This window comes from Pantoea sp. EKM103V, from assembly GCF_011800365.1.
In the GTDB taxonomy this organism is placed as follows: Bacteria; Pseudomonadota; Gammaproteobacteria; order Enterobacterales; family Enterobacteriaceae; genus Pantoea; species Pantoea anthophila.
On the sequence record NZ_JAALFQ010000014.1, the window covers coordinates 1 to 90,459 of the forward strand.

Below are 90,459 nucleotides of genomic sequence, written 5' to 3' on the forward strand. Positions count from 1 at the left end.
GCGAAGAGGCAGGGTCGCGCCAGGGATGGCGCGTCCTGCCGGTCCGTGAGAAATCCGGAAGAAGCGAAGGGACCGCGGAGCGGCGGTGAGGCAGGCCGGAGCCGGGGGTCAAGGGGGCGCGGCGACTGGCGCCCCCTTGTCGGTCGCCTGCAGAGGCGAAACTGAAACTGCCCAACCCGTTGGGCGAACGAAACCTTCTCATAGCCCGCTCGCGCAGCGAAGCCCCCGCTTCAGCGGCTCCGATCAGAACCCCCGATAACTCCGCTGTGCGGTACTCACCTTATACAGATAACGGCGCGACTCCGCCGACGGATGCTGGCTGGTCAGGATCTGATAGACCCTGTTCGGCGGCAGGTCGTTAATCATCGCAAATGCCCGATCTTTATCGCTGGAGAAGACGCGCAGAACGCTGCCTGCACCACCGTTGTAGGCGGTGATCACCGCATAGCGGCGGGACAGCGGATCCTGAATGCCGCCCAGATAGCTGCGCTGCAACAGCGACAGATAGGCGGTGCCCGCATCGATATTGTTCTCCGGGTCCAGCAGATAGCTGCGGCTCGGCTTGCCCCATTTTCCCTTCATGCGGAACACGTCAACACCGGCGGTGTGCTGCACCACCTGCATCAGGCCCAGTGCATCGGAGTGGCTCACGGCGTAGGGGTTAAAGCTCGATTCGGTCTGCATAATCGCCAGAATCAGTGACGCATCCACACCATACTGTTCGGCGGCTTTGCGCACCATCGGCAGGTATTTGTGGGCACGCTTATCCAGGTGGTTCGGCACCATCGGAATTGTAATGGTGTAAATCACATGCAGACCCGACGTGCGGCGCTGCAGTTTGTGCTGGATCAGATAGTCAGCAAAGGCTTCAGCGCGGCCCTGCCAGCGGATCGGCTGCCCGGTGTTATCCAGCACCTGACCATAGAGCAGTGGCTCTTTACTGATCACGATATCGTTGGCATCGGAGTAGAGATCGACATTCCCCGGATCGTCGCCAATCAGCAGGGTGGTCACGATCGCCTGACGCAGGCTGGCCATGGGATCGGTGCCCGAAATCGTCTCGATAGTCAGCTTACCGCTTTCAAAGTTGATGTGGCTGCGGGTGTAATAGTTGTCGCTGTATTTGACGTAATCTTTGGGTCCGGCGATCAGGACCTCATTGATACCCCAGATATTCTCAATATTGTGAGCAAACTGCCCCATCAGAATATCAAAGCCGTTAGTGTCTTTTACCCACTCTTCGTGGAACTGCTGTTTTTTCGACCCGGAACAGGAAACCAAAAGTGGTGCTATCACCAGCAGGGCGATTAATTTTTTATTCATTGGGAATGCAAGCCTGACCTGGATAACCGGCCCCAGCGATGAGGCCCGAAAATTTACGCTTCTGGCGGTGTATAGCCTTCGATGTGAACGTCTTTGCCTTCGAACAGGAAGTTGACCATCTCCTTCTCCAGGACTTTACGATCCTCAGGATTCATCATGTTGAGCTTCTTCTCGTTGATCAACATGGTCTGCTTCGCCATCCACTTCTGCCAGGCTTCTTTCGAAATCTCGTTGTAAATGCGCTTACCCAAATCGCCCGGATAGAGCTGAAAATCCTGTCCTTCCGCGTCGCGCTGTAAAAACGTACAAAAGATGGTGCGGCTCATTCTTCTTCCTCATTAATCTCACAACTGTCCAAAGCCAGTTGTCGGGGATGGCGCAGCTCGTGCAGCAGGCGCTCAACGGGTGCAGCTAATCCCACAGATGGTGGCAGCGCTAAGTTATACCAGAGACCGCCTGCTTCATCCATCGCCGCCCCGACAGAAGGCCATGCCAGCCACATTGGCACAATATCGAGATGGAAATGGCTGAAGGTGTGACGAAAGGCCGTCATCTGCTGCGGTCTGGCGTGGATGCCGCGTGCCGCCAGCCAGTCGTTCAGCGCCGCTTCGGTGGTGAATTGTGGGAAGCAGAACAGCCCTCCCCATAAACCCACCGGGGGACGCTGCTCCAGCCAGACATCATCGCCATCCTGAATCATCAGGAACCAGCCGCTGCGCTCCGGCAGCACCTGTTTAGGCTTCTTACCGGGATAGCTGGCCCAGCTGCTGCTGGCATAGGCTTCACAGCCGCTGTTCAGCGGGCAGATTTCGCACTTCGGTTTCGAGCGCGTGCAGACCAGCGCGCCCAGATCCATCATCGCCTGGTTAAACTGGCTGACACCCGCAGCAGGAGTGACCTCTTCGCTGATCTGCCAGAGCCGCTTCTCGACCTCTTTTTTACCCGGCCAGCCGCTGACGGCATAACAGCGGGCCAGCACGCGCTTGACGTTGCCATCCAGAATCGGGAAGTGCTGTCCCAGTGACAGCGACAGGATCGCCCCGGCCGTCGAGCGGCCTACGCCGGGCAGGGCAGAGACATCATCGAAATTCACAGGGAACTCGCCCTGATGAACATCGACAATCTGTTTTGCCGCCTTGTGCAGGTTACGCGCACGGGCGTAGTAGCCGAGGCCGGTCCAGAGATGCAGAACCTCATCCAGCGGTGCCGCCGCCAGATCGCTGACCGTGGGGAAGCGCGCCATAAAGCGTTCGAAGTAGGGAATAACCGTGGCAACCTGGGTCTGCTGTAACATCACTTCAGACAGCCACACCTTGTAAGGTGTTTTCTCCAGCTGCCAGGGCAGGGTTTTGCGGCCAAAGCGCTGATACCAGTCCAGCACCTGTTGCGCGAACTGCGGCGCTTGCATCATAAGAAGGAAAATTTCCGTGTTTACTCTACACTCAGGCAGGAATTCCAGCACATGCGCACCTGGGTGTAAACCGGAAGATTGCAAAGGCTTGCTTCTGCTTATGAACTTTGCATAATGCCCGTTTCCCGGAACAGGCTAACCAGCAGGCTTTTACATGATTAATGACGTCATCACCCCAGAATTTGATGAGAACGGGCGGCCATTGCGCCGGATCCGCAGCTTTGTGCGCCGCCAGGGTCGCTTAACGAAAGGCCAGCAGCAGGCGCTGGATACCCTGTGGCCGGTCATGGGGGTGGAATATCAGCCGGAGCCGATCGATTTAGTCGCGCTGTTTGGCCGCGAGGCACCGGTGACGCTGGAGATTGGCTTTGGTATGGGCGCGTCGCTGGTCACCATGGCTCAGAACACGCCGCATCAGAACTTCCTGGGTATTGAAGTGCATGCGCCAGGCGTGGGAGCCTGTCTGGCCGCCGCGAAAGAGGCGGATGTACAGAACCTGCGGGTGATGTGTCATGACGCGGTGGAAGTGCTGGAGAAGATGATCCCGGATAACTCGCTGCGCATGGTTCAGCTCTTTTTCCCCGATCCGTGGCACAAAGCGCGTCATAACAAACGCCGTATCGTCCAGGTGCCTTTCGCCGAACTGGTGATGCGTAAACTGAAGCTGGGCGGCGTTTTCCACATGGCGACCGACTGGGAAGCCTACGCGGAGCATATGCTGGAAGTGATGAACAGTATTGATGGTTACCGCAACCAGTCAGAGCAACAGAATTATGTGCCGCGTCCTGAGACGCGTCCACTGACCAAGTTTGAGCAGCGCGGGCAGCGTTTAGGCCACGGCGTATGGGATTTAATGTTTGAGAGGGTGAAATAATGGCCACACAACGCAGCCGCCGTTTACGCAAAAAACTGCACATTGATGAGTTTCAGGAGCTGGGGTTCTCGGTTGCCTGGCGCTTCCCGGAAGGCACCAGCGAAAGTGAAATTGATGAGACGCTCAACCAGTTCATCAACGAAGCGATCGATCCTAACGGTCTGGCTTTTGATGGCAGCGGTTACCTGGTGTGGGAAGGTCTGGTCTGCCTGCAGAAAACCGGCAAATGCACCGAGGAGCATCGCGCTCTGGTCCGCAAATGGCTGGAAGATCACAAGCTGCAGGATGTGCAGATGACGGAACTCTTCGACGTCTGGTGGGACTAAAGGTCAGGTCGGTCAGGCTGCTGGTCTGCCATCCCGGATGGGGCAGAACATCAGGCCGCCGGCCCGGTTTTAAGAAACACGGTGTCGGGCTGAGGCCCGATCGCTGAACGGTTCCGCACCAGATGTTAGGGAGTAGATATGATGCGAAAAGCGCTTCTTGCTGTGCTGCTGGCAGCAGCGACCCAGGCTCAGGCAGCCTATGAATGCAGCGTTAAGCCGCAGGATGATGTGGTGATTAAGCCGCAGAGCGTGCAGGTGGTCGGTGCCAATGGCAATCTTGAGATCTCGCCGCAGGGCGACGTACAGTTCAACGGTCAGAAGGTATCGCTGAGCACAGCGGAACGCCAGAAAGCGATCGATTACCAGAACGCGCTGCGTCGCGATTTGCCGTGGATCGACAGCGGGGCGACCTCCCGTCTGGAGAAAGGACGTGCGGCACTGGATCGGGTGATCGTGGAGAAACTGGGCACCGACAGCAACGTCCGCAATCGCCTGAGCACGCTGAATGGCCAGCTGAAACAGCAGATGAACCGCATCATCGAGCACCGCGACGACGGGCTGACGTTCCACCATCAGGCGATCGATAAAGTGCGCGCGGAAGGGGAGAGGCTGGTTCAGTCGACGCTGGGCGGCGTCATGCAGGATAGCCTGAATGAGATGGGCAGTAAGCAGGGCAGTGGCGGCAGCAATCCGCTGCAGGCGATTATGGGAAATCTTGGCGGTCTGCAGCAGTCGATTCAGGCTGAGTGGAGCAAGCAGGAGCAGGATTTCCAGAACTTCGGTCACGAGGTCTGTAATCGCGTCATTTCGCTGGAAGATCAGCGTAAGCAGCTTACGGGCGCCCTGAAAAAATAGTGTCACGCCTCAGCCTGCCGGGCTGAGGCGCCTTTGTTACTCTTCCGCCAGAAACAGCTCCAGCAGCGAATTCAGAAACAGTTTTCCTTTCTCTGTAATCTGCCACCGATCCGCCGTTTCCGTCACATAACCCGCAGCGATCGCGGCATCCATCTGCGGACGGATCGCCTGCTCTGACAGACCGGTGTAGCGGCTGAACTCGTCGCGCGGTGCCGCTTCCAGCAGGCGAAAGCGGTTCATGAAATATTCAAACGGCTTGTCGCTGTCGGCCACCTCATACTGCTTCTCGCGGTAATTTCCCTGCATGAATCCACGCGGATGACGGGTTTTCACCGTGCGTACAATGCGGCCATCCGGTTGCGTCAGCTTGCCGTGTGCGCCACAGCCGATCCCCAGATAGTCGCCGAAACGCCAGTAGTTAAGGTTGTGCTCACAGCGATAACCCGGCTTCGCGTAGGCGGAGGTTTCATACTGCTGATAACCGGCTTCCCGCAGCAGCTGATCGCCCTGTTCGAAAATATCCCACAGCGCATCATCATCCGGCAGCACCGGCGGACGGGAACCAAACAGGGTGTTGGGTTCGATGGTCAGCTGATACCAGGAGAGGTGCGGCGGATTGAGCGCAATCGCCTGACGCAAATCGTCGAGCGCCTCTTCCAGCGACTGGTCCGGCAGGCCGTGCATCAGGTCGAGGTTGAAGCTGCGCAGCGACAGCGACTGTGCCAGCTGGGCGGCACGGGTCGCCTCGTCAGGCCCGTGAATGCGGCCGAGGCGCTGCAGCTTCTGCGGACTGAAACTCTGAACGCCAATCGAAATACGGTTAATGCCGGCGCGCTGATAGGCGCTGAAGCGATCGGCTTCCACGGTGCCCGGGTTGGCCTCCATGGTCACCTCCGCATCGGGAGCCAGCGTCAGACGCGCCCGCACCCCATCCATCAGCATCTGCATCGCGCTGCTGCTCAGCAGGCTGGGGGTGCCGCCACCAATGAAGATGGTGCGCACTTCGCGGCCATGAATCAGCGGTAGATCGATCTCCAGATCGCGCAGCAGGTGCTGCACGTATTCAACGTGCGGCACCTCATCCTTCAGCGCATGGGAGTTAAAATCGCAGTAGGGACACTTCTGAACGCACCATGGAATATGGATATAGAGACTTAACGGCGGCAGATTAGGCATTACGCATCGCTTCCAGCAGCAGCGTCAATGCTTTACCCCGGTGAGAAACGGCACCTTTTTCCGCTTTGCTCAGTTCAGCGGCCGTTTTACCCAGCGCCGGAACAGAGAAAATCGGGTCATATCCAAAGCCACCGGCACCCGCAGCGGAACGGGTAATTTCCCCCTCCCAGCTGCCGTGGAACACCAGCGGCGTAGGATCGTCCGCATGACGCAGATAGACCAGCACGCAGTGGAACTGCGCCTGACGCTGGCCGTCCGGCACGTTTTCCAGCGCCTGCAGCAGCTTCTCCAGATTCTGCTGATCGCTGGCATCTTCTCCGGCGTAACGCGCCGAATAGATACCAGGCGCGCCACCCAGCACATCCACGGCCAGGCCGGAGTCGTCGGCAATCGCCGGCAGTCCGGTGATCTGCGCCGCGTGACGCGCTTTGAGAATGGCATTCTCGATAAAGGTCAGGCCGGTCTCTTCCGCTGACTCAACCCCCAGGTCACTCTGAGCGACGATATCCAGACCAAAGGCGGAGAGCAGCTCCGCCAGTTCACGCACTTTGCCGGGATTACCGGTGGCGAGCACAACTTTTTGCATAACAGTTCCAGTTTGATTCATTTACAGCAGGTACCAGAGACCCGGGAACAGGTCCATGCCGAGAAAGTTCAGGGCATACAGCACCAGGATGACGATCATCGCGGAGAAATCGATACCGCCCATGGCAGGCAGAATACGGCGAATCGGTGCCATCATCGGTTCGGTCAGCTGCACCAGCAGGTAGTCGACCGGGCCGCGACCCTGGCTGATCCAGCTCATCAGTGAGCGAATGATGATCACCCAGAAGACCAGATAACCGGCCGATTTAATCAGCGACAGCAGGCCGACCAGCAGGTTGGTCGGATCAACCGAGAACACGCCCACCTGAATCAGCAGTAAAATCGGGTATTTCAGCGTGGTCAGGACAAAGGCCAGCAGCAGCGAGGCGGTATCAATCGGCCCCAGTGCCGGAATGATGCGGCGCAGCGGCTTAACAATCGGCTGCGTGACTTTGACGACGAACTGCGCCACGGGATTATAAAAATCGCAGCGTGACCACTGCATCCAGATGCGCAGCAGCAGCACCATGACGTAGAGATCGATCAGCGTTTTTACTAAAAACGTCAGTGTTAACATGAAGTTCCTCTGTTATTGTTGTGAGTTGTGCGCATAATCGCGTGCGCCAAAAATGGCGGTGCCGATGCGCACCATCGTACTGCCTGCGGCGATGGCCGCCTCCATGTCATCGCTCATTCCCAGCGAAAGCGTGTCAATATGCGGATAGTGCTGCTGCAGCTGACGGAATGCTTCCGCCATCTGCTGACACACCGCCAGCTGCTTCGTGTAGTCACTCTCCGCCGCCGGAATCGCCATTAATCCCCGCAGTCGCAGCTGCGGCAGGGCCGCTATCGCCTCTGCCAGCCCGGAAACGGCCTCCAGCATGATGCCAGATTTACTCGTCTCGTCACTGATATTTACCTGAATTAACACATTCAGCGGTGGCAGTGAGGCGGGACGCTGATCGTTGAGCCGCTGGGCAATGCGCAGACGGTCAAGGGTGTGGCACCAGGCAAAATTTTCCGCCACCAGCCGGCTTTTATTGGACTGCAACGGACCGATGAAGTGCCACTCCAGTTCCGGATGTGCGGCCAGCGCCTGAACCTTTTCAACCCCTTCCTGCACGTAATTTTCGCCAAAGGCGATCTGACCCGCGGTAAAGGCTTCTTCGACCGCGCTCGCAGGTTTGGTTTTACTGACGGCAAGCAGGGTAATTTCTTCTGGTGCGCGGCCGCAACGCGCGGCAGCGGCCGCAATGCGCTGCCGGACTTGCTGTAGGTTGTGCTGGATTGAGGTCATAGTCAGGAGACATTATGAATCTGGATGAAATGGTGGCGCTTAGTGTAAAGCATAATGCGGCCGATCTGCACCTTTGCAGCGGACATTTGCCCTACTGGCGGCGGCAGGGGAGGCTGGAGGCGATTCCGCAGCAGAGCCCGCTCTCGGCCGCCTGGATGACGGAGTTTATGGCCCGCTGGCTCAGTGAACCCCAGCGCCAGCAGCTGGCGCGTGACGGGCAGATCGATTTCGCCCTGAGCCTCGCCGACGGTCAGCGTCTGCGCGCCAGTCTGTTTATGCAGCGCAACGGCCTGTCGCTGGCGCTGCGCCTTATCTTTGCGGTCTGCCCCACGCTGGAGAGCCTGCAGCTTCCCGCCGTGGTGCCGACGCTGCTGGAGCAGCAGGATGGATTGATTCTGGTCACCGGGGCGACCGGAAGCGGCAAATCCACCACGCTGGCGGCGCTGGTGGATGCGCTCAATCGCCAGCATGCCCGTCATATCATCACGCTGGAAGATCCCATTGAATTTATCCACCACAGCCAGCAGTCGCTGATACAGCAGCGTGAAATCGGCCTGCACTGTCCCTCTTTCTCACTGGGCATCAGAGCGGCGCTGCGGGAAGATCCCGATGTGATTCTGCTGGGCGAGCTGCGCGACAGTGACACCATCCGTCAGGCGCTGACGGCGGCGGAAACGGGGCATCTGGTGCTGGCAACCCTGCACACCCGCGGCGCGGCGCAGGCGGTGGACAGGCTGGTGGATGTCTTTCCGGCGGAGGAGAAACCGCTGGTGCGAACGCAGCTGGCGGGCAGCCTGAAAGCGGTCATTGCGCAGCGGCTGGTGCCTTCCGTTAGCGGATCGCGCATCGGGCTGTTCGAGATCCTGGTTGCGACACCGGGCATCACTCATCTGATTCGGGAGGGCAAGATGCACCAGATCCCCGCTCTGTTGCAGACCGGCGCACAGGCCGGTATGCAAACCTTTGAGCAGAGCAGGCTGGCGCGTGAGGCTGCCGGACTGATCGCGTCAGGTCAGTAGTGGTTCTCGAACCAGTCTTCCAAAATGATGGCGGCCGACTGTGAATCCACCGACCCTTTACTGAGCGCACGATAACCGCCACGTTCGAAGAGACCCGCACGCGCTTCGACGGTGCTGAGGCGCTCATCCTGTAGCTCGACCCGGATGCCAAACCGACCGTGCAGGCGATTGGCAAATTTTCGCGCCCGGGCCGTTAACGGCTGTTCAGTGCCATCCATATTGAGGGGTAAACCCACCACCACGAAATCGGGCTGCCACTCTTTCAGCAGCTTTTCAATGAGCAGCCAGTCTGGCGTACCATCCTGGGCTTTCAGCGCCGCCAGGGGGCGGGCGCTGCCGGTGAGTTGCTGACCGACGGCGACACCAATGCTTTTGGTGCCGAAGTCGAAACCTAACAGTGTTTGCGTTGACATCAGGCGTGTCCGGCGTCGCTGGCCATGTTGTGAATATCGACGCCGATACTGCGCGCCGCTTCGCGCCAGCGCTCTGCGATAGGCGTCTGGAACAGGATATTGCTGTTGGCTGGGGTCGTGAGCCAGGCATTTTCCATCAGCTCATTTTCCAGCTGATCTTTTTCCCAGGCGCAGTACCCCAGCGCCACCAGCACATTTGTGGGCTGAGAGGCGGTGCCAATCGACTCCAGCACATCACGGGATGTGGTGATGACGGTGTTGTCGGAGACACGAATGCTGGAGGTAAAAGTCCGTTGCGCTGAGTGCAGAATAAAGCCGCGATCTTCCGCCAGCGGGCCACCGGTGAAAATCGGCTTATCCAGCCTGATGGCCGGGTCGCGATCGTCAGCAGAAATTTTCAGCTTCTTCAGAATGCCTTCAACCGTCAGGTTTTCCATGGGTTTATTGATGATCAGTCCCATTGCACCTTCTTCGTTATGTTCGCAGAGATAGACCACGGAACGCTTGAAGAAAGGGTCCTGCAATGAAGGCATGGCAATCAAAAAGTGATGTTGTAAATTCATTCTCACACGATGTACCAAAAAAATAACCGGCACGCGACGGCCGCACCGGTATTGGGTTGATCACGGAGCCTCGCCCCGGCGTCTTGCTCAGCCCAGGCGTTTCTCAATGGCATCCATCAACATGCCGGTGATGGAGATCGGGAACGCAGCCTCAATTTCACGAATGCAGGTCGGGCTGGTCACGTTAACTTCAGTCAGTTTATCACCGATGATGTCGAGACCGACAAAAATCAGTCCTTTTGCTTTCAGCGTCGGGCCAACACGGCGCGCAATTTCCCAGTCGCTTTCGCTCAGTGGACGGGCTTCACCGCGCCCACCAGCGGCGAGATTGCCGCGCGTTTCACCGCCCTGCGGGATACGCGCCAGGCAGTAAGGAACCGGCTCGCCATCCACGACCAGCACACGCTTGTCACCCTCTTTGATAGCCGGGATATAGTTCTGCGCCATGCAGAAGCGGCTTTCGTGCTCGGTCAGGGTTTCCGTGATGACGCCAAAGTTAGGATCGTCCTGTTTCACGCGGAAGATAGAGGCGCCGCCCATGCCATCCAGCGGTTTCATGATGATGTCGCCGTGCTCCTGCCAGAAGGCGCGCAGCTGCTCTTTGCGGCGGGTCACCAGGGTCTCAGGCGTGAACTCCGCAAACCAGGCGGTGTAGAGCTTTTCGTTACAGTCACGCAGGCTCTGCGGTTTGTTCACGATCAGCGTTCCCAGCTCTTCTGCGCGCTCCAGAATGTAGGTCGCATAGATGAACTCGGTGTCGAAAGGGGGATCTTTACGCATCAGGATCACATTCAGGTCAGCCAGCGGGATCTCCTGCTCGCTGCCGAACTGATACCAGCTATCCGCATTCTGCTCAACGCTCAGCAGGCGGGTGCGGGCAGAGGCGACGCCACCGCGCATCGAGAGATCGTGCATCTCCATGTAGTGAATTTCATAACCACGGCGCTGTGCTTCCAGCAACATGGCGAAGCTGGAGTCTTTTTTAATATTGATGGACGAAATAGGGTCCATCACGATGCCAAGCTTAATCATTATTATCTCCTCGGTAAGGCGTTGATCGCCTCGTTCGGTTCGGTCTGCAGTGGGCCGAACAGTCAGGACACTATGCCTGCTCTCTCACCGCCGAAAGTATCGCTTAACCCAGGTCGCCAAACCTCACCTGAAGTGCCGTAATGGCGGTCAGCGCGGTGGTTTCGGTTCGCAGAACCCGTGGGCCAAGCAGGATGTCCGTAAAATCGTGCTGCGCCGTCATCGCAATCTCGTCCGCTGACAGGCCGCCTTCCGGGCCAATCAGCAGCCGGACCCGCTCCACAGGCTGTGGCAGCGTGTTGATACTCTGGCTGGCACGCGGATGCAGGTTGAGCTTCAGACCGCTGTCCGCTTCCGCACACCAGGCTTCCAGCGTCATCGCTTCACGAATTTCCGGCACGCGATTGCGGCCACACTGCTCGCAGGCGGCAATCGCAATTTTCTGCCACTGCTGGATCTTCTTCGCCAGACGTTCAGCATCAAGCTTTACGCCACAGCGCTCGGAAAACAAGGGTGTAATGACGTTCACGCCCAGTTCAATTGATTTCTGGATAGTGAATTCCATTTTTTCACCGCGCGACATCACCTGACCTAAATGCAGATGCAGAGGTGACTCGCGATCGTCCGGCTGGCTCTCTGTGACCGATACTTTTACACGCTTTTTATCAACATGCGTGATCTCTGCTGCAAAAGTCAGATTAGTGCCATCAAAGAGTTCCAGACGCTGGCCTGCCGTCATCCGGAGGACCCGGCCCACATGGTTGGATGCATCTTCATCCAGAGTAATTTCACTGCCGATGTTCAGAGGCGCGGCGTGATAGATGCGAGGTATGCGCATAAGGTTCCTGAGACCGGACGCCGCGCTGCAGCGGCGTCATGGGAAAAGAGCTAGTGTAGGGCAGGGATTTTAGCGCTGGCAAGCCTGCTGCACATAAGGATTGTGATTGCCCTGCACCCTGGCAATCCGCTGGTCGCGTTCGCACTCCCACGGCGTGACAGGATAGAGCTTATCCCAGGCGGTAAACAGCTGCGTCTGCTGGCGCGAAATGCGCAGATGGTACTGGTCGCGCATATAGAAATAGGTGCGGGCAATCGCGCCCCGCGCCCGCGCAGGCGGCTCCGCCTGCTTCAGTTTAAAGTCGATCTTCATCTCACACTGACCATACTGCTTCTCGCTGCCGTTCCACTGACTGTAGGCGAAGTTGCCGCGGTCGCCATTCACTTCACCCACCGCAGGCTGCAGGTTGTGCAGATCGGTTTCGATGCGGCGATAGTCGGGGTCTTTGTTGCAGTTTTTGCGGCCACCGTCCTGCCAGCACTGGCGCTGATGTCCAAACTCCCACGCAGGCATCACATGTTCCCACTCAATGCGTGCGGCGCGATTCGCATTTTTGCGCACCTGATAGCCACAGCTGTTGAGATCAGGAATGCCCTTTTTTCCCTGCCACGTAATTTTACAGCCACAGTAAAAGGAGCCCGGTGCATCGGCATTAATCGCCGCAGCAAAGGTTTTGGCCTGCTGAAAGTTATTCTGATGATAGTTATTCAGGTTGATAGCGTCAGCGGCAGGGGCAAACAGCAACGCCACCGCCAGACTTAAAATGCGAGACATATTCCAGCTTCTGTTCAGTACAAAAAAGGGCGGCAGGTTAACAGAATGTCCAATAGGGCGGAATGGGGATTAGTCTCAGGCTGGCACAAACTCGCCCGCGGTCAGCAGGCTTCCGCAGTGCACGCAGCGATACTCACTCTCTTTGCGCACCACCCGATTGTGGCGCCGCACCGTAAGCTGGTGCTGCTGGCACTGACAGCGATAGGCAAAGGTCTTGCTGCGCACGGAAGCGATCTCAAACTGATGGGTGCGCCGCGCCGGCACGCCCAGCACCTGCTCCATCATCCACTTCCACTCTTTGCCGTGCGGCGCAACGCGACCAAACTGTTTCCAGACCAGCAGATGCGCCAGCTCATGCGGCACCACTTCATCAATAAACGCCTGCTGATTTTCCAGCAGCAGCACCGGATTAATGCGGATTTCCCAGGCGGCCAGCCAGGCCGTGCCCGCCGCCGTGCCGCGCTGCTGGTAGAGCAGGGCAGGTTCCGGGTAGTCCGTTTTCAGGGCCTGATTGGCACGCGCAAGCGACTGGCGCAGCGAGCGCATCACCGCCTGCTGCAGGGCAATAGGGAGACGAGGTGTTTTCATGGCGTTCAGGATAATCATCGCTGCCCGGGAACTCAACATGACCCGTGAAAATGGCAGCAGCGTGGCTATAATCTGCCGCCCCGTTTCCGGCACGGCAGGCGGCGGCCACAGGGTGGTCAGACGCGGCGCGGCAGCGGCGGAAATTTCCGGATTCAATATGGTTATCGGCGTTTTTAGAATATCCTATTGATAAGGTTCACTGCAGCGTGAACCGATGAGATGCGACAGGCACAGTGTACGGACAACGCAATGAAAAATAATAACATCAGGAAGCAGCGCATTGTGCTGGTGACCGATTTGATGGCAGGTCGCGGCGGTATGGAGAATGTGACCGGTCAGCTGATTACCGCGCTGAATGCAGAGGCCGGAACGGAAGCGGGGCTGTTTATTATCAACAGCGGCGAAGAGAGCCACTCCCGTGCCTGGACCGCCAACGCTGTTTTAGCCGAGAGCGTCTGCACGCTGCGCAACAAAAAGATAAAAAATCTGATTCATACGCTGCGAATGGCCGCCTTTTTTCGCCGCTATCAGCCCGATCATGTCCTGACCCTGAATACGATTCCCTGCCTGATGACGCGCCGCGCCATCAGCCTCTCCGGCCGTAAAATCATGCTGTCGAGCTGGATGCATCTGCCCCCGCGTGAACGTTACCGTCCCCACTATCTGCTGCGGGCCGATCACCATTTCGCCATCAGCCAGCAGATTAAACAGCAGCTGGTGGATCTGGGTGCCCGCGATACAGACGTTGATGTGATCTATAACCCGGTAAAGCGCACTGAGGTGGTCATTGGCCGCCCGCAGGGGCTGAAGTTTCTCTATATCGGTCGCATCCACTTCCAGCGACAGAAACAGCTGAAAGATCTGTTTGATGCCCTGCAGCAGGTCAGCGTCCCCTGGACGCTGGAGATGGTGGGAGATGGCGAGGATCTGGCGCAGTGCCAGCACTACGCGGCGCAGCTTGGGATTGCGGATCGCATCACCTGGCATGGCTGGCAGGAGAACGCCTGGGAGTATGTCCTCCACCAGATCAGACAGGTCAGCTGTCTGCTCATGACCTCCAACTTTGAGGGGTTCCCGCTGATCCTGCTGGAGGCGATGTCGCGCGGCGTCTACTGCGTCTCATCAGACTGCATCAGCGGTCCGGCGGAAATTATTCAGAACGGTCACAATGGTCAGCTCTACCCTGTCAATGACAGCATGGCGCTGGCCGCTATTCTCAACGCCATGAGCGGGGATTTCCGTTTCCCTGACCATCAGGTTATTAAAGCGAGCATCACCGGTTTTTATGAGGAAAATTATATGAAGCACCTGATGACCGTGCTTAATCGCCTTACTGAGGTTAAGCATGACGAATAAAACCGAACGCAATGGATTAACGTTACTGGTTAATTTCTCCGTGATTGCGCTCTGCCTGGCACTCTCACTGAATATGTTTGTTACCGGTCTGCCGCAAAAAATATTCTACTTCGTCTCCTATCTCTCCGTTGCCTCCATACTCTATGGCCTGGTGCGCAGACGGATCGACTTCAGGGGAGAGGGTTTTTATCTCGCGCTGTTCGCTGTTCTGATTATCTTTGCCCTGATCCGTCTGTTCTGGGCCCTTCACGTTAAGGGGATTGAGACCGCCCCCTCAACCGATGCGATAACCAATATCGGCAACTATCTGCTGGGCGCGAAGCGGCTGTTGCTGGGCGCGTTTATTCTCCTCAGCCTGGCTATTTATGGCGATCGGGTTTCCCTGACCACGCTGCGTATCGGGAAAGTGCTCATTCTGATCGGACTACTGATTACGCTGGGCTTCGGTATTCATGAGCATCTCTACACCGCGAACATCCGCATCAAACTCACGACTGAAGCGGCGTCGATGTCCTCCTACATGATTCTGTTTATCTACTGCGCCTGGCTATGGCTGAGTCGTTTTGAGACGCATCGCTACTGGAAGGTTGCCGATGTGGTGGTGCTGGCTGTCACCTTCGCACTGCTCTACCTGTGTGCAACCCGCGTGACCCTGATTGCGCTGATCGCCACAGGCCTGCTGTTTGTGGTGCAGAGTTACCGGTTGTCGCTGCTCACTAACTGGCGCGTCGGCACGCTGGCGGTAGGCGTCGTGGCGCTGCTGATCCTGATGACCAGTAACCGCTGGGTGGAAGGGGTGCAGGATATTGAGAACTTTGGCTCCAACAGCTCGACCTCGCTGGGTGCGCGCGTGGCGATCTGGGGCGGAGCGATGAATTTTATTGAGCATCACGGCGGCTTCGCAACGCCGGATGCGCGCACCACGGAAGCGCGCCAGTTCATCATCAAACACTATCCGCTCAATGTGGAAGGCTACACCAACGTCAAATACAACATGCACAACGAGTTTCTCGAAGTGACGACGTTACAGGGATGGCTGGGGACGCTGTCGCTGGCGCTGCTCTATCTGACGACGCTGGCGGGCTGGCTGAAGAAGTGCGATCTGCGCGGGGCGGCGCTGCCGATGCTGGCGCTGTTTATCACCGGGCTGACCGATTCGGTGCTGCCCTATAACCAGACTGCCACCATCTTTATCATGGCGCTGGCGCTCTGCTGCCTGCCGCGGCCCCGGCCGGACGTGCGGTTCACCCCGGTATGATAAGGGGCTGAACCAATAAAAAGGGCGGGGTTTCCAGAGAAACCCCGCCCTTTTTTTAGTGCTTAACGGTTAGTCGCGTGCACCGATGTCGCGTAGTTTTTTACCGGCCATCAGGTTACGTTCGATGTGTTCCAGCGAGACGTTTTTGGTTTCCGGAATCAGCATCAGCGTCAGCAGAATGAAGAACAGGTTAAGCAGCGCGTAGACCCAGAAGGTGTTGGCGTTGCCCAGGGTATTCAGCATCGTCAGGAAGGTCGCACCCACGATCATGTTGGCGATCCAGTTGGTGGTGGTCGAGACGGTGATACCGAAATCGCGGCCTTTCAGCGGCTGAATTTCAGAACAGAGTACCCAGATCAGCGGACCGGCTGACATCGCGAAGCCAACGATGAACATCAGCAGCATGCCTACCGCGAAGTACTGTGCGCCCGGCGAAGTAATGCCAAAGTGCAGCATCGTTCCCAGCACGCCCATACCGGCAGCCATCACCATAAAGCCCAGAATCAGGGTCGGTTTACGGCCCCAGCGATCTACCAGGCCAATGGCAATAAAGGTCGCCAGCACGTTGACCAGACCGACGATGACCGTACCCCACATCTGCTGCGTGGTGTTGGCGAAGCCGGCAATTTCAAAGATTTTAGGTGCGTAGTACATGATGACGTTCATACCGGTAAACTGCTGCATAACCTGCAACAGAATGCCGAGGTAGACGGCACGACGGAAGTGGCTGCTGCTGGTGAACAGACCCCAGCCAGACTGCTTGATCTTCAGGCTTTCACGAATCTCATCCAGCTCACGTTTTGCCTGCTCACTGGTGTCGCGCAGACGGTCCAGTACGCGTTGCGCATCGCGGAAGTTGCCACGTGCCGCCAGCCAGCGTGGGCTGTTTGGCAGGAAGAAGACACCGATCAGCAGCAGCAGGGCAGGGATGGTGATGACGCCCAGCATCCAGCGCCAGTTGCCGGTAAAGCTGAAGGCGGTATCAGACAGGTAAGCACCCAGAATCCCGATGGTGATCATCAGCTGATAGAGCGAAATCATACTGCCGCGAATTTTTTCTGGAGCGATTTCAGAAAGATAAAGCGGGGCGGTATAAGAGGCGACACCGACTGCCAGACCCAGCAATACGCGGGCACTGATCAGCATTTCCGGGTTTGGCGCCATCGCCGACCAGAGAGAACCGATAACGAACAGAATCGCACCGGCCATCAGGCTCTTTTTACGGCCCAGGCGGGAGGACATCCAGCCGCTGCCGATAGCCCCCACCGCAGCACCAAACATCATGGAACTGACGATCCACTCCTGCTGATGAGCGGTAACGTTGAAGTCCTTTGCGATAAACGGCAGGGCACCGGCAATCACGCCGATATCCAGACCGAACAGCAGACCCGCAAGGGCTGCCAGAAAGCAGACAAATAAGGTCATCGCCTTATTTGAAGTTCTGCTTTTGTGTGTATTGCCAGGCATTTTAGCCTCCAGGTTTATCCATCATTGTTTTTATCAATGTTAAAAAACCTTTTACGGGAAAAAAGTGAGTCTGATCACATCAGTGTAATCGCTTACACACGCTGAAACCCTGAAATTCAGCATATTTTACCCGTAAAGATTAATTAACCAGTGAGGTATAGCACTCATTAAGTTTCTGACAATGCTCTATTTATTGGCTATCAGACGACGCTGAAAATAACGCATTTTGAACAGAATAACCACGTGCGTTAAATCTTAAATGTCAGATAAACAAAGCATTTCAATTTGTAATCGTTAACATTTTGTTGTCAGAAAAAGCGCAATGAAGTGTAGCTGAGATTAGGAAACCTGCTGAGGGGCGGCGGGAAGGTCGGGCAGAAGCGTTTTATCCGATCAGAAGGGGGCAGGCCGGGAGTGCAAAACAGAGCGCAATCTGCCCGTGCTGCACGAAGGCAAAGCCACTGAAAAGGCAATAAAAAACCCTGCCGGCGTGGCAGGGTTTCATGATCAGCCGGAAAACTTACAGGCCAGCCGCTTCACGCAGCAAGGCGGCTTTATCGGTTTTTTCCCATGGGAAATGTTCGCGACCAAAGTGACCGTAAGCGGCGGTCTCTTTGTAGATAGGGTGCAGCAGATCCAGCATCTGAATCAGACCATATGGACGCAGGTCGAAGAATTCACGCACCAGCAGCGTCAGCTGTTCGGTCGCAATTTTCTCGGTGCCAAAGGTTTCCACCATGATGGAGGTCGGTTCAGCAACGCCAATCGCATAAGAGACCTGAATTTCACAACGGTCAGCCAGACCGGCTGCGACGATGTTTTTCGCCACATAACGCGCTGCATAGGCCGCAGAGCGGTCAACTTTTGACGGATCTTTACCGGAAAACGCACCGCCACCGTGACGCGCCATGCCGCCGTAGGTGTCGACGATGATTTTACGACCGGTCAGACCGCAATCGCCCATCGGGCCGCCGATCACAAAGCGGCCGGTCGGGTTGATGTGATATTTGGTTGAGGCATTCAGCCACTCGGCAGGCAGAACCGGCTTGATGATCTCTTCCATCACCGCTTCCTGCAGATCTTTCTGGCTGATGGACTCCGCGTGCTGCGTTGACAGCACGACCGCATCGATGCCGACAATTTTGCCATCGTCATACTGGAAAGTGACCTGGCTCTTGGCATCCGGACGCAGCCACGGCAGGGCGCCGTTTTTACGCACTTCTGCCTGACGCTGAACCAGACGGTGCGCATAGGTCACCGGTGCAGGCATCAGAACGTCGGTTTCGTTGGTCGCATAACCGAACATCAGGCCCTGGTCGCCCGCGCCCTGTTCCAGCGGATCGGTGCGGTCAACCCCCTGATTGATATCCTGAGACTGTTTGCCAATCGCGCTCAATACGGCGCAGGAGTTGGCATCAAAGCCCATATCGGAATGAACATAGCCGATTTCGCGAACGGTGTTACGGGTGATCTCTTCGATATCGACCCAGGCGCTGGTGGTGATTTCACCACCAACCAGTACCATACCGGTTTTAACGTAGGTTTCGCAGGCCACACGCGCTTTTGGATCCTGTTCCAGGATCGCATCCAGCACGGCATCGGAAATCTGGTCGGCGATTTTATCGGGATGTCCTTCTGATACGGACTCGGACGTAAAAAGGTGTTTAGCCATTCTGTTCTTTACCTTAAATATGGTTTGAATTCGACTGCATAGCGCCAGTGAGGTTATCTGACCTGACGCCCCTTCAGGCAAAGCCGCGAGCAGTGAGGTTGTGTCAGCACAGCAGGCCAACACCGCCTGGATATTAACCTGTTTAGATGGAAAACCATCTGGACGGCTATTTTAGGATAGAGGATAAACCAATTACCAGCCCTTTTTCTGTTTCGGCATTTTACCTGTCAGCTTTATCGGCATAATTTGCTGACACTCCACGGAATTACCCGATAATCTTTTTGCTTTTTAGCGCCGTAAACGGTATAAAACGCCGCTGCTTCGCTAGCCGCAGCAAGGATGACGCCACTGTGTGCGTCGCGCCCGTCAGACACCGGTCTGGCTTTCACCCTGGTTGTTCTCCATGTGCCCCTGGCATATGCGGAGGTGATACAAGTAATGAACCACGCTTTTTCTTCTCCCGGTTCTCTGCGCTCTGGCGCAACACTGGCGCGCTCCTGCCTCCCCTCTGTTTCTCTTTCCAGCCGACAATATCTGCGATGCGGTAATTTTACCGACACGAGCGCTGGCTAATCTTTACCTCTGTTCTCAGGGCTTTGTCTCCTCTCTGCGTCCCCGCAGTGGAACGAGACCGGTTATCTATGGTCAATAAAGATCGGGTAAATGTTCTCTGTTTAAACGGATCTGGCCAGGGTGTTTTACACTTAACTCATATGCGTGAAGCGCGCTGACGGCAACGTCAGGTGAACAGGACATGACGTTTAATGGGGTATCTGCGTTTCAGATTAGCGGCCATAAAGCCGGTTAACAGTTTCATCTTTCAACGGAAAATTGAGGTTCGCGATGTCTGACGACATGAAGAATATCAAAGGTTCGTCAGCTGGCGAACAGGGTGCACTCCGCTCCATGCAGGAGGTTGCAATGAACGATCAGGACGCGAGCAAAATGTTGCGGACGTACAACATCGCCTGGTGGGGCAACAACTATTACGACGTCAACGAACTGGGCCACATCAGTGTCTGCCCGGATCCGGATCGCCCGGATGTGCGCGTCGATTTAGCCCGGCTGGTGAAAGAGCGTGAAGCACAGGGCCAGCGTCTGCCCGCGCTGTTCTGTTTCCCGCAGATTCTGCAACATCGTCTGCGCTCTATTAACGGCGCGTTCAAACGTGCGCGTGAATCCTACGGCTATACCGGTGACTACTTCCTGGTTTACCCGATTAAAGTCAACCAGCATAAACGCGTCATTGAATCCCTGACCCAGTGCGGTGAACCGCTGGGCCTGGAGGCTGGCTCGAAAGCGGAGCTGATGGCGGTGCTGGCACATGCGGGTCAGACCCGCACGGTGATCGTCTGTAACGGCTATAAAGACCGGGAATATATTCGTCTGGCGCTGATTGGCGAGAAGATGGGCCACAAGGTCTATCTGGTGCTGGAAAAAATGACCGAAGTGCGGCTGGTGCTGGAAGAGGCGGAGCGTCTGAACGTGGTGCCGCGTCTCGGTATCCGTGCTCGCCTGGCGTCACAGGGCTCCGGCAAGTGGCAGTCGAGCGGCGGCGAAAAGTCGAAGTTTGGCCTGTCAGCGACGCAGGTGCTGAAGCTGGTTGAGATTATGCGCGAAGCGGGCCGCATCGACAGCCTGCAGCTGCTGCATTTCCATCTCGGTTCACAGATGTCCAATATCCGCGATATCGCCACCGGTGTGCGTGAGTCGGCGCGTTTCTATGTCGAACTGGCGAAGCTGGGCGTAAACATCAAATGTTTCGACGTCGGCGGCGGTCTGGGTGTCGATTATGAAGGCACGCGCTCGCAGTCTGACTGTTCGGTCAACTATGGCCTCAATGAGTACGCTAACAACGTGATCTGGGGCATCGGGGCCGCCTGTGATGAGCACGGCCTGGAGCATCCGACGGTGATCACCGAGTCCGGTCGCGCCGTGACCGCACACCATACGGTGCTGGTTTCTAACATCATCGGTGTGGAGCGCAACGAGTTCAGCGAACCTGAAACGCCGGATGCCGATGCGCCGCGCCCGATTCTCAGCATGTGGGAAACCTGGCAGGAGATGCACGAGCCAGATACCCGCCGTTCGCTGCGTGAGTGGCTGCACGACAGCCAGATGGACCTGTTCGATATCCACACCGGCTACTCCTCCGGCACTTACGATCTTAAGCAGCGTTCATGGGCTGAGCAGCTCTATCTGAGCATCTGTCACTATATTCAGCAGCATCTCGATCCGAGCAACCGTGCGCATCGTCCGATCATTGACGAACTGCAGGAGCGAATGGCGGATAAGATCTACGTTAACTTTTCGCTGTTCCAGTCGATGCCGGATGCATGGGGTATCGATCAGCTCTTCCCGGTTCTGCCGCTGGAAGGGCTGAATAAGAAGCCGGAACGCCGCGCTGTGCTGCTCGACATCACCTGTGACTCTGACGGTACCATCGACCACTATGTGGATGGTGACGGTATCGCCACCACCATGCCGATGCCGGAATATGACCTGGATAACCCGCCGATGCTGGGCTTCTTCATGGTCGGGGCCTATCAGGAAATTCTGGGCAACATGCACAACCTGTTCGGTGACACCGAGGCGGTGGATGTTTACGCGCGCGAAAATGGCGAAGTGGAAGTTCAGCTGTCGGATGAGGGTGACACCGTGGCAGACATGCTGCGCTATGTGCAGCTTGATCCTAACCAGCTGATGTCGCTGTTCCGCAATCAGGTGCAGGCGTCCGATCTCGACGAAGAGCTTCGTGCCCAGTTCCTGGAAGAGTTTGAGAGCGGCCTCTACGGATATACCTATTTAGAAGATGAGTAATCGCATCGTTCAGCCCGTAATCGTATATTGCAGTTGCCGCTGACTATGCTGATAATCTGACTCACTCAATCCCTTCCTCGTCGGGCCTAACGACGCGGAGGGGATTTTTTTTATCTCAACCTTAATGGCTTGCGGGCCTGGCCCGACTTACGCATAGAGAGAGTAATTATGTATAACACGCTTGGCAATCAGTACGACAACTCCCTGGTCTCTAACGCCTTCGGCTTCATGCGCTTTCCGCTGAACTTCCAGCCTTATGACAGCGACGCGGAGTGGGTGATTACCGGTGTACCGTTTGATGCTGCCACCTCTGGTCGTCCGGGCAGCCGCCTGGGGCCGGGCGCCATCCGCCAGATCTCCACCAACCTGGCCTGGGAAGGCTGCCGCTGGCCGTGGGATTTCGATCTGCGTCAGCGTCTGAACGTTGTCGACTGCGGCGATCTGGTTTACGCCTTCGGTGACTCACAGGATCTCTCCGATAAATTACAGGCTCACGCCGAAAAACTGCTGGCCAGTGGCAAGCGCATGATGACTTTTGGCGGCGACCACTACGTGACGCTGCCGCTGCTGCGCGCGCATGCGAAACATTTCGGCAAGATGGCGCTGGTGCACTTTGATGCCCACACCGACACCTACTCCAACGGCCCGACCTTTGACCACGGCACCATGTTCTTTACCGCGCCGAAAGAGGGGCTGATCGATCCTCAGCACTCGGTGCAGATCGGTATCCGTACCGAATTTGACCGGAGCCTGGGCTTCAACGTGCTGGATGCGGCGCAGGTCAATGACCGCAGCGTTGACGATATCCTCGCTGAAGTAAAACGCACCGTCGGCGATCTGCCGGTCTATCTCACCTTCGATATCGACTGTCTGGACCCGGCTCATGCACCTGGCACCGGCACGCCGGTCATTGGCGGCCTGACCACCGATAAAGCCACCAAACTGATCCGTGGCCTGCAGGGCATGAACATCGTGGGTATGGATCTGGTGGAAGTGGCACCGGGCTATGACCATGCGGATTTAACCGCGCTGGCCGCGGCGACGCTGGCGCTGGATATGCTGCATGTTCAGGCGGCCAACAAGGGCTGATTTGCCGCACCCCTCTGATAAGTCTGCCGGGATAATCCGGCAGGCTTTGCTGCCGTCTCCCGCCATTCCCCCTCTGCGTTTTCCCCACGAATACCCTGTCTGACCGGCTGCTGGCTTCGGCCATGCGGTTCAGGCGCAACTGCACATCAGCAACTAAACTTAGTGACATCAATTTTCGACGTGGAGGCAATCATGGGCTTTCTTGATGAACTGGCGGGCTCACTGCAGGGCAGTCAGAGTGACGGGCATCTGCCCGGCCAGCTGCAGGCAGTGTGGCACTGGGTACAGGAGCAGGGCGGCATTGAAGTGCTGCTGCAAAAATTTCAGCAGGGCGGGCTGGGTGAAGTCTTTAGCTCGTGGATTGGCACCGGCAGCAATCAGCCGGTCGCGCACAGCGATATCCACTCGGCGTTTGGTCAGGCGGAACTGCAGTCACTGGCGGATAAGCTGGGAACCGACGTTAAGGGCGCAGCAGGCACGCTGGCGGTGATTCTGCCGCAGCTGATCGACAGGATGTCACCGCAGGGGCGCATGGATGAGGCGTCACTGCATGAGAATAAACTCGATTTAGGCTCAATGGTGGATCAGATATTTAAGCGCTGAATCAGCCAGAATCGAAAGGTATCAGGCGCATCGCCCTGAAGGATGATGCGCCTGATTGTCTCTTATTTCGCGTCGGCAGCAATGCGATCGCGGATATGCTGAGCGCGCGCTTCTGAAGCCGGATGGGAGTCAAACATTGAACTCTGACGGCCCTGTTCCAGCTTCGCCAGTTTCTCAAAGCTGGTGACCAGCCCCATCGGGTTAATGTTGCGCTTCTTCATCAGGTCATAGGAGTAGTCATCCGCCTGTGACTCCTGCGACTGGGAGAACTGCGCGTTGACCAGTTTCTCACCCAGTTCGCCCAGCTGCGACTGCGACAGCGAACCAATCACCCCGCCAACCGACGCGGCAGCCGTGCGGGCCGCAGTGGTGGCATACGCCAGCTGCATCGCTTTACGGGTGTGGCCCAGCGCAACGTGACCCATCTCATGGCCCAGTACCCCTTCGACTTCATTGTCGGTCATCATATCCATCAGTCCGCTATAGACACGGATACAGCCGTTTGCCATCGCCCAGGCGTTGACATCTTTCGTCTGGTAAACCTTGTAGTTAGCCGGGACGCCATTGATGTTGTCGCCCAGCGCGGCGGCAATCTTGTTCAGACGCTGCTGATATTCGCTGTCAGCCGGCGCGATCTGATTCTCTTTGTCCATCTGCTCACAGGACTTATCGCTCAGCTGCTTAACCTGATCGTCGCTCAGCGTGTAAGCCTGATAGGCCTGAGCGCCTGACTGCATCAGCGCGTTATTGTCCAGCCCCTGACAGCCGCTCAGCAGCGTCGCCAGTCCAAGCGCTAATACCGTTTTCTGGATTTTCATGCTCTATCCCATTCATAACAAGGTAAGAAAAACAAACACCTGAAACCGTGCCAGGTGAATAAACGTTTTGGTTATAGCCTGCCAGTCTGCACTTTGCTAGCAGAGTTGGCCGGAAAAGCCATACGAAGCGGTGACATTTAGCGTTTTACAGCATGTACTTTTGCCCCGATTTTCATGTACATTGATGGGCAACTTTTTCCTTGTTTTGCCCGGTAACTCATTAATAACAATAAGTTAAGGCGCGAAGCATTAATCCGACCTGGAGTAGAAAATGCCCTCTCGTAAAGAGCTTGCCAACGCCATTCGTGCGTTAAGTATGGATGCAGTACAGAAAGCGAAATCGGGACATCCGGGTGCCCCAATGGGTATGGCGGACATCGCTGAAGTACTCTGGCGCGGTTACCTGAACCACAACCCGACCAACCCGCAGTGGGCTGACCGCGACCGTTTCGTGCTTTCCAACGGTCACGGCTCCATGCTGATCTATAGCCTGCTGCACCTCACCGGCTACGATCTGCCGATGAGCGAACTGGAAAACTTCCGCCAGCTGCACTCAAAAACTCCAGGTCACCCGGAATATGGCTACACCGCCGGCGTTGAAACCACCACCGGTCCGCTGGGGCAGGGCATCGCTAATGCGGTCGGTTTTGCTATCGCTGAGCGCACCCTGGCCGCGCAGTTCAACCGTCCGGGTCATGACATCGTAGACCACAATACCTATGTCTTCATGGGCGATGGCTGCATGATGGAAGGCATCTCGCACGAAGTCTGCTCACTGGCGGGTACGCTGAAGCTGGGCAAACTGGTGGCCTTCTATGATGACAACGGTATCTCTATCGACGGTCACATTGATGGCTGGTTCACCGATGACACCGCTAAGCGCTTTGAAGCTTACGGCTGGCACGTTGTGCGTGGCGTTGATGGTCACGATGCGGATGCGATTGCTAAAGCGATCGACGAAGCGAAGAGCGTCAGCGACAAGCCATCACTGCTGATGTGCAAAACCGTCATCGGCTTCGGTTCGCCGAACAAAGCGGGCACCCATGATTCACACGGCGCACCGCTGGGTGATGACGAAGTGGCGCTGACCCGTAAACAGCTGGGCTGGAACCACGCACCGTTCGTTATCCCGTCAGAGATCTACGCTGAGTGGGACGCGAAAGAAGCGGGTCAGGCGAAAGAGTCCGCCTGGGATGAGAAATTCGCGGCTTACGCGCAAGCTCACCCGGAACTGGCCGCTGAGTTTAAGCGTCGCATCAGCAATGAGCTGCCTGCTAACTGGCAGGAAGAGTCTCAGAAATTTGTTGAGCAGCTGCAGGCGAACCCGGCGAAGATCGCCAGCCGTAAAGCCTCACAGAATGCGATTGAAGCCTTCGGTAAAATTCTGCCGGAATACCTGGGCGGTTCAGCTGACCTGGCGCCGAGCAACCTGACTGTCTGGTCGGGCTCTAAGCCGATCAATGAAGATGCGGCAGGTAACTACATCCATTACGGCGTGCGTGAATTCGGTATGACCGCTATCGCTAATGGCCTGGCGCTGCACGGCGGCTTCCTGCCTTACACGGCCACCTTCCTGATGTTCGTTGAGTATGCGCGTAACGCTGCGCGTATGGCGGCACTGATGAAGATCCGTCAGATCATGGTCTACACCCACGACTCTATCGGTCTGGGCGAAGATGGCCCGACGCACCAGCCAGTTGAACAGATGGCCAGCCTGCGCACCACGCCAAACATGAGCCTGTGGCGTCCGTGTGACCAGGTTGAATCTGCCGTGGCGTGGAAATACGCGATTGAACGTCAGGATGGCCCGACGGCACTGATCTTCTCCCGTCAGAACCTCGCGCAGCAGTCGCGTGACGCTGAGCAGCTGGCTAACGTGGCGCGCGGCGGTTATGTGCTGAAAGATTGCGACGGCACGCCTGAGCTGATCCTGATCGCCACCGGTTCAGAAGTTGAACTGGCTGTCGGTGCGTGGGACAAACTCACCAGCGAAGGTCGTAAGGTGCGTGTCGTCTCTATGCCTTCAACGGATGCCTTCGACAAGCAGAGCGATGCGTATCGCGAAGCCGTTCTGCCAAAAGCGGTCAGCGCACGCGTGGCTATCGAAGCGGGCATCGCAGATTACTGGTTCAAATACACCGGTCTGAATGGGGCCATCGTCGGCATGACCAGCTTCGGCGAATCAGCGCCTGCGGATCAGCTGTTTGAACTGTTTGGCTTTACCGTCGACAACGTTGTGGCGAAAGCCAAAGCGCTGCTGGCGTAAAAAACCGGTCAGGCGGGCCTGAACCCGCCTGGCGCTAAACGCAGAGGGACGACTCTTTCGTCCCTCTCGCTCTTTTATTCCTGCAGTAATAACCTGTTTTCGCCTCAATTTGTGACGCAGATCTAAATATAAGCAGTCAGATTGATCACAGTCATTCCCGTTATTCCTTCCTTCTATTATTGTAGCTGAACCGTTTCAGTCGTCAGGCAACTTGCCCTGGTTTCGGACAATGCCGGGTAAGAATCTCCTGTACAAAATGCAGTGAAACGCTCAGGCTAACGGCACGTTTTTTTCAGTCTGACGTGGCAGGAGAGAAATGACGGTACGGGTAGCAATAAATGGTTTTGGCCGGATTGGACGCAACGTTCTGCGCGCGTTATATGAAACGGGCCGGCGGGCGGAGATTACGGTGGTGGCGATCAACGAGCTGGCGGAAGCTACCGGGATGGCGCACCTGCTGAAATATGACACCAGCCATGGCCGTTTTGCTTTTGATGTACGGCAGGAGCGCGATGTGATGTGGGTGGGGGGCGATACCCTGCGCATTCTGCACCGTGCAGAGATTGCCGATCTGCCGTGGCGTGAACTCGATGTTGATGTGGTACTGGACTGCACCGGCGTTTACGGTTCGCGCGCGGATGGCGAAGCGCATCTTCAGGCGGGTGCCAAAAAAGTGCTGTTCTCTCATCCCGGCGGAAACGATCTCGACGCGACCGTGGTGTATGGCGTTAATCAGCAGGATCTGAGTGCCAGCGATCGCATCGTCTCCAATGCCTCCTGTACCACCAACTGCATTATACCGGTGATTAAACTGCTGGATGATGCGTTTGGCATCGAATCCGGCACCGTCACCACGATTCACTCGGCGATGCACGATCAGCAGGTGATCGACGCTTATCACAGCGATCTGCGCCGCACCCGAGCAGCCAGCCAGTCGATCATTCCGGTCGACACCCGGCTGGCGGCGGGCATCACCCGCATTTTTCCAAAATTCAACGATCGCTTTGAGGCGATAGCGGTTCGCGTCCCGACGATCAACGTGACGGCTATTGATCTCAGCGTTTCTGTTCGTCAGGCAGTGAAGGCATGCGAGGTTAACACCCTGTTGCAAAGCGCGGCAGAGGGGGCATTTCGTGGTATAGTTGACTATACGGAATTACCGTTAGTCTCAGTAGATTTTAACCATGATCCGCACAGCGCCATTGTGGACGGAACGCAAACGCGGGTCAGCGGTCAACACCTTATCAAGACCCTGGTCTGGTGTGACAACGAATGGGGCTTTGCTAACCGAATGCTCGACACGACGTTAGCCATGGCCGCAAGCGGTTTCAGGTAAGACGCGGTTTGCGTCTGGCAAAACTTATGAGAATCAACGAGAGGGTTCACCATGTCTGTAATTAAGATGACCGATCTGGATCTGGCTGGCAAACGCGTGCTGATCCGTGCCGATCTCAACGTACCGGTTAAAGAAGGTAAAGTGACGTCTGATGCACGTATCCGTGCTTCTCTGCCCACCATTGAAGCGGCGTTGAAACAGGGCGCGAAAGTAATGGTTACCTCTCACCTGGGTCGTCCGACCGAAGGTGAATACAACGAAGAGTTCTCGCTGCTGCCGGTCGTGAACTACCTGAAAGAGAAGCTGAGCGGCACCAATGTGACCCTGGCAAAAGATTACCTCGACGGCGTGGAAGTGGGCGCTGGCGAACTGGTGGTGCTGGAAAACGTTCGCTTTAACAAAGGCGAGAAGAAAGACGACGAAGCGCTGTCTAAAAAATATGCTGCCCTGTGCGACGTCTTCGTGATGGATGCGTTTGGTACTGCACACCGCGCGCAGGCCTCTACTCACGGCGTCGGCAAATTTGCGCCTGTTGCCTGTGCCGGTCCGCTGCTCTCCGCTGAACTGGAAGCGCTGGGCAAGGTGATGACCAACCCTGAGCGTCCGCTGGTCGCTGTCGTGGGCGGTTCTAAAGTTTCAACCAAATTTGATGTGCTGCAGTCGCTGGTGAAAATCGCGGACACCGTGATTGTCGGCGGCGGCATCGCCAACACCTTCGTGGCTATCGACAATAAAGTCGGTAAATCCCTGTATGAGCCAGACTTCGTTGAAGCAGCGAAAGGCCTGCGCGATCAGCACGGTATTCCGGTGCCGACTGACTCACGTGTCGGCACGGAATTCTCCGAAACTGCACCAGCGACCGTGAAAAAGGTTTCGGAAGTGGCGGATAACGAAGAGATTATGGACTTCGGTGACGAAACCGCACAGGCGATGGCTGCCATCCTGAAGGATGCGAAAACCATCCTGTGGAACGGCCCGGTGGGCGTATTCGAGTTCCCTAACTTCCGTAAAGGCACTGAAATCGTGGCGAACGCTATTGCAGACAGTGAGGCGTTCTCTGTGGCTGGCGGGGGCGACACCTTAGCGGCGATCGACCTGTTCGGTATCGAAGACAAAATTTCCTACATCTCTACCGGTGGCGGCGCGTTCCTTGAGTTCGTGGAAGGCAAGAAACTGCCTGCCGTCGCCATGCTGGAAGAGCGTGCGAAGCAGTAAACCTTTGGGGGTGATGCCCTGCGGCATCGCCTGAAGTCTTGCCCGTCTGGGCGTTTAAATCGACGTTCCTTAAGGGGAACAACGGTCACGAAACAGGACACAATCATGTCTAAAATTTTTGATTTCGTAAAACCCGGCGTTGTCACTGGTGATGACGTACAGAAGATCTTCAAAGTTGCGAAAGAGAACAAATTCGCACTGCCAGCCGTAAACTGCGTCGGCACCGACTCTATCAATGCCGCACTGGAAGCTGCTGCGAAAGTTAAAGCACCAATCATCATTCAGTTCTCTAACGGTGGTGCGGCTTTCATCGCGGGTAAAGGTTTCAAGACTGATAAACCACAGGGCGCCGCTATTTTCGGTGCAATCTCGGGTGCTCACCATGTTCACCTGATGGCTGAGCAGTATGGCGTGCCGGTAATTCTGCACACTGACCACTGTGCCAAGAAACTGCTGCCGTGGATCGACGGTCTGCTGGACGCGGGTGAAGAGTACTACCAGAAAAACGGTAAACCGCTGTTCTCTTCTCACATGATCGACCTGTCAGAAGAGTCTCTGGAAGAGAACATCGAAATCAGCAGCAAATACCTGGCGCGCATGGCGAAACTCGACATGACCCTGGAGATTGAACTGGGCTGCACCGGCGGTGAAGAAGATGGCGTTGATAACAGCCACATGGACGCATCTGCACTCTACACCCAGCCAGAAGATGTGAACTACGCGTACGAAAAACTGCATGCGATCAGCCCGCGCTTCACCATTGCGGCATCATTCGGTAACGTTCACGGCGTGTACAAGCCAGGCAACGTGAAACTGACCCCGACCATTCTGCGTGATTCGCAGAAGTTTGTGTGTGAAAAACATGGCCTGCCGCACAACGCGCTGGACTTCGTTTTCCACGGCGGTTCAGGTTCTTCAGCAGCAGAGATCGAAGAGTCTATCAGCTACGGCGTGATCAAGATGAACATCGATACCGATACCCAGTGGGCAACCTGGGACGGCATTCTGCAGTACTACAAAAAGAACGAAGGCTATCTGCAGTCGCAGCTGGGTAACCCGGAAGGCGACGACAAGCCAAACAAAAAATACTACGACCCACGCGTCTGGCTGCGTTCTGCCCAGGCATCTATGGTGGTCCGTCTGGAGCAGGCTTTCAAAGAGCTTAACGCTGTCGACGTACTGTAACACTCTGGTAGTTACCGTATAAAAAAGGCCCGAAAGGGCCTTTTTTTTGTCTTTTTTTCAGCAGAGTTATGTCAGAGGTCATGCAGGTTTGGCACACCGGCATTTATTGTTTACCCTTTTGTCAGGGATTGTCAGAGCGGTTCTGACAATGTGGTCTCATTCCCTTTGGGATTTAATTACAGGATGGTTACATGCAGGATACGGGCATGATCGATGAAATCAACAACGCGGGAAACTGGATTATACGAAATCAGGAACTCCTGATTAGCTATGCGGTAAACATCGTCGCCGCGATTGCGATTATCGTGGTAGGGCTGATGATTGCGCGCATCATCGCCAATGCGGTCAATCGTCTGCTGCGCGCGCGTCACATTGATACCACGGTCGCTGACTTCCTGTCTGCGCTGGTACGCTATGGCATTATCGCGTTCACGCTTATCGCCGCACTGGGGCGTATCGGCGTCCAGACCACCTCGGTCATTGCTATTCTGGGTGCAGCCGGTCTGGCTGTAGGCCTGGCATTAAAAGATTCCCTGTCAAACCTCGCGGCGGGTGTGCTGCTGGTGATTTTCCGCCACTTCCGGGCCGGTGAGTTTGTCGATCTGGGCGGCATCATGGGTACGGTCATGAATGTACAGATCTTCTCAACGACCCTCAAATCGGCTGACGGCAAGCTGGTGGTGGTGCCTAACGGTAAAATCATCACCGGTAACATCGTTAACTTCTCGCGCGAGCCGATACGCCGCAATGAATTTATCATTGGCGTCTCTTACGATGCGGATGTTGATCAGGTGCTGACGCTGCTGCGCGAAGTGGTTGATGCTGATAGCCGTGTTCTGCAGGAGAAAGGCGTACAGGTCGGTCTGAATGAGCTGGCGGCCTCCTCAATGAACTTTGTGGTGCGCTGCTGGAGCAACAGCGGAGACCTGCAGGATGTTTACTGGGATCTGCTGAAGAACTTTAAGCGTGCGCTGGATGGAAAAGGGATTGGCATTCCTTATCCACAGATGGATGTGCATCTGCACCGTGTTAAAAAGCCGGAGACCGCCGCGCCAGAGACAATCGCGCCACAGGCCCAGCCGGAGTAATCGTTTTATGGGCGACCCCGGTCGCCCATTCATTTTGCTAATCGCAGATTAATTCTTTCAATTTCCGCTAATCATCGCCCCCTCTTATACTGCTTCACATCTGACGATGTGAGGACATAATTCTGTGATATCTCTCTACTTTCAGGGGTTTGCCCTGGGTGCCGCACTGATTCTGCCGCTGGGTCCGCAGAACGCCTTTGTCATGAATCAGGGGGTAAAGCGGCAGTACCACCTGATGACAGCGGCGCTCTGCTCGCTGAGCGATATTCTGCTGATTTGCGGCGGTATTTTCGGCGGAAGTGCACTCCTCAGTCACTCTCCGCTGCTGCTGGGGGCAATCACCTGGGCGGGCGTGGCCTTTCTGCTCTGGTACGGCTGGGGCGCGCTGCGTCACGCCTTTCGCGGCGATGTCGATCTGGCAGAGGGGACGTCGCGCAGGCAGAGCAGGGGACGCATCGTGGCGACGCTGCTGGCGGTGACCTGGCTCAACCCGCACGTCTATCTTGATACCTTTGTGGTGCTGGGCAGCCTTGGCGGTCAGTTGCCAACCACCGCGGCGCGTCAGTGGTTCGCGCTGGGAACCATCAGCGCCTCTGTCCTGTGGTTTTTTGGCCTGGCCCTGCTGGCCGCGTGGCTCTCACCGCGTCTGCGCACCGCGACGGCACAGCGGATCATTAACCTGCTGGTCGGCGCAGTGATGTGGTTTATTGCCCTGCAACTGGCGCGCCAGGGTATCGCCGCTTTCTGAACAGAACGCGAACAGGCTACGGTTATTGCCGCACCGCTGGCGAACTTTTGCCATAATGACCACTCAAAGCATGGCGCATACCGATGCGCTGCTGGGCTTCGCCGGTTAGAAGCCGTCATAGTGACCTTTTCAAGGAGGACTTTCATGAAACTGAAAGCATTGGCTCTGGCCGCAATCATGAGCGCCGGAGCACTGCCTGGCGTACACGCTGATGAGTTACCAAATGGGCCGCACGTGGTGACCTCAGGCAAGGCAACAGTCGATGCCCGTCCCGATATCGCCACGCTCTCTATCGTGGTGAATGTCTCATCCAAAGATGCCGCCGATGCGAAAAAGCAGGCGGACAGCCGGGTTGCACAATATTTCGATTTTCTGCAGAAAAACGGCATTGAGAAGAAAGATATTGATGCGGCTAACCTGAGTACCCAGCCAGAGTACGATTACACCAAAGAGGGCAAATCCGTCCTGAAAGGCTATCGCGCGGTGCGTCAGGTTCAGGTCACTCTGCGTCAGCTGGACAAGCTTAACGATCTGCTGGATGGCGCACTGAAATCGGGTCTGAACGAGGTGCGCAGCGTCGAGTTAGGCGTGGCAAACCCGGAGAGCTACAAAGAGCAGGCACGTAAAGCGGCGATTAAGAATGCGACTCAGCAGGCCTCACAGCTGGCTGAAGGCTTTAACGCGAAGCTGGGCCCGATCTACAGCATCCGCTATCAGGTCGCTAACTATCAGCCGATGCCGATGAACCGCATGTATAAAGCGGCGGCAGCAGCCGATACCTCAGCCCAGGAAACCTACGATCAGCAGAGCATTAACTTTGACGATCAGGTCGATGTGGTGTTTGAACTCAAGCCCAACGCGGCACAGTAATGAAAAACGGGGCAAACGCCCCGTTTTTACTGGTCAGGCGGCGACGTCGTCCTGACGCAGCACCCGATGCCCATGCGCTATCAGCGCATCGGTGACCCGACGCATCAGACGGCTCTCCGGCGCAAAACGATGCCAGTAGAGCATCCGGCGCTGATACAGGCCAGGCGTCAAATCGATTAACTCCCCGCTTGCCAGCTCGCGCTCAATCTGCAGATGCGGAATCATACAGCAGGTTGACCCCTGTCGCGCCATCTGCACAAAGGCTTCCGATGAGTTGACGATGTGGCAGGGCACGCTCCCGGGTGAGAGGTCGAAATTCTGCTGCAGAAAAGCCTGATGCATATCATCAAGATGGTCGAACGCGACAGCAGGCGCCTTCAGCAGGGCAGAGCGGGTCACCCCGTTGGGGAAGAAGCGATCGGCAAAGTCGCGCGACGCCACAAACAGATAGTCGAGCGCGCCGAGCTGGTCCACCAGGCAACTGGGCAGCGGCTGCGGCTGAATACTGACCGCGCCCACCACCTCACCGCGACGCAGACGCTCCTGGGTGCGGGTTTCATCTTCCACCTGCAGATTCAGGCGCACGGGCGAGTCGGCCAGCACATCTTTCAGGGCGGGCAGCAGCCAGGTCGCCAGACTGTCGGCGTTGACCGCCAGCGACAGCAGCAGCGGCGTGGTTCCACTGTTCTCATCACCCAGCCACTCCTCTTCCAGCAGCTCGACCTGATGCAGTAACGCCAGCAGTTTCTGGCCCTGTTCGGTCGGACGCGGCGGCACGGTGCGCACCAGCAGCGGCTGGCCAAACAGGTTTTCCAGCTGCTTGATACGCTGAGACACCGCCGACTGGGTGATGCAGAGTTTCTGTGCGGCTCGCTCAAATCCGCGTTCGCGGATCACTGAATCCAGCGCCTGAAGCGTTCGATAATCCGGGCGTTTCATTATTCTTCTCTCTCCTTCAGGGTGGACGTCACTATGCCACAAAAGTGCCGCCTGTGATGGCTCAACTGTTTTTTGTGGGCTGGCTTCCAAAGCGTTAAATCCACGTCGCTCAGCCGAGCATTTTCAGCCAGCCTTGTTTTATACTACGCGCACTTCGTTGTCGCACAGGTTTTAAACATACCATGACCCAGGATGAACTGAAAAAAGCCGTTGGCTGGGCTGCACTTGAGTACGTGCAGCCGGGGACGGTTGTTGGCGTAGGCACCGGATCCACCGCTGCCCACTTTATCGATGCGCTTGCCACAGTCAGGCATCAGATCGAAGGTGCCGTCTCCAGCTCGGATGCCTCGACCCTGAAACTGAAAAGCCTGGGCATTCCGGTGTTTGACCTGAACGAGGTCGATCTGCTGTCGGTTTACGTCGATGGTGCGGATGAGATCAACCCGCAGATGCAGATGATCAAGGGCGGTGGCGCGGCGCTGACGCGTGAAAAGATCGTGGCCGCGGTGGCGCAGACCTTTATCTGTATCGCCGACGCCTCTAAAGAGGTCGATGTGCTGGGCCGCTTCCCGCTGCCGATCGAGGTGATCCCGATGGCGCGCAGTTACGTTGCGCGTGAGCTGGTTAAAATGGGCGGCCTGCCGGAGTATCGCCAGAATGTCATTACCGATAACGGCAACATCATTCTCGATGTGCATAATCTGACTATTCTCGATCCGATTGCGCTGGAAAAGAGCATCAACGCTTTGCCTGGCGTGGTCACCGTGGGCCTGTTTGCCGCACGCGGCGCCGATATTGCGCTGATTGGCGGTCCGGATGGCGTGAAAACCATCAAAAAATGATCTGTCCGGCGTCGATACGGCGCCGCTTATTTCTGCCTGCAAATCATCTTTTCTCGCCCGGGTGAAATTTGGTGACTTATGTCACATAACCGTTATCCGCAACGGTTTCATTCTCTCTTCAACCCTGAACCCGTGATTTTGTCTGGCATTGTGGTGCTGCCAGCCGTTGCCGTGCTGGCTCCCGGGCAATCGTTTGTATTGCCCGACGCGATTTTTTTGATATTTTGACAGAAGGCTGGCTTATGGTACTCCTCATTGAATGCTGAATAGGATCGGGAAATGGCAAAGGTATCACTGGATAAAGATAAGATTAAGTTCCTGCTGGTGGAGGGTGTGCATCAGAGCGCGCTGGACAACCTGCGGGCTGCAGGCTACACCAACATCGAATTTCACAAGGGCGCGCTGGACGCTGACGCATTAAAAGCCTCCATCCGTGATGCGCACTTCATTGGTATCCGTTCCCGCTCCCAGCTCACTGAAGAGATTTTTGCGGCAGCTGAAAAGCTGGTCGCTGTCGGCTGTTTCTGTATCGGAACCAACCAGGTTGACCTGCAGGCCGCCGCCAGCCGCGGGATTCCGGTCTTCAATGCGCCGTTCTCCAATACCCGCTCGGTCGCTGAACTGGTGATTGGTGAGATGCTGCTGATGCTGCGTGGTATCCCGGAAGCGAACGCCAAAGCGCACCGTGGTATCTGGAACAAGAATGCCAAAGGCTCATTCGAAGCGCGTGGGAAAAAACTCGGCATCATCGGTTACGGCCATATCGGGATGCAGCTGGGCGTGCTGGCAGAGAGCCTGGGCATGCACGTTTTCTTCTACGACATTGAAAACAAGCTGCCGCTGGGTAATGCCACTCAGGTTCGCCATCTGGCGGAACTGCTCAACATGAGCGACGTTGTGAGCCTGCACGTACCGGAAACCGTGTCGACACAGGATATGATCGGGGCGGAGCAGCTGGCGCAGATGAAGCCTGGCGCGCTGCTGATTAACGCCTCTCGCGGCACGGTTGTGGATATCCCGGCGCTGTGCGAGGCACTGGCCAGCAAGCATGTTGGAGGCGCGGCCATCGACGTCTTCCCGGTCGAGCCAGCCACCAACAGCGATCCCTTTATCTCTCCGCTGAGTGAGTTCGACAACGTGATCCTGACGCCGCACATTGGCGGTTCGACAGAAGAAGCGCAGGAGAACATCGGTATTGAAGTTGCGGGCAAGCTGGCGAAATACTCCGATAACGGCTCCACCCTGTCGGCGGTCAACTTCCCGGAAGTCTCACTGCCGATCCACGGCATCAGCGCCAGCCGTCTGCTGCACATCCACGAGAACCGTCCGGGCGTGCTGACGGCGATCAACCAGATTTTCGCCGAGCAGGGCATTAACATCGCCGCTCAGTATCTGCAGACGTCGCCATTTATGGGATATGTGGTCATCGATATCGATGCTGAGCCGGAAGTGGCTGAGAAAGCTCTGCAGCTGATGAAGGCTATTCCGGGGACTATCCGCGCGCGTTTACTTTACTAAGCGCTATCCGCCTGGAGAGGCGCTGAGTCGCGTCTCTTCAGGTTTCATTGCAGCCAGGTGCGCCCGGACAGGGGATTAAGCCATCTGAAAAGTCCGTAACACTACTTCCTCTACTCCCACTGCCACAGCTTTGACGGCGTCATTACGGCCGGCAAAGGCACATCCCATTCTGCCACCGGCAGGCTGTCAACCTGCTGACAATCGTGGGCCAGACCCACGGGCAAAAAGCCGTGATGCCGCCAGTTCTGCAGTGTGCGATCGTAGAAGCCTCCGCCCATCCCCAGACGCTGACCGGCGTGGTCAAACGCCACCAGCGGCACCATCATCAGATCCAGCTGATCCAGGGTGATCAACTGCCGGATATCCAGCGGCGGTTCGGGAATACGCAGCTTATTGGTCTGCAAGGGGGTATCGGGCGAATAGCGCAGAAACAGTAAATTACCGGGAGAGAAGGGGTGTAAAACCGGCAGGCAGACCGTTTTTTTCAGATGCCACAACCGGGCAATCAGCGGACGGGTATTGAGCTCCCCATCCACCGACAGAAACAGGGCAATATTTTGTGCGGCAGTGAGCGGGGCGTAGTTCAGGGCCAGCTCCGCAAGCTGTTCGGCCGCCTGGGCCTGCTGCTCGTCCGTCAGCGCCCGGCGCAGATGACGCACCTGCTGGCGAATTTCCTGACGCTGTAACATGGAAGATGCAGAGATGGAAGGTTCAGACATGATTTCCCCGCCGGATAAGTCGCTGTTCAGCGACTATAACATGTCGGTCGGGGGAAAAAAGCAGGAGTGCTGAAAGGGAGATCTCCGAGATGCCGCCGTAGGCTGTAACCCTTGAACCCTTGGTTCAAGGTGAACATGCCGTCGTAACCATCAGGCTTCTCGGACGGACCGAGCATGCACACAGGTTACAGAGCGTCACATTCTGTTTTTTCGAAATATCGGCTCAGGGGACTGGCCCACTTGCAAACATCTCAGAGAAAATTTACCTCACCGTTACTGTAGCACAGCAACCATGAAGTTTTATTCGAACTTCGCATCCTGGCGGTCGGTTATGCGACCCTGCTCAACTAACGCCTGCTCAATCGTCTGCTGCAGCATACGGATACGCTGTTCCATATTAGCAGCATAATCGCGCGTTTTCACTTTCTCTTGCGCCAGCTCATGGCAGACGTTTAACGCGGCGATGAACACCAGTTGCTCTGTATTTGTGACTCTAGTGCGAACTTTTAAATCTTGCAACCGCTGATTGAGATCGTCAGCCGCACTATTGAGCGCATCTTGCTGCTCTGGCGGACAATTCACTCTTAACGAACGACCAAAAATTTGTAAATCTACCGGTTGTGCAGACATGCCACCTTCCTGACTGATTACTTCGCTCGCAACTCCCTTAGCAGTCAATGGCTTGGGAGGCGGGCAACTATATAGACCCACGAAATAAGATACAACCCCTTTTCTGGAAACCTTGAGGCAGCTAGTGGTAGCATAACACGAACTTATTCTGCCAACGACGATGAAAACTTATGTCCTTACAGAACGCAACCCCCGATTACAACGCGCTTGCGGCGGTGCTCTCACAGCAGGGTGTTGGAATGACGCCCGCAGAAATGCACGGCCTGCTGAGTGGGATCCTCTGCGGCGGTAACCAGGACACCAGCTGGAAGACGCTGGTCCACGATCTGGCTAACGAAGGCATGGCGTTTTCTCACTCTCTCGTAGTGCCACTGACAGAACTGCACGCGCACACGGCGACCACGCTGGAAGATGAAGGCTTTCTGTTTCAGCTGCTGCTGCCCGCTGATGATGACATCACCGTCTTTGACCGTGCCGATGCGCTGGCGGGCTGGGTGAACCATTTTCTGCTCGGCCTGGGCGTAACACAGCCTAAACTGGATAAGGTCACCGGTGAAACCGGCGAAGCCATTGATGACCTGCGCACCATCGCTCAGCTCGGTTATGAAGAGGATGAAGACCAGGAGGAGCTGGAGCAGTCGCTGGAAGAGGTGATTGAGTATGTGCGCGTGGCAGCCCTGCTGTGTCATGACACCTTTACCCGCCCACAGCCCACTGCGCCAGAAGTGCAAAAGCCGACGCTGCATTAAGTCAGGCGTTTCAGGTCAACGAGTTTAACCGGTCAGTTTACAGGGAGTGCAGAGATGATTTCACTGGAACGATTCCTGCAGCGCCGTCAGGCGCTGTTAGCGAAGATGGCGCCAGGCAGCGCCGCGTTAATTTTTGCTGCGCCTGAAGTGACGCGCAGTAATGACACCGAGTATCCGTTTCGTCAGAGCAGCGATTTCAGCTATTTCACCGGTTTTAACGAGCCACAGGCGCTGCTGGTCCTCATCAAAAGCGATGAGAATCACAACCACAGCGTGCTGTTTAACCGCGTGCGTGATCTCACGGCAGAGATCTGGTCTGGCCGTCGGCTGGGTCAGGAGGCGGCTCCTGCGAAACTGGGCGTGGATCGCGCCTTGCCCTGGGACGACATTGGCGAACAGCTGCACCTGCTGCTCAACGGCCTGGATGTGATCTACCACGCACAGGGTGACTACAGCCATGCCGATGCCCTGGTATTCAGCGCCCTGGAAAAACTGCGTCGTGGGTTCCGCCAGAACCTCAGCGCGCCTGCCACCCTGACCGACTGGCGTCCCTGGGTGCATGAGATGCGCCTGTTCAAGGATGCGGATGAAATCGAGCTGATGCGTCGCGCCGGGAAGATCAGTGCCCTGGCCCATACGCGTGCCATGCTGGCCTGCCAGCCAGGCATGTTTGAGTATCAGCTGGAGGGAGAGATTCATCACGAATTTGCCCGTCATGGCGCGCGCTTCCCGGCCTACAACACCATTGTCGGTGCCGGAGAAAACGGCTGCATTCTGCACTACACCGAAAATGAAAGTGAAATGCGCGACGGCGATCTGGTGCTGATCGATGCCGGCTGCGAGTTCCACGGCTATGCCGGGGATATCACCCGCACCTTCCCGGTTAACGGCAAATTCAGCCCGGCGCAGCGCGCGATTTATGACATCGTTCTGGCTTCACTGAACCGGGCGCTGGAGATGTTCCGGCCTGGCATCAGCATTCGCGAAGTCAACGATGAAGTCGTACGCATTATGATCACCGGCCTGGTTGAGCTGGGCATTCTCGACGGTGACGTCGATACGCTGATTGCCGAAGAGGCGCATCGTCAGTTCTACATGCATGGTCTGGGCCACTGGCTGGGGCTGGATGTTCACGATGTTGGCCACTACGGCACGCCGAGCCGCGACCGGATACTGGAACCGGGCATGGTGTTAACGGTTGAACCGGGCCTCTACATCGCACCGGATGCGGATGTCCCTGTGGCGTATCGCGGCATCGGTATCCGTATCGAAGATGACATCGTGATCACCGAAGAGGGCATTGAAAATCTCACCGACAGCGTCGTGAAAGAGGCCGATGAGATTGAGGCGCTGATGGCGGCGGCTAAACAGGCATGACGATTCTGATTGCCGGTGGCGGCATGACCGGGGCGACGCTGGCGCTGGCGATCTCCCATCTCACTCAGGGCAAACTGCCGGTGACGCTGATCGAGCGCAGCGAGCCTGCCAGCCGGGCGCACCCCGGCTTTGATGGCCGGGCGATTGCGCTCTCAGCCGGCACCTGCCAGCAGCTGGCGGCGATTAACCTCTGGCAGCGCATCGCCAGCTGTGCCACGCCGATTACTGATATCCATGTCTCCGACCGCGGCCACGCAGGCTTTGTCTCGATGGCGGCGGCTGACTATGAGATTCCGGCGCTGGGGCAGGTTGTCGAGCTGTTTGACGTCGGTCAGCGGCTGTTTGCTGAACTGAAAAAAGCGCCGGGCGTGACGTTGCGCTGTCCGGCTCGTGTGACCCAGGCAACCCGCAGTGATGAGCAGGTTGAGGTGACGCTGGACAACGGCGAGCAACTCAGCGGAAAAGTGCTGGTGGCGGCAGATGGCACACGCTCTGCACTGGCGGCATCCTGTGGCATCCAGTGGCAGACTGAGGCGTATCAGCAGCTGGCGGTTATCGCCAACGTCTCCACCGCGCTGCCTCATCAGGGCCGGGCATTTGAACGTTTCACCGAGCATGGCCCGCTGGCGCTGTTGCCGATGTCCGGGAACCGTCTGTCGCTGGTCTGGTGCCATCCGGCGTCGCAGCGCGAAAAAATAGTGCAGTGGAGTGATGCTGAATTCCTCAGCGAGTTGCAGCGCGCCTTTGGCTGGCGGCTGGGGAGATTCACCCACACCGGTCAGCGCGAATGCTACCCGCTGGCGCTGCACCAGGCGGTGCAGACGGTAACGCATCGCGTGGCGGTGGTGGGCAATGCGGCACAGACGCTGCATCCGATTGCCGGGCAGGGCTTTAACCTGGGCCTGCGCGACGTGATGTCGCTGGCGGAAACGCTGGCCGCTGCCCATCGGCAACAGCAGGACCCCGGCAGCTATGCGGTCCTGAATCACTATCAGCAACGCCGGCAGTCGGACCGTGCCGCCACCATTGGCATCACAGACGGGCTGGTTCGCGTCTTTGCCAATCGTTACGCCCCGCTGGTAGCAGGACGTAACCTGGGCCTGCTGGCGATGGACCATCTGCCGTGGCTACGAAATCAACTGGCTGAGCGCACGCTTGGCTGGGTTAAGCGTTAATAAAGAGGCTCAGATGCAAACTTTTGATGTGGTGATTGCCGGTGGCGGAATGGTGGGGCTGGCTGTCGCCTGCGGCTTGCAGGGCAGTGGACTGCGCATCGCCGTACTGGAAAAATCGCCGGAGCCGCCCCTGGCGCTGAGCGCGTCACCCTCCGTCCGTGTTTCGGCAATTAATGCCGCCAGTGAGCGTCTGCTGCAGAAGCTGGATGTCTGGTCAACCATCCTTTCCCTGCGCGCCAGCCCCTATCACGGTATGGAAGTGTGGGAGAAGGACAGTTTTGGAGCCATCGCGTTTGATGATGAGCAGCAGGGCCTGTCGCATCTTGGCCATATCATCGAGAATCCGGTGATCCAGAGCGCGCTCTGGCAACGCGCCAGCACCTGCAGTGACGTCACGCTGATGGCGCCTTCGCAGTTGCAGCAGGTGGCATTTGGTGACAACGAAGCCTTTATCACGCTGCAGGATGGCAGCATGCTAAGCGCGCGCTTAATGATTGCTGCTGATGGCGCAAACTCCTGGCTGCGCAACAAAGCGGATATTCCACTGACCTTCTGGGATTACGACCACCATGCGTTGGTGGCTAACGTTCGCACCGAACAACCTCACGACGCGGTGGCGCGTCAGGTGTTCCACGGCGACGGCATACTGGCGTTCCTGCCGATGCAGGACCCACACCTCAGCTCTATCGTCTGGTCGCTGTCGCCTCAGGAAGCCAGCCGCCTGGAAACCATGCCGGACGCGCTGTTCAACCAGCAGCTCTCCGTGGCGTTTGATATGCGCCTCGGCCTCTGCCAGCTGGAAAGCGAGCGCAAAACGTTTCCGCTGGTGGCACGCTACGCCCGCAACTTCGCGGCGCACCGTCTGGCGCTGGTCGGGGATGCGGCTCACACCATCCATCCGCTGGCAGGACAGGGGGTTAACCTGGGCTTCATGGACGCCGCAGAGCTGATCGGTGAGATCCGGCGTCTCCATCAGCAGGGCAAAGATATCGGTCAGCACCTCTATCTGCGCCGCTATGAGCGCAGCCGTAAACACAGCGCCGCCATGATGCTGGCTGGCATGCAGGGCTTCCGCGAAATGTTTGCAGGCAACAACCCGGCGAAAAAACTGCTGCGTGATGTCGGTCTGAAGCTGGCGGACCGTTTACCGGGCGTCAAACCGATGATGCTGAAACAGGCGATGGGCCTGACCGATTTGCCCGCCTGGCTTCGCTGAATCTGCCGCTCTGCTAAGCCAGCTTCTGCTGGCTTTTTTTATCTCTCAAACCCCTCTGCACCACAAAAAGGCAACGCTGCACCAGCAGGGTTCCTCGTTTGATTTATTCTAATTTTGCGTGAGATTTCGCATTACTTTTTTTTATCCGGAAGCGCGCGGAAGGCGGGATCTTTTTAACAACCTGGACGTCGTGCCGCATAAATTTGCTGCGTATATTTAAATAGCCTGCATTTATTGCGCGATTAATCACAAAAATGCAGTTTATTATCCTGTCGCTTCCGATTCCTGGTTAGTCTGTGCCTCTGCTTTCGACCCCGATTTGCTTATGGTTAATCGCCAGATTCGGTGGTAACGTCAGCCTCAGGAGAACGTTTGCGTCGGCACAGTATGACGACGCGCTTTTGTACTCATTCGCTTCTGCACAGGATGGTTATGACTCAGCAAACACCTCTGTTTGAACAGCATCAGGCCTGCGGTGCCCGCATGGTGGACTTTCATGGCTGGATGATGCCTTTGCACTACGGCTCCCAGATGGATGAACATCATATCGTGCGCAGTGACGCCGGCATGTTTGATGTCTCCCACATGACCATTGTCGATCTGACCGGTCCGCGTACCCGCGAGTTTCTGCGCTACCTGCTGGCGAACGATGTCGCAAAACTGACCCAGCCCGGCAAGGCGCTCTACACCGGGATGCTCAATGCCTCGGGTGGCGTCATTGACGATTTAATTGTTTACTTTATGAGCGAGACGTTCTTCCGGCTGGTCGTTAACTCCGCGACCCGTGAGAAAGATCTCGCCTGGATAGCGCAGCACGCGCAGCACTACGGCATTACGCTGACCGAACGCGATGATCTGGCGCTGATTGCCGTGCAGGGTCCGCAGGCACAGCAGAAAGCGCAGACGCTGTTCAGCGAAGAGCAGCGTCAGGCCGTCGCAGGCATGAAGCCCTTTTTCGGCGTGCAGGCGGGCGATCTGTTTATCGCTACAACGGGTTACACCGGTGAAGCGGGATATGAGATTGCGCTGCCCGCAGGCGAGGCGGCGGGGTTCTGGCAGCGCCTGCTGGCTGCAGGGGTGAAACCGGCCGGACTGGGCGCGCGCGACACCCTGCGTCTGGAAGCGGGGATGAACCTCTATGGTCAGGAGATGGATGAAGGTGTCTCACCGCTGGCCGCCAACATGGGCTGGACCGTCTGCTGGGAACCAGCAGACCGCGATTTCATCGGCCGGGAAGCCCTGGAGCTACAGCGTGAACGCGGAACGGAAAAGCTGGTGGGACTGATCATGACGGAAAAAGGGGTGCTGCGTCACGGGCAGCCGGTGCGTTTCACGGATGAGCAGGGCCAGCAGCAGGAGGGGATCATTACCAGCGGTTCTTTCTCACCGACCCTGGGTTGCAGCATCGCCCTGGCGCGCGTCCCCGCTTCCGTCGGCAGCGCCGCCATCGTTGAGATCCGTAACCGCCAGATGCCGGTACAGGTCACCCGTCCCATTTTTGTCCGCGCCGGTAAGCCGGTCGCTCAGTAAATTTTATTCAGGAGAAATGGCCAATGAGCAATGTGCCGAATACGTTGAAATACCGCGACAGCCACGAATGGGTGCGCAAAGAAGAGGATGGCAGCTACACCGTGGGGATTACTGAACATGCGCAGGAGTTACTGGGCGACATGGTGTTTGTCGATCTGCCGGAAGTGGGCGCGACGTTCTCAGCCGGTGAAGAGTGTGCGGTAGCGGAATCCGTTAAAGCGGCTTCAGATATTTATGCACCCCTCAGCGGTGAAATTGTGGCGGTCAACGACGCGCTGACCGACTCACCGGAGCAGGTTAACAGCGAGCCTTATGCCGGCGGCTGGTTATTCAAAATGAAAGCCAGCGACGCGTCCGAACTTGACTCGCTGCTGGATGCGGATGCCTATAAAGCCTCCATCGACGAGTAATCGTCAGGCGGCCTCCTGCAGAGGCCGCTGACTTCTGTTTGATCCCCGGTTCCCCAGCCCGATTCAGGATTTACTGCTAATGACTCAGACTCTCAGCCAGCTTGAACACAACGGTGCCTTCATTGAGCGCCATATCGGTCCTTCACCTGAGCAGCAGGCGCAGATGCTTGACGCGATTGGTGCCCGTTCGCTGGACGCGTTAATCGGCACCATTGTGCCTGCCGACATTCAACTGCCAGGCCCGCCTGCGGTAGGCGAAGCCGCCACTGAACAGCAGGCGCTGGCGGAACTGAAAGCCATCGCCAGCCAGAATCTGCGTTACAAATCCTGGATCGGCATGGGATACAGTGCGGTGATCACCCCGCCGGTGATCCTGCGTAACATGCTGGAGAATCCCGGCTGGTACACCGCTTACACCCCTTATCAGCCTGAGGTGTCGCAGGGCCGTCTGGAAGCACTGCTGAACTTCCAGCAGCTGACGCTGGATCTCACCGGCATGGATATCGCCTCCGCCTCACTGCTGGATGAAGCAACCGCCGCCGCCGAAGCGATGGCAATGGCAAAACGCGTCAGCAAGCTCAAAAACGCGAATAAATTTTTCATTGCCGATGATATTCATCCGCAGACGCTGGATGTGGTGCGAACCCGTGCAGAAACGTTCGGCTTTGAACTGATTATCGACCGTGCAGAGAAAGCGCCTGAGCATGACGATCTGTTTGGCGTGCTGCTGCAACAGGTGGGCACCACCGGTGAAGCGCACGACTACCGCGCACTGATTGCCGCACTCAAAACGCGCAAAGTGGTCGTCAGCGTGGCCGCCGACTTTATGTCGTTAGTCCTGCTGGAAGCGCCAGGTAAGCAGGGCGCGGACATCGTGTTTGGTTCGGCTCAGCGCTTCGGCGTGCCGATGGGTTACGGCGGGCCTCACGCGGCGTTCTTCGCCAGCCGTGATGAGCATAAACGCTCTATGCCGGGCCGCATCATTGGCGTCTCGCGCGATGCCGCAGGCAACACGGCGCTGCGCATGGCGATGCAGACCCGCGAGCAGCATATCCGCCGCGAAAAGGCCAACTCCAACATCTGTACTTCACAGGTGCTGCTGGCCAACATTGCCGGTCTCTACGCGGTGTTCCACGGCCCGGCCGGACTTAAACGTATCGCCTCACGCATTCACCGCTTCACCACGATCCTGGCAGCCGGCCTGCAGCAGGGCGGCCTGACGCTGCGCCATCAGCACTGGTTCGATACGCTGACGGTCGAGGTGGCGGATAAAGCCGCCGTGCTGAACCGCGCCCTGAGCTTTGGCGTTAACCTGCGCAGCGATATTCACAACGCGGTCGGCATCACGCTGGATGAAACCACCTGCCGCGAAGATATTCTGACGCTGTTCGCTATTCTGCTGGGTGACGATCAGCGTCCAAACCTGGACAAACTCGACAGCGAAGTCGCCAGCGAAGGCCACGCTATTCCTGCCGGCCTGCTGCGCCAGAGCGACATTCTGACTCATCCGGTTTTCAACCGTCATCACAGCGAAACTGAGATGATGCGCTACATGCACAGCCTGGAGAAAAAAGATCTGGCGCTGAACCAGGCGATGATCCCGCTCGGCTCCTGCACGATGAAGCTCAATGCCGCGGCGGAGATGATCCCGATCACCTGGCCGGAGTTTGCTGAGCTGCATCCTTTCTGCCCGGCTGAACAGGCCGCCGGTTATCTGCAGATGATCGGTCAGCTTTCACAGTGGCTGGTGCAAATCACCGGCTATGATGCGCTCTGTATGCAGCCCAACTCCGGGGCGCAGGGGGAGTACGCCGGACTGCTGGCGATCCGCCGCTATCATGAAAGTCGCGGCGAGGGGGATCGCCATCTCTGCCTGATCCCCAGCTCGGCCCACGGCACTAACCCGGCCTCTGCTCAGATGGCGGGTATGGATGTGGTGGTGGTGGCCTGTGATAAACAGGGCAACATCGATCTGGGTGACCTGCGCGAAAAAGCCGCTCAGGCAGGTGATAAACTCTCCTGCATCATGGTGACTTATCCCTCTACCCATGGTGTCTATGAAGAGACCATCCGGGAAGTGTGCCAGATTGTTCATCAGTATGGCGGTCAGGTCTACCTGGATGGCGCAAACATGAATGCGCAGGTCGGCATCACCACGCCGGGATATATCGGCGCGGATGTGTCGCATCTCAATCTGCACAAAACCTTCTGCATCCCGCACGGCGGTGGCGGTCCGGGTATGGGACCGATTGGCGTCAAGGCGCATCTGGCCCCGTTTGTGCCGGGTCACAGCGTGGTGCAGATCGACGGTGTGCTGACGCAGCAGGGCGCGGTCTCCGCTGCACCGTTTGGCAGCGCCTCCATCCTGCCTATCAGCTGGATGTACATTCGTATGATGGGAGCCGAGGGGCTGAAACAGGCCAGCTCGGTCGCTATCCTGAATGCTAACTACATCGCCAGCCGCCTGCAGTCCGCCTATCCGGTGCTCTATACCGGCCGCGACGGCCGCGTGGCGCACGAATGTATTCTCGACATTCGTCCGCTGAAAGAGCAGACCGGCATCAGCGAGCTGGATATTGCCAAGCGCCTGATCGATTACGGCTTCCACGCACCGACCATGTCCTTCCCGGTCGCGGGCACCCTGATGGTGGAGCCAACCGAGTCGGAGAGTAAAATCGAACTGGATCGCTTTATTGATGCGATGCTGGCGATCCGCATCGAGATTGACCGGGTGGCGGCCGGTGAATGGCCGCTGGACGACAACCCGCTGGTGAATGCACCGCACACCCAGCTGGAAATTGTCGGTGAGTGGTCTCACCCTTACAGCCGTGAACTGGCGGTCTTCCCGGCGGGCAGCCACAACAAGTACTGGCCGACGGTGAAGCGTCTTGATGATGTCTTTGGCGACCGCAATCTGTTCTGCTCCTGCGTGCCGATCAGCGACTATCAGTAAATCGCGGCAGCAGAATCTCATCCCCAGGGGCCGGTTTCCGGCCCTTTTTTATGGAGAAACAGTATGAAACTGGCACTGGTTACGGGAGGCAGCCGCGGCATCGGCCGGGCAACGTCGCGGCTGCTGGCCGCTCGCGGTTATCGGGTCGCGGTGAACTATCGCCAGCGCGAGGCAGAAGCGCAGGAGGTGGTCAGCCAAATCCGGCAGCAGGGCGGGGAAGCCTTTGCGATTCAGGCTGATATCGCGGATGAAGAGGCGGTGAAGGCGATGTTTGCGCAGCTCGATCAGCAGGCGGAACCGCTGGCGCTGCTGGTGAACAACGCCGGTATTCTGTTTCAGCAGTGCCGCACCGAACAGCTGGATGCGGCGCGTCTGCAAAAGGTGTTTGCTACCAATGTTATCGGCACCTTTTTCTGCTGCCGGGAGGCGGTTAAGCGGATGGGTACCCATCATGGCGGCCAGGGCGGAGCGATCGTGAACGTTTCATCGGCGGCGTCCCGCACCGGTGCACCGGGCGAATATGTCGATTACGCCGCCTCAAAAGGGGCGATGGATACCCTGACCAGAGGATTGTCGCTGGAAGTGGCGCAGCAGGGCATCCGGGTAAACGGTGTCCGGCCAGGATTCATCTATACAGAGATGCATGCTGACGGCGGCGAGCCGGGCAGAGTAGACCGGCTTGCCAGTGCGATTCCGATGGGACGTGGCGGAGAAGCGGAGGAGGTTGCGGAAGCGATCGTCTGGCTGGCCAGTGAAGCGGCCTCATACGTGACCGGCAGCATCATTGACGCTGCCGGTGGGCGCTGAGGCGTTTCGCCGCGGCGGCGGCGGAGCGCGTCAGAGGTTTTCGCCGTTGCTGGCGATAACCTGCTGATACCAGCCGAAGCTCTTCTTCTTCGCACGGGAAAAGTCGCCGCTGCCATCATCGTTTTTATTCACATGAATAAAGCCGTAACGCTTGTCGTACTGTCCGGTGGTGAACGAGACGCAGTCCAGGCAGCCCCACGGGGTGTAGCCCATTAACTCGACGCCATCATAGCTGACGGCTTTCTTCATCTCTTCGATGTGCGCGCGCAGATAGTCGATGCGGTAATCATCGTCAATCTTCCCGTCGGCACCCGGCTTATCGATCGCGCCAAAGCCATTTTCCACAATAAACAGCGGCTTCTGATAACGTTCATAAAGGTCGTTCAGGGCATAGCGCAGGCCAACCGGGTCGATCTGCCAGCCCCAGTCGGAGGCTTTCACATGCGGGTTTTTCACTACGCCTTCAAAGCCGGTAATCGGATCGTCAACGCCGCTGGCATCGGTCTTCACGGCGTTGCTCATGTAGTAACTGAAGCCAGCGTAGTCTGCGCAGCCCTGACGCAGCGTTTCGGCATCGTCAGCGTCCATCTGAATGTCATACCCTTTGCGTGCCCACTCTTTCAGGGTATAGGCCGGATAGTATCCGCGCATCTGCACATCACTGAACACGTAGCGCTGATGCATCGCTTCCTGCGCCAGTGCCACATCATCCGGATGGCAGGAGAACGGGTAGACCGGCACCATGGCGATCATGCAGCCAATCTGAAAGTCCGGATTGATGTCGTGTCCGAGTTTCACCACTTTTGCGCTGGCAACAAACTGATGGTGCATCACCTGATACATCGCCTCTTCAGGCTTCTCATGTTCAGTGAAGATCACCCCTGAGCAGCAGTATCCGAACAGCGGATAGCGCCAGTTGCGCTGGTTGTTGATCTCGTTAAAGGTCATCCAGTATTTCACTTTGTTTTTATAGCGCTTCAGCACCACTTCACTGAAGCGCACAAAGAAGTCGACCACTTTACGGTTATGCCAGCCGCCATACTCTTTAACCAGGTGATAAGGCATTTCGAAGTGAGAGAGGGTGATGACGGGTTCAATGCCATACTTCAGCAGTTCATCAAACAGATCGTCATAGAATTGCAGGCCCGCTTCGTTAGGCTGCTGCTCATCCCCGTTCGGGAAGATGCGGGTCCAGGCAATGGAGGTGCGAAAACATCTGAAGCCCATCTCGGCAAACAGCGCGACATCCTCTTTATAGTGAGAGTAGAACTCCACGCCCTGATGGTTCGGATAGAAATGGCCAGGCTGCACGCCATCGGTGATGACCCGATCAATACCATGTGAGCCGCCGGTCAGCACGTCTGCAATGCTGACTCCTTTGCCACCCTGATCCCAGCCGCCTTCAACCTGATGCGCTGCCACCGCGCCACCCCAGAGAAAGTCTTTGGGTAACTGCAATTCTGCACTCATGTTTCACTCCGTTCCGGATAAAGAAATTGCGATGAGTGTAGCAAGGCAATAATCAAAGTCACGATATAACACCGCGCGAGAAATGGCGTTTGTTACCTGTGAAAAACAGGCTGTTTTATTTTCGCAGCTGGCGGCCGATCGCCTCAATAATATAGGTTACCGGAACCTGTGTCGTAATGTCCGTGTTGTCAGCCAGACGAATAATCGGCACATGGTAGCAGAGGGTAAAATCGCCGATTTTCGCCAGCGAGCTGCTCTCCGTATTCGTTATCGCAATGATTCTGCACTTGTTCAGGCTGAACTGGCTGGCAATACGCAGGATCTCTTCGGTTTCACCGGAGACGGATAAAATAATCGCAATCGCGTTCTGATAGAGGTCGGGACTGATCGGATAATAGGGATCATCAATTGCGTGGCTGAATTTACCGAGGTTAGAGAAAAAGCGGGCGCCATATTTCGCCAGGCTGCCTGATGTGCCGACGCCAATAAAGAAAACCTGCTCAGCCTGAGCAATTTTCTGTGCGGCCTGAGCGATGAGCTGTTCAAACGCCGGATTGTTAATGCTGTTAAAGAAACTCAGCATCTCGCTCACCCCGGCGGTATTCAGCTGAGGCGTATGCTGCTGTTCGGCTAAGCGCAGACGAATGCGAAATTCTGACCAGCCTTCACAGTGCATCTTACGGCAGAAGCGCAGCACGGTGGTCGTGGAGACTCCCGCCTGCTCAGCCAGTTCGCGGATGGTCATATAACTGACGCCTTCACGATGTTTAATGATGAACTGATAGACCTGCATTTCCAGATCGTTAAGACGGGCGAGATCGCGGTGCGAAAACATGGATGACTCGTTGAACGGTTGACCTGGGGTCAGTTTATCAGATTCAGCAGCCGGTTTAACGGTTACAGAATTTCATAAGATAATTTTAGCGTACAGGTGTACACTGAAATCGTTATCAACCCGGCTGGAGAATATTATCACTGCGATTACGCTATTCAGGACACACTTATGACCCCCACACTTTCTCACAAACCACGACCCGCAGCGGACGACTGGTTCGGCGAAGAAATTGCCAACAGTATCAGTCATGGTCTGGGCTGTCTGTCAGGCATCGCTGGCCTGGTGCTGATGCTTCATCAGGCCATCGAACGCCAGGCGGATACCCTGACCTTTGTCAGCTACAGCCTTTATGGCGGCAGTATGATCCTGCTGTTTCTGGCTTCGACGCTCTATCACGCCATTCCCGATGGCCCGGTCCGGCCCTGGCTGAAAACGTTTGACCACTGCGCGATCTATCTGCTGATCGCTGGAACCTACACGCCGTTTCTGCTGGTGGGACTCAGGACGCCGCTGGCGTATGGATTAATGGCGGTAATCTGGGGGCTGGCGCTGGCCGGTATTCTGTTTAAGCTTACCATTGCCCATCGCTTTAAAGTGCTGTCGCTGGTGACCTATCTCTGTATGGGGTGGCTGTCGCTGATCGTGGTTTATCAGCTGGCCATGATTATGCCGCCAGCCTGTATCTGGCTGCTGGCAGCAGGCGGGATAATCTACTCGCTGGGGGTGATTTTCTATGTGGCACGCCGCATTCCCTACAATCATGCCATCTGGCATGGATTCGTACTGGGCGGCTCACTCTGTCATTTCTGCGCCATCTACTTCTATGTACGCTGACGCTTCGCGAATGTGGCCCTGACGTGACGTCAGGGCCGGAAGGTGATCAGCTCTCATCCAGCGAATAGGGCAGGGGCTGCACCGTCAGATGACCACCTTCATCGCCTTCAACCCGCAGCACGCTGTCCGGCTCCAGATCGTTGTTCAGCACCACCTGAATCCAGCTGGTGCCATCATCCAGCTGCACAGCCGCCAGCACGCTGCCGGTACGACGCCAGCGCTCACCTATCTGCAGCTCCAGCGGCGCGTTGGCTTCAGGCAGATGGCTTGCCTTACCCGCCAGCCAGTAAAGGGCGCGTTTGTTAGCACCACGATATTTCGCCCGGGCCACCATCTCCTGTCCGGCATAGCAGCCTTTTTTAAAGCTGATGGCATCCAGCGCCTGCAGGTTGGTGGCCTGCGGAATAAACTGCACGCTGGTGGCGGGAACGATCACCGGAATACCGGCTTCGATATCCAGCGCCAGCCACTGCTGGCTGTCGTTGAACTGCGCATCCTCGCTGAGTTTCTGCTTCAGTACGTCGGCCTGGGCCGGTGATGTCACAATCAGAAAACGTTCGGCCGGATGCGCAAACCACAGCAGGGTAGTTTCACCCTGATGCACCACCGGCTTCTCGCTGTCAGGCAACGCCTCAAACAGGTTAGCCAGGGCAGCACGCGCCTGGAAACCAGCCACACCCAGCAGAAGTGCTTCATCGTCGGGCGTCATCGTGACTTTTGAAAACACCGCATATTTCTTCAGCTCGGCCAGCTGGGTGTCGCGCAGTTCGCGCCGGATCAGGTAGGCATACCCTTCACCGCGATGAAACAGACGCAGATTGCTCCACATTTTGCCTTTGGCGTCGCAGTGCGCGGCAGGGGAGTGATGGTCGGCATCCAGCGCCGCGACATCCAGCGTTAACTGACCCTGCAGGTAGGCAGTGCTGTCCGCACCGGTAATCGAAACCAGTGCCCAGCTGTCCAGTGACATCAGGGTTAACGGCAGACGGGAAGACGCGGCAGGCTGGCGCGGCGGTAAAGTAAAAGTGGGCATGGAGATATCCTGTGTAAGAAGGTTCATCCGGAACAATGTCTTCAATGTTAAAAGAGCCGCCTGGCAATGCAACCTGTTTACGGAAAACGGCGCACAAAAGGCGTGATAACCCTGCAAATATGCCGCCTGAAATGTGGCAGGTTGCACAGCATACGACGCAGCGCCTGCGAGCCGTAGTAAACCAGGTTACACTAAGCGCCACGTTGTGAACTGTGGAAACTGATGCATGGATATTAATGATAAATCACGTATTCAGTGGGCCTGCCGACGCGGCATGCTGGAACTGGATGTGGCGATTATGCCGTTCTTCAAATTTGAGTATGACACGCTGAGCGACACCGATAAGCAGGTCTTTGTCGCGCTGCTGAAGAGTGACGATCCCGATCTGTTCAACTGGCTGATGAATCACGGCGAGCCAAAGGATCCTGAGCTTAAGCGGATGGTCAATCTCATCCAGCAGCGCAACCATGAGCGCGGCCCGGTGGCAATGTAAGCTGCGGCCCTCCCGGCTGGCGTGCGGGGTGCTGTGCGTCTGGCTGGTGGCTGCCGTCTCGGGCGTGCTGCTGATGGCGCTGCCCGTGGGTGGGGAGCTGCTGCGGAGCGGAATGATCCTGCTGTTGCTGGCGGAGGGCGGTCGTGTCTGCCGGCGGCTGAGGCTGCGGCGCGGGACGCTGGAGCGGGAAAGTGTCCATTGCTGGATCTGGCAGGGAAAACGCTGGCGTCCCACTCAGCCACTGCGCTGGTTACCGGCAGGCGTGCTGCTGGTGGCGAAGAGCGAAGAGGGTGACAGGCTGCGCTGGTGGCTGATGCAGGACGCTATGCAGCCTGACGAATGGCGGGCGTTGCGCGCCTGCTGCTTCAGCAGGGCGCGACATTAACGGCGCAGAGGCATAAGCGCGCATGTCGACTGACCCGCGGCCGGTCAGGTTCTGCCGGGCATTCCGCGCCGTATCCGTATGTGGCTGGCGGCCGCAACGGCTGAAGAGGGTTACAGCAGTCCGGCAGTCTCGGTTAACACCTGCTCGCACCACTGCTCAACGCGCTCATCCGTCACCTCAAACTGATTCACGTCATCCAGCGCCAGGCCGACAAACTGTGTGCCATCGGCAGTAAGCGGTCGGGGACTGGTGAACTCGTAGCCCTCCAGCGGCCAGTAGCCCACGAATCGTACCCCCATCGGCTGCAGCAGATCGTGCAGCATACCGAGCGCATCCAGAAACCATTCACCGTAGCCAATCTGATCGCCCATGCCATACAGCGCCACAATCTTATTCTGCAGATTCAGCGCGGGCAGCTGCGTCCAGATCGCCTCCCAGTCCTCCTGCAACTCACCAAAATCCCAGGTGGGGATGCCCATGATCAGCAAATCGTACTGCTCCATCAGGTGCGGGTTATCATCCTTAACGTTATGCAGCGTGACCAGCTCGTCGCCGATGAAATCGCGAATTTTCTCCGCCACGATTTCGGTGTAACAGGTACTGGAACCGTAAAACAGACCGATTTTCATGCAGATAACACTCTGTAAATACTGACTTTGGCGCAATTGTACCAGAAGCGCTGCTGAATCAGGCATAATGAGCATGATTTTACACCAGACGGCGGAGATAACGTGCAGGACAGCGAACTGACAGAACAGTTTCTTGATGCGCTCTGGATTGAGCGCAATCTGGCGCAGAACACGCTCTCCTCCTATCGCCAGGATCTCCAGACGCTGACCGGCTGGCTGGCGCATCACCAGCTGACGCTGCTCAGCGTGACGCCAGCCGATCTGCAGCAGTTTCTGGCTGAACGGCTGGAAGGAGGCTACAAGGCGACCAGCTCAGCGCGGCTGCTCAGCGCCATGCGGCGCCTGTTCCAGTATCTGTACCGTGAAAAAGTGCGCCCCGACGATCCCAGTGCGCTGCTCTCGGCACCCAAACTGCCACAGCGACTGCCGAAGGATCTCACTGAGGCGCAGGTCGAGCGGCTGTTGCAGGCACCCAATACCGATATCCCACTGGAGCTGCGCGATAAGGCGATGCTGGAGCTGCTCTATGCCACCGGCCTGCGCGTCTCCGAACTGACGGGGCTGACGCTCAGCGACATCAGCCTGCGTCAGGGCGTCGTCCGGGTAATCGGTAAAGGCGATAAAGAGCGGCTGGTGCCATTAGGTGAAGAAGCGGTTTACTGGCTGGAGCAATATATGGAACATGGTCGCCCGTGGCTGCTTAATGGTCAGACGCTGGACGTAATGTTTCCCAGTAATCGGGCGCAGCAGATGACGCGGCAGACCTTCTGGCATCGTATTAAGCATTACGCCACGCTGGCGGGCATCGACGCTGAAAAGTTATCACCGCATGTGATGCGCCATGCCTTTGCCACGCATCTGCTGAACCACGGCGCCGATTTACGTGTCGTACAGATGTTGCTGGGGCATAGCGATCTCTCCACCACGCAAATTTATACGCATGTCGCCACCGAGCGCCTGCGTCAGTTGCATCAACAACACCATCCGCGAGCCTGAACCGCGGCCATAAGGACAACGATGAACAAGCATTTTGCCATGCTGGCCCTGTTAGCCAGCGCCTTTTCCGGTCTTGCTCAGGCCGATGACAGCGCCATTCAGCAATCCCTGAAAAAGCTCGGGCTGAATCAGACAGAGATCAGCCCGTCCCCGCTGCCAGGGTTCAAAACCGTGCTGTCAGAGAGCGGCGTGCTCTACGTGACCGACGACGGTAAACATATGATTCAGGGCCCGCTGTATGACGTCAGCGGCACTCAGCCGGTTAACGTCACCAATAAGCTGCTCGATAAAAAGGTCGAGGCGCTGGTGCCGGAGATGATCGTCTACAAAGCGCCTAAAGAGCAGCATGTCGTGACCGTCTTTACCGACATTACCTGTGGCTACTGTCACAAGCTGCACGAGCAGATGGCGGACTACAACGCACTGGGTATCACCGTGCGCTACCTGGCGTTTCCGCGGGAAGGGCTGAATGGTCAGATCGCACCGGCGATGAAAGCGATCTGGTGCAGCGCCGACCGCAACAAAGCCTTTGACGAGGCAATGAAAGGCAATGCGCCGAAGATGGCTGCGCCCGACAGCTGCAAAATTGATATTGCTCAGCACTACAAACTGGGCGTGCTGTTCGGCATTCAGGGCACCCCGGCCATGCTCACCGACAGCGGCATGATGATCCCCGGTTATCAGACGCCGCAGGAGCTGAAGCAGGTGCTGGACAATCAGAAGCGTGGTGGTTAATCGGTGGTAAAACAGGATGTGGAACTCCGTCGCCGTGAGGTGACGGTAGACGATGCGCTGCCGGCGACCCTGCCGCCGCTGCTGAAGCGACTCTATCTGCATCGCGGTGTGCGCGATGCCGCAGAGCTGGAGCGCGGTGCAAAAAATCTGCTGCCGTTTCAGTCCTTAAGCGGGATTGAGAGCGCCGTTGCGCTGCTGCATCAGGCGCTGCTGGATGGCCGTCGCATCATGGTGGTCGGCGACTTTGATGCCGATGGCGCGACCAGTACCGCGCTGACGGTGATGGCGCTGCGCAGTATGGGCGGCAGTAACGTGCAGTATCTGGTGCCAAATCGCTTTGAAGATGGGTATGGCCTCAGCCCGGAAGTGGTGGAGCAGGCGCGTGCACGGGGCGCCGCCATGATCCTGACGGTCGATAACGGCATCTCCTCCCACGCCGGGGTGGAGTACGCGCATCAGCACGGCATTCCGGTGCTGATCACCGATCATCACCTGCCGGGCGAGACCTTACCGGCCGCTGAGGCGATCGTGAATCCTAACCTGCCCGACTGCGACTTTCCTTCACGGGCGCTGGCGGGCGTTGGCGTTGCGTTCTATCTGATGCTGGCGCTGCGCGCCCATCTGCGCACCCAGGGCTGGTTCGGCGTTACCCGCGCCGAGCCAAATCTGGCCGGGATGCTGGACCTGGTGGCGCTCGGCACGGTCGCCGATGTGGTGCCGCTCGACGTTAACAACCGTATTCTGGTATGGCAGGGGCTGAGCCGTATCCGGGCCGGAAAATGCCGGCCAGGCATCCGGGCGCTGCTGGAGATTGCGAATCGCGATGCGCGTCAGCTGGCGGCCAGCGATCTCGGTTTTGCGCTGGGGCCACGGCTTAATGCCGCGGGGCGGCTCGACGACATGTCGGTGGGCGTGGCGCTGCTGATGACTGATGACCTGAGTCAGGCGCGGATGTTAGCCAGTGAGCTGGACGCACTCAACCAGACGCGAAAAGAGATCGAGCAGGGCATGCAGAGCGAGGCGCTGGCGCTGTGTCAGGCGCTGGAGCGTGAGCAGCGCGATCTGCCGCTGGGACTGGCCTTCTATCATCCCGAGTGGCATCAGGGCGTCGTCGGCATTCTGGCCTCACGACTGAAAGAGCGTTTTCATCGTCCGGTCATTGCCTTCGCGCCCGCGGGCGATGGCACGCTGAAAGGCTCGGGACGTTCGATTGCCGGTCTGCATCTGCGTGATGCGCTGGAACGGCTGGATACCCTGAACCCCGGCCTGATGCTGAAGTTTGGTGGCCACGCGATGGCGGCAGGCTTATCGCTGGAAACGGACCGCTACGAGGAGTTCCGTCAGCGCTTTGCCGACCTGGTCGGTGAGTGGCTGGACGGCGAATCGCTGCAGGGCATCATCTGGTCTGACGGTGCCCTGCAACCGCAGGATTTTTCGCTGCAGACGGCTGAGATGCTGCGTGAGGCGGGCCCCTGGGGCCAGGCGTTCCCGGAACCGGCCTTCGACGGCCGGTTTAAGCTGCTGCAACAGCGGCTGGTGGGCGAGCGGCATCTGAAGGTGATGGTCGAACCGCTCGACGGCGGTCCGCTGATCGACGGTATCGCTTTTAATGTCGATACCACACTGTGGCCCGACAGCAGCGTGCGTCAGGTCGAACTGGCTTATAAGCTGGATATCAACGAGTATCGCGGTAACCGCTCGGTACAGCTGATCATCGACCATCTCTGGCCGCTGAACTAGGTTCTGTCAGGTTTGCGCCTCTGCGATGATGGCAGGCGCGCATGCCTGACTGCCTCCCGTCGTCTCCTCTGACGGGGCTGCAGCGCCATCAGCCGGGAAGAAAATGCGGCGCGTCACGCCGTTCCCGCATCCCCCCCCTGTCTCAACGCTACAAACTGCCGCCAGTTTCGGGTAAACTTGTGCGTTAAATTTCCTGTCCCATCGAACATAAGAAAGACGCTAAAGCCATGTTTGAAATCAACCCGGTCAAAAACCGTATTCAGGACCTCAGTGAGCGCAGCGACGTTCTTCGGGGGTATCTTTGACTACGATGCCAAGAAAGAACGCCTCGAAGAAGTAAACGCCGAGCTGGAACAGCCCGATGTCTGGAACGAACCTGAGCGTGCTCAGGCGCTGGGCAAAGAACGCGCCTCGCTGGAAGCGATTGTGCAGACGCTGGATCAGATTGCGCAGGGCCTGGAAGATGTGCAGGGTCTGCTGGAGCTGGCCGTCGAAGCGGAAGACGAAGAGACTTTCAACGAAGCGGTTGCCGAGCTGGACGTGCTTGAGGGCAAGCTGGGCGAACTGGAGTTCCGCCGCATGTTCTCCGGCGAGTATGACAGCGCTGACTGCTACATCGATCTGCAGGCCGGTTCCGGCGGCACCGAAGCGCAGGACTGGGCCAGCATGCTGATGCGTATGTATCTGCGTTGGGCCGAAGCAAAAGGCTTCAAAACCGAAATTATCGAAGAGTCTGAAGGTGAAGTCGCGGGCATCAAATCCGTGACCATTCGCGTGTCAGGCGACTACGCCTTCGGCTGGCTGCGCACGGAAACCGGCGTCCATCGCCTGGTGCGTAAGAGCCCGTTCGACTCCGGCGGCCGTCGTCACACCTCATTCAGCTCCGCCTTTATTTACCCGGAAGTGGATGACGATATTGATATCGACATCAACCCGGCGGATCTGCGTATTGACGTCTATCGCGCATCGGGCGCGGGCGGTCAGCACGTTAACCGGACGGAATCTGCGGTGCGTATTACCCACATTCCGACCGGAACGGTGACCCAGTGTCAGAACGACCGTTCTCAGCACAAGAACAAAGATCAGGCGATGAAGCAGATGAAGGCGAAGCTGTACGAGCTTGAGATGCAGAAGAAAAATGCTGAGAAACAGGCGCTGGAAGACAACAAGTCTGACATCGGCTGGGGAAGTCAGATCCGTTCTTACGTGCTTGATGATGCCCGCATCAAAGATCTGCGCACCGGCGTAGAGACGCGTAACACCCAGGCGGTACTGGACGGCGATCTGGATCGATTCATTGAAGCTAGTTTAAAAGCAGGGTTATAAGGAACCGACATGTCTGAACAACAACCGCAGAGCGCTGACGCCGCCGTTGAGTTAAATAACGAACTGAAAACGCGTCGCGAAAAGCTGAGCGTGCTGCGTGCAAATGGCGTGGCGTTTCCTAACGATTTCCGTCGTGACAGCCTCTCTGACCAGCTGCACGCCAGCTATGGCGAGAAGAGCAACGAAGAGCTTGAAGATCTCGGCATCGAAGTGAGTGTGGCGGGTCGTATGATGACCCGTCGCATCATGGGTAAAGCCTCTTTCGTGACCCTGCAGGATGTGGGTGGCCGCATTCAGCTGTACGTTTCGCGTGATGACCTGGCGGAAGGGATCTACAACGAGCAGTTCAAAAAGTGGGATCTCGGCGATATCCTCGGCGCGCGCGGCAAGCTGTTTAAAACCAAAACCGGCGAACTGTCGATTCACTGTTCTGAACTGCGCCTGCTGACCAAAGCCCTGCGTCCGTTGCCGGACAAGTTCCACGGCCTGGCCGACCAGGAAACCCGTTACCGTCAGCGCTATCTCGACCTCATCGCCAACGATGAGTCGCGCAATACCTTCCGCATTCGTTCGCAAATCATGGCCGGCATTCGTCAGTTCATGGTGAGCCGCGACTTTATGGAAGTGGAAACGCCGATGATGCAGGTGATCCCGGGCGGCGCGTCTGCGCGTCCTTTCATCACCCATCACAATGCGCTGGATATCGACATGTATCTGCGTATTGCCCCGGAGCTTTACCTGAAGCGTCTGGTAGTGGGCGGGTTCGATCGCGTGTTCGAGATCAACCGTAACTTCCGTAACGAAGGGATTTCGCCACGTCATAACCCAGAGTTCACCATGATGGAACTCTATATGGCCTACGCGGATTACAAAGATCTGATCGAGCTGACCGAGAGCCTGTTCCGCACGCTGGCGCAGGATGTGCTGGGCAGCACGGTGGTGCCTTACGGTGAGCAGGAGTTTGATTTCGGTAAGCCGTTTGAAAAACTGACCATGCGCGAAGCGATCAAAAAGTATCGTCCTGAAACCGATCTGGCCGATCTGGAAGACTTTGATAAAGCGGTGGCGATTGCGCAATCACTGCACATCAAAGTTGAGAAGAGCTGGGGTCTGGGTCGCGTCGTAACGGAGATTTTCGAAGAGACGGCAGAGGCGAATCTGATTCAGCCAACCTTCATCACCGAATACCCGGCAGAAGTGTCGCCGCTGGCCCGTCGTAACGACGAGAACCCGGAAATCACGGATCGCTTTGAGTTCTTCATTGGCGGTCGTGAAATCGGTAACGGCTTCTCGGAGCTGAACGATGCGGAAGATCAGGCTGAGCGTTTCCTGCAGCAGGTGAATGCCAAAGATGCCGGTGACGACGAAGCGATGTTCTATGACGAAGACTACGTTACCGCACTGGAACATGGTCTGCCGCCAACCGCCGGTCTGGGTATCGGTATCGACCGTATGGTGATGCTGTTTACCAACAGCCACACCATCCGTGACGTCATTCTGTTCCCGGCACTGCGTCCAGGCAGCAAGTAAGTCTGACTGTTAACAGAAAAGGCCGGGATATCCCGGCCTTTTTTATACCTATGCCAGAATCAGACACTGCTGTTCGCCTCGCGATGCTTGAGCCGTGCTGCTCCCTATGCCAGGCTGAATACCTTAACCAGGATCAAACATGATGCAACGTCCCGACTGCATTCGCCACTGGCAAGCGCTGGAAGGCGAAGATAACGAACATTATGCCGACAGCGATGAGCGCATGTCGATTGGTGCACCACTGGGTAGGTTGCTGGGATTAACCCGCCTTGGCATTCATCATGAAAGGCTGTTGCCCGGACGTCGCATGTCTTATCCCCACGCAGAAAGCGCAGAAGAAGAGTTCATTTTTGTGCTTGAAGGTCATCCTGATGCCTGGATCAACGGCGAGCTGTACCCGTTGTCGCCAGGTGATGCCGTGGCTTTTCCGGCGGGCACTGGCATTTGCCACACATTTATTAACAACAGTGAGCATGAGGCACGCTTTTTAGTGGTGGGGGAGACCAGTAAGCCTGAAAATCGTATTGCTTACCCTCTTAACCCGGACTACGAAGCAACCCGTGAAGACAGATGGCTCAATCCGCCCGAACATCCTATGGGCAACCATCCTGGTTTGCCCGACAAAAAATCTTAGGATTTAATCGCCTGATCCAGCCAGGTCTGAAAGCGGGAATAGGGCACATAGAGCGCAACGTTCTTGTAGAGCGTCTTACCGGTGACATTATCATCGATGTTATTGCTGTAGCCCACAATCACCCCCGCCAGCGTATCGTCAGAGGCGTTATAAACCGCACCGCCTGACATGCCTTTTACTACTCCCGCATTCGCCGCTACCACGACGCAGTCTGGCTTGTTCCAGCTGTTCGCCAGCGTGGTATTGATCAGGTTCTGCCCGCTGGAACTGACCGGCATCGCCGAAATAAAGCTGTAGCCATAAAGGTTCACCTTGTCGCCGATATGGCTGTTACGGAAGCTGGGAGGCAGGTTTACTTCGCTGTTTTTGTGGTAGACCACCGCCAGGTCGCATTGCGGATGCCAGGCTTTGACCCGATAAAGCGAAAACTTCGCCACATGGGCAGCGGTCAGGCTGTACTCCGGCGTCAGCGGGATGGTGGTGCCGAGCGTGCCGATACCCAGTATGGTCGGAATGCCGGTCACGGTCATATCAACCCGCTTTTCAGCTTCTTTACTGTACTCATAATGACCAACCGAGCAGCCGGTCAGAGCAAAGACCATCAAGGCTATGAGTCGTTGCATTCTCTCTCCCTGCGTCAGAAGTTGATAACTACACCTGGCAATTGATTAGGGATATATCGGCAACGTTGCGGAATAATTAATGAATCACATATAAAAAAGGTAACCGGTTAACGGGAAATGGCAACCTGACGCGATGCAGACAGGGCAGCCGCTGCACCTCAGATAGCGAGAGAGAGCATCAGGAGGCGAGGATTATTGCGGCAACGGCAATAATCCTTTGCGCTACGCAGGCTATGTCGCTTATCCGGGCTGTGCTGTAATACTCACTGTGACGCAGATCAAATTTTAATAAGCGTCGAGGGGCTGTGTGTCCGCGTGGTTCACCTGCAAATAAGACTGGGAGAGTGTTATGCCTGTTGCATTACTGGCGCTGGCGTTGAGTGCGTTCGCCATCGGAACCACCGAATTTGTCATCATGGGATTGCTGCCTGACGTGGCGCGCGACCTTCAGGTTTCCATTCCGTCGGCGGGCTGGCTGATTAGCGGCTATGCGCTGGGCGTGGCGATCGGTGCGCCGATTATGGCGCTGCTCACCGCCAGACTGCCGCGTAAAAAAACGCTGATTCTGCTGATGGTGATCTTTATTGTCGGCAACCTGCTCTGCGCGCTGGCGTACAACTACAACCTGCTGATGCTGGCACGTATCGTCACCGCGCTCTGTCACGGGGCCTTCTTCGGAATCGGTGCGGTCGTCGCCGCCAGTCTGGTGCCAGCCGGACGTCAGGCCTCCGCTGTCGCCCTGATGTTTACCGGACTGACCCTGGCTAACGTGCTGGGCGTGCCGCTGGGCACCAGCTTCGGTCAGATGTTTGGCTGGCGGGCCACGTTCTGGGGTGTGGCGGTGATCGGTGTGCTGGCCTTTATCGCCCTGATTGTCAGCCTGCCGACAAACAAGCAGGAGAAGCCGGTTCATCTGGCGAGTGAAATTGGCGCGCTGGCTAACGGAAAACTGTGGCTCTCTCTGCTGATGACGGTCTGCTTCGCGGCGGCGATGTTTGCGCTGTTCAGCTACATCGCGCCTCTGCTGTTAGAGATCACCGGGATCAGCGACCGCGGCGTCAGCTGGACGCTGTTCCTGATTGGTGCGGGCCTGACGGTGGGGAATATCCTTGGCGGCAAACTGGCCGACTGGAAAGTCTCATTCAGCCTGATCCTCAGTTTTTCGCTGATCGCCATCTTCTCTCTGCTCTTCAGCTGGACCAGCCACGCGCTGTGGCTGGCGGAGATTACCCTGTTCCTCTGGGCGATGGCCACCTTCGCCACGGTACCGGGCCTGCAGATCAACGTGGTCCGTCACGGTAAAGAGGCTCCTAATCTGGTCTCCACCCTGAACATTGCGGCCTTTAACGTGGGCAATGCGCTGGGTGCCTGGGTCGGCGGTGCGGTCATCGGTCGCGGTTATGGCCTGACGGCGGTGCCGGTCGCGGCGGCTGCGCTGGCGCTCATCGGCCTGCTGGTCTGCCTGATGACCTTCCGCAAACCAGGCCGCCCGGCTGCCAGCGTCCGCGCCTAAGCCAGGCGGGCGGCGATACGTGCCGGAAAGGCGGTCACCTGCTCCTGCAGATGGCTGACAAAGGCATCGACCAGCGCTGAGGCGGGTCGGTGCTGCGGCCTGACCAGGCTGACGGTAAACGGCACTGCCACGCTGAACTTACGCATCACCAATCCGCTGTCGGCGTAATCCAGCGCCGTCAGCGGATTAACAATCGAAATGCCTGTACCCGCCCTGACCATGGCGCACACCGAGGCTGCGCTATGCGTCTCTATCACCAGCCGCCGTTCAACCCCCTGCTCCTGAAACAGCGCGTCCAGCAGCTGACGATAGCTGTCGCTGCGCGAGAGGCTGACATACCGCTCGCCAGCGAAATCATGCGGCGTCAGCACGGCACGCTGACTCAGGGGATGGTGCTGTGGCAGAACGCACACTTCATCGCAGGTCAGCAGGGCGAGACGATCGGTACCGGCCGGGGCGTGCTGGGTTTCGGTTAAACCGATATCGTAGCGCTGTGCTGAGAGCCACTCCTCCAGCAGCGGCGACTCCTGCGGGATCACATTGAGGCTCACATCGGGGTAACGTGCTAAAAAGGGCTGACACAGCGGCGGCAGCAGCGACTGAGAAAAAACCGGCAGACAGGCAATCGACAGCTCGCCCTGACGAAACTGGCGAAGTCCCTCTGCGGCTTCCCGAATGCGATCCAGACCGTACCAGGAGCGCTGCACCTCTTCAAACAGGCGCAATCCCTGCACCGTCGGCTGCAGCCGGCCGCGTACCCGTTCAAACAGCTGTAGTCCCAGCTGCTGCTCCAGCCGCGCCAGCTCCCGGCTCACCGTCGGCTGAGAGGTGTGCAGCAGCGTGGCGGCCTGAGTCAGATTGCCACTGGTCATCACCGCATGAAAAATTTCAATATGCCGCCAGTTGATGTTCGCCATGTCGCCACCCTATATCCATTCTGCATAGACGCTATTAAAACAGATATTTTTCGCTATGGCATGATTCTGGCTTAATGGAACTATCGCCACAGGAGAATTGTTATGCCACGTTCCTTACAGAGTACCGAAACCGCCCTCAACGCCGCTCATCTGCTGCCGCTGGCCCGCCGTTACGCCGGGCCTTTCTGGGCCTATGACGCGCAGATTATTCAGGCGCGCATTGCGCAGCTGCAGGCGTTTGACGTCATACGTTTTGCGCAGAAAGCCTGCTCAAATATTCATATCCTGCGCCTGATGCGGGCGGCGGGGGTCAAAGTGGATTCGGTTTCGCTGGGTGAAATCGAACGTGCGCTGGCGGCAGGCTACCAGCCGGGTGGCGATGAGATTGTTTTTACCGCCGATCTGTTTGACCAGCCGACGCTGGAGCGGGTTGCGGCGCTGAAGGTTCCGGTGAACGCGGGTTCAATCGATATGCTGCATCAGCTTGGCGCAGTGTCACCCGGTCACGCAGTGTGGCTGCGGGTCAATCCTGGCTTTGGTCATGGTCACAGCCAGAAAACCAATACCGGCGGCGAAAACAGCAAGCACGGTATCTGGCACGGTGATTTAGCCGCAGCGCTGGCCGCCATTGAGCAGCACGGCCTGCAGCTGGTGGGCATCCATATGCATATCGGTTCGGGCGTCGATTATGCGCACCTGCAGCAGGTCTGCGATGCGATGGTCGGACTGGTTATGGCGTCCGGTCAGGATTTGACGGCAATCTCTGCGGGCGGCGGCCTCTCTATCCCTTATCGCTTTGGCGAAGAGGCGATCGACACCGATCACTATTTCGGCCTGTGGGATGCGGCCCGGCAGCGGATTGCTCAGCATCTGGGGCACGCGGTCAAGCTGGAGATTGAACCGGGCCGTTTCCTGGTGGCTGAGTCAGGTGTGCTGGTCTCTCAGGTGAGGGCGGTCAAGTCGATGGGCAGCCGTCACTTTGTGCTGGTCGATGCCGGTTTCAGTGACCTGATGCGTCCTTCCATGTATGGCAGCTATCACCACATCTCGCTGATGGCGGGTGATGAGCGGGCGATTGATGATCGGCAGACGATCGACACGGTCGTCGCGGGGCCGCTGTGTGAGTCGGGCGATGTCTTTACCCAGCTGGAAGGCGGTATGGTAGAACCGCGTGCGATCCCGGCGGCCAGCGTCGGCGACTACCTCGTGTTTCACGACACGGGCGCTTATGGTGCCTCAATGTCCTCAAACTACAACAGCCGTCCGTTAATCCCGGAAGTGCTGTTTGAACAGGGCCAGCCGCGCGAAATCCGCCGTGCGCAGACCATTCAGTCGTTGCTGGCACTGGAGATTGGCGAATAAGCGATTCAGTACGACCGGACGGCCTGTACGCGGGCTTATCGCGTCAGCATTTTTCAGAGGAGAGCGGGAGATGGAGATTGTCTTGCTCAGCGACGCGCCCCACTTTGCCGATCAGATTACGGACTGGCAGTGGCGGGCATTCGGTGAGGCCAGCAGCCGGGCGTTCTTTGCGAGCGTGGTTAACAGCAGCCTGACAGGGGCAGAGTTTCCCGTCACCTTTGTGGCCGTGGAAGCGGGCAGGGCGATCGGTACAGTGGGATTCTGGCGCTGCGATCTGATCAGTCGTCAGGATCTCTTCCCCTGGCTGGCGGCGCTCTATGTGGATGAATCGGCGCGCGGCAGAGGAGTCAGCGAGGCGCTGCAGCAGCACGTTATCGGCTATGCAAAGGCGCGGGGCTTTCCACGCTTGTGGCTCTGGTCGGCGTTCAGAGGGTATTACGAACGGTTTGGCTGGCAGGCGGCGGGAGAGGCGCTGGAGTATCCCGACAAGCCTGTCTCGCTCTACTGCCGCGCGCTGTGAGGGAAGCCAGCCGCCTCTGCGGCAGCTGGCAGTCGCACTCAGGGAGCCGGGTAGGTAAAACGACGGTGAATCGCCTCAATCCCTTCCAGAATCTCGGCATTCAGGGTCAGATTGAAGCTGTCGATATTCGTCTGCAGCTGCTCAAGGGTGGTGGCACCCAGCAGCGTGCTGGCGACAAACGGCTGCTGACGCACATAGGCGAGGGCCATCTGCGACGGGTCAATCTGATGCTGTCGGGCCAGCGCCACATACTCAGCAATCGCCTGCTGTGACTGCTCACCGCTGTAGCGGGTGAAGCGGCTGAACAGGGTGTTGCGTGCGCCCGCAGGCTGCGCGCCATTCAGATATTTACCGCTCAGCGTACCAAACGCCAGGCTCGAATAGGCGAGCAGTTCAACGCCCTCATGCTGGCTGATTTCGGCCAGACCCACTTCAAAACTGCGGTTCAGCAGACTGTAGGGGTTCTGAATGCTGACGATGCGCGGCAGCTCATGCTTCTCCGCCAGTTGCAGATAGCGCATTACCCCCCACGCCGTTTCGTTCGAGACCCCGATATAGCGAATCTTTCCTGCCCGCACCTGTTCGGTCAGCGCCTCCAGCGTCTCCAGCAGGGTCACCTGCGCGGTGGTTTCGCTGTACTGGTAGCCGAGCTTGCCAAAAAAGTTAGTCTGGCGCTGCGGCCAGTGCAGCTGGTAGAGATCCAGATAGTCGGTGTTCAGCCGTTTCAGGCTGGCGTCGAGGGCGGCACGGATGTTTTTGCGATCCAGCGCCATGTCCGGACGGATTGAGGCGTCGTTGCCACGGGAAGGGCCGGCGACTTTACTGGCCAGAATGATTTTGTCGCGGCTGCCACGCTGTTTCAGCCAGCTGCCAATGTATTGTTCGGTCAGACCCTGGGTTTCCGGGCGCGGTGGCACCGGATACATCTCGGCAGTATCAATAAAGTTGATGCCGGAACGGATAGCCAAATCCAGTTGAGCATGCGCGTCAGCTTCGCTGTTCTGTTCGCCGAACGTCATGGTGCCCAACCCCAGCTGACTCACTTCCAGCGTGCTGTGGGGAATACGATGATAGTGCATTGCCAGCTTCCTTTTCTTTATCGGGAATAGAGCGAATGGAATGTTGTGTCCTGAGGGACTATAGCGCGAGCCATGGCGGGGAAGGAAGGGGGAAAAATCGGGGAAATCATCTGCCAGCGCAGAATGGGTGGCAGATGATTAAATCAGGCACTTAACGTTCAATGATCGTTGAAACCTCATCGCTGTTAATCTGCACTGCGTGACCTGACTGATCGGTGTATTCCACCAGGCCGGTCTCTTTATCAATGCTCGGCTTGCCTTCGGTCATAATCATGCGGCCATCTTTGGTCGCCATCACATAATCTGAACTGCATCCGCTTAATAACGCTGCGGTTATCACTACCGCTGCTAATCCTGCCAGCCCTTTCATCACGCCTTCCCCTCACAAATCGTCAAGTGCAAAAAGTGTAGTAATAAATGGTTTTGCCGGCAGGATTAATCGCAGAATTCTGAAAATATCCGGGCGAGCAGGCTCGCCCTTGACTTTATCAGGCGGGCTTTTTCTTACTGCGCATCAGGTTAAGGCACTCTACCGCCATTGAGAAGAACATGGCGAAATAGATGTAACCTTTTGGTACGTGGACCGCAAAACTCTCCAGAATCAGGGTAAAACCGACCAGAATCAGGAAAGAGAGGGCCAGCATTTTCACTGACGGATGGCGATCGACAAACTCACCGATAACCCGCGCCGCGAACATCATCAGCAGCACCGCGATCACGACTGCCGCCATCATAATGAAGAGATGATCGGAGAGGCCGATGGCGGTGATAACGGAGTCCAGGCTGAAAATAATGTCGAGCATCATGATCTGCACAATCGCGCCGAGGAAGGAGTGAACGCGGGTATTGTGTTCCCCTTCGCCGCCTTCAATCGTTTCATGGATCTCCATGCTCGATTTCCACAGCAGGAAAAGGCCACCGAACAGCAGGATCAGATCGCGCGCCGAGAAGGGGTGATCCAGCAGCGTAAACAGCGGATTAGTCAGACGGGCAACCCACGCGATTGAGGCCAGTAAGGCGAGACGCATCAGCATTGCGCCCATCAGGCCAATGCGACGGGCGCTGGCCTGCTGGTGCTTAGGCAGTTTCGCGACCACCAGTGACAGGAAAATGATGTTATCAATACCCAGCACCACCTCAAGGATGGTCAGGGTGCCCAGCGCCAGCCAGGCGTTGGGATCGGAAATCCACTCAAACATACCGACATTCAATCCTAAACGAAAAGTAAACGGCGATTATACGCAATGGCTGCACCGATCACCCACAAAATTGCGACATTTCCGCCAGGTCGGGGGAGTTCAGAGAAGAAAATGACGCGCCAGCAGGGGGCCGGTGAAACTTTTCTTCAGATAGAAACCGCGCGGCAGGGTCATGATCGGCTGGCCCTGATCGCCAATGCCCTCCGTCAGCGCTTTACTGTTGGCGGCCTTGGGTCGAATCTGCAGCCAGGCGCCATGCCGGGCGGTGATCTGCTCAACGCGACCCAGCACGATCATATCCATCAGCTCCTCCCAGTCCTGACGCAGCATCTCCTCCTCCTCTGCATCGGGGCTCCACAACAGCGGCGCGCCGACACGGCGATGCCGCAGTGGAATCTCACGCTCGCCTTCCACCGGGATCCATAACACCCGCGCCAGCTTGTGCCGCACGTGGCTGTTCGACCAGGTCACGCCGCTATTGCCGGTCAGGGGGGCGACGCAGACAAAGGTGGTTTCCAGCGGTTTGCCCTGTGCATCAATCGGAATGGTTTTCAGTTCGATACCCAGATGGGCAAAGTCCTGCTCCGCTTTGCTGCCTGCGCTGGCGCCCAGATGCCACTCCAGCAGCATCCCGACCCAGCCTTTATCGCGTTTAAGATCGGCAGGCATAGGCAGCCCGGCGCGAGCGGCCAGCGTTTCCAGTGTTAATCCGGCTAACTCCTGCGCCCGGGCCAGCAGGCTGGCTTCATTTTCAGGCGGGCCTGGTGGGTGACTCATGTTGATAACTCTTGCTGGTTAAAATTTGAACAATAAAAAGAGGGTAACCTGTGCGGCTGAAATAAACCCTATCGGGCTTCGATAATAACATGATAGATCGTGCTTTTTTTAGTGGATCCGCAGGATGTCACCCTCAGGCTGCCAGGGTTATCCCGGCTTACCCGCAACATTGAACAGGATCTCCAGCCCGGTTATCCACAGAAAAATGGGATAACCCCCTTCCCGATGCGGTACTGGTTCCATTTACAGCCTTGACTTTTCATGATCTGACCATAATTTCGTCGCTCTGGCCTAACCCTGAGCGATTCTCTGTGGATAAAAAGCGGTGTGGTGATATTTTAACCGATTGTCAGCGGGCGTGAATTTATCCGCCTGCCAGGAAACGCGTTAACGTGGAGAATTTAAAGTTATTGTGTTTTAAATCAATTATATAAAATGAAGTCTCTTTTCAGCGGTTCAGAGTGTGCTGAAAAGGTTATTCAGTTAACTCCCGTGTTCTGCACAAAGCTATCCACAGAAAAGGTGAATAAGATCGATCATTTTTCTGATTACTGTTCATAACTTTACCATTTTCTGTGAGTTATCCCGACAAAGACGGCGCAACCCCCCATGAATCCAGTGGTTTACCGCCTGTAAGGAGTGTGAAACAATCAGCTTATTCAAATTTTGCTTTGAGGTAGTCCGGTGATCGATGATGATGGCTACCGCCCGAATGTTGGTATCGTAATCTGTAACCGGCAGGGACAAGTGTTATGGGCCAGGCGCTTTGGACAGCACTCCTGGCAATTTCCTCAGGGAGGCATCAATCCCGGTGAAACCGCAGAACAGGCGATGTATCGCGAACTGTTTGAAGAGGTCGGATTGCACCGGAAAGATGTCCGAATACTTGCCTCTACCCGTAACTGGCTGCGTTACAAGTTGCCAAAACGTTTGGTGCGTTGGGACACAAAGCCGGTATGTATCGGCCAGAAACAAAAGTGGTTTCTTCTGCAGTTAATGTGTAATGACGCGGATATCAATGTGCAGCACAGCAGCACGCCGGAGTTCGATGGCTGGCGCTGGGTCAGTTTCTGGTATCCGGTGCGTCAGGTTGTCTCCTTTAAACGCGACGTCTACCGCCGGGTGATGAAGGAATTCGCTGGCGTGGTGATGTCTATGCAGGAGAGTGCGGGGCAGCGAAACAATCCTGCCCATCGACGTAAGAGAGGATAGGCCACGCCCTTTATGCTCACTCAGTTGCGCGAAATTGTAGAAAAAGTGGCGAGTGCGCCGCGTCTCAATGAAGCACTCGACATTCTGGTCAATGAGATCTGTCTGGCGATGGAAACGGAAGTCTGTTCCGTTTACCTCGCCGACCACGATCGTCGCTGCTATTACCTGATGGCGACGCGCGGACTCAAAAAACCGCGTGGCCGCACTGTGACGCTGGCGTTTGACGAGGGGATCGTCGGTTTAGTGGGCCGTCTGGCCGAGCCGATTAACCTTGCGGACGCCCAGAGCCACCCCAGCTTCAAATATATCCCCGCAGTGAAAGAGGAGCGCTATCGCTCCTTCCTCGGCGTGCCCATTATCAGCCGCCGCCAGCTTCTTGGTGTGCTGGTGGTGCAGCAGCGCGAACACCGTCAGTTTGATGAAAGCGAAGAGTCGTTTCTGGTCACCCTGGCGACCCAGATGGCGGCGTTGCTGTCGCAGTCTCAGATGGGTCAGCTGTTTGGTCAGTTCCGGCAGACGCGGGTGCGCGCGATTGCGGCCGCGCCTGGCGTGGCGGTGGCACCTGGCTGGGTCGATGAGACGCAGCCGCTGCTCGATCAGGTTTCCGCCGCCTCCACGCTGGATGTGCAGCGTGAGCGCGAGCGACTGTCGATCGCCATGACCGAAGCCGCGAGTGAATTTCGCCGCTTCAGTAAACGGTTCAGCGCCAGCGCACAGAAAGAGAGCGCGGCCATTTTCGACCTCTACTCCCACCTGCTGACCGATGCCCGGCTGAAGAAAGATCTGTTCGATGAGATCGAACGCGGATCGGTCGCCGAGTGGGCGGTCAGACAGGTGATCGAGAAGTTTGCTAAGCAGTTCGCCAGCCTGACGGATAACTATCTGCGTGAACGCGCAGGCGATCTGCGGGTGCTGGGCCAGCGTCTGCTGTTTCACCTTGATGACTCGCTGGTCGGCACCAACGCCTGGCCGGAACGCTTCGTACTGGTGGCCGATGAGCTGACCGCAACGACCCTGGCTGAGCTGCCGCAGGAGCGGCTGGCAGGCGTGGTGGTGCGGGATGGCGCAGCCAACTCCCATGCGGCGATCCTGACCCGGGCGATGGGGATCCCGACCGTGATGGGCGCGGATATCCAGCCGCATCAGCTCAACAAACGTCTGCTGATTGTCGATGGCTATCGCGGTGAGCTGCTGATCGATCCGGAGCCGGTGCTGGTGCAGGAGTATCAGCGCCTGATCAGCGAAGAGAATGCGCTGAGCAGGATGGCAGAAGGGGTTGTCGATCAGCCGGGCGAACTGAAAAGTGGCGAGCGGGTGCAGGTGATGCTCAATGCCGGATTAAGCCCGGAGCATGAGCAGGCGCTCGGTAGCTGGGTGGATGGCATCGGGCTCTATCGCACCGAAATTCCGTTTATGCTGCAGAACGGTTTCCCGTCGGAAGAGGAGCAGGTGGCACAGTATCAGGGCATGCTGCAGCTGTTTCACAACAAGCCGGTCACGCTGCGAACGCTGGACGTCGGGGCGGATAAGCAGCTGCCCTATATGCCGATCAGTGAAGAGAACCCCTGCCTGGGCTGGCGCGGCATCCGCCTGACGCTCGATCAGCCAGAAATTTTTCTGGTGCAGGTGCGCGCCATGCTGCGCGCCAATGCGGCATCCGGCAATCTTAGCATTCTGCTGCCGATGATCAGTCACATCGACGAGATCGACGACGCGAAACGGCTGATCGATCGCGCCGGTCGCGAAGTGGAGGAGATGCTGGGCTACCCGATCCCCGCGCCGCGCATTGGGGTGATGATCGAAGTGCCTTCCATGCTGTTTATGATCCCGCATCTGGCGTCGCGGATCGATTTTATCTCGGTCGGCACCAACGACCTGACGCAGTATCTGCTGGCGGTAGACCGCAATAATACCCGCGTCGCGAACCTGTACGACTCGCTGCATCCGGCGATGCTGCGTGCGCTGAATGCCATCGCGCAGGAAGCCCGTCTCGCGAATCTTGAACTGTGTTTGTGTGGTGAAATGGCTGGCGATCCGATGTGCGTGGCACTGCTGATCGGGCTGGGGTATCGCCATCTCAGCATGAACGGTAAAAACGTCCCGCGGGTGAAATATCTGCTGCGTCATCTGGATCACGAAGAAACGCAGAAGCTCAGCGAGCAGGGAATGAATGCGCATACCGCCACCGAAGTGCGCCACCTGGTGTCGGCCTTTATGGAGCGGCGCGGCTTAGGTGGCCTGATTCGCGGCGGGCGCTAAGCGCCATCCTGACAGGCTGAATTTTCGTCCTGTCCCGGGCGGGAGCTCACGCTCTTCACGTTCTGCCTCTGCGCGTTATTCGTGTTTACATTTGCACGACAATTCAAAAAACCGGCTGTGCTATGATGCGCAGCCTTAATTTATGTGCCTGACAACGCCCCTTTTCAGGGTAGAAAAATAGACGGTGAAAGATGAATAACGGCTATATTGCATTTCCGCAGTTCGATCCGGTGATCTTCTCGATTGGACCGGTTTCGCTTCACTGGTACGGTCTGATGTATCTGGTGGGCTTTGTTTTCGCCATGTGGCTGGCGGTACGCCGTGCTAACAAACCTGGCAGCGGCTGGAAAAAAGAGGAAGTTGAGAACCTGCTTTACGCGGGTTTCCTGGGCGTCTTCCTGGGTGGACGCATTGGATATGTGCTGTTCTACAACCTGCCGCTTTTCCTGGAAAATCCCCTCTATCTGTTCAAAGTCTGGGATGGCGGCATGTCATTCCACGGTGGCCTGATCGGGGTGATTGTGGTGATGCTGATTTTTGCCCGCCGGACTAAACGTAATTTCTTCCAGGTTTCCGACTTTATTGCACCGCTGATCCCGTTTGGTCTGGGTGCCGGGCGTCTCGGTAACTTCATCAACGGCGAACTCTGGGGTCGTGTCGATCCGAACTTCCGCTATGCGATGCTGTTCCCCGGCTCCCGCAGCGAAGATGTGGCGCTGGCCGCCACCAATCCGCAATATCAGGCGCTGCTCAACACCTACGGCGTGCTGCCACGTCATGCCTCGCAGCTGTATGAGCTGGCGCTGGAAGGCGTGGTGCTGTTCATCATCCTGAACCTGTTTATCCGTAAACCCCGTCCGATGGGCAGCGTGTCTGGCCTGTTCCTGATCGGCTATGGCGCATTCCGCATTATCGTTGAGTTCTTCCGCCAGCCGGATGCTCAGCTGGGCCTGTTTGAAGGCGGTATCAGTATGGGACAGATCCTCTCTGTGCCGATGATTATTGCCGGTATAATTATGATGATCTGGGCGTATCGTCGTCGCCCGCAGCCACAATTTCGCGAGGAAAAATGAAACAGTATCTGGATTTAATGCAGCATGTGCTGAATGAAGGCACGCCAAAAGCTGACCGTACCGGCACCGGTACGCTTTCAATTTTTGGTCACCAGATGCGTTTCAATCTGCAGGATGGTTTTCCGCTGGTCACCACCAAGAAATGCCACATCCGCTCGATCATTCATGAGCTGCTGTGGTTCCTGAAAGGGGACACCAACATCGGTTATCTGAAAGATAACAAGGTCTCCATCTGGGATGAGTGGGCCGATGAGCAGGGCGATCTCGGCCCGGTGTATGGCAAACAGTGGCGCAGCTGGGGAACGGCCAGCGGTCAGGAAATTGACCAGTTAAGCCAGGTGATGGAGCAGCTGAAGCGCGATCCCGACTCACGCCGGATCATCGTTTCAGCCTGGAACGTCGGCGAACTGAGCCAGATGGCGCTGGCACCCTGCCATGCTTTCTTCCAGTTCTATGTGGCGAACGGCAAGCTCTCCTGCCAGCTCTATCAGCGCTCGTGCGACATCTTCCTGGGCCTGCCGTTTAATATCGCCAGCTATGCGCTGCTGGTGCATATGGTGGCGCAGCAGTGCGATCTGGAGGTGGGTGACTTCGTCTGGACCGGCGGTGACACGCACCTCTACAGCAATCATCTGGAGCAGGCGCGTCTGCAGCTGACCCGTGAACCGCGTCCGCTGCCGAAGCTTGTTATCAAACGCAAACCGGCGTCACTGTTTGACTATCAGTTCGACGATTTTGAGATTGAAGGCTACGATCCGCATCCTGCGATCAAAGCCCCCGTCGCCATCTGACCCGCGATAAACATCAAGCCCTGGCGCACTCCGCCGGGGCTTTTTTTTGCCTGTTGTCCTGAACATCTGCGGCATCGTGCGCACGCTTCCTGAGATTGACTGTCTGTCACGCCGGTTCTCTGCGACAGCCTCTCCAGCCCGTGACGCTGCGCCTTGTCTCACCCGCTCATTCCCGCCAGTCTGATGCCATGAAAAGTGCAAATGTTCGGGGTTTTACCCTGCCGGAGCTGCTGCTGGTGATGGTGATTGCCGGCATGCTGAGCCTTGCCGCACTGCATGGCTGGCAGCGCTGGCAACAGCGGCAGCAACTGCGCGACAGCGCACAGCAACTGCAGGGCTTCCTGTTGCGGCTGCGTACGCAGGCCAACCGGCAAAACCGTGACCTGATCCTGTGGTCGCAGCCGGGCAGCCCATGGTGTATCGGGGCAGGCCGCCTGCCTGCGGCCGGTTGTGAAAGGGGAAAACGGCTCCATTTCATCGCTCCCCATGCCGGGGTTACGCTGTATGGGCTGCGCGGTGAACCGGGCTTCTATGGTCGTCGTAATGTTGCCAGGGCGGGCAGCATTGAGCTGGGCAATGCTGCCGGGCGCATCTGGCTGATTATCTCCGCCAGAGCCCGTATCCGTCTTTGCCTGAACGATGAGGAGAACTGCCGTTGAAAGTCGCCGGATTCAGCCTGCCGGAGATGCTGGTCGCCCTGGCCATCAGCGCGGTTGTGATGCTGAGTGCCGGGCGCTTTCTGCCGCGGCTGCTGACAGAGAACGCCGGGATGCTGCAGCGGGCACAACTGCGTCAGGAGTTACAGCAGATGATAGCAACCCTGGAAAAGGCGGTGCGGCGTGCCGGTTACTGTCACGGCGAGTGCGGCAGTGGCGCACTCACTCTGCAGGAGAACTGCCTGCTGCTGCGCTGGGATGAAAACAGCAATGGAAAGTGGGAAGGGGTCGGCCATGCCGAAAGTGACTATTACGGCTATCGCCTGCGACAGCAGCAGCTGGAGATGCAGCGGGGTGTGGACCAGTGTCACGCTGCGGGCTGGGAGCGGCTCTCTGACCCCGCGTTTATGCGCGTGGAGCAGTTCAGCGTCAGCCGGCAGGGCGGACAGATCAGGATCACGCTGCAGGGGCGGGCCGGACGCTGGCACGAAATGACAGAGCGCTGGGTAGAAGGAGAGAACCTGTGAAGCAGCGAGGCAGCAGCGCGCTGGGCATGGTTCTGATGATCATGGTGATGGGCAGCGTGGCGCTGCACGCCAGCCGCAGGCTGTCAGAGCAGGGTATGCGCGTGCTGGCGGATGAACAGCAGTTTATCCAGGATTTCTGGCGGGCGCAGTCTGCGCTGCAATGGGGCTTAACGCTGAGCTGGTCAGCGCATGCGGATTCAGGCTGTCAGCAGGAGGTGCGTCAGGGCTGGGTCAGCTGCCTGCAACGGAGTAAAAAAGATGAAGGTCTGCTTAAAGGAGAAGCCAGCGGCAGTGGCATGGCGGTCTGGCAGTGGGTCCGGTTACGGGACAATCAGATCCGCGCGTTGCCGCACGGCTGGATTGACTACTGCCCGCTCACACCTCCCGCCGCCTGTCTGTAAAGGCGCAGGCTTCTCCCTGCCAGAGGTGTTATTTGCTCTGTTGTTAATGGCATTAAGCAGCAGCACGCTGTTGCACTATCATCGCGCTCTGGCGCGGGGATTCAGTCAGCAGTGGGCGCAGCAGGAGGCCTGGTACGTCGCTGAACAGCGCCTGGCGGGGCATGAGGTTGCGGGCTGGCAATCCACGCTGCAACAGCAGCCGGGGCCCGCGGGCTGCATGCTGGAACGGGCCGACGTCACCGGTCCCTTCGGGCGTCATGCCTCCCTGAGCCGACTGCGATGTTAACGCCTGCGGGACGCCCTTTTGATGGGTTTCAACAGCGATACGCGGTAAAGTGACAGGGCCGCAATACCGCAGTCATGTTCTGAGTTACCACAGGAGTTGTCATGTTTCACGTCTATCACTCAAATCAGCTTGATGTGCTGAAGATTCTCGCGGCTGCGGTGATTAAACATGATCCTCTGGATGACCCTTTCGCGTCAGAAATGATACTGGTGCAGAGTCCGGGTATGGCGCAGTGGCTGCAGATGGAGCTGGCGCAGACCTTTGGGATTGCAGCCAACATCGAATTTCCGCTGCCCGCCAGTTTTATCTGGGAGATGTTCGTGCGCGTGCTGCCCGACATCCCGGTAGAGAGTGCCTTCAGCAAGGCCAGTATGAGCTGGAAGCTGATGCACCGGCTGCCGGTGATGCTGGAGCAGGAGGAGTTTACCTCCTTACGTCACTATCTCCATGACGACGGCGACAAGCGCAAACTGTTTCAGCTCAGCTCCCGTGTCGCGGATCTGTTTGACCAGTATCTGGTCTATCGCGCTGACTGGCTCAACAGCTGGGAGCGCGGCGAAAGTATCGACGGGCTGGGCGAAGCGCAGCGCTGGCAGGCCGCCCTGTGGCGCGATCTGGTGAGCTACACCCGCACGCTGCGACAGCCGGAATGGCACCGCGCGAATCTCTATGCGCGATTTATCCGCACGCTGGAGCAGGCGAAGAGCACGCCGGAAAACCTGCCCAGGCGGGTCTTTATCTGTGGTATCTCCGCACTGCCGCCGATCTATCTGCAGGCGCTGCAGGCGCTGGGACGTCACATCGACATCCACCTGCTGTTTACCAATCCCTGCCGCGACTACTGGGGCGACATTCAGGACTATGCCTTCCTGGCGAAGCTGCAAAGCCGTCAGCGCCGCCGCCATGACGCTGAGGCGGCGCGTGGACTGTTCCGGGACGCAGAGCAGGCGCCGCAGCTGTTTAACGAAGCCGGTGAACAGCAACTGACGAATCCGCTGCTGGCCTCCTGGGGCAAGCTGGGGCGTGACAACCTCTTTCTGCTCAGCCAGATGGATGCCAGCGACGACATTGATGCCTTTGTGGATGTTGAGCCGGACAACCTGCTGCACTGCATGCAGTACGATCTTCTCAATCTGCAGGACAGTGCCATCATCGGGCTGAACGCGGCGGAACTGGCGCACAGCGATCGCAAGCGCCTCCTCGATCCGGCGGATCGTTCGATCGTGGTGCAGGTCTGCCACAGTGCGCAGCGCGAAGTTGAGGTGCTGCAGGATCATCTGCTGGCGATGATGGAGGCTGATCCGACGCTGAAAGCACGCGACATTATTGTGATGGTGGCCGACATCGACGCTTACGCACCGTTCATTCAGGCCGTGTTCGCCAATGCGCCCGCCGATCGCTATCTGCCTTTTGCGATTTCAGACCGACGGGCCAGTCAGGCGCATCCGGCCATCGTGGCGTTTCTGCATCTGCTGGCGCTGCCGGACAGCCGTTTTGTCTCAGAAGATGTGCTGGCGCTGCTGGATGTGCCGGCGCTGGCGTCCCACTTCGCCATTGATGAAAGCGGCCTGCGTTTGCTGCGGCGCTGGGTCAGCGAGTCAGGCGTTCGCTGGGGGCTGGATGATGCCAGCGTTGAAGCCCTCTCACTGCCGATTACCGGCCAGCACACCTGGCGCTTTGGCCTGCAGCGTATGCTGCTGGGTTATGCGATGGAGAGCCACAACGGCGACTGGGAGGGGATTCTGCCTTATGACGAGTCGAGTGGCCTGGTGGGTGAGCTGGCGGGCCATCTGGCTGAGCTGCTCGCGCGGCTGAATCACTGGCGTGAGCGGCTGGCGGAACCCCGCCCGCTGGCGGAGTGGCTGCCGATGTGCCGGGAACTGCTGAACGCCTTCTTCACGCCTGACGCGGAAACCGAGGCCGCTTTACTGCTGGTGGAAGAGCAGTGGCAGCAACTGATTCAGTACGGAATGGATGCGCGGTTTGAGGAGGCGATCCCGGTGGCGCTGCTGCGCGACGACCTGCGCAGCCGGCTCGATCAGCAGCGCATCAGCCAGCGCTTTCTGGCCGGGCAGATCAACTTTTGTACCCTGATGCCGATGCGTTCAATACCGTTCCAGCTGGTCTGTCTGCTGGGGATGAACGACGGCGTCTATCCGCGCACGCTTGCGCCGTTAGGCTTTGATCTGATGCAGCAGCAGTCCCGTAAAGGCGACCGCAGCCGCCGTGATGATGACCGTTACCTGTTTCTTGAGGCGATGCTCTCCGCTCAGCAGCAGCTCTACATCAGCTATATCGGCCGGGCGATTCAGGATAATACGGAACGCTATCCCTCGGTGCTGGTCACAGAACTGCTGGATTACATCGGACAGAGTTTTTACCTGGAGGGGGATGGTCATCTGGAGCTGGATGAGAGTGCCGGACGGGTGCGGGCGCATCTGCAGCACCTCAACAGCAGGATGCCGTTTGCCGCTGAGAACTTCCAGCCTGCCGCCAGACTGCAGAGCTTCGCCCGCGAGTGGCTGCCTGCCGCCCAGGGGGCGGGGCAGCCGCAACCCGAATTTGTCCAGCCGCTGACGGCCCCGGACATTGATGCGCTCACCTTAGAGGCCTTTCTGCGTTTCTGGCGGCACCCGGTTCGCGCCTGGTTCCACCAGCGTCTCGGCGTGAGCTTCTGGCTGGAGGAGGATGAGCTGCCCGACAGCGAACCTTTTGCGCTCGACAACCTGGAGCGTTACCAGATCAATGCCCAGTTGCTGAATGCCCTGGTCGAAGGCGAGGATACCCAGCGGCTCTATGCGCACCATCGCGCCGCCGGTAATCTGCCCTACGGCGCATTTGGCGAACTTTTCTGGCAGGCGCAGCGTGATGAGATGCAGGAAGTGGCGGCGGAAGTGGTGAACCAGCGCAGCGACGGCGAGAGCTGGGAAGTGAATCTGCAACTGGAGCAGGTCAGCTTAACCGGCTGGCTGACGCAGGTGCAGAGCGACGGGCTCCTGCGCTGGCGACCTGGCGTCCTCAACATGAACGATGGCCTGCTGCTCTGGCTGGAGCATCTGATTTACTGCGCGCTGGGCGGCACCGGCAGCAGCCGTATGTATGGCCGCCAGCAGAGCCGCTGGTGTTTTCCTGCCGTGCCGCAGTCAGAGGCGATGGCCGCCCTGAATGACTATATCGCCGGTTACCTCGACGGGTTGCGTCAGCCGCTGATGCTGCTCAGTAAAAGTGGCGGTGCGTGGCTGACCGCCAGCTACGACAAAAAGAGCCAGCAGTTACTGACAGATGAGGCCACGCAGCTGAAGGCGCGCAATCGCCTGCTGACGGCCTGGTCTGGCAGCTACCAGGTGGAGGGAGAGGGCAGCGACCCCTATCTGCAGCGGCTCTGCCGCGTGCTGGATGAGGCGCAACTGCAGCAGATCACTGAGGCGGCGCAGCGCTGGTATTTGCCGGTGCTGGCCGCACATCAGGATGATGAATAGCAGGTCAGATCGCATTTTGCAGACTGACTACACATACAGAAATTTTTGCCTGGCTTTGAGCCGCCGCGTCAGTAATTGGCGGCTTATCGGGAAACAAGAGGGGTTTACATGCGGCTACACGCACGCTGGATAGCGGCACTACTGTTGAGCCTGGTGGCTTGCACAGCCCTGGCGCAGACATCTGCAAGCTGGCAGCCAGTTAACGACACCATTCGCAAAAGTGACCAGGACCCCCGAAACTATCAGGCCATCCGTCTCGATAACGGACTGACGGTATTACTGGTATCCGATCCGGTGGCACCGAAATCGCTGGCGGCGCTGACGCTGCCGATTGGATCGCTGGACGATCCCGATCAGCAGGCGGGACTGGCTCACTACCTCGAACATATGGTGCTGATGGGCTCAAAGCGCTACCCGCAGCCGGACAACCTGGCCGAATTCCTGAAAAAGCATGGCGGCAGCCACAATGCCAGCACCGCCTCTTATCGCACCGCCTTTTATCTGGAAGTGGAAAATGCGGCGCTGGAACCGGCGGTCGACCGCCTGGCGGATGCCGTAGCGGCACCGCTGCTGGATCCGGTCAACGCTGACCGCGAGCGTCACGCCGTCAATGCCGAGCTGACCATGGCGCGCGCGCGTGATGGCCTGCGCATGGCTCAGGTCGGCGCCGAAACCCTGAACCCGGCACACCCGGCGTCTCGTTTTTCTGGCGGTAATTTAGAGACCCTGAAAGATAAGCCGGGCAGTAAACTGCACCAGGCGCTGCTGGACTTCTACCACTCGCATTACTCCGCCAACCTGATGAAGGCGGTCATCTACAGCAACAAACCGCTGCCGGAGATGGCGTCAATTGCCGCCAGAACCTTTGGCCGCATCAAAAATCACCATGCCAGCGTGCCGGAGATTAACGTGCCGGTGGTCACCGATGCGCAGCAGGGCATCATCATTCACTATGTGCCCGCCCAGCCGCGCAAGCAGCTCAAAATTGAATTTCGCATCGGGAACAACAGCGATCGTTTTCGCAGTAAAACGGATACGCTGATCAGCTACTTAATCAGTAACCGCAGCAAAAATACGCTGACCGACTGGCTGCAGAAGCAGGGACTGGCGGACGGTGTCAATGCCGGCGCCGACCCGATGACCGAACGTAACAGCGGCGTGTTTGCCATTACGGTCTCCCTGACGGATAAAGGCCTGGCGCAGCGTGATGAAGTGGTAGCGGCGGTATTCAGCTACATCAATCTGCTACGTCAGCAGGGCGACGATAAGCGCTATTTCGATGAGGTCTCTCACGTACTGGCACTCGACTTCCGCTATCCCTCCATTACCCGCGATATGGATTACATTGAGTGGCTGGCCGACACCATGCTGCGGGTGCCGGTGGAACACACGCTGGATGCGCCTTACCTGGCCGATCAGTACGATGCCGCCGCGATCGCTGCCCGCCTGCAGGAGATGACGCCGCAACGTGCGCGTATCTGGTACATCAGCCCGCAGGAGCCGCACAACAAAAAAGCCTACTTTGTGGACGCGCCTTATCAGGCAGAGAAAATCACGCCGCAGACCTTTGCTGACTGGCAGCAGCGCGCCAGTCAGATCGCGCTGGCAATGCCTGCGCTGAACCCCTATATTCCGGACGACTTCACGCTGCTGCCCGCTGACGGTAAAACCTGGCAGCATCCGGTCAGACTGGCTAACGACGACGGCATGCGCATTTACTGGATGCCCAGCCGCTATTATGCCCGCGAGCCAAAGGCGGCGATCACCCTGGCCTTACGCAACAGGCACGCCATCAGCGATGCGCGTCAGCAGGTGCTGTTCGGCCTGAATGACTACCTCTCCAGCCTGGCGCTGGACGAGCTAAATTCGCAGGCTTCGGTGGGCGGCATCAGCTTTTCAACCGGTGAAGATGAAGGTCTGGTGTTCAATGCCAGCGGCTTCACGCAGCGCCTGCCGGTGCTGCTGAAGAAACTGGTCGAAGGGTATGCCCACTTCCAGCCGACAGAGCAGCAACTGGCGCAGGCAAAATCCTGGTATCTGGAACGGCTGGAGGCGGCGGAAAAGGGCAAGGCGTTTGAACAGGCGATTCAACCGATGCAGATGCTCTCTCAGCTGCCTTATACCCAGCGCGAGACGCGCCGCAGACTGGTCAGCACGATCACGCTTGATGAGGTGACGGCTTACCGCGACGCACTGTTCCGCGATGCGACGCCAGAGATGCTGGTGGTCGGTAACCTCAGTGCAGACAGCGTGACGCAGCTGGGACATGAACTGAAACAGCAGATGCAGAGTCACGCGACCCGCGACTGGCAGAGTCAGTATGTCTCGTTCGATAAACCGCTGAAGGCCAATCTGCAGCAGCCGGGCAGCAGTACCGACTCGGCGCTTGCCGCGCTCTATATTCCGCTGGGCTACAGCGAATATCAGAGCATGGCCAACAGCTCCATGCTGAGCCAGATCGTGCAGCCGTGGTTCTACAACCAGCTGCGCACAAAAGAGCAGCTCGGCTATGCGGTATTTGCCTTCCAGATGCCGGTCGGCCGACAGTGGGGCGTTGGCTTCCTGCTGCAGAGTAACAGCCGGCAACCTGACTGGCTGCTGCAGCGTTACCAGGCGTTCTATCCCGAGGCGGAAAAACGTCTGCGCAACATGAGCCAGGCCGATTTTGCGCAGTATCAGCAGGCGATGATCAATGACCTGCAGCAGCGTCCCCAGACGCTGGATGAAGAAGCCGATCGTTACAGCCGTGACTTCGATCGTCAGAATGAGACGTTTGATACCCGGCAGAAAGTGATAGAGCAGGTGCAGCTGCTCACCCCGGCCAGCGTGGCAGACTTTTTCCGCAAGGCGGTTATCGAACATAATGGCATGGTCATGACCTCGCAGATTGCGGGCAGTAACAATGGCAAAATTGACTATGCCCGGCAGCCTGGCTGGAAAACCTGGGATGAAGTGGCGCAGTTGCAGCAGTCGCTGCCGGTAAAGAGTGAGACCCAATGACGCAGTTACCCCCCGTATCGCTGAATCCTTTAACGCTGCCGCTCAGGGGTGAGCGGCTGATTGAGGCGTCTGCGGGCACCGGAAAAACCTTTACCATTGGCCTGCTCTATCTGCGCCTGCTGCTGGGGCTGGGTGAAGAAAACGCCTACAGCCGGCCGCTCTCGGTTGAAGAGATTCTGGTGGTGACCTTTACCGAGGCCGCCACCGCCGAGCTGCGCGGCCGTATCCGCGAGAACATCCACCAGCTGCGTCTGGCCTGTATCCGGGGCAAAAGCAGCAATCCGATGCATCAGCAATTACTGGAGCAGATGCCGGATCTGAGTCAGGCCGCGGCGCAGCTACTGGCCGCCGAAAGGCAGATGGATGAAGCCGCCATCTTTACCATCCACGGCTTCTGTCAGCGGATGCTCAATCTGAATGCGTTTGAGTCGGGCATGCTGTTTGAGCAGGAGCTGATCGAAGATGAGCAGGCGCTGCTGAAGCAGTCCGCCGCCGACTTCTGGCGTCGCCAGTGCTATCCGCTGTCGCTGGATGTGGCGCGGATTATCGCCGCGGAGTGGAGCGGGCCGGACAGCCTGCTGGCCACGCTGCGTCCCTGGCTTCAGGGCGAAACGCCAGGACTGAAGCGACCGCCCGCGGCCGATGAAACGCTGGCCTCCCGCCATGCCCGCAATCTGGCGCGCATCGAAGCCATCAAACAGCAGTGGCAGGCGCTGAGTCGCGACGTTGAAGGCATCATCAGCGCCTCAGGTGTGGACAAGCGCAGCTACAGCAGTAAACATCTGCCCAACTGGGTCGCCAGAGTCACCCAGTGGGCCAGCAGTGAGACGCTGGATTATCAGCTGCCGAAGGAGCTGGAGCGGTTTGGCCAGCAGGTGCTGGAGGAGAAAACCAAAAAGGGTGAAGCACCACGCCACGCCCTGTTTGAGGCCATCGACCAGTTTCTGGCAGAGCCGCTGTCGCTGCGGGATGTGATCATTGCTCAGGCGCTGATCGATGTGCGCGCTACGGTTCAGCGCGAGAAGCGATTGCGGGCGCTGTTAGGTTTTGACGACCTGCTCAGTAAGCTGGATGAGGCGCTGCAACAGCCTGGCGGGGTTCTGCTCGCGGAAACCATCCGGGCGCGTTTCCCGGTCGCCCTGATTGACGAATTCCAGGATACCGACCCGCAGCAATATCGTATTTTCCGCACGCTCTATGTGAATCAGCCGGAGCAGGCGCTGTTTCTGATCGGTGACCCGAAACAGGCGATCTACGCTTTTCGCGGCGCGGATATCTTTACCTATCTGCGGGCCAGAAACGAAGTCAGTGCTCACTACACGCTGGATACGAACTGGCGCTCTTCGCCGGAAATGGTCGAAAGCGTTAACCGCCTCTTCTCTCAGCTGGAGTCACCGTTCCTGTTCTCGGCGATCCCTTTTCAGCCGGTACAGCCTGCGGCACCCAATCAGTCACTGAAACTGATTTATGATGGGCAGCCGCAACCGGCGTTACGCTTCTGGCTGCAACCCGGTGAGGGCGTCGGCAGCAGTGATTATCAGCAGTTTATGGCGCAGCAGTGTGCCGCCGACATCAGCCGCTGGCTGGTGGCCGGACAGCAGGGGCGCGCCTTTGCAGGGAAAGGTGAGGCGCTGCAGCCGGTGCGGGCTTCCGATATCACGGTGCTGGTGCGCAGCCGCAATGAAGCCACCTTAATCCGCGATGCGCTGAATGCGCTGGCGATCCCCTCGGTCTACCTCTCCAGCCGCGACAGCGTCTATACCACGCCGGAAGCGCGTGAATTACTCTGGCTGCTGCAGGCGATTCAGGCCCCGGAGCAGGAGCGCTTACTGCGCAGCGCGCTGGCGACCTCTATCTTTGGCATTGATGCGGCGACGCTGGAAACGCTGAGCCAGAATGAACGCGACTGGGATGCGCTGGTCGAGCAGTTTGCCGTCTGGCAGCAGCTGTGGCACCAGCGCGGCGTGTTACCGATGCTGCGCGACGTGATGATCAAACGGCAGCTGGCGGAGAATATGCTGGCGTCGGAGAACGGAGAACGGCGCCTGACCGATCTGATGCATCTGGGGGAATTGCTGCAGGAAGCCTCAGTGCAGCTGGAGAGCCCGCACGCGCTGGTGCGTTTTCTGGCGCAGCAGATTGCCCGCCCGAACAGCCAGGCCGCCAGCCAGCAGCTGCGTCTGGAGAGCGACCGCCACCTGGTGCAGATTATCACCATCCACAAATCGAAAGGGCTGCAATACCCGCTGGTCTGGCTGCCGTTTGCTGCCGGATTCCGCGAAGCGGCCAGTGCGCTTTATCACGACCGCGAAAGTTTTGCGGCTCTGCTGGACGTTCAGGGCGATGCACAAAGCCTGGCGCTGGCGGAAGAGGAGCGTCTGGCAGAGGATCTGCGCCTGCTCTATGTGGCGCTGACCCGCTCGGTGTATCACTGCAGCGTCGGGATTGCGCCGCTGATCAAAGGCACGCGCAAAAAAGAGGGCGAAAGCGATCTGCACAAGAGCGCGCTCGGCTATCTGATTCAGAAAGGCGAGGCGGCCGATGCGCAGCAGCTCAGCCGTTCTCTGCAGGCGTTAACCGGGACGGGCATTGCGCTGGTCGAGGCAGATCTGCTGCCCGGCGAACGATGGCAGGATGCGCAGCCGGGCGACGACGTCCTGAGCAGCCGCGTCGTGACTCAGGCGCGAACGGATGTCTGGCGGGTCACCAGTTATTCCGGCCTGCAGCAGCACCACAGTTCGCCGCTGCTGGATGCATTGCCCAGCTTCGATATTGACGCGGCGGGCGAAGAGGAGAGCGGAGAAGAGACGGCACTGACTCCGCACCATTTTCCGCGCGGTGCGGCACCCGGTACGTTTCTGCACGGCCTGTTTGAGTCTATCGACTTTACTGAACCGCCGGACCGCATCTGGCTGGAAGATCAGCTGCAGCACAATGGCTACCCGCTGAGCTGGTTACCGGTGCTGGAGACGTGGATCGCGCGGGTGTTAGAGACCCCGCTCAACGCGGAGGGGCTGACGCTGTCGGCGATCAAAAGCAGCGAACGGCTGATCGAGATGGCGTTTTATCTGCCGATCGATAATCTGCTGACGGCAGCCGGGCTGGATGCGCTGCTGCGTCGGCACGACAGCCTCTCTCAGCAGGCTGCCTCGCTGGATTTTCGTCAGGTGCGGGGCATGCTGAAGGGCTTTATCGATCTGGTCTTCCGCTGGCAGGGAAAATATTATCTGCTCGACTACAAGTCGAACTGGCTGGGGGAAAGCCACAGCGCTTACACCCAGGAGGCGATGGCGCAGGCGATGATCGGGCACCGCTACGATCTGCAGTATCAGCTCTATACGCTGGCGCTGCATCGCTATCTGACCCATCGCCTGCCGGATTACCGCTACGATCGCGATTTTGGCGGCGTCTTTTATCTGTTTTTGCGCGGGATGGATGGCAGCTCGCCCGACAACGGCATTTTTGCTACCCGCCCCTCCGCAGAGTGTGTGGAGGAGATGGATGCACTGTTTGGTAAGAACGGAGAGAGAGGATGAGTGACATGCTGAGTCTGCTGCTGCAGGCAGTCGACAAACGTCTCCTGCGTCCGCTGGATATTCAGTTTGCCCGCCTTGTGGCCGCTGAATCACAGCCTGCGCTGCTGCTCGCGGCGGCCTGCGTCAGCGCCGAGGCGGGCGAGGGGCACGTCTGTTTACCGCTGAGCAACCTCTGTGAAGCCCGGCTGTTCGCCGGCCGGCAGCCTGCACTGGCTCAGGCTATCTGGCAGGCTGCTGGTGCGCCCGATAACTGGTCAGCTCGTCTTGCTGACTGGTCGGCGGTCAGCGACGGCAGTCGGGTGACGCCCCTGGTGCTGAGCAATCAGCGTCTCTACCTGCATCGTCTGTGGCACAGCGAAGGCCGGGTCGCCGACTTTTTTGCCGCTCAGGAGATGACCTCCGCGCTGGATATGCGTGCCGCCGGTGAGGTGCTCAACAGCCTGTTTGGTGACCAGCCGGAAAACTGGCAGAAGATTGCGGCGGCGGTGGCGCTGACCCGTAAAACGGCGGTGATCTCCGGCGGCCCCGGCACCGGGAAAACCACCACCGTGGCGAAACTGCTTGCGGCGCTGATTCGTCTGCATCCCGGCGCGCTGCGGATCCAGCTGGCGGCCCCGACCGGCAAAGCTGCCGCGCGGCTGACCGAATCCCTGGGCAGGGCACTGCAGGATCTGGCCGTGAGTGACGAAGAGCGTCAGCGTTTTCCTGCTGAAGCCACGACCCTGCATCGCCTGCTGGGCGCGCAACCTGATACCCAGCGCCTGCGCTATCATGCCGGTAACCGGCTGCATCTCGATGTGCTGGTGGTGGATGAAGCCTCGATGGTCGATTTGCCGATGATGGCCAAACTGATTGCCGCGCTGCCGCCGCATGCCCGCGTGGTGTTTCTGGGCGATCGCGACCAGCTGGCTTCGGTTGAGGCGGGGGCGGTACTGGGCGACATCTGCCGCTGTACCGAAAGTGGCTACAGCCAGGCGCGGGCAGAACAGCTTGCCCAGCTGACCGGTTGCACCCTGCAGGGCAGTGACGATCTGCAGGCGCCGACGGTGCGCGACAGCATCTGCCTGCTGCAGAAAAGTTACCGTTTTGACGCCTCATCCGGCATCGGTCTGCTGGCAAAAGCCATCAATCGTGGTGACGCGGAGGAGGTCAGGGCGGTGTTTGCTGAGGCCTATGAGGATGTCAGCTATCAGCCGCTGGACAGTGCGGAAGCCTATCAGGCGATGCTGGATGAAGTCGCCGCCGGTTATCAGCCTTTCCTGCAGCTGATCAGGGAGCAGGCCTCACCCGCAGAGGTGATTGCGGCGTTTGGCCGTTATCAGCTGCTCTGTGCACTGCGAGACGGCCCCTTTGGCGTACAGGGGCTGAATCAGCGCATCGAACAGCGGCTGATGCAGCTGCAGCGCCTCCGTCGTCCTGGCATCGGCAGCCGCTGGTATGCCGGGCGGCCGGTGATGATCACCCGCAATGACAGCGCGCTCGGCCTGTTTAACGGCGACATTGGCATTGCGCTGCGTGATGATGAGGGCAACCTCCGGGTCTTTTTCCCGCTGCCGGATGGCACGATCAAAGCGATTCAGCCGAGCCGTTTACCCTCACATGAAACCGCCTGGGTCATGACGGTGCATAAATCACAGGGATCGGAGTTTGACCACACTGCGCTGGTCATGCCAACCCAGTCTCTGCCGGTACTGACCCGCGAACTGGTCTACACCGCCATTACGCGCGCGCGGCGTCAGCTGACCATCTACAGCGAACCGGGTGTGTTTCAGCGCGCCGTGCAGCTGCAGACGCAGCGACGCAGTGGTCTGGTCGATCGACTGAGCGCAGCAGGATAGAAGAGAGGGGAGAGTTCACATCCATGATCGCTCTCCCCCGGAGGGGTAACATCAGGTGAGGTCGGCCATCAGCACTTTTGAGCGCCGCTGATAGTTGTACATCTCTTTTTTACTTTCCGGCAGTGACTCGATATCTACCGGCGTAAAGCCGCGTTCCTGGAACCAGTGGATGCTGCGGGTGGTTAACACGAACAGTTTTTCCAGCCCCATCTGGCGCGCCTGAAGCGCTACACGCTGCAACAGCATCTCACCGCGTGAAGAGCTGCGATAGTCCGGATGCACCGCCACACAGGCCATTTCGCCAATCTTCTCATCCATAAAGGGATAGAGTGCCGCACAGGCGATGGTCAGGTTATCGCGCTGAATGATGGTGAATTTATCAATCTCCATCTCCAGCTGCTCGCGTGAGCGGCGAACCAGAATGCCCTGCTGCTCAAGCGGCCGGATCAGTTCGAGGATGCCGCCAATGTCGTTGATGTTGGCGCGGCGGATCTGTTCTGCCGACTCCATCACGATCTGCGTACCGATACCGTCGCGAGAAAAGAGCTCCTGCAAAAGCGCGCCATCTTCCTGATAGCTGATCAGGTGGCTGCGGCGGACTCCGCTGCGGCAGGCTTTCACCGCCCCCCTCAGGAAGCGCACCGTGCCGGAAAGGTAGTCACCCTCCTTTTCAATCTCGTCGATGCGGGCCTGCGCATCGTTCGGGAAGAGTTCAGAAATGATCTCGCCGTCGCTGTTCAGCACGCCCTGCTCAGAGCAGAAGCCGATCATTTTTTCCGCTTTAAGTTTGATCGCCAGCTGGGTGGCGACCTCTTCGGAGGTCAGGTTAAAGCTCTCGCCGGTCACGGAAACCGCCACCGGGCCAAGCAGCACAATGGCGTCGTTATCCAGCTGACGATGAATCGCCGCCTCATCAATACGACGGATGCGGCCGCTGTGGCAGTAATCCACGCCATCATCCACGCCCAGCGGCTGTGAAATGATGAAGTTGCCGCTCACCACATTGATATGCGCACCCTGCAGCGGCGTGTTGTTCAGACTCATCGAGAGGCGGGCCGTAATATCTAACTGCAGTCGGCCGGCAGCCTGTTTTACCAGCTCCAGGGATTGCGCGTCGGTCACCCGGGTAAACTTATGATAAACCGGCTCCAGCTGCTGCTGCGCCAGACTGGCATCAATCTGCGGACGGGCACCATAGACCACCACCAGACGGATACCCAGGCTGTGAAGCAGGCCGATATCATTGACGATGCCGGAGAAGTTCTCATGCTCAATCGCCTCGCCACCCAGCATGATGACAAAGGTTTTACCCCGGTGGGCATTGATATAGGGAACGGTATGGCGAAACCCCTGAACCAGCTCGGTACTACGTTCCTTCACGGCCAACCCTCAATGAATGTTTATTCGTATTTTTTGTATTTTTATGCTTTTGCGTGCCATTTTGCAAGCCTTAATCCTGACGAAAATTTACGTTTTTCTGAGTGTCAAAGCCGCTAACAGCCTGCATTATTTAGGTTTTCCGGGGTGACATCATTCCGGGGATTGGATAAAGTTTTCGCCGCCATTTTATTAACTGGCGCTTTTTTAGACATTACTCAGCAGCTGGAGCGGCATGTCAGACGTTAATTCCCATTTTTCACGCAGACGATTTTTACAGGGGACAGGCGCCTTACTGCTGTTAAGCGTCAGCCGCACCGGGCTGGCGGCAAAAAATCACATTGTGGCCGTGCGCATCTGGCCCTCATCGACCTATTCACGGATGACGCTGGAGTCCAGCGTTGAGCTGAAATATAAGCAGTTTGCGCTGAGCAATCCTGAACGCCTGGTCATAGATATTCAGGGCCTGCACCTTAATCCGGTCCTGAAAGGGGTCAATAAACTGGTGCGGGTCGATGATCCCTTTATTAAACATGCCCGGGTCGGCCAGTTCGACAGCGATACGGTTCGCGTCGTTCTCGAACTAAAGCGCAACGTTTCGCCGAAGATCTTTAATCTGGCCCCGGTCGCCGGGATCAATCACCGGCTGGTGGTGGACCTCTATCCGACCCAGAACCAGGCGGAAGACGATCCGCTGCTGGCGCTGCTGAAAGATTATAATCAGGGCGCGCTGGAGAAAGACGCCGGGGTTCAGGCCCCTCTGCCGGGCAGGGCGGGACGCGATCGACCGATTGTTATCATGATCGATCCGGGGCACGGCGGGGAGGATCCGGGCGCGCACGGCAAATATAAGACCCGTGAAAAGGATATCGTGCTGAAGATCGGACGGCGGCTTAAAGCGCTGATCGACAAAGAGTCCAACATGAAGGCGTACATGACGCGCAATGAGGATGTCTTTATTCCGCTGCGCGTCAGGGTTGCTAAAGCCCGCAAACAGCGCGCCGATCTCTTTGTTTCCATCCATGCAGATGCCTTCACCAGCCGGGCGGCACGCGGTTCGTCAGTCTTTGCCTTATCCACCAGCGGGGCAACCTCCGCCGCGGCCCGTTTTCTGGCTCAGACGCAGAATGAATCCGATCTGATCGGCGGCGTCAGCAAAAGCGGTGACCGCTATCTCGATCACACCATGTTCGACATGGTGCAGCGTCAGACGATCCATGACAGCCTGAAGTTCGGTAAAGAGGTGCTGCATCGCATGGGCCGCATTAACCATCTGCACAAGCGCACTGTCGATCAGGCGGGATTTGCCGTGCTGAAAGCCCCGGATATCCCCTCTATTCTGGTGGAAACGGCGTTTATCAGTAACGTGGAGGAGGAGCGGAAGTTACGCACCACCCGCTATCAGCATCAGGTTGCGGAGGCGATTCTGAACGGCATCAAAGCCTATGTGGAGAGCGGGGCCGCGCTGGCGCATCGCTAATTAACGTGCGGGTAGCCCCGGTTATCCGCAGACTTTTCGCCGTGGAAAGAGAGAAACAGAAGAGAAGGGGAACGGCAGAAACAAAAAAACACCCTTTCAGGTGTTTAAATAGTGGTTGCGGGGGCCGGATTTGAACCGACGACCTTCGGGTTATGAGCCCGACGAGCTACCAGGCTGCTCCACCCCG

The 90,459-nt window shown here is 57.6% G+C and carries 81 protein-coding genes and 1 other RNA gene; 51 read left to right on the plus strand and 31 right to left on the minus strand.

Annotated features, from left to right (window positions below; translation table 11 throughout):
• Positions 1-243: 243 nt before the first annotated feature.
• Genes mltC through mutY form a run of 3 tightly spaced genes read right to left on the minus strand, consistent with a single transcriptional unit; the run spans position 244 to position 2,734 of the window.
• A complete protein-coding gene (mltC, locus tag HFD97_RS19865) occupies positions 244-1,323 on the minus strand; it encodes a membrane-bound lytic murein transglycosylase MltC (RefSeq protein ID WP_009087159.1) in 1,080 nt (359 codons plus the stop codon).
• A gap of 53 nt (positions 1,324-1,376) precedes the next feature.
• The gene (locus HFD97_RS19870) at positions 1,377-1,649 is read right to left on the minus strand and encodes an oxidative damage protection protein (protein WP_009087157.1); all 273 of its coding nucleotides are present in this window, start codon (positions 1,647-1,649) and stop codon (positions 1,377-1,379) included.
• Positions 1,646-2,734, minus strand: a complete 1,089-nt coding sequence (gene mutY, locus HFD97_RS19875; protein WP_009087156.1) for an A/G-specific adenine glycosylase — start codon at positions 2,732-2,734, stop codon at positions 1,646-1,648. Before mutY ends, HFD97_RS19870 begins: the two co-directional genes overlap by 4 nt.
• A gap of 154 nt (positions 2,735-2,888) precedes the next feature.
• Here mutY and trmB point away from each other — a divergent pair, with 154 nt between their 5' ends.
• The 3 genes from trmB (at position 2,889) to HFD97_RS19890 (ending at position 4,789) form a co-directional block, all read left to right on the plus strand.
• The gene (trmB, locus tag HFD97_RS19880) at positions 2,889-3,608 is read left to right on the plus strand and encodes a tRNA (guanosine(46)-N7)-methyltransferase TrmB (protein ID WP_046102515.1); all 720 of its coding nucleotides are present in this window, start codon (positions 2,889-2,891) and stop codon (positions 3,606-3,608) included.
• On the plus strand, positions 3,608-3,934 hold the full coding sequence (locus HFD97_RS19885; RefSeq protein WP_009087152.1) for a YggL family protein: 327 nt from the start codon (positions 3,608-3,610) through the stop codon (positions 3,932-3,934). The genes trmB and HFD97_RS19885 overlap by 1 nt, the downstream gene beginning before the upstream one ends.
• A 138-nt stretch (positions 3,935-4,072) precedes the next feature.
• Complete coding sequence (locus HFD97_RS19890) at positions 4,073-4,789, plus strand: DUF2884 domain-containing protein (protein ID WP_009087151.1); 717 nt, start codon at positions 4,073-4,075, stop codon at positions 4,787-4,789.
• Between the two features lie 36 nt (positions 4,790-4,825).
• Here HFD97_RS19890 and hemW read toward each other — a convergent pair whose 3' ends face one another.
• The 4 genes from hemW to HFD97_RS19910 are packed head-to-tail and all read right to left on the minus strand — an operon-like array spanning position 4,826 to position 7,847.
• Positions 4,826-5,965 (minus strand): radical SAM family heme chaperone HemW, encoded by a 1,140-nt coding sequence (hemW, locus tag HFD97_RS19895; protein WP_167432450.1) that lies wholly within the window; start codon positions 5,963-5,965, stop codon positions 4,826-4,828.
• Positions 5,958-6,551: an XTP/dITP diphosphatase gene (locus HFD97_RS19900; protein ID WP_167432449.1), complete on the minus strand. Its 594-nt coding sequence runs from the start codon at positions 6,549-6,551 to the stop codon at positions 5,958-5,960. Before HFD97_RS19900 ends, hemW begins: the two co-directional genes overlap by 8 nt.
• A gap of 21 nt (positions 6,552-6,572) precedes the next feature.
• Positions 6,573-7,127, minus strand: coding sequence for a YggT family protein (locus HFD97_RS19905; RefSeq protein ID WP_009087146.1), 555 nt, complete (start codon positions 7,125-7,127; stop codon positions 6,573-6,575).
• Positions 7,128-7,139: 12 nt separating this feature from the next.
• On the minus strand, positions 7,140-7,847 hold the full coding sequence (locus HFD97_RS19910; RefSeq protein ID WP_009087144.1) for a YggS family pyridoxal phosphate-dependent enzyme: 708 nt from the start codon (positions 7,845-7,847) through the stop codon (positions 7,140-7,142).
• A gap of 14 nt (positions 7,848-7,861) precedes the next feature.
• Here HFD97_RS19910 and HFD97_RS19915 point away from each other — a divergent pair, with 14 nt between their 5' ends.
• On the plus strand, positions 7,862-8,866 hold the full coding sequence (locus tag HFD97_RS19915) for a type IV pilus twitching motility protein PilT (RefSeq protein WP_167432448.1): 1,005 nt from the start codon (positions 7,862-7,864) through the stop codon (positions 8,864-8,866).
• On the opposite strand, the gene ruvX is transcribed toward HFD97_RS19915, so the two are convergent.
• The 6 genes from ruvX to HFD97_RS19945 form a co-directional block, all read right to left on the minus strand.
• Complete coding sequence (ruvX, locus tag HFD97_RS19920) at positions 8,860-9,279, minus strand: Holliday junction resolvase RuvX (RefSeq protein ID WP_167432447.1); 420 nt, start codon at positions 9,277-9,279, stop codon at positions 8,860-8,862. The two genes, HFD97_RS19915 and ruvX, sit on opposite strands and share 7 nt — an antisense overlap.
• Entirely contained in the window at positions 9,279-9,842 is a 564-nt protein-coding gene (locus tag HFD97_RS19925; protein ID WP_167432446.1) for a YqgE/AlgH family protein, read from the minus strand. The genes ruvX and HFD97_RS19925 overlap by 1 nt, the downstream gene beginning before the upstream one ends.
• Before the next feature lie 87 nt (positions 9,843-9,929).
• On the minus strand, positions 9,930-10,874 hold the full coding sequence (gshB, locus tag HFD97_RS19930; RefSeq protein ID WP_046102511.1) for a glutathione synthase: 945 nt from the start codon (positions 10,872-10,874) through the stop codon (positions 9,930-9,932).
• Positions 10,875-10,977: 103 nt separating this feature from the next.
• On the minus strand, positions 10,978-11,709 hold the full coding sequence (gene rsmE / locus HFD97_RS19935) for a 16S rRNA (uracil(1498)-N(3))-methyltransferase (protein ID WP_009087137.1): 732 nt from the start codon (positions 11,707-11,709) through the stop codon (positions 10,978-10,980).
• Between the two features lie 69 nt (positions 11,710-11,778).
• On the minus strand, positions 11,779-12,483 hold the full coding sequence (gene endA, locus HFD97_RS19940; protein WP_009087136.1) for a deoxyribonuclease I: 705 nt from the start codon (positions 12,481-12,483) through the stop codon (positions 11,779-11,781).
• Positions 12,484-12,558: 75 nt separating this feature from the next.
• Positions 12,559-13,071: a SprT family zinc-dependent metalloprotease gene (locus tag HFD97_RS19945; RefSeq protein WP_009087135.1), complete on the minus strand. Its 513-nt coding sequence runs from the start codon at positions 13,069-13,071 to the stop codon at positions 12,559-12,561.
• Between the two features lie 249 nt (positions 13,072-13,320).
• On the opposite strand from HFD97_RS19945, the gene HFD97_RS19950 reads away from it, so the two are divergent.
• Both HFD97_RS19950 and HFD97_RS19955 read left to right on the plus strand, forming a co-directional pair.
• Positions 13,321-14,427, plus strand: coding sequence for a glycosyltransferase (locus HFD97_RS19950; protein ID WP_185155366.1), 1,107 nt, complete (start codon positions 13,321-13,323; stop codon positions 14,425-14,427).
• Complete coding sequence (locus HFD97_RS19955; protein ID WP_167432444.1) at positions 14,417-15,685, plus strand: O-antigen ligase; 1,269 nt, start codon at positions 14,417-14,419, stop codon at positions 15,683-15,685. Before HFD97_RS19950 ends, HFD97_RS19955 begins: the two co-directional genes overlap by 11 nt.
• 69 nt (positions 15,686-15,754) lie before the next feature.
• Here HFD97_RS19955 and HFD97_RS19960 read toward each other — a convergent pair whose 3' ends face one another.
• Positions 15,755-17,152: a sugar porter family MFS transporter gene (locus HFD97_RS19960; protein ID WP_009087132.1), complete on the minus strand. Its 1,398-nt coding sequence runs from the start codon at positions 17,150-17,152 to the stop codon at positions 15,755-15,757.
• Between the two features lie 520 nt (positions 17,153-17,672).
• Positions 17,673-18,824 (minus strand): methionine adenosyltransferase, encoded by a 1,152-nt coding sequence (gene metK / locus HFD97_RS19965; RefSeq protein WP_009087131.1) that lies wholly within the window; start codon positions 18,822-18,824, stop codon positions 17,673-17,675.
• 843 nt (positions 18,825-19,667) lie between these two features.
• On the opposite strand from metK, the gene speA reads away from it, so the two are divergent.
• From speA to HFD97_RS19980, 3 genes are all read left to right on the plus strand, one after another.
• On the plus strand, positions 19,668-21,644 hold the full coding sequence (gene speA, locus HFD97_RS19970; RefSeq protein WP_009087130.1) for a biosynthetic arginine decarboxylase: 1,977 nt from the start codon (positions 19,668-19,670) through the stop codon (positions 21,642-21,644).
• A 168-nt stretch (positions 21,645-21,812) separates the two neighbouring features.
• A complete protein-coding gene (gene speB / locus HFD97_RS19975) occupies positions 21,813-22,733 on the plus strand; it encodes an agmatinase (RefSeq protein ID WP_009087129.1) in 921 nt (306 codons plus the stop codon).
• A gap of 192 nt (positions 22,734-22,925) precedes the next feature.
• A complete protein-coding gene (locus HFD97_RS19980) occupies positions 22,926-23,336 on the plus strand; it encodes a YidB family protein (protein ID WP_009087128.1) in 411 nt (136 codons plus the stop codon).
• Between the two features lie 62 nt (positions 23,337-23,398).
• On the opposite strand, the gene HFD97_RS19985 is transcribed toward HFD97_RS19980, so the two are convergent.
• Positions 23,399-24,154: a M48 family metallopeptidase gene (locus tag HFD97_RS19985; protein WP_046102507.1), complete on the minus strand. Its 756-nt coding sequence runs from the start codon at positions 24,152-24,154 to the stop codon at positions 23,399-23,401.
• 271 nt (positions 24,155-24,425) lie between these two features.
• Between HFD97_RS19985 and tkt the strand changes: the two genes are divergently transcribed.
• The 7 genes from tkt (at position 24,426) to HFD97_RS20020 (ending at position 32,862) form a co-directional block, all read left to right on the plus strand.
• The gene (gene tkt / locus HFD97_RS19990; RefSeq protein ID WP_046102506.1) at positions 24,426-26,420 is read left to right on the plus strand and encodes a transketolase; all 1,995 of its coding nucleotides are present in this window, start codon (positions 24,426-24,428) and stop codon (positions 26,418-26,420) included.
• A gap of 316 nt (positions 26,421-26,736) precedes the next feature.
• A complete protein-coding gene (gene epd / locus HFD97_RS19995; RefSeq protein WP_009087123.1) occupies positions 26,737-27,756 on the plus strand; it encodes an erythrose-4-phosphate dehydrogenase in 1,020 nt (339 codons plus the stop codon).
• Positions 27,757-27,807: 51 nt separating this feature from the next.
• Positions 27,808-28,971 carry a phosphoglycerate kinase gene (pgk, locus tag HFD97_RS20000; protein ID WP_009087121.1) on the plus strand — a complete coding sequence of 388 codons (1,164 nt, stop codon included), beginning with the start codon at positions 27,808-27,810 and terminating at the stop codon, positions 28,969-28,971.
• Between the two features lie 105 nt (positions 28,972-29,076).
• Positions 29,077-30,156: a class II fructose-bisphosphate aldolase gene (gene fbaA, locus HFD97_RS20005; RefSeq protein WP_009087119.1), complete on the plus strand. Its 1,080-nt coding sequence runs from the start codon at positions 29,077-29,079 to the stop codon at positions 30,154-30,156.
• A 191-nt stretch (positions 30,157-30,347) separates the two neighbouring features.
• Positions 30,348-31,244: a small-conductance mechanosensitive channel MscS gene (gene mscS, locus HFD97_RS20010; protein WP_046102504.1), complete on the plus strand. Its 897-nt coding sequence runs from the start codon at positions 30,348-30,350 to the stop codon at positions 31,242-31,244.
• Between the two features lie 124 nt (positions 31,245-31,368).
• Positions 31,369-31,992, plus strand: a complete 624-nt coding sequence (gene argO, locus HFD97_RS20015; protein ID WP_167432443.1) for an arginine exporter ArgO — start codon at positions 31,369-31,371, stop codon at positions 31,990-31,992.
• A gap of 144 nt (positions 31,993-32,136) precedes the next feature.
• Positions 32,137-32,862, plus strand: a complete 726-nt coding sequence (locus tag HFD97_RS20020) for an oxidative stress defense protein (protein ID WP_167432442.1) — start codon at positions 32,137-32,139, stop codon at positions 32,860-32,862.
• A 33-nt stretch (positions 32,863-32,895) separates the two neighbouring features.
• On the opposite strand, the gene HFD97_RS20025 is transcribed toward HFD97_RS20020, so the two are convergent.
• A complete protein-coding gene (locus HFD97_RS20025; RefSeq protein WP_009087111.1) occupies positions 32,896-33,801 on the minus strand; it encodes a LysR family transcriptional regulator ArgP in 906 nt (301 codons plus the stop codon).
• A 182-nt stretch (positions 33,802-33,983) separates the two neighbouring features.
• On the opposite strand from HFD97_RS20025, the gene rpiA reads away from it, so the two are divergent.
• Both rpiA and serA read left to right on the plus strand, forming a co-directional pair.
• Positions 33,984-34,643 carry a ribose-5-phosphate isomerase RpiA gene (rpiA, locus tag HFD97_RS20030; protein ID WP_167432441.1) on the plus strand — a complete coding sequence of 220 codons (660 nt, stop codon included), beginning with the start codon at positions 33,984-33,986 and terminating at the stop codon, positions 34,641-34,643.
• Between the two features lie 279 nt (positions 34,644-34,922).
• Positions 34,923-36,161, plus strand: a complete 1,239-nt coding sequence (gene serA / locus HFD97_RS20035; RefSeq protein WP_009087106.1) for a phosphoglycerate dehydrogenase — start codon at positions 34,923-34,925, stop codon at positions 36,159-36,161.
• Between the two features lie 110 nt (positions 36,162-36,271).
• Here the strand turns inward: serA and HFD97_RS20040 are convergent, their stop codons facing one another.
• The 3 genes from HFD97_RS20040 to zapA all read right to left on the minus strand — a co-directional run bounded on the left by HFD97_RS20040 (position 36,272) and on the right by zapA (position 37,510).
• Positions 36,272-36,865 (minus strand): 5-formyltetrahydrofolate cyclo-ligase, encoded by a 594-nt coding sequence (locus tag HFD97_RS20040; protein ID WP_167432452.1) that lies wholly within the window; start codon positions 36,863-36,865, stop codon positions 36,272-36,274.
• 92 nt (positions 36,866-36,957) lie between these two features.
• A non-coding RNA gene (ssrS, locus tag HFD97_RS20045) (6S RNA) lies at positions 36,958-37,141 on the minus strand.
• Between the two features lie 39 nt (positions 37,142-37,180).
• Complete coding sequence (gene zapA / locus HFD97_RS20050) at positions 37,181-37,510, minus strand: cell division protein ZapA (RefSeq protein WP_009087102.1); 330 nt, start codon at positions 37,508-37,510, stop codon at positions 37,181-37,183.
• A gap of 170 nt (positions 37,511-37,680) precedes the next feature.
• Here zapA and HFD97_RS20055 point away from each other — a divergent pair, with 170 nt between their 5' ends.
• From HFD97_RS20055 to HFD97_RS20090, 8 genes are all read left to right on the plus strand, one after another.
• Positions 37,681-38,259, plus strand: a complete 579-nt coding sequence (locus HFD97_RS20055) for a YecA family protein (protein WP_167432440.1) — start codon at positions 37,681-37,683, stop codon at positions 38,257-38,259.
• 54 nt (positions 38,260-38,313) lie between these two features.
• Complete coding sequence (gene pepP / locus HFD97_RS20060) at positions 38,314-39,636, plus strand: Xaa-Pro aminopeptidase (RefSeq protein ID WP_084690459.1); 1,323 nt, start codon at positions 38,314-38,316, stop codon at positions 39,634-39,636.
• Positions 39,633-40,811 (plus strand): 2-octaprenyl-6-methoxyphenyl hydroxylase, encoded by a 1,179-nt coding sequence (ubiH, locus tag HFD97_RS20065; RefSeq protein WP_150030160.1) that lies wholly within the window; start codon positions 39,633-39,635, stop codon positions 40,809-40,811. The genes pepP and ubiH overlap by 4 nt, the downstream gene beginning before the upstream one ends.
• Before the next feature lie 13 nt (positions 40,812-40,824).
• The gene (gene ubiI / locus HFD97_RS20070; RefSeq protein WP_058958034.1) at positions 40,825-42,027 is read left to right on the plus strand and encodes an FAD-dependent 2-octaprenylphenol hydroxylase; all 1,203 of its coding nucleotides are present in this window, start codon (positions 40,825-40,827) and stop codon (positions 42,025-42,027) included.
• A 432-nt stretch (positions 42,028-42,459) separates the two neighbouring features.
• A complete protein-coding gene (gene gcvT / locus HFD97_RS20075) occupies positions 42,460-43,557 on the plus strand; it encodes a glycine cleavage system aminomethyltransferase GcvT (protein WP_167432439.1) in 1,098 nt (365 codons plus the stop codon).
• Between the two features lie 23 nt (positions 43,558-43,580).
• Complete coding sequence (gcvH, locus tag HFD97_RS20080; RefSeq protein ID WP_111208368.1) at positions 43,581-43,967, plus strand: glycine cleavage system protein GcvH; 387 nt, start codon at positions 43,581-43,583, stop codon at positions 43,965-43,967.
• 79 nt (positions 43,968-44,046) lie between these two features.
• Positions 44,047-46,920 (plus strand): aminomethyl-transferring glycine dehydrogenase, encoded by a 2,874-nt coding sequence (gene gcvP / locus HFD97_RS20085; protein WP_167432438.1) that lies wholly within the window; start codon positions 44,047-44,049, stop codon positions 46,918-46,920.
• Positions 46,921-46,983: 63 nt separating this feature from the next.
• Positions 46,984-47,727 (plus strand): SDR family oxidoreductase, encoded by a 744-nt coding sequence (locus tag HFD97_RS20090; RefSeq protein WP_167432437.1) that lies wholly within the window; start codon positions 46,984-46,986, stop codon positions 47,725-47,727.
• 30 nt (positions 47,728-47,757) lie between these two features.
• On the opposite strand, the gene HFD97_RS20095 is transcribed toward HFD97_RS20090, so the two are convergent.
• The gene (locus HFD97_RS20095; RefSeq protein WP_167432436.1) at positions 47,758-49,197 is read right to left on the minus strand and encodes a 6-phospho-beta-glucosidase; all 1,440 of its coding nucleotides are present in this window, start codon (positions 49,195-49,197) and stop codon (positions 47,758-47,760) included.
• Positions 49,198-49,312: 115 nt separating this feature from the next.
• A complete protein-coding gene (locus tag HFD97_RS20100; RefSeq protein ID WP_009087083.1) occupies positions 49,313-50,032 on the minus strand; it encodes a MurR/RpiR family transcriptional regulator in 720 nt (239 codons plus the stop codon).
• 168 nt (positions 50,033-50,200) lie between these two features.
• Here HFD97_RS20100 and HFD97_RS20105 point away from each other — a divergent pair, with 168 nt between their 5' ends.
• Positions 50,201-50,866 (plus strand): hemolysin III family protein, encoded by a 666-nt coding sequence (locus HFD97_RS20105; RefSeq protein WP_140029505.1) that lies wholly within the window; start codon positions 50,201-50,203, stop codon positions 50,864-50,866.
• Positions 50,867-50,912: 46 nt separating this feature from the next.
• Here HFD97_RS20105 and ygfZ read toward each other — a convergent pair whose 3' ends face one another.
• Entirely contained in the window at positions 50,913-51,899 is a 987-nt protein-coding gene (gene ygfZ, locus HFD97_RS20110) for a tRNA-modifying protein YgfZ (protein ID WP_167432435.1), read from the minus strand.
• A 226-nt stretch (positions 51,900-52,125) separates the two neighbouring features.
• Between ygfZ and sdhE the strand changes: the two genes are divergently transcribed.
• Positions 52,126-52,392, plus strand: a complete 267-nt coding sequence (gene sdhE / locus HFD97_RS20115) for an FAD assembly factor SdhE (RefSeq protein WP_009087078.1) — start codon at positions 52,126-52,128, stop codon at positions 52,390-52,392.
• Positions 52,367-52,777: a protein YgfX gene (locus HFD97_RS20120; RefSeq protein WP_046102493.1), complete on the plus strand. Its 411-nt coding sequence runs from the start codon at positions 52,367-52,369 to the stop codon at positions 52,775-52,777. The genes sdhE and HFD97_RS20120 overlap by 26 nt, the downstream gene beginning before the upstream one ends.
• Positions 52,778-52,887: 110 nt before the next feature.
• Here the strand turns inward: HFD97_RS20120 and fldB are convergent, their stop codons facing one another.
• On the minus strand, positions 52,888-53,406 hold the full coding sequence (gene fldB / locus HFD97_RS20125) for a flavodoxin FldB (protein WP_167432434.1): 519 nt from the start codon (positions 53,404-53,406) through the stop codon (positions 52,888-52,890).
• Positions 53,407-53,508: 102 nt separating this feature from the next.
• Between fldB and xerD the strand changes: the two genes are divergently transcribed.
• The 6 genes from xerD (at position 53,509) to HFD97_RS20155 (ending at position 60,367) form a co-directional block, all read left to right on the plus strand.
• Positions 53,509-54,402 (plus strand): site-specific tyrosine recombinase XerD, encoded by an 894-nt coding sequence (gene xerD / locus HFD97_RS20130; protein WP_009087070.1) that lies wholly within the window; start codon positions 53,509-53,511, stop codon positions 54,400-54,402.
• A 21-nt stretch (positions 54,403-54,423) separates the two neighbouring features.
• Complete coding sequence (dsbC, locus tag HFD97_RS20135; RefSeq protein ID WP_009087068.1) at positions 54,424-55,137, plus strand: bifunctional protein-disulfide isomerase/oxidoreductase DsbC; 714 nt, start codon at positions 54,424-54,426, stop codon at positions 55,135-55,137.
• Positions 55,138-55,140: 3 nt separating this feature from the next.
• Complete coding sequence (gene recJ / locus HFD97_RS20140; protein ID WP_046102491.1) at positions 55,141-56,877, plus strand: single-stranded-DNA-specific exonuclease RecJ; 1,737 nt, start codon at positions 55,141-55,143, stop codon at positions 56,875-56,877.
• Positions 56,878-57,104: 227 nt separating this feature from the next.
• Positions 57,105-58,203, plus strand: a protein-coding gene (gene prfB / locus HFD97_RS20145) for a peptide chain release factor 2 (protein WP_167432433.1) whose coding sequence is annotated in 2 segments (ribosomal slippage) — positions 57,105-57,179 and positions 57,181-58,203 — 1,098 coding nt in all. Because the reading frame shifts where the segments join, the coding sequence is not laid out codon by codon here.
• Between the two features lie 9 nt (positions 58,204-58,212).
• On the plus strand, positions 58,213-59,733 hold the full coding sequence (lysS, locus tag HFD97_RS20150) for a lysine--tRNA ligase (RefSeq protein ID WP_009087062.1): 1,521 nt from the start codon (positions 58,213-58,215) through the stop codon (positions 59,731-59,733).
• A gap of 139 nt (positions 59,734-59,872) precedes the next feature.
• Positions 59,873-60,367 carry a cupin domain-containing protein gene (locus HFD97_RS20155; RefSeq protein ID WP_033736044.1) on the plus strand — a complete coding sequence of 165 codons (495 nt, stop codon included), beginning with the start codon at positions 59,873-59,875 and terminating at the stop codon, positions 60,365-60,367.
• On the opposite strand, the gene HFD97_RS20160 is transcribed toward HFD97_RS20155, so the two are convergent.
• A complete protein-coding gene (locus HFD97_RS20160; RefSeq protein WP_140029499.1) occupies positions 60,364-60,990 on the minus strand; it encodes a serine protease in 627 nt (208 codons plus the stop codon). The genes HFD97_RS20155 and HFD97_RS20160 overlap by 4 nt on opposite strands.
• A 349-nt stretch (positions 60,991-61,339) precedes the next feature.
• Here HFD97_RS20160 and HFD97_RS20165 point away from each other — a divergent pair, with 349 nt between their 5' ends.
• Positions 61,340-62,503: an MFS transporter gene (locus HFD97_RS20165; protein WP_111208376.1), complete on the plus strand. Its 1,164-nt coding sequence runs from the start codon at positions 61,340-61,342 to the stop codon at positions 62,501-62,503.
• Here the strand turns inward: HFD97_RS20165 and HFD97_RS20170 are convergent.
• Positions 62,500-63,420 carry a LysR family transcriptional regulator gene (locus tag HFD97_RS20170; protein WP_167432432.1) on the minus strand — a complete coding sequence of 307 codons (921 nt, stop codon included), beginning with the start codon at positions 63,418-63,420 and terminating at the stop codon, positions 62,500-62,502. The genes HFD97_RS20165 and HFD97_RS20170 overlap by 4 nt on opposite strands.
• 102 nt (positions 63,421-63,522) lie before the next feature.
• Here HFD97_RS20170 and lysA point away from each other — a divergent pair, with 102 nt between their 5' ends.
• Entirely contained in the window at positions 63,523-64,782 is a 1,260-nt protein-coding gene (gene lysA, locus HFD97_RS20175) for a diaminopimelate decarboxylase (protein ID WP_150030167.1), read from the plus strand.
• Positions 64,783-64,852: 70 nt separating this feature from the next.
• On the plus strand, positions 64,853-65,302 hold the full coding sequence (locus HFD97_RS20180) for a GNAT family N-acetyltransferase (protein WP_167432431.1): 450 nt from the start codon (positions 64,853-64,855) through the stop codon (positions 65,300-65,302).
• 38 nt (positions 65,303-65,340) lie between these two features.
• Here the strand turns inward: HFD97_RS20180 and HFD97_RS20185 are convergent, their stop codons facing one another.
• From HFD97_RS20185 to mutH, 4 genes are all read right to left on the minus strand, one after another.
• Positions 65,341-66,381: an NADP(H)-dependent aldo-keto reductase gene (locus tag HFD97_RS20185; RefSeq protein ID WP_009087049.1), complete on the minus strand. Its 1,041-nt coding sequence runs from the start codon at positions 66,379-66,381 to the stop codon at positions 65,341-65,343.
• A 151-nt stretch (positions 66,382-66,532) separates the two neighbouring features.
• Entirely contained in the window at positions 66,533-66,751 is a 219-nt protein-coding gene (locus HFD97_RS20190) for a YgdI/YgdR family lipoprotein (RefSeq protein WP_009087047.1), read from the minus strand.
• A gap of 118 nt (positions 66,752-66,869) precedes the next feature.
• Positions 66,870-67,580 carry a TerC family protein gene (locus HFD97_RS20195; protein WP_046102486.1) on the minus strand — a complete coding sequence of 237 codons (711 nt, stop codon included), beginning with the start codon at positions 67,578-67,580 and terminating at the stop codon, positions 66,870-66,872.
• 99 nt (positions 67,581-67,679) lie between these two features.
• A complete protein-coding gene (mutH, locus tag HFD97_RS20200) occupies positions 67,680-68,357 on the minus strand; it encodes a DNA mismatch repair endonuclease MutH (RefSeq protein WP_058958022.1) in 678 nt (225 codons plus the stop codon).
• Positions 68,358-69,041: 684 nt separating this feature from the next.
• On the opposite strand from mutH, the gene rppH reads away from it, so the two are divergent.
• From rppH to recD, 12 genes are all read left to right on the plus strand, one after another.
• Complete coding sequence (gene rppH, locus HFD97_RS20205; RefSeq protein ID WP_009087042.1) at positions 69,042-69,569, plus strand: RNA pyrophosphohydrolase; 528 nt, start codon at positions 69,042-69,044, stop codon at positions 69,567-69,569.
• A gap of 12 nt (positions 69,570-69,581) precedes the next feature.
• Complete coding sequence (gene ptsP, locus HFD97_RS20210; protein ID WP_009087039.1) at positions 69,582-71,828, plus strand: phosphoenolpyruvate--protein phosphotransferase; 2,247 nt, start codon at positions 69,582-69,584, stop codon at positions 71,826-71,828.
• A 191-nt stretch (positions 71,829-72,019) separates the two neighbouring features.
• Positions 72,020-72,901, plus strand: a complete 882-nt coding sequence (gene lgt / locus HFD97_RS20215) for a prolipoprotein diacylglyceryl transferase (protein ID WP_009087037.1) — start codon at positions 72,020-72,022, stop codon at positions 72,899-72,901.
• A complete protein-coding gene (thyA, locus tag HFD97_RS20220; protein WP_009087035.1) occupies positions 72,898-73,692 on the plus strand; it encodes a thymidylate synthase in 795 nt (264 codons plus the stop codon). Before lgt ends, thyA begins: the two co-directional genes overlap by 4 nt.
• A gap of 188 nt (positions 73,693-73,880) precedes the next feature.
• Entirely contained in the window at positions 73,881-74,351 is a 471-nt protein-coding gene (locus HFD97_RS20225) for a prepilin-type N-terminal cleavage/methylation domain-containing protein (protein WP_167432430.1), read from the plus strand.
• Positions 74,348-74,875, plus strand: coding sequence for a prepilin peptidase-dependent protein (locus HFD97_RS20230; RefSeq protein WP_185155367.1), 528 nt, complete (start codon positions 74,348-74,350; stop codon positions 74,873-74,875). Before HFD97_RS20225 ends, HFD97_RS20230 begins: the two co-directional genes overlap by 4 nt.
• Positions 74,872-75,276, plus strand: coding sequence for a DUF2509 family protein (locus HFD97_RS20235; RefSeq protein ID WP_167432429.1), 405 nt, complete (start codon positions 74,872-74,874; stop codon positions 75,274-75,276). Before HFD97_RS20230 ends, HFD97_RS20235 begins: the two co-directional genes overlap by 4 nt.
• A gap of 46 nt (positions 75,277-75,322) precedes the next feature.
• Positions 75,323-75,562, plus strand: coding sequence for a prepilin-type N-terminal cleavage/methylation domain-containing protein (locus HFD97_RS20240; RefSeq protein WP_033736452.1), 240 nt, complete (start codon positions 75,323-75,325; stop codon positions 75,560-75,562).
• Between the two features lie 101 nt (positions 75,563-75,663).
• Positions 75,664-79,041, plus strand: coding sequence for an exodeoxyribonuclease V subunit gamma (recC, locus tag HFD97_RS20245; protein WP_140925011.1), 3,378 nt, complete (start codon positions 75,664-75,666; stop codon positions 79,039-79,041).
• Positions 79,042-79,149: 108 nt separating this feature from the next.
• A complete protein-coding gene (ptrA, locus tag HFD97_RS20250) occupies positions 79,150-82,041 on the plus strand; it encodes a pitrilysin (RefSeq protein WP_167432428.1) in 2,892 nt (963 codons plus the stop codon).
• Positions 82,038-85,577 carry an exodeoxyribonuclease V subunit beta gene (recB, locus tag HFD97_RS20255; protein ID WP_167432427.1) on the plus strand — a complete coding sequence of 1,180 codons (3,540 nt, stop codon included), beginning with the start codon at positions 82,038-82,040 and terminating at the stop codon, positions 85,575-85,577. Before ptrA ends, recB begins: the two co-directional genes overlap by 4 nt.
• Positions 85,574-87,415 carry an exodeoxyribonuclease V subunit alpha gene (gene recD / locus HFD97_RS20260; RefSeq protein WP_167432426.1) on the plus strand — a complete coding sequence of 614 codons (1,842 nt, stop codon included), beginning with the start codon at positions 85,574-85,576 and terminating at the stop codon, positions 87,413-87,415. Before recB ends, recD begins: the two co-directional genes overlap by 4 nt.
• A gap of 51 nt (positions 87,416-87,466) precedes the next feature.
• Here the strand turns inward: recD and argA are convergent, their stop codons facing one another.
• The gene (argA, locus tag HFD97_RS20265) at positions 87,467-88,795 is read right to left on the minus strand and encodes an amino-acid N-acetyltransferase (protein WP_009087010.1); all 1,329 of its coding nucleotides are present in this window, start codon (positions 88,793-88,795) and stop codon (positions 87,467-87,469) included.
• Positions 88,796-89,027: 232 nt separating this feature from the next.
• Between argA and amiC the strand changes: the two genes are divergently transcribed.
• Positions 89,028-90,272 carry an N-acetylmuramoyl-L-alanine amidase AmiC gene (amiC, locus tag HFD97_RS20270; RefSeq protein WP_046102475.1) on the plus strand — a complete coding sequence of 415 codons (1,245 nt, stop codon included), beginning with the start codon at positions 89,028-89,030 and terminating at the stop codon, positions 90,270-90,272.
• Positions 90,273-90,459 lie beyond the last annotated feature (187 nt).

What these genes read in the sequence shown, in the direction of transcription:
- HFD97_RS20180 (WP_167432431.1), top strand. Translation starts at nt 64,853, where the DNA reads ATGGAGATTGTCTTGCTCAGCGACGCGCCCCACTTTGCCGATCAGATT.
- dsbC (WP_009087068.1), top strand. Translation starts at nt 54,424, where the DNA reads ATGAACAAGCATTTTGCCATGCTGGCCCTGTTAGCCAGCGCCTTTTCC.
- fbaA (WP_009087119.1), top strand. Translation starts at nt 29,077, where the DNA reads ATGTCTAAAATTTTTGATTTCGTAAAACCCGGCGTTGTCACTGGTGAT.
- recC (WP_140925011.1), top strand. Translation starts at nt 75,664, where the DNA reads ATGTTTCACGTCTATCACTCAAATCAGCTTGATGTGCTGAAGATTCTC.
- ptsP (WP_009087039.1), top strand. Translation starts at nt 69,582, where the DNA reads ATGCTCACTCAGTTGCGCGAAATTGTAGAAAAAGTGGCGAGTGCGCCG.
- pgk (WP_009087121.1), top strand. Translation starts at nt 27,808, where the DNA reads ATGTCTGTAATTAAGATGACCGATCTGGATCTGGCTGGCAAACGCGTG.
- epd (WP_009087123.1), top strand. Translation starts at nt 26,737, where the DNA reads ATGACGGTACGGGTAGCAATAAATGGTTTTGGCCGGATTGGACGCAAC.
- amiC (WP_046102475.1), top strand. Translation starts at nt 89,028, where the DNA reads ATGTCAGACGTTAATTCCCATTTTTCACGCAGACGATTTTTACAGGGG.
- metK (WP_009087131.1), bottom strand. Translation starts at nt 18,824, where the DNA reads ATGGCTAAACACCTTTTTACGTCCGAGTCCGTATCAGAAGGACATCCC.
- HFD97_RS20100 (WP_009087083.1), bottom strand. Translation starts at nt 50,032, where the DNA reads ATGTTTTCGCACCGCGATCTCGCCCGTCTTAACGATCTGGAAATGCAG.
- HFD97_RS19900 (WP_167432449.1), bottom strand. Translation starts at nt 6,551, where the DNA reads ATGCAAAAAGTTGTGCTCGCCACCGGTAATCCCGGCAAAGTGCGTGAA.
- HFD97_RS20090 (WP_167432437.1), top strand. Translation starts at nt 46,984, where the DNA reads ATGAAACTGGCACTGGTTACGGGAGGCAGCCGCGGCATCGGCCGGGCA.
- HFD97_RS19885 (WP_009087152.1), top strand. Translation starts at nt 3,608, where the DNA reads ATGGCCACACAACGCAGCCGCCGTTTACGCAAAAAACTGCACATTGAT.
- ptrA (WP_167432428.1), top strand. Translation starts at nt 79,150, where the DNA reads ATGCGGCTACACGCACGCTGGATAGCGGCACTACTGTTGAGCCTGGTG.
- pepP (WP_084690459.1), top strand. Translation starts at nt 38,314, where the DNA reads ATGATTTCACTGGAACGATTCCTGCAGCGCCGTCAGGCGCTGTTAGCG.
- thyA (WP_009087035.1), top strand. Translation starts at nt 72,898, where the DNA reads ATGAAACAGTATCTGGATTTAATGCAGCATGTGCTGAATGAAGGCACG.
- HFD97_RS19955 (WP_167432444.1), top strand. Translation starts at nt 14,417, where the DNA reads ATGACGAATAAAACCGAACGCAATGGATTAACGTTACTGGTTAATTTC.
- gshB (WP_046102511.1), bottom strand. Translation starts at nt 10,874, where the DNA reads ATGATTAAGCTTGGCATCGTGATGGACCCTATTTCGTCCATCAATATT.
- HFD97_RS20155 (WP_033736044.1), top strand. Translation starts at nt 59,873, where the DNA reads ATGATGCAACGTCCCGACTGCATTCGCCACTGGCAAGCGCTGGAAGGC.
- HFD97_RS19985 (WP_046102507.1), bottom strand. Translation starts at nt 24,154, where the DNA reads ATGAAAATCCAGAAAACGGTATTAGCGCTTGGACTGGCGACGCTGCTG.
- HFD97_RS19950 (WP_185155366.1), top strand. Translation starts at nt 13,321, where the DNA reads ATGAAAAATAATAACATCAGGAAGCAGCGCATTGTGCTGGTGACCGAT.
- HFD97_RS19945 (WP_009087135.1), bottom strand. Translation starts at nt 13,071, where the DNA reads ATGAAAACACCTCGTCTCCCTATTGCCCTGCAGCAGGCGGTGATGCGC.
- sdhE (WP_009087078.1), top strand. Translation starts at nt 52,126, where the DNA reads ATGGATATTAATGATAAATCACGTATTCAGTGGGCCTGCCGACGCGGC.
- recB (WP_167432427.1), top strand. Translation starts at nt 82,038, where the DNA reads ATGACGCAGTTACCCCCCGTATCGCTGAATCCTTTAACGCTGCCGCTC.
- speB (WP_009087129.1), top strand. Translation starts at nt 21,813, where the DNA reads ATGTATAACACGCTTGGCAATCAGTACGACAACTCCCTGGTCTCTAAC.
- HFD97_RS20225 (WP_167432430.1), top strand. Translation starts at nt 73,881, where the DNA reads ATGAAAAGTGCAAATGTTCGGGGTTTTACCCTGCCGGAGCTGCTGCTG.
- endA (WP_009087136.1), bottom strand. Translation starts at nt 12,483, where the DNA reads ATGTCTCGCATTTTAAGTCTGGCGGTGGCGTTGCTGTTTGCCCCTGCC.
- HFD97_RS20105 (WP_140029505.1), top strand. Translation starts at nt 50,201, where the DNA reads ATGACCCCCACACTTTCTCACAAACCACGACCCGCAGCGGACGACTGG.
- HFD97_RS20160 (WP_140029499.1), bottom strand. Translation starts at nt 60,990, where the DNA reads ATGCAACGACTCATAGCCTTGATGGTCTTTGCTCTGACCGGCTGCTCG.
- HFD97_RS19960 (WP_009087132.1), bottom strand. Translation starts at nt 17,152, where the DNA reads ATGCCTGGCAATACACACAAAAGCAGAACTTCAAATAAGGCGATGACC.
- speA (WP_009087130.1), top strand. Translation starts at nt 19,668, where the DNA reads ATGTCTGACGACATGAAGAATATCAAAGGTTCGTCAGCTGGCGAACAG.
- gcvH (WP_111208368.1), top strand. Translation starts at nt 43,581, where the DNA reads ATGAGCAATGTGCCGAATACGTTGAAATACCGCGACAGCCACGAATGG.
- trmB (WP_046102515.1), top strand. Translation starts at nt 2,889, where the DNA reads ATGATTAATGACGTCATCACCCCAGAATTTGATGAGAACGGGCGGCCA.
- HFD97_RS19910 (WP_009087144.1), bottom strand. Translation starts at nt 7,847, where the DNA reads ATGACCTCAATCCAGCACAACCTACAGCAAGTCCGGCAGCGCATTGCG.
- HFD97_RS20020 (WP_167432442.1), top strand. Translation starts at nt 32,137, where the DNA reads ATGAAACTGAAAGCATTGGCTCTGGCCGCAATCATGAGCGCCGGAGCA.
- HFD97_RS19905 (WP_009087146.1), bottom strand. Translation starts at nt 7,127, where the DNA reads ATGTTAACACTGACGTTTTTAGTAAAAACGCTGATCGATCTCTACGTC.
- HFD97_RS20195 (WP_046102486.1), bottom strand. Translation starts at nt 67,580, where the DNA reads ATGTTTGAGTGGATTTCCGATCCCAACGCCTGGCTGGCGCTGGGCACC.
- zapA (WP_009087102.1), bottom strand. Translation starts at nt 37,510, where the DNA reads ATGTCTGCACAACCGGTAGATTTACAAATTTTTGGTCGTTCGTTAAGA.
- HFD97_RS20190 (WP_009087047.1), bottom strand. Translation starts at nt 66,751, where the DNA reads ATGAAAGGGCTGGCAGGATTAGCAGCGGTAGTGATAACCGCAGCGTTA.
- HFD97_RS20165 (WP_111208376.1), top strand. Translation starts at nt 61,340, where the DNA reads ATGCCTGTTGCATTACTGGCGCTGGCGTTGAGTGCGTTCGCCATCGGA.
- lysS (WP_009087062.1), top strand. Translation starts at nt 58,213, where the DNA reads ATGTCTGAACAACAACCGCAGAGCGCTGACGCCGCCGTTGAGTTAAAT.
- hemW (WP_167432450.1), bottom strand. Translation starts at nt 5,965, where the DNA reads ATGCCTAATCTGCCGCCGTTAAGTCTCTATATCCATATTCCATGGTGC.
- lysA (WP_150030167.1), top strand. Translation starts at nt 63,523, where the DNA reads ATGCCACGTTCCTTACAGAGTACCGAAACCGCCCTCAACGCCGCTCAT.
- gcvP (WP_167432438.1), top strand. Translation starts at nt 44,047, where the DNA reads ATGACTCAGACTCTCAGCCAGCTTGAACACAACGGTGCCTTCATTGAG.
- serA (WP_009087106.1), top strand. Translation starts at nt 34,923, where the DNA reads ATGGCAAAGGTATCACTGGATAAAGATAAGATTAAGTTCCTGCTGGTG.
- HFD97_RS19925 (WP_167432446.1), bottom strand. Translation starts at nt 9,842, where the DNA reads ATGAATTTACAACATCACTTTTTGATTGCCATGCCTTCATTGCAGGAC.
- rsmE (WP_009087137.1), bottom strand. Translation starts at nt 11,709, where the DNA reads ATGCGCATACCTCGCATCTATCACGCCGCGCCTCTGAACATCGGCAGT.
- HFD97_RS20185 (WP_009087049.1), bottom strand. Translation starts at nt 66,381, where the DNA reads ATGCACTATCATCGTATTCCCCACAGCACGCTGGAAGTGAGTCAGCTG.
- HFD97_RS20170 (WP_167432432.1), bottom strand. Translation starts at nt 63,420, where the DNA reads ATGGCGAACATCAACTGGCGGCATATTGAAATTTTTCATGCGGTGATG.
- HFD97_RS19890 (WP_009087151.1), top strand. Translation starts at nt 4,073, where the DNA reads ATGATGCGAAAAGCGCTTCTTGCTGTGCTGCTGGCAGCAGCGACCCAG.
- HFD97_RS20055 (WP_167432440.1), top strand. Translation starts at nt 37,681, where the DNA reads ATGTCCTTACAGAACGCAACCCCCGATTACAACGCGCTTGCGGCGGTG.
- HFD97_RS20025 (WP_009087111.1), bottom strand. Translation starts at nt 33,801, where the DNA reads ATGAAACGCCCGGATTATCGAACGCTTCAGGCGCTGGATTCAGTGATC.
- HFD97_RS20240 (WP_033736452.1), top strand. Translation starts at nt 75,323, where the DNA reads ATGGCATTAAGCAGCAGCACGCTGTTGCACTATCATCGCGCTCTGGCG.
- tkt (WP_046102506.1), top strand. Translation starts at nt 24,426, where the DNA reads ATGCCCTCTCGTAAAGAGCTTGCCAACGCCATTCGTGCGTTAAGTATG.
- HFD97_RS19915 (WP_167432448.1), top strand. Translation starts at nt 7,862, where the DNA reads ATGAATCTGGATGAAATGGTGGCGCTTAGTGTAAAGCATAATGCGGCC.
- ruvX (WP_167432447.1), bottom strand. Translation starts at nt 9,279, where the DNA reads ATGTCAACGCAAACACTGTTAGGTTTCGACTTCGGCACCAAAAGCATT.
- HFD97_RS19870 (WP_009087157.1), bottom strand. Translation starts at nt 1,649, where the DNA reads ATGAGCCGCACCATCTTTTGTACGTTTTTACAGCGCGACGCGGAAGGA.
- gcvT (WP_167432439.1), top strand. Translation starts at nt 42,460, where the DNA reads ATGACTCAGCAAACACCTCTGTTTGAACAGCATCAGGCCTGCGGTGCC.
- ubiI (WP_058958034.1), top strand. Translation starts at nt 40,825, where the DNA reads ATGCAAACTTTTGATGTGGTGATTGCCGGTGGCGGAATGGTGGGGCTG.
- HFD97_RS20095 (WP_167432436.1), bottom strand. Translation starts at nt 49,197, where the DNA reads ATGAGTGCAGAATTGCAGTTACCCAAAGACTTTCTCTGGGGTGGCGCG.
- recD (WP_167432426.1), top strand. Translation starts at nt 85,574, where the DNA reads ATGAGTGACATGCTGAGTCTGCTGCTGCAGGCAGTCGACAAACGTCTC.
- fldB (WP_167432434.1), bottom strand. Translation starts at nt 53,406, where the DNA reads ATGAAAATCGGTCTGTTTTACGGTTCCAGTACCTGTTACACCGAAATC.
- mltC (WP_009087159.1), bottom strand. Translation starts at nt 1,323, where the DNA reads ATGAATAAAAAATTAATCGCCCTGCTGGTGATAGCACCACTTTTGGTT.
- mscS (WP_046102504.1), top strand. Translation starts at nt 30,348, where the DNA reads ATGCAGGATACGGGCATGATCGATGAAATCAACAACGCGGGAAACTGG.
- ygfZ (WP_167432435.1), bottom strand. Translation starts at nt 51,899, where the DNA reads ATGCCCACTTTTACTTTACCGCCGCGCCAGCCTGCCGCGTCTTCCCGT.
- rpiA (WP_167432441.1), top strand. Translation starts at nt 33,984, where the DNA reads ATGACCCAGGATGAACTGAAAAAAGCCGTTGGCTGGGCTGCACTTGAG.
- lgt (WP_009087037.1), top strand. Translation starts at nt 72,020, where the DNA reads ATGAATAACGGCTATATTGCATTTCCGCAGTTCGATCCGGTGATCTTC.
- mutH (WP_058958022.1), bottom strand. Translation starts at nt 68,357, where the DNA reads ATGAGTCACCCACCAGGCCCGCCTGAAAATGAAGCCAGCCTGCTGGCC.
- ubiH (WP_150030160.1), top strand. Translation starts at nt 39,633, where the DNA reads ATGACGATTCTGATTGCCGGTGGCGGCATGACCGGGGCGACGCTGGCG.
- HFD97_RS19980 (WP_009087128.1), top strand. Translation starts at nt 22,926, where the DNA reads ATGGGCTTTCTTGATGAACTGGCGGGCTCACTGCAGGGCAGTCAGAGT.
- HFD97_RS20120 (WP_046102493.1), top strand. Translation starts at nt 52,367, where the DNA reads ATGAGCGCGGCCCGGTGGCAATGTAAGCTGCGGCCCTCCCGGCTGGCG.
- mutY (WP_009087156.1), bottom strand. Translation starts at nt 2,734, where the DNA reads ATGATGCAAGCGCCGCAGTTCGCGCAACAGGTGCTGGACTGGTATCAG.